This window comes from Altererythrobacter chaiwopuensis (assembly GCF_054957735.1).
The window spans coordinates 500,514-613,730 of sequence record NZ_JBTXJF010000001.1 but is presented as its reverse complement, the minus strand read 5'-3'; the positions used below and the strand labels follow the sequence as shown (position 1 = coordinate 613,730).

Annotated in this window: 108 protein-coding genes and 2 tRNA genes (2 of these 110 running past the window's edge); 50 read left to right on the top strand and 60 right to left on the bottom strand. The window is 62.0% G+C overall.

The window, feature by feature from the left end; genetic code table 11:
* On the bottom strand, positions 1-806 hold the 5' portion of the coding sequence (gene argH / locus ACX3VQ_RS03085) for an argininosuccinate lyase (RefSeq protein WP_462580673.1). The gene continues 568 nt to the left of window position 1, outside the view; only the first 806 of its 1,374 coding nucleotides appear in the window; its start codon is at positions 804-806; its stop codon lies off the left edge, out of view.
* Positions 807-852: 46 nt separating this feature from the next.
* On the opposite strand from argH, the gene ACX3VQ_RS03080 reads away from it, so the two are divergent.
* Complete coding sequence (locus ACX3VQ_RS03080; protein WP_462579487.1) at positions 853-1,407, top strand: TlpA family protein disulfide reductase; 555 nt, start codon at positions 853-855, stop codon at positions 1,405-1,407.
* 2 nt (positions 1,408-1,409) lie between these two features.
* Here the strand turns inward: ACX3VQ_RS03080 and ACX3VQ_RS03075 are convergent, their stop codons facing one another.
* The gene (locus ACX3VQ_RS03075) at positions 1,410-2,219 is read right to left on the bottom strand and encodes a helix-turn-helix transcriptional regulator (protein ID WP_462571603.1); all 810 of its coding nucleotides are present in this window, start codon (positions 2,217-2,219) and stop codon (positions 1,410-1,412) included.
* A 206-nt stretch (positions 2,220-2,425) separates the two neighbouring features.
* On the opposite strand from ACX3VQ_RS03075, the gene ACX3VQ_RS03070 reads away from it, so the two are divergent.
* Positions 2,426-3,838, top strand: a complete 1,413-nt coding sequence (locus ACX3VQ_RS03070; RefSeq protein WP_462579485.1) for a helix-turn-helix domain-containing protein — start codon at positions 2,426-2,428, stop codon at positions 3,836-3,838.
* 457 nt (positions 3,839-4,295) lie between these two features.
* On the opposite strand, the gene ACX3VQ_RS03065 is transcribed toward ACX3VQ_RS03070, so the two are convergent.
* The 3 genes from ACX3VQ_RS03065 to ACX3VQ_RS03055 are packed head-to-tail and all read right to left on the bottom strand — an operon-like array spanning position 4,296 to position 8,082.
* Complete coding sequence (locus tag ACX3VQ_RS03065) at positions 4,296-5,195, bottom strand: ribose-phosphate diphosphokinase (protein WP_462579484.1); 900 nt, start codon at positions 5,193-5,195, stop codon at positions 4,296-4,298.
* A complete protein-coding gene (locus ACX3VQ_RS03060) occupies positions 5,192-6,703 on the bottom strand; it encodes a thymidine phosphorylase family protein (protein WP_462579482.1) in 1,512 nt (503 codons plus the stop codon). Before ACX3VQ_RS03060 ends, ACX3VQ_RS03065 begins: the two co-directional genes overlap by 4 nt.
* Positions 6,700-8,082: an MBL fold metallo-hydrolase RNA specificity domain-containing protein gene (locus ACX3VQ_RS03055; protein WP_462579481.1), complete on the bottom strand. Its 1,383-nt coding sequence runs from the start codon at positions 8,080-8,082 to the stop codon at positions 6,700-6,702. The genes ACX3VQ_RS03060 and ACX3VQ_RS03055 overlap by 4 nt, the downstream gene beginning before the upstream one ends.
* A gap of 565 nt (positions 8,083-8,647) precedes the next feature.
* On the opposite strand from ACX3VQ_RS03055, the gene ACX3VQ_RS03050 reads away from it, so the two are divergent.
* Entirely contained in the window at positions 8,648-8,998 is a 351-nt protein-coding gene (locus ACX3VQ_RS03050) for a hypothetical protein (RefSeq protein ID WP_462579479.1), read from the top strand.
* Between the two features lie 140 nt (positions 8,999-9,138).
* Here the strand turns inward: ACX3VQ_RS03050 and ACX3VQ_RS03045 are convergent, their stop codons facing one another.
* The gene (locus ACX3VQ_RS03045) at positions 9,139-9,846 is read right to left on the bottom strand and encodes a hypothetical protein (RefSeq protein WP_462579477.1); all 708 of its coding nucleotides are present in this window, start codon (positions 9,844-9,846) and stop codon (positions 9,139-9,141) included.
* The gene (locus ACX3VQ_RS03040) at positions 9,843-10,307 is read right to left on the bottom strand and encodes an RNA polymerase sigma factor (protein WP_462579476.1); all 465 of its coding nucleotides are present in this window, start codon (positions 10,305-10,307) and stop codon (positions 9,843-9,845) included. Before ACX3VQ_RS03040 ends, ACX3VQ_RS03045 begins: the two co-directional genes overlap by 4 nt.
* Positions 10,308-10,396: 89 nt before the next feature.
* Here ACX3VQ_RS03040 and ACX3VQ_RS03035 point away from each other — a divergent pair, with 89 nt between their 5' ends.
* The 4 genes from ACX3VQ_RS03035 (at position 10,397) to ACX3VQ_RS03020 (ending at position 16,193) form a co-directional block, all read left to right on the top strand.
* Positions 10,397-11,647 (top strand): S8 family serine peptidase, encoded by a 1,251-nt coding sequence (locus tag ACX3VQ_RS03035; protein ID WP_462579475.1) that lies wholly within the window; start codon positions 10,397-10,399, stop codon positions 11,645-11,647.
* Between the two features lie 98 nt (positions 11,648-11,745).
* On the top strand, positions 11,746-12,840 hold the full coding sequence (locus ACX3VQ_RS03030) for a hypothetical protein (RefSeq protein WP_462579473.1): 1,095 nt from the start codon (positions 11,746-11,748) through the stop codon (positions 12,838-12,840).
* A 280-nt stretch (positions 12,841-13,120) separates the two neighbouring features.
* A complete protein-coding gene (locus ACX3VQ_RS03025) occupies positions 13,121-14,239 on the top strand; it encodes a TolB family protein (RefSeq protein ID WP_462579471.1) in 1,119 nt (372 codons plus the stop codon).
* Between the two features lie 568 nt (positions 14,240-14,807).
* On the top strand, positions 14,808-16,193 hold the full coding sequence (locus ACX3VQ_RS03020) for a class II fumarate hydratase (RefSeq protein ID WP_462579469.1): 1,386 nt from the start codon (positions 14,808-14,810) through the stop codon (positions 16,191-16,193).
* 123 nt (positions 16,194-16,316) lie between these two features.
* On the opposite strand, the gene ACX3VQ_RS03015 is transcribed toward ACX3VQ_RS03020, so the two are convergent.
* From ACX3VQ_RS03015 to ACX3VQ_RS02995, 5 genes are all read right to left on the bottom strand, one after another.
* Positions 16,317-17,237 (bottom strand): alpha/beta fold hydrolase, encoded by a 921-nt coding sequence (locus ACX3VQ_RS03015; RefSeq protein WP_462579468.1) that lies wholly within the window; start codon positions 17,235-17,237, stop codon positions 16,317-16,319.
* A 41-nt stretch (positions 17,238-17,278) separates the two neighbouring features.
* Complete coding sequence (locus tag ACX3VQ_RS03010) at positions 17,279-17,680, bottom strand: hypothetical protein (protein WP_462579466.1); 402 nt, start codon at positions 17,678-17,680, stop codon at positions 17,279-17,281.
* A complete protein-coding gene (locus tag ACX3VQ_RS03005; protein ID WP_462579465.1) occupies positions 17,677-18,489 on the bottom strand; it encodes a M23 family metallopeptidase in 813 nt (270 codons plus the stop codon). The genes ACX3VQ_RS03010 and ACX3VQ_RS03005 overlap by 4 nt, the downstream gene beginning before the upstream one ends.
* A gap of 76 nt (positions 18,490-18,565) precedes the next feature.
* On the bottom strand, positions 18,566-19,660 hold the full coding sequence (locus ACX3VQ_RS03000; RefSeq protein WP_462579463.1) for an Acg family FMN-binding oxidoreductase: 1,095 nt from the start codon (positions 19,658-19,660) through the stop codon (positions 18,566-18,568).
* 425 nt (positions 19,661-20,085) lie between these two features.
* Positions 20,086-20,161: transfer RNA gene (locus tag ACX3VQ_RS02995), tRNA-Val, on the bottom strand.
* Positions 20,162-20,250: 89 nt separating this feature from the next.
* On the opposite strand from ACX3VQ_RS02995, the gene ACX3VQ_RS02990 reads away from it, so the two are divergent.
* Complete coding sequence (locus ACX3VQ_RS02990) at positions 20,251-21,228, top strand: asparaginase (protein ID WP_462579461.1); 978 nt, start codon at positions 20,251-20,253, stop codon at positions 21,226-21,228.
* 3 nt (positions 21,229-21,231) lie between these two features.
* On the opposite strand, the gene ACX3VQ_RS02985 is transcribed toward ACX3VQ_RS02990, so the two are convergent.
* From ACX3VQ_RS02985 to fmt, 3 genes are all read right to left on the bottom strand, one after another.
* Complete coding sequence (locus ACX3VQ_RS02985; RefSeq protein WP_462571621.1) at positions 21,232-22,341, bottom strand: zinc-binding dehydrogenase; 1,110 nt, start codon at positions 22,339-22,341, stop codon at positions 21,232-21,234.
* A gap of 132 nt (positions 22,342-22,473) precedes the next feature.
* On the bottom strand, positions 22,474-23,229 hold the full coding sequence (truA, locus tag ACX3VQ_RS02980; protein WP_462571622.1) for a tRNA pseudouridine(38-40) synthase TruA: 756 nt from the start codon (positions 23,227-23,229) through the stop codon (positions 22,474-22,476).
* Between the two features lie 99 nt (positions 23,230-23,328).
* Positions 23,329-24,246: a methionyl-tRNA formyltransferase gene (gene fmt / locus ACX3VQ_RS02975; RefSeq protein WP_462579459.1), complete on the bottom strand. Its 918-nt coding sequence runs from the start codon at positions 24,244-24,246 to the stop codon at positions 23,329-23,331.
* Positions 24,247-24,299: 53 nt separating this feature from the next.
* Here fmt and recR point away from each other — a divergent pair, with 53 nt between their 5' ends.
* The 4 genes from recR (at position 24,300) to ACX3VQ_RS02955 (ending at position 27,930) form a co-directional block, all read left to right on the top strand.
* Entirely contained in the window at positions 24,300-24,896 is a 597-nt protein-coding gene (recR, locus tag ACX3VQ_RS02970) for a recombination mediator RecR (protein ID WP_462571626.1), read from the top strand.
* Positions 24,897-25,048: 152 nt separating this feature from the next.
* On the top strand, positions 25,049-25,612 hold the full coding sequence (gene def, locus ACX3VQ_RS02965) for a peptide deformylase (RefSeq protein ID WP_462571627.1): 564 nt from the start codon (positions 25,049-25,051) through the stop codon (positions 25,610-25,612).
* 142 nt (positions 25,613-25,754) lie between these two features.
* Positions 25,755-27,074 carry a DNA recombination protein RmuC gene (locus ACX3VQ_RS02960; RefSeq protein WP_462579457.1) on the top strand — a complete coding sequence of 440 codons (1,320 nt, stop codon included), beginning with the start codon at positions 25,755-25,757 and terminating at the stop codon, positions 27,072-27,074.
* Positions 27,075-27,144: 70 nt separating this feature from the next.
* Positions 27,145-27,930, top strand: a complete 786-nt coding sequence (locus ACX3VQ_RS02955) for a TSUP family transporter (protein ID WP_462579455.1) — start codon at positions 27,145-27,147, stop codon at positions 27,928-27,930.
* Positions 27,931-27,933: 3 nt separating this feature from the next.
* Here the strand turns inward: ACX3VQ_RS02955 and ACX3VQ_RS02950 are convergent, their stop codons facing one another.
* From ACX3VQ_RS02950 to ACX3VQ_RS02920, 7 genes are all read right to left on the bottom strand, one after another.
* Positions 27,934-28,749, bottom strand: a complete 816-nt coding sequence (locus ACX3VQ_RS02950; protein ID WP_462579453.1) for a TrmH family RNA methyltransferase — start codon at positions 28,747-28,749, stop codon at positions 27,934-27,936.
* Positions 28,746-29,024 carry an HPr family phosphocarrier protein gene (locus tag ACX3VQ_RS02945; RefSeq protein WP_462571632.1) on the bottom strand — a complete coding sequence of 93 codons (279 nt, stop codon included), beginning with the start codon at positions 29,022-29,024 and terminating at the stop codon, positions 28,746-28,748. Before ACX3VQ_RS02945 ends, ACX3VQ_RS02950 begins: the two co-directional genes overlap by 4 nt.
* A complete protein-coding gene (locus tag ACX3VQ_RS02940) occupies positions 29,021-29,446 on the bottom strand; it encodes a PTS sugar transporter subunit IIA (RefSeq protein ID WP_462571633.1) in 426 nt (141 codons plus the stop codon). The genes ACX3VQ_RS02945 and ACX3VQ_RS02940 overlap by 4 nt, the downstream gene beginning before the upstream one ends.
* A 61-nt stretch (positions 29,447-29,507) precedes the next feature.
* Positions 29,508-30,443, bottom strand: coding sequence for an RNase adapter RapZ (gene rapZ / locus ACX3VQ_RS02935; RefSeq protein ID WP_462580671.1), 936 nt, complete (start codon positions 30,441-30,443; stop codon positions 29,508-29,510).
* Positions 30,444-30,503: 60 nt separating this feature from the next.
* Positions 30,504-30,941 (bottom strand): HPr kinase/phosphorylase, encoded by a 438-nt coding sequence (locus tag ACX3VQ_RS02930; RefSeq protein ID WP_462579451.1) that lies wholly within the window; start codon positions 30,939-30,941, stop codon positions 30,504-30,506.
* Positions 30,938-32,506: a sensor histidine kinase gene (locus ACX3VQ_RS02925; RefSeq protein ID WP_462579449.1), complete on the bottom strand. Its 1,569-nt coding sequence runs from the start codon at positions 32,504-32,506 to the stop codon at positions 30,938-30,940. Before ACX3VQ_RS02925 ends, ACX3VQ_RS02930 begins: the two co-directional genes overlap by 4 nt.
* Complete coding sequence (locus ACX3VQ_RS02920; protein ID WP_462579447.1) at positions 32,499-33,251, bottom strand: response regulator transcription factor; 753 nt, start codon at positions 33,249-33,251, stop codon at positions 32,499-32,501. The genes ACX3VQ_RS02925 and ACX3VQ_RS02920 overlap by 8 nt, the downstream gene beginning before the upstream one ends.
* A gap of 271 nt (positions 33,252-33,522) precedes the next feature.
* On the opposite strand from ACX3VQ_RS02920, the gene ACX3VQ_RS02915 reads away from it, so the two are divergent.
* Both ACX3VQ_RS02915 and ACX3VQ_RS02910 read left to right on the top strand, forming a co-directional pair.
* On the top strand, positions 33,523-35,127 hold the full coding sequence (locus ACX3VQ_RS02915) for a phosphoenolpyruvate carboxykinase (RefSeq protein ID WP_462579445.1): 1,605 nt from the start codon (positions 33,523-33,525) through the stop codon (positions 35,125-35,127).
* Positions 35,128-35,236: 109 nt separating this feature from the next.
* Positions 35,237-35,599 (top strand): hypothetical protein, encoded by a 363-nt coding sequence (locus tag ACX3VQ_RS02910; RefSeq protein ID WP_462579444.1) that lies wholly within the window; start codon positions 35,237-35,239, stop codon positions 35,597-35,599.
* 42 nt (positions 35,600-35,641) lie between these two features.
* Here the strand turns inward: ACX3VQ_RS02910 and ACX3VQ_RS02905 are convergent, their stop codons facing one another.
* Entirely contained in the window at positions 35,642-37,123 is a 1,482-nt protein-coding gene (locus ACX3VQ_RS02905) for a DUF1570 domain-containing protein (protein WP_462579442.1), read from the bottom strand.
* A 191-nt stretch (positions 37,124-37,314) separates the two neighbouring features.
* Positions 37,315-39,144, bottom strand: coding sequence for a DUF885 domain-containing protein (locus ACX3VQ_RS02900; RefSeq protein ID WP_462579441.1), 1,830 nt, complete (start codon positions 39,142-39,144; stop codon positions 37,315-37,317).
* A 107-nt stretch (positions 39,145-39,251) separates the two neighbouring features.
* Here ACX3VQ_RS02900 and ACX3VQ_RS02895 point away from each other — a divergent pair, with 107 nt between their 5' ends.
* Positions 39,252-39,461, top strand: coding sequence for a hypothetical protein (locus tag ACX3VQ_RS02895; RefSeq protein WP_462571641.1), 210 nt, complete (start codon positions 39,252-39,254; stop codon positions 39,459-39,461).
* 24 nt (positions 39,462-39,485) lie between these two features.
* Here the strand turns inward: ACX3VQ_RS02895 and ACX3VQ_RS02890 are convergent, their stop codons facing one another.
* Together ACX3VQ_RS02890 and ACX3VQ_RS02885 are read right to left on the bottom strand one after the other, a co-directional pair.
* Entirely contained in the window at positions 39,486-40,151 is a 666-nt protein-coding gene (locus ACX3VQ_RS02890) for an energy transducer TonB (RefSeq protein WP_462579439.1), read from the bottom strand.
* A 527-nt stretch (positions 40,152-40,678) separates the two neighbouring features.
* Positions 40,679-41,335 carry an alpha/beta hydrolase gene (locus ACX3VQ_RS02885; protein ID WP_462571644.1) on the bottom strand — a complete coding sequence of 219 codons (657 nt, stop codon included), beginning with the start codon at positions 41,333-41,335 and terminating at the stop codon, positions 40,679-40,681.
* Positions 41,336-41,408: 73 nt separating this feature from the next.
* Between ACX3VQ_RS02885 and ACX3VQ_RS02880 the strand changes: the two genes are divergently transcribed.
* From ACX3VQ_RS02880 to parC, 9 genes are all read left to right on the top strand, one after another.
* Positions 41,409-42,503 (top strand): cysteine desulfurase family protein, encoded by a 1,095-nt coding sequence (locus tag ACX3VQ_RS02880; RefSeq protein ID WP_462580670.1) that lies wholly within the window; start codon positions 41,409-41,411, stop codon positions 42,501-42,503.
* Positions 42,500-43,579 (top strand): cysteine desulfurase family protein, encoded by a 1,080-nt coding sequence (locus ACX3VQ_RS02875; RefSeq protein ID WP_462579437.1) that lies wholly within the window; start codon positions 42,500-42,502, stop codon positions 43,577-43,579. The genes ACX3VQ_RS02880 and ACX3VQ_RS02875 overlap by 4 nt, the downstream gene beginning before the upstream one ends.
* Complete coding sequence (locus ACX3VQ_RS02870; protein WP_462579436.1) at positions 43,576-43,911, top strand: 2Fe-2S iron-sulfur cluster-binding protein; 336 nt, start codon at positions 43,576-43,578, stop codon at positions 43,909-43,911. Before ACX3VQ_RS02875 ends, ACX3VQ_RS02870 begins: the two co-directional genes overlap by 4 nt.
* A 142-nt stretch (positions 43,912-44,053) precedes the next feature.
* Positions 44,054-44,392: an ArsR/SmtB family transcription factor gene (locus ACX3VQ_RS02865; RefSeq protein WP_462571647.1), complete on the top strand. Its 339-nt coding sequence runs from the start codon at positions 44,054-44,056 to the stop codon at positions 44,390-44,392.
* Positions 44,392-44,862 carry an ArsI/CadI family heavy metal resistance metalloenzyme gene (locus ACX3VQ_RS02860; RefSeq protein WP_462579435.1) on the top strand — a complete coding sequence of 157 codons (471 nt, stop codon included), beginning with the start codon at positions 44,392-44,394 and terminating at the stop codon, positions 44,860-44,862. The genes ACX3VQ_RS02865 and ACX3VQ_RS02860 overlap by 1 nt, the downstream gene beginning before the upstream one ends.
* A gap of 8 nt (positions 44,863-44,870) precedes the next feature.
* Entirely contained in the window at positions 44,871-45,371 is a 501-nt protein-coding gene (locus ACX3VQ_RS02855) for an arsenate reductase ArsC (protein ID WP_462579434.1), read from the top strand.
* Entirely contained in the window at positions 45,368-46,510 is a 1,143-nt protein-coding gene (arsB, locus tag ACX3VQ_RS02850; protein WP_462579433.1) for an ACR3 family arsenite efflux transporter, read from the top strand. The genes ACX3VQ_RS02855 and arsB overlap by 4 nt, the downstream gene beginning before the upstream one ends.
* A 165-nt stretch (positions 46,511-46,675) precedes the next feature.
* Positions 46,676-48,496, top strand: coding sequence for a GMC family oxidoreductase (locus ACX3VQ_RS02845; protein ID WP_462579432.1), 1,821 nt, complete (start codon positions 46,676-46,678; stop codon positions 48,494-48,496).
* A gap of 124 nt (positions 48,497-48,620) precedes the next feature.
* Positions 48,621-50,927 (top strand): DNA topoisomerase IV subunit A, encoded by a 2,307-nt coding sequence (parC, locus tag ACX3VQ_RS02840; protein WP_462579431.1) that lies wholly within the window; start codon positions 48,621-48,623, stop codon positions 50,925-50,927.
* A 66-nt stretch (positions 50,928-50,993) separates the two neighbouring features.
* Here the strand turns inward: parC and ACX3VQ_RS02835 are convergent, their stop codons facing one another.
* The 6 genes from ACX3VQ_RS02835 to ACX3VQ_RS02810 form a co-directional block, all read right to left on the bottom strand.
* Positions 50,994-51,542, bottom strand: coding sequence for a hypothetical protein (locus ACX3VQ_RS02835; RefSeq protein ID WP_462579430.1), 549 nt, complete (start codon positions 51,540-51,542; stop codon positions 50,994-50,996).
* Positions 51,543-51,758: 216 nt separating this feature from the next.
* The gene (locus ACX3VQ_RS02830) at positions 51,759-52,949 is read right to left on the bottom strand and encodes a CCA tRNA nucleotidyltransferase (protein ID WP_462579429.1); all 1,191 of its coding nucleotides are present in this window, start codon (positions 52,947-52,949) and stop codon (positions 51,759-51,761) included.
* The gene (locus tag ACX3VQ_RS02825) at positions 52,939-53,547 is read right to left on the bottom strand and encodes an NUDIX hydrolase (RefSeq protein WP_462579428.1); all 609 of its coding nucleotides are present in this window, start codon (positions 53,545-53,547) and stop codon (positions 52,939-52,941) included. Before ACX3VQ_RS02825 ends, ACX3VQ_RS02830 begins: the two co-directional genes overlap by 11 nt.
* Positions 53,548-53,560: 13 nt before the next feature.
* Positions 53,561-54,109: a DUF1285 domain-containing protein gene (locus tag ACX3VQ_RS02820; RefSeq protein WP_462579426.1), complete on the bottom strand. Its 549-nt coding sequence runs from the start codon at positions 54,107-54,109 to the stop codon at positions 53,561-53,563.
* A gap of 24 nt (positions 54,110-54,133) precedes the next feature.
* A complete protein-coding gene (locus tag ACX3VQ_RS02815; RefSeq protein ID WP_462579424.1) occupies positions 54,134-54,643 on the bottom strand; it encodes a GNAT family N-acetyltransferase in 510 nt (169 codons plus the stop codon).
* Between the two features lie 65 nt (positions 54,644-54,708).
* A complete protein-coding gene (locus tag ACX3VQ_RS02810; protein WP_462579423.1) occupies positions 54,709-55,866 on the bottom strand; it encodes a PQQ-dependent sugar dehydrogenase in 1,158 nt (385 codons plus the stop codon).
* On the opposite strand from ACX3VQ_RS02810, the gene ACX3VQ_RS02805 reads away from it, so the two are divergent.
* The 4 genes from ACX3VQ_RS02805 (at position 55,859) to ACX3VQ_RS02790 (ending at position 59,191) form a co-directional block, all read left to right on the top strand.
* Positions 55,859-56,491, top strand: a complete 633-nt coding sequence (locus tag ACX3VQ_RS02805; RefSeq protein ID WP_462579422.1) for a ribonuclease HII — start codon at positions 55,859-55,861, stop codon at positions 56,489-56,491. The two genes, ACX3VQ_RS02810 and ACX3VQ_RS02805, sit on opposite strands and share 8 nt — an antisense overlap.
* Before the next feature lie 27 nt (positions 56,492-56,518).
* Positions 56,519-57,445, top strand: a complete 927-nt coding sequence (locus ACX3VQ_RS02800) for a calcium/sodium antiporter (RefSeq protein WP_462571661.1) — start codon at positions 56,519-56,521, stop codon at positions 57,443-57,445.
* Between the two features lie 204 nt (positions 57,446-57,649).
* A complete protein-coding gene (locus tag ACX3VQ_RS02795) occupies positions 57,650-58,786 on the top strand; it encodes a DNA methyltransferase (protein WP_462579421.1) in 1,137 nt (378 codons plus the stop codon).
* Positions 58,787-58,879: 93 nt separating this feature from the next.
* On the top strand, positions 58,880-59,191 hold the full coding sequence (locus ACX3VQ_RS02790) for a GIY-YIG nuclease family protein (protein ID WP_462579420.1): 312 nt from the start codon (positions 58,880-58,882) through the stop codon (positions 59,189-59,191).
* A 52-nt stretch (positions 59,192-59,243) separates the two neighbouring features.
* Here ACX3VQ_RS02790 and ACX3VQ_RS02785 read toward each other — a convergent pair whose 3' ends face one another.
* Complete coding sequence (locus tag ACX3VQ_RS02785; RefSeq protein ID WP_462579419.1) at positions 59,244-59,582, bottom strand: hypothetical protein; 339 nt, start codon at positions 59,580-59,582, stop codon at positions 59,244-59,246.
* Positions 59,583-60,072: 490 nt separating this feature from the next.
* Here ACX3VQ_RS02785 and folP point away from each other — a divergent pair, with 490 nt between their 5' ends.
* Positions 60,073-61,188 (top strand): dihydropteroate synthase, encoded by a 1,116-nt coding sequence (gene folP, locus ACX3VQ_RS02780; RefSeq protein WP_462579418.1) that lies wholly within the window; start codon positions 60,073-60,075, stop codon positions 61,186-61,188.
* On the opposite strand, the gene ACX3VQ_RS02775 is transcribed toward folP, so the two are convergent.
* Complete coding sequence (locus ACX3VQ_RS02775; RefSeq protein WP_462579416.1) at positions 61,185-61,964, bottom strand: SDR family oxidoreductase; 780 nt, start codon at positions 61,962-61,964, stop codon at positions 61,185-61,187. The genes folP and ACX3VQ_RS02775 overlap by 4 nt on opposite strands.
* A 54-nt stretch (positions 61,965-62,018) precedes the next feature.
* Positions 62,019-63,440 (bottom strand): sigma-54-dependent transcriptional regulator, encoded by a 1,422-nt coding sequence (locus ACX3VQ_RS02770; RefSeq protein WP_462571665.1) that lies wholly within the window; start codon positions 63,438-63,440, stop codon positions 62,019-62,021.
* Between the two features lie 156 nt (positions 63,441-63,596).
* Here ACX3VQ_RS02770 and ACX3VQ_RS02765 point away from each other — a divergent pair, with 156 nt between their 5' ends.
* The 13 genes from ACX3VQ_RS02765 (at position 63,597) to ACX3VQ_RS02705 (ending at position 75,084) form a co-directional block, all read left to right on the top strand.
* On the top strand, positions 63,597-63,719 hold the full coding sequence (locus ACX3VQ_RS02765) for a hypothetical protein (protein ID WP_462571666.1): 123 nt from the start codon (positions 63,597-63,599) through the stop codon (positions 63,717-63,719).
* 4 nt (positions 63,720-63,723) lie between these two features.
* Positions 63,724-64,845: an NAD(P) transhydrogenase subunit alpha gene (locus tag ACX3VQ_RS02760; RefSeq protein WP_462579415.1), complete on the top strand. Its 1,122-nt coding sequence runs from the start codon at positions 63,724-63,726 to the stop codon at positions 64,843-64,845.
* A gap of 89 nt (positions 64,846-64,934) precedes the next feature.
* Entirely contained in the window at positions 64,935-65,312 is a 378-nt protein-coding gene (locus tag ACX3VQ_RS02755; protein WP_462580667.1) for an endonuclease domain-containing protein, read from the top strand.
* A complete protein-coding gene (locus ACX3VQ_RS02750; protein ID WP_462579413.1) occupies positions 65,312-65,596 on the top strand; it encodes an NAD(P) transhydrogenase subunit alpha part 2 in 285 nt (94 codons plus the stop codon). The genes ACX3VQ_RS02755 and ACX3VQ_RS02750 overlap by 1 nt, the downstream gene beginning before the upstream one ends.
* A complete protein-coding gene (locus ACX3VQ_RS02745; RefSeq protein ID WP_462579412.1) occupies positions 65,596-67,041 on the top strand; it encodes an NAD(P)(+) transhydrogenase (Re/Si-specific) subunit beta in 1,446 nt (481 codons plus the stop codon). Before ACX3VQ_RS02750 ends, ACX3VQ_RS02745 begins: the two co-directional genes overlap by 1 nt.
* Positions 67,042-67,096: 55 nt before the next feature.
* Positions 67,097-68,299, top strand: coding sequence for a parallel beta-helix domain-containing protein (locus tag ACX3VQ_RS02740; RefSeq protein WP_462579411.1), 1,203 nt, complete (start codon positions 67,097-67,099; stop codon positions 68,297-68,299).
* Positions 68,296-69,309: an SO2930 family diheme c-type cytochrome gene (locus ACX3VQ_RS02735; RefSeq protein WP_462579409.1), complete on the top strand. Its 1,014-nt coding sequence runs from the start codon at positions 68,296-68,298 to the stop codon at positions 69,307-69,309. Before ACX3VQ_RS02740 ends, ACX3VQ_RS02735 begins: the two co-directional genes overlap by 4 nt.
* Positions 69,306-70,280 (top strand): alpha/beta fold hydrolase, encoded by a 975-nt coding sequence (locus ACX3VQ_RS02730; protein ID WP_462579408.1) that lies wholly within the window; start codon positions 69,306-69,308, stop codon positions 70,278-70,280. Before ACX3VQ_RS02735 ends, ACX3VQ_RS02730 begins: the two co-directional genes overlap by 4 nt.
* A gap of 101 nt (positions 70,281-70,381) precedes the next feature.
* Positions 70,382-71,542, top strand: coding sequence for a deoxyguanosinetriphosphate triphosphohydrolase (locus ACX3VQ_RS02725; RefSeq protein WP_462579406.1), 1,161 nt, complete (start codon positions 70,382-70,384; stop codon positions 71,540-71,542).
* Positions 71,535-72,227 (top strand): NAD(P)H-binding protein, encoded by a 693-nt coding sequence (locus ACX3VQ_RS02720; protein ID WP_462579405.1) that lies wholly within the window; start codon positions 71,535-71,537, stop codon positions 72,225-72,227. The genes ACX3VQ_RS02725 and ACX3VQ_RS02720 overlap by 8 nt, the downstream gene beginning before the upstream one ends.
* Before the next feature lie 149 nt (positions 72,228-72,376).
* A complete protein-coding gene (locus ACX3VQ_RS02715) occupies positions 72,377-72,829 on the top strand; it encodes an ABA4-like family protein (protein WP_462571677.1) in 453 nt (150 codons plus the stop codon).
* 84 nt (positions 72,830-72,913) lie between these two features.
* Entirely contained in the window at positions 72,914-74,467 is a 1,554-nt protein-coding gene (locus ACX3VQ_RS02710; RefSeq protein ID WP_462579404.1) for a long-chain-fatty-acid--CoA ligase, read from the top strand.
* A 23-nt stretch (positions 74,468-74,490) separates the two neighbouring features.
* Positions 74,491-75,084: a DUF938 domain-containing protein gene (locus ACX3VQ_RS02705; protein ID WP_462579403.1), complete on the top strand. Its 594-nt coding sequence runs from the start codon at positions 74,491-74,493 to the stop codon at positions 75,082-75,084.
* A 16-nt stretch (positions 75,085-75,100) separates the two neighbouring features.
* Here ACX3VQ_RS02705 and ACX3VQ_RS02700 read toward each other — a convergent pair whose 3' ends face one another.
* From ACX3VQ_RS02700 to ACX3VQ_RS02690, 3 genes are all read right to left on the bottom strand, one after another.
* Entirely contained in the window at positions 75,101-75,229 is a 129-nt protein-coding gene (locus tag ACX3VQ_RS02700) for a hypothetical protein (RefSeq protein ID WP_462571680.1), read from the bottom strand.
* A gap of 112 nt (positions 75,230-75,341) precedes the next feature.
* Complete coding sequence (locus tag ACX3VQ_RS02695; RefSeq protein WP_462571681.1) at positions 75,342-75,470, bottom strand: hypothetical protein; 129 nt, start codon at positions 75,468-75,470, stop codon at positions 75,342-75,344.
* A gap of 67 nt (positions 75,471-75,537) precedes the next feature.
* Positions 75,538-76,446 carry a DMT family transporter gene (locus ACX3VQ_RS02690; RefSeq protein WP_462579401.1) on the bottom strand — a complete coding sequence of 303 codons (909 nt, stop codon included), beginning with the start codon at positions 76,444-76,446 and terminating at the stop codon, positions 75,538-75,540.
* Between the two features lie 131 nt (positions 76,447-76,577).
* Here ACX3VQ_RS02690 and ACX3VQ_RS02685 point away from each other — a divergent pair, with 131 nt between their 5' ends.
* Positions 76,578-76,757 carry a hypothetical protein gene (locus tag ACX3VQ_RS02685; RefSeq protein WP_462579400.1) on the top strand — a complete coding sequence of 60 codons (180 nt, stop codon included), beginning with the start codon at positions 76,578-76,580 and terminating at the stop codon, positions 76,755-76,757.
* 9 nt (positions 76,758-76,766) lie between these two features.
* Here the strand turns inward: ACX3VQ_RS02685 and ACX3VQ_RS02680 are convergent, their stop codons facing one another.
* Positions 76,767-78,305: a CpaF family protein gene (locus tag ACX3VQ_RS02680; RefSeq protein ID WP_462571684.1), complete on the bottom strand. Its 1,539-nt coding sequence runs from the start codon at positions 78,303-78,305 to the stop codon at positions 76,767-76,769.
* Between the two features lie 228 nt (positions 78,306-78,533).
* On the opposite strand from ACX3VQ_RS02680, the gene ACX3VQ_RS02675 reads away from it, so the two are divergent.
* From ACX3VQ_RS02675 to ACX3VQ_RS02665, 3 genes are all read left to right on the top strand, one after another.
* Positions 78,534-79,424 carry a DMT family transporter gene (locus ACX3VQ_RS02675; protein WP_462579399.1) on the top strand — a complete coding sequence of 297 codons (891 nt, stop codon included), beginning with the start codon at positions 78,534-78,536 and terminating at the stop codon, positions 79,422-79,424.
* A 102-nt stretch (positions 79,425-79,526) separates the two neighbouring features.
* Complete coding sequence (gene glmS, locus ACX3VQ_RS02670; protein WP_462579398.1) at positions 79,527-81,362, top strand: glutamine--fructose-6-phosphate transaminase (isomerizing); 1,836 nt, start codon at positions 79,527-79,529, stop codon at positions 81,360-81,362.
* Between the two features lie 107 nt (positions 81,363-81,469).
* Complete coding sequence (locus ACX3VQ_RS02665; protein ID WP_462579397.1) at positions 81,470-83,821, top strand: putative bifunctional diguanylate cyclase/phosphodiesterase; 2,352 nt, start codon at positions 81,470-81,472, stop codon at positions 83,819-83,821.
* Between the two features lie 19 nt (positions 83,822-83,840).
* On the opposite strand, the gene purQ is transcribed toward ACX3VQ_RS02665, so the two are convergent.
* The 9 genes from purQ to infA all read right to left on the bottom strand — a co-directional run bounded on the left by purQ (position 83,841) and on the right by infA (position 90,909).
* Positions 83,841-84,518, bottom strand: a complete 678-nt coding sequence (gene purQ / locus ACX3VQ_RS02660; protein WP_462579396.1) for a phosphoribosylformylglycinamidine synthase subunit PurQ — start codon at positions 84,516-84,518, stop codon at positions 83,841-83,843.
* On the bottom strand, positions 84,518-84,766 hold the full coding sequence (purS, locus tag ACX3VQ_RS02655; RefSeq protein ID WP_462579395.1) for a phosphoribosylformylglycinamidine synthase subunit PurS: 249 nt from the start codon (positions 84,764-84,766) through the stop codon (positions 84,518-84,520). The genes purQ and purS overlap by 1 nt, the downstream gene beginning before the upstream one ends.
* A gap of 126 nt (positions 84,767-84,892) precedes the next feature.
* Positions 84,893-87,736, bottom strand: coding sequence for a M16 family metallopeptidase (locus tag ACX3VQ_RS02650; protein ID WP_462579393.1), 2,844 nt, complete (start codon positions 87,734-87,736; stop codon positions 84,893-84,895).
* Positions 87,737-87,788: 52 nt separating this feature from the next.
* Entirely contained in the window at positions 87,789-88,598 is an 810-nt protein-coding gene (purC, locus tag ACX3VQ_RS02645; RefSeq protein ID WP_462571691.1) for a phosphoribosylaminoimidazolesuccinocarboxamide synthase, read from the bottom strand.
* A gap of 144 nt (positions 88,599-88,742) precedes the next feature.
* Positions 88,743-88,818: transfer RNA gene (locus ACX3VQ_RS02640), tRNA-Phe, on the bottom strand.
* A 100-nt stretch (positions 88,819-88,918) separates the two neighbouring features.
* On the bottom strand, positions 88,919-89,104 hold the full coding sequence (gene yacG, locus ACX3VQ_RS02635; RefSeq protein WP_462579392.1) for a DNA gyrase inhibitor YacG: 186 nt from the start codon (positions 89,102-89,104) through the stop codon (positions 88,919-88,921).
* Positions 89,101-90,093, bottom strand: coding sequence for a ribonuclease (locus ACX3VQ_RS02630; protein ID WP_462579390.1), 993 nt, complete (start codon positions 90,091-90,093; stop codon positions 89,101-89,103). The genes yacG and ACX3VQ_RS02630 overlap by 4 nt, the downstream gene beginning before the upstream one ends.
* Positions 90,086-90,604, bottom strand: a complete 519-nt coding sequence (locus ACX3VQ_RS02625) for a Maf family protein (protein ID WP_462580665.1) — start codon at positions 90,602-90,604, stop codon at positions 90,086-90,088. Before ACX3VQ_RS02625 ends, ACX3VQ_RS02630 begins: the two co-directional genes overlap by 8 nt.
* 59 nt (positions 90,605-90,663) lie before the next feature.
* The gene (gene infA, locus ACX3VQ_RS02620) at positions 90,664-90,909 is read right to left on the bottom strand and encodes a translation initiation factor IF-1 (protein WP_047806247.1); all 246 of its coding nucleotides are present in this window, start codon (positions 90,907-90,909) and stop codon (positions 90,664-90,666) included.
* 194 nt (positions 90,910-91,103) lie between these two features.
* Between infA and ACX3VQ_RS02615 the strand changes: the two genes are divergently transcribed.
* On the top strand, positions 91,104-93,923 hold the full coding sequence (locus tag ACX3VQ_RS02615; RefSeq protein WP_462579388.1) for a hypothetical protein: 2,820 nt from the start codon (positions 91,104-91,106) through the stop codon (positions 93,921-93,923).
* A 25-nt stretch (positions 93,924-93,948) separates the two neighbouring features.
* Here the strand turns inward: ACX3VQ_RS02615 and ACX3VQ_RS02610 are convergent, their stop codons facing one another.
* The 3 genes from ACX3VQ_RS02610 to ACX3VQ_RS02600 all read right to left on the bottom strand — a co-directional run bounded on the left by ACX3VQ_RS02610 (position 93,949) and on the right by ACX3VQ_RS02600 (position 97,674).
* Positions 93,949-94,746 (bottom strand): esterase/lipase family protein, encoded by a 798-nt coding sequence (locus tag ACX3VQ_RS02610; RefSeq protein WP_462579387.1) that lies wholly within the window; start codon positions 94,744-94,746, stop codon positions 93,949-93,951.
* A 35-nt stretch (positions 94,747-94,781) separates the two neighbouring features.
* Positions 94,782-96,425 (bottom strand): WS/DGAT/MGAT family O-acyltransferase, encoded by a 1,644-nt coding sequence (locus ACX3VQ_RS02605; RefSeq protein ID WP_462579386.1) that lies wholly within the window; start codon positions 96,423-96,425, stop codon positions 94,782-94,784.
* A 124-nt stretch (positions 96,426-96,549) separates the two neighbouring features.
* Positions 96,550-97,674, bottom strand: a complete 1,125-nt coding sequence (locus ACX3VQ_RS02600) for a BaiN/RdsA family NAD(P)/FAD-dependent oxidoreductase (protein ID WP_462580664.1) — start codon at positions 97,672-97,674, stop codon at positions 96,550-96,552.
* 104 nt (positions 97,675-97,778) lie between these two features.
* Between ACX3VQ_RS02600 and uvrC the strand changes: the two genes are divergently transcribed.
* The gene (uvrC, locus tag ACX3VQ_RS02595) at positions 97,779-99,821 is read left to right on the top strand and encodes an excinuclease ABC subunit UvrC (RefSeq protein ID WP_462579385.1); all 2,043 of its coding nucleotides are present in this window, start codon (positions 97,779-97,781) and stop codon (positions 99,819-99,821) included.
* Positions 99,822-99,827: 6 nt separating this feature from the next.
* Here uvrC and ACX3VQ_RS02590 read toward each other — a convergent pair whose 3' ends face one another.
* From ACX3VQ_RS02590 to ACX3VQ_RS02580, 3 genes are all read right to left on the bottom strand, one after another.
* A complete protein-coding gene (locus ACX3VQ_RS02590) occupies positions 99,828-101,693 on the bottom strand; it encodes a DEAD/DEAH box helicase (RefSeq protein ID WP_462579383.1) in 1,866 nt (621 codons plus the stop codon).
* Positions 101,694-101,939: 246 nt separating this feature from the next.
* On the bottom strand, positions 101,940-103,460 hold the full coding sequence (locus ACX3VQ_RS02585) for a spinster family MFS transporter (RefSeq protein ID WP_462579382.1): 1,521 nt from the start codon (positions 103,458-103,460) through the stop codon (positions 101,940-101,942).
* A 148-nt stretch (positions 103,461-103,608) separates the two neighbouring features.
* A complete protein-coding gene (locus tag ACX3VQ_RS02580; protein ID WP_462579381.1) occupies positions 103,609-105,066 on the bottom strand; it encodes a carotenoid oxygenase family protein in 1,458 nt (485 codons plus the stop codon).
* Positions 105,067-105,409: 343 nt separating this feature from the next.
* Between ACX3VQ_RS02580 and ACX3VQ_RS02575 the strand changes: the two genes are divergently transcribed.
* Positions 105,410-106,225, top strand: a complete 816-nt coding sequence (locus ACX3VQ_RS02575) for a universal stress protein (protein ID WP_462571701.1) — start codon at positions 105,410-105,412, stop codon at positions 106,223-106,225.
* A 6-nt stretch (positions 106,226-106,231) separates the two neighbouring features.
* Here the strand turns inward: ACX3VQ_RS02575 and ACX3VQ_RS02570 are convergent, their stop codons facing one another.
* From ACX3VQ_RS02570 to hisG, 6 genes are all read right to left on the bottom strand, one after another.
* Positions 106,232-107,149, bottom strand: coding sequence for an acyl-CoA thioesterase (locus ACX3VQ_RS02570; protein WP_462579380.1), 918 nt, complete (start codon positions 107,147-107,149; stop codon positions 106,232-106,234).
* A gap of 119 nt (positions 107,150-107,268) precedes the next feature.
* Positions 107,269-109,383 (bottom strand): sodium-translocating pyrophosphatase, encoded by a 2,115-nt coding sequence (locus tag ACX3VQ_RS02565; protein WP_462579379.1) that lies wholly within the window; start codon positions 109,381-109,383, stop codon positions 107,269-107,271.
* A gap of 154 nt (positions 109,384-109,537) precedes the next feature.
* Positions 109,538-110,365: a thiamine-phosphate kinase gene (gene thiL / locus ACX3VQ_RS02560; protein WP_462579378.1), complete on the bottom strand. Its 828-nt coding sequence runs from the start codon at positions 110,363-110,365 to the stop codon at positions 109,538-109,540.
* Positions 110,366-110,388: 23 nt separating this feature from the next.
* Positions 110,389-110,841: a transcription antitermination factor NusB gene (gene nusB, locus ACX3VQ_RS02555; RefSeq protein WP_462579377.1), complete on the bottom strand. Its 453-nt coding sequence runs from the start codon at positions 110,839-110,841 to the stop codon at positions 110,389-110,391.
* Positions 110,838-112,127: a histidinol dehydrogenase gene (gene hisD / locus ACX3VQ_RS02550; protein WP_462579376.1), complete on the bottom strand. Its 1,290-nt coding sequence runs from the start codon at positions 112,125-112,127 to the stop codon at positions 110,838-110,840. The genes nusB and hisD overlap by 4 nt, the downstream gene beginning before the upstream one ends.
* Positions 112,127-112,795, bottom strand: a complete 669-nt coding sequence (gene hisG / locus ACX3VQ_RS02545; RefSeq protein WP_462571708.1) for an ATP phosphoribosyltransferase — start codon at positions 112,793-112,795, stop codon at positions 112,127-112,129. Before hisG ends, hisD begins: the two co-directional genes overlap by 1 nt.
* Before the next feature lie 60 nt (positions 112,796-112,855).
* Between hisG and ACX3VQ_RS02540 the strand changes: the two genes are divergently transcribed.
* Positions 112,856-113,217 carry the start of a DUF2332 domain-containing protein gene (locus ACX3VQ_RS02540; RefSeq protein ID WP_462579375.1) on the top strand. Its footprint extends 736 nt past the window's final position, so the window shows 362 of its 1,098 coding nt (coding positions 1-362); the start codon lies at positions 112,856-112,858; the stop codon falls past the right edge of the window.

Genomic DNA, 113,217 nt, shown 5'->3' with positions numbered 1-113,217 from the left:
CTGTCAGGCAGGCGGACGAAGCTGAAGGGCTGGCTCGCCCAGATGATGAATTCCTCGGCCAGCCGCGAAAGGTGGAGCGAACACTGGCTTGCCGCCATCAGGTAATCGAGTGCGAAATCGCGGTCGGAAACAGCATCAAGGCTGTTGGCGGTCGGCCCGTCAAAGCCCAATGCCTGCGCGGTCGCATTGCGGTCTATCGGGAAGCCTGTGCCGGCCAGCGCCGCGCTGCCCAAGGGGCATTGGTTCATCCGCACGCGGGCATCGGCAAGGCGCGAGCGGTCGCGCGCGATCATCTCGTAATAGGCCATCAAATGGTGGCCCAGCGTCACTGGCTGCGCAGTCTGCAAATGGGTGAAGCCGGGCATGATGCTGGCGGCATGTTCCTCTGCGCGCGCCACCAGTGCCAGTTGCAGAGCCTTGAGCCCGGCATCGGCCTGGTCGATCGCATCCCTCACCCACAGGCGGAAATCGGTGGCCACCTGGTCATTGCGGCTGCGTGCAGTGTGCAGCCGGCCCGCCACCGGCCCGATCAGCTCCGCCAACCGCGCCTCGGTGGTCATGTGGATGTCTTCAAGGTCCCAATCCTCGGGCACGCCGTCGCGGGCGTATTCCTCGGCGACCTGGTCCAGCCCCTCGCTGATCGTTGCCGCATCACTCGCCGACACGATGCCCTGAGCGCCCAGCATGGCGACATGCGCCTTCGACGCCGCGATATCCTGCCGCCACAGCGCCTTGTCGAAGGGAATCGAGGCATTGATTTCACGCATGATCGCGCTAGGCCCCTGTGCAAACCTTCCGCCCCACATCTGATTGGAGCCTGCATTGCTGTCATTCCGCCCGGTATCTTGGTGCTTGCCGCTCATTTGTGCCTCGGCGCTGTTTCTGGCCGCTTGCGATAGTGGCGCTGAGGGCGGCGCGCAACAGCAGGAGCAATTGGGCGCGGCCAAGCAGGAGTTGACCGGCGAGATTGATCGCAGCTTTGCTGGCGAGTTGATGCCGGCGGTGAATGTCAGCGATCCCGATGGCAATCAGCTCAACCTGGGCGCGCTACAGGGCCAGCCCGTCCTGCTGAACCTGTGGGCGACATGGTGCGCGCCCTGCGTGGTGGAAATGCCCATGCTCGATGAGCTGGCGGCGATGAAAGAAGGGCAGCTGCGCGTGATCACGGTGAGCCAGGATATGCGCGGCGCAGATGCGGTGGTGCCTTTCTTCGCGGCGCGCAAGTTCACCCATCTCGAACCATGGCTCGATCCCGCGAATGAACTGGGCTTTGCCTATGGCGGTACGCTGCCCACCACCGTTCTGTTTGACGCTGAGGGCAAGGAGGTGCTCCGCGTAACTGGCGGCTACCACTGGGACAGCGAGGAAGCGCTCGCCGCGATTGACGAGGCGCTGGCCGCGCGCTGACTTCAGTTCACCGCGCCAATATAGCCCAGCTGGCAGGCGCGGAAGATCGACTGCGCGCGATTGACCGCGCCAAGCTTATCGCAGGTCCGCTTTATGTGGTAGCGCACGGTTGCATGGCTGCATTCGAGGATCATGCTGATCTCGAAATCCGTCTTGCCGAAAGCCGCCCAGCGCAGGCACTGGATTTCGCGATTGGTGAGCACATTCTCGGTTGGCAAATAAGGGTTGTCGCGCATTGCGTTGACATAACCGGCCACGAACCTGCGGGCGAGGTCCGAGAGCATTTGCCCATACTGGGCAAATTCGCCGGAAAGATCCTCTCGCGATTGGTCGAGGCTGGTGAAAACGACAGCGGCGATCTGGCCGAACGGCAAATGCAGCGGCACCACGATCGCAGCCTTGACCAGCGAACGCGCCTCAAAATCTTCGAGATCGATCTCGGCGAGAAATTCATTTTGCCAGCGGGTGCGGAATCCATCGCGGTTGACCCAGAACGGTTCGCTTTCCACCCGGCAGGCGCGAATTAATTGTGACCGCAGCGCCTTGTCATAGTCTTCCCACAATGCGCCATCCTGCGCATCGCATCCGAACACGCGGGAATTGAGCGCCTGACCATCGGCATCGACCATTGGTTCTTGCGACGAAATATCGTGCCACATCGTGATCCGCATGCCCCGATTCCTCGCAATGCAATCAAACGCAATCGCGGCATCAAGAACATCGGGCTTGCCGCGCATGGATACCGATTCGAGCATCTCTGCCGGTTCGGCGAGTTGATCCGGTCTGCGCAGTTTCAGTACGTTGCTGGCCATGACAGAATCCCTTTCTTTGCAAGTCAGATGCAGGCGCTGCCGGATCGGGCGGTGGTGTGGCCGCGTTTCAGTCCTGCAAGGCCGAGGGGGCCCGCCGTATCCGGCAAGCCACCTCTGGCAATCGGTTGGATGCCGAAAAGGAAATTCACCGTCCAATGTTAATTTGCAAATTTGCAAAGTCAGACTTTGCAAAGTATCCATGCCTGATGGTCCACAGGCGCAGACTCTTTGCCGGCACGCAATTGCATAAGATCCGCGAGGATCGTGGTCTCATGCAGGCAGAGCTGGCGCAGCAGCTTTCGATAAGTCCATCATATCTCAGCCAACTTGAGCACGATGACCGGCCACTCACACCGAAACTGGTCGAGCGGCTGGCGCGCTTGTTCCCGGTCGAGTGGCAGGATTTCTCAAGCGACGATACCGAACAGCTGGCCGTCTCGCTGCGCGAGGCGGTGGGTGATCCGGTCTTCAGCGAGCCATTTTCGCCCGACGCCATTGCCAAGCTGGCCGAACAGCAACCGGCATTCGCGCGCCGCTTTGTCGAGCTGCATGAGGCATTCCGCAGAGCCAGCCAGCGACTCGAGATGGTGGATGAGGCGATCTCGGTCGATACGCCGTCAGGCTCGCGGTTGCCGTGGGAAGAGGTGCGGGACTGGTTCCACCTGTCGAATAACTATGTTGATCAGCTGGATCGTTCCGCAGAGCTGCTGGCCCGTTCGATTGGCGGGGAAGAGGGCCTGCTGACCAGCGAATCGATGCGTCGGCACCTGACGGAGCGGCACGGGGTCGAGGTGCTGGTTGAACGTGGGGAAACGCTCCGCAATTTCGATGTTAGCGGCAAGAAACTGCATGTCGATTCGGGCCAGCCGGCTTCGGGAATTCGGTTCCAGATCGCCTATCACGTGGCCGCGATGTCACTGGGCGGGACGATCCGCGAGATCGCCAATTCCGCCCGGCTCAGGACCGAGGCGGCGCGCGAATTGCTGACGATCGGTCTGGCGAATTACGCGGCGGGCGCGGTGCTGATGCCCTACGAGCACTTCCGCCGCTCTGCGCGCGAGTTCCGACATGACATTGATCGGCTATCGTTGCTCTACCGGACCAGCTTCGAGCAGACCTGCCACAGGCTTTCGACCCTGCAGCGCGATGGCGCCCGCGGGCTGCCGATATTCTTCTGCCGGGTCGACATGGCGGGCAACATTACCAAGCGGCACAGCGCCACGCGCTTCCAGTTCGCCCGCTTTGGCGGTGCGTGCCCATTGTGGATCGCGCATGAAGCGGCCGCCATACCTGACCGGGTGCTGGTCCAGTTGGCCGAGACCCCCGATGGCGTGCGGTATGTCTCGATCGCCAAGGGGCTGGTCAAAACATCGGGCCGATTTGACCGTAACCCGCGGCGCTATGCCGTGGCGCTCGGCTGCGAAGTGCAACATGCCAGCGAGTTCATCTACGCCGATACGATCGATGTCGATGCTCCCGGTGCTGCCACGCTTATCGGTGTGTCGTGCAGGATTTGCCCGAGAACCAATTGCGACCAGCGAGCCTATCCGCCGAGCGACCAGCACATCGAAGTCAACCTGTTCCGCCGCGGCGTTGTTCCTTACGAGCTGCGTGACTGACGCACTGCTGCCTCGCTTCGAAGGCTGGCCGAGCGGCTGCGCGCGCGCCAGCCTGGGAATGGCTATGGAAAGGGGTGGTGGACGCAGTTCTGAGCGAACGCGTCTCATGTGGCAATTTTTCGGTTTGACGAGAGTCTGACGGGAGCGCTTTTTAAGATTTGCGATGTTTGACGCGAGCCAAGCTAGCGGCCCACACACTCAGTGCTAGCTGCTACGATCTCAGCTCTGCCGGCGGTGCGATAAAAACCGCGTAGGAGAGATTTTTCCGCGGCGGCCTTGCGAGTGAACTCGGTTTTTGATTCATCAGCTAAATCAGGAAATGCAAATACGACCGGGTGGGGATTTCATGGAGATCACCACCTTTGGAAGGAACCAAGGTCGACCCTGTCGCCTACGCTGACTTTCACATCATGGCCGGAGTGGCCGTCATGGACATGGTGACATTGGGCGTGATCGGTCATGGCTTCACCTCTGAATCCAGCATTTCGCGGCTGGCCGTTGAAAGTACTCCCGCAAGCGAAATCGCATTGGTGAAATGCGGTATCGAGTCGGTTGTGACGACTCGCGCAGCGCCCGCTGCAAGGATATCGGCACAGGCATTACCGGCAAACACCGCGTGGATCACGAGGCAGACCGGCGGGCTGGCCCCAGCTGTCCGCAGCCGCTCGATTGCCTGGATCAATGTCCGCCCCGACGATGCAATATCGTCTAGGATCACCGGCGTTCCGGTGAGGAGCGCTTCGCTATGCGGAACGCTGACTTCTACGTTGCGGTCGCCGCTGCGGCGCTTCTCCAGGACCTCGAAGGGCCGATCCGCCAGGCGGGCGACTTGCGCCACCCACTGCCGGCTCTCGCTGTCCGGGCCGAGCAGCACGCCATCTGGCACATTGGCGGCGATCCATTCGGCCAGCAGAGGTGCAGTTTCAATCCGATGCGCCGGAATCCGGAACAGATCGCTCAGGGAATGGATCCGGTGCAGGTGCGGGTCCGCCGTCACCAGCCAGTCGAAGCTTTCCTCAAGGAAACGGGCGAACAGCGGCGCGCTGACCGCCTGCCCCGGTGAAAAGCGCCGGTCCTGCCGCATATAGGCGAGGTAGGGCGCGATCAGCCCGACGCTGCGCGCGCCCAGTTCCTTTGCAGTCTCCGCAGCAAATCGCAGCGGCAGCGCCAGTGGATCGGGATTGTTCAGCGTGGCGAGTATGGCGACATCCTGCCCGGCCATGCCGTCGGGCAGCGTGACCAGACTTTCGCCATCGGGAAAGCGATGAATATCGATTGGCTGAGCTCGCCCACCTGACGGCGCTGCAATGCGCTCGGCCAAGGGGAGTAACTCGGGAAATGCCAGAATTCGGATCATGGGGTGTCGCCGATTTGGAACGGTGAAGCGCCGGACCGGGCATAATCCTGCGCCCAGGAAAGTTCGCCCCGGGTTTCCGCATAGATCTCATACAGCGGCTGGCCGGTTTCGATTCTGTCGCCAGGTTTTGCAAACAGGAGCACGCCGGCACCTTTGCGTCCGGGCGCACCGGCCAGCTTTGCGATTTTCGCAATGCGCCGGTTATCGATCGCTGTGATCCTTCCACCCACCGCAGCGACCTCGAACGCATGATGCGGCGCAATCTTCGGCTCCCGAAAACCGCCTTGAGCCTCGCAGATCGCCAGAAACTTTGCCTCCGCCGCGCCGCTCTCAAGGATTTCACGCGCTATGTCGCGGCCATGGCCGTGGTTGGCCTGCGCAAGGTTGAGCACCGCGCCAGCGAGATCGAGCGCCCGTTCGCGCAGGTCGACTGGCGCATCGAAATCGCGCCGCAGCACGGCGAGCACGTCCTGCGCCTCGAGCGCGGGGCCGATGCCGCGCCCCACCGGGGCCGATCCGTCGCTGACAGCAACGCGCAGGCCAATACCCACGGCCTCGCTAACCGCCAGCAGCCGATCGGATAGCGCCTTCGCGGCTTCCTTGTTTCGCACCTTAGCGGTCGGACCGACCGGCATGTCGATCAGCACATGGGTCGATCCGGCGGCAGCCTTCTTCGAAAGAATGCTCGCGACAAGTTGCCCGTCGCTGTCGAAATCGAGCGGCCGCTCGACCCGGATCAGGAGATCGTCGGCGGGGCTCAGATCGAGGCCGCCACCCCAAACGATGCAGCCGCCTTCGCTTTCGACGACGCGGCGCATGGCCGCGATGTCGAGCGCGACCGGCGCCAGCACCTCCATCGTATCGGCGGTGCCGGCAGGCGAGGTGATTGCGCGGCTCGATGTCTTCGGTATCCGGTATCCGGCGGCGGCAACAATCGCCACGACAATCGGCGTGGTGCGGTTGCCCGGCAGCCCGCCGACGCAGTGCTTGTCGAGCACCAGACCCTGGCCCCAGTCGATCGTCTTGCCTGCCCCTTGCATGGCCCGGGTCAATGCAATCGTTTCGGCAAGGTCGAGGCGGTCCCCGGCGCATGCGGTAATGAAGGCGGCCAGGTCGAGGTCGGACAGGCGGCGAGCGACGATATCGCCAACGATCGTGCGGCACGCCTCGTCATCGATCCGCCCGCCATAGACCTTGGTCCGGATGGCCGAGGCGGACGCCGGTGGCTCAGGGTGCGCGAACATTGCGATTTCGCCAGCGCTGGCGCCCAGCAGATTCCACGCGGCATCGCTGAGCGCGGCGGTTTCGGGCGGCAACCAGTCCGCCCCGGTTACCACGTTAAGAGCCGCAATGATCGAGCGGTTCCCGATGGAGATTGCGACTTGCGTGAGTACGGAAAAGCCCTCCGCCCGGCACAGGTGACAATCTTCGCGCATGTAAACAACCGGTTGCCGGTAGGTGTCGATACCGGCACGCACGACGGGAAGTGTATGAAAATTGCCGGTCAAATCGGCCGCTCCAGGCTGATCCGTTCGAGATGTTCGGGCACACGGACACGCCAACCGAGTTCATGGTCGATGCGGAACCGCAACGCGTCGGCGCTGTCGGGCTCGCCGTGAGTGATATATGTCATTTCGGGAGGCTTTGCCTCACCCATCCAGGCGATCAGTTCATTGGCATCGGCATGGCCCGACATGCCCTCGAGCTGAACCACCTCGGCCAGGATTTCGACGTCGCGGCCAAACAGCCGCAAGTGCCGCTCACCCCTCGCCAGCAGCGCGCCGCGTGTACCGCCCGCCTGAAAGCCGCTGAGCACGATGGCGTTTTTCGGATCCGGCCCGAAGCTGGCAACGTGATGCATCACGCGGCCGCCGGCAAGCATGCCGCTTGCTGAAACGATGATCATCGGGCCATGGCGGCGATTGAGTTCCTTCGATTCCTCGACCGTTCGCACCCGTTCCGCCAGATTGAACATCGCCATGCAGTCTTCGCGGCTGACATGGTGCTCGTCGTGATGGTCGTGGTAGGTTTGAGTGGCGTCCGTGCCCATCGGAGAGTTGAGATAGACAGGGATGTAGGGAATTTTGCCTCGCTCGCGCAGCCGGGCGATTTGCAGCATCAGGCCCTGGATTCGGCCTACCGCGAAAGCGGGGATCACGATCACGCCGCCGCGGCGTGCCACTCGATTGATGACCTCCGCCAGCTCGGCTTCGGCATCGCCGCGCGGATGAACCCGGTTTCCGTAAGTGGATTCGCACACGAGAATGTCGGCGCCAGTGAATGGCTGTGGCCCGCGCATCAATGGATCGGAATCGCGGCCGACATCGCCGCTGAAATGCACCGTTCGCCCTTTCACGGACAGACGAATCTGCGCCGCTCCCAGCAGGTGCCCTGCAGGAATGAAGCGTGCCGAAATGCCGCCGCCAAGGTCGAGGTTGCTATCGAATGCGACCTGCTGGAAATGTCCGAGCGCGGCCACGGCATCCTCCTTCGTGTAGAGCGGCTTGGGGATGGCGTGGCGTGAATAACCCTTGCGCTGGGCATAGCGCGCTTCCTCTTCCTGCAGGTGTCCGCTGTCGGGCAGCAGCAAACCGCACAGTTCGAATGTCGCCGGAGTACAGTAAATCTTGCCGCGAAAGCCGTTCCTGACCAGCGCCGGCAAATAGCCGGAATGATCGAGGTGAGCATGCGTGAGCAGCACGCTGTCGATCGACTTTGGCGGGACCGGAAACGGCTTCCAGTTCCGCTCACGAAGCTGCTTGTACCCCTGGAAGAGTCCGCAATCGACCAGAATGCGCCGCCCGTCGGCCTCGATCAGGTAACGTGAACCCGTTACGGTTCCCGTCGCGCCAAGAAATCTGAGTGAAGGCCTCTCTGACATACTCATAGTGTCCCTCCATTCCCAATCCCCAGCGGATCAGTGTTGAGTCGATTGCGCGCTATTCACTCATCTGGAGCTGAAGAAGCGGTGCAGCGGCACCAGCAGAACCGCCGCATACCAGCCGTAAAGGAAGCTCCCGATGGCGCCTGCAATGAAACCCGGCAGGTTCCCAAAGTTGCTTCGGCCATCATCGGTCTCCTGCTGCTCCTATTGTCGAATATACCTGGGAGGAGCATGGTATAGCCATCAACTGAACCATCCCGGGATTGCTGGAGGCCATTTGGATTAAGTTACGCAGCTATGGGGGTTTCGTCTAGCATGGCGTAATAGCGCTCTTGGGCTTCGGCAGGCGCGACGTTGCCAATGGGCGCGAGGAGCCGCCGAATGTTAAACCAGTGCAACCAGATTTGGAGTCTGCACCTTGTTGCTTCCTCACCCGGGCCGGGCAATGCGTGAGCTTGCTTTCGACCATCAGCAGAAATTCAAATAATTGCTTGCGACGGATTAAACCGCGAGGCCGCTTCGTTTCTCCTGTGACCGGCACGATCACGCCGGGACAAACAGGAGAACGATGATGAAGACTGTCGCGAAGCTCACCACCTTTGTTGCCCTGACCATCGGGGCTGCAGCACAGGCGGCGCTGCCAATACTCCATGAAGAGGCGTTCGCCCGCGAGGAGGAAAAGCTGATCATTACAAGCCCGATCGCCGGTATCCAGAACCGTCACTGGTTCGATTACCGGATCGACGTGATTGAAGCGCAGAAAGAACTTTCACGCGATCTTCGAAAGGCATCTGACATCGAGGACCAGCGCGAAGCTTGGGAAGAATACGGCGTCGAACTGCGCAAGGAACGCTTCGATTACATCGAAATTATGGCGAAGAAGGGCTATCGCCAGGGCATCGTCACGGTAGCCAACTGACCTTGGGGCGAGCGGGCATGACCCCTTGACCCTCGCCTCGCCACGCCCGTTCGTTCCGAAGGGCCGGCCATGCGCCGGCCCTTCTCTTTGGGCGATCGGTATTTGATGTGGTTGCCTGATCGCTAGCGTCTGACGTGAGCTCAGTCGCGCCAGCCAGCGGCACTGGCAGCCTGTTCCTCGTCCGCCGAAAGCGCCGGTCCGCGCGCCATGTCCTGCGCGGCGGCGAGCAGTTCGGCTTCGCTCCCAGCCATGCGGTAATCGTTCTGCTGCCCGCCCGAGGCAGCGCCGCGAGTTTCGACGCGCCAGCCCTGCTGGTCGCGGCAGGCGATCCCGCCACCGCCATCGGCCGAATAGGCACGGCAGTATTCGCCATCCTGGTTGCGGAAGCTCAGCAGGATCCGGGTTTCGGCACCGGCTGGCTGCGTGGAGGCCAGCTGGGTGTCGAGCATGCCGGCGAGTTGCGGTTCGGCATAGTTGGGGTGGTTCGGACCGGCGACGGTGAAGACCAGTGCGGCAACCAGTGAGGCTGCCAACGCACCGCCGGCCCAGGCCCAGCCAGGCAGACGGCTGGGCGCCTCGCGCCGGTCACGCGCCTTAGCGAACTCGATCACTTGTCCCTTTCCGCCGTCGTCGCTCTCGCCGGCCAGCAATTTCTTCAGGCGGTCGGGCACCGGCTGATCGAGGATCGGGGCAAAATGGCCTGCCAGCCTCGCCTTGAGTGCGCGGTGCGCCACCGCCTGCCGCGCCAGCGCAGGATCGGCAGCGACCGCGGCGGCAACGCGGGCTTCGTCCGCGCCCGACAGCTCGCCATCGGCAAAGGCCGCGAGTTCTTCCGGCGTCACACTCATGCCTCGTCTCCCAGCAGTTTCATCAGCGCGTCGCGCCCGCGCACCAGCCGCGAATTGAGCGTCCCGACCGGGCAGCCGACCACTTCGGCGGCTTCCTTGTAAGAATAGCCTTCAACCATCACCAGCAGCACTGCCTCGCGCTGTTCATGGGGCAATTGCGCCATGGCGCGATCAACATCGCCCAGAGCCACCATTGCTTCCTGTCCACCGTCACCGCCAACAGCCAGCCCCGCTTCTTCTTGGAAAAATGTCTCGGATCGTCGTTTGCGGGCCCTGTTTTCATCGATCCAGATATTGCGCATGATCCGATACATCCAGCTGTCGAGGCGCGTTCCCTCCTGCCACTGGTCGCGGCGGGCGAGCGCGCGCTCGATTGTCATCTGGCAAAGGTCGTCACCATCGGCAGGATGACCCGCCAGCCCGATCGCGAAGCGTCGCAATCGGGGCAGGAGTGCCAACACGTTTTGCTCGAACGAGGTGCTCAGTGCCTTTGCCTTCCATGGATTAAACGGATGGCCATGCCCGTTTCATCCATGCTTAATACAAATTGATGAAGAGGTGCCACATGCGCTTGCGGATTTTCCTGATTTCGATTGGCCTGGGCCTGTTGGCGGCGCCGGTAGCCGCGCAGCTGGGATTGCCACAGGTGCGGATACCACAGGCCGGGACTGTGCTCGATCCGGTGACTGGTCAAGTGCTCGATCCGGTTCAGGAAGTAGGACGAGGTATTGCTCGCGAAGCGCAGCGTCTTCTCGATCTGCGCAACGCACGTATCGACCGTTTGGTGCGCCGCAATCGCGATAAGATCGAGCTCGACGCGCAGGGCGAGCCTGCGCGGCGCGGCGAGATCCTGGTGTTGGATGCCAACCAAGCGGCGATTGAGGCCGCCACACGTGCCGGCTATCGCGTGCTGGAATCGGAGCAGATCGAAGGGCTCGATCTGGCGGTGATACGATTGGTGCTGCCTGATGGGCGCAAGCTGGCCGATGCCGAGGCCGAATTGGTTACACTTATGCCCGGTGTGACGATCAGCGCGGACAATCTTTACTTCGCGAGCGGCGCAGGCGCCGCGCCGCTGTCGGCGATGGTGCAAGCGGCTGCAGGCCCGATTGCAACGCAAGTTGGCGTGATCGATGGTGGGGTGGGCCCAGCCCATAAAGTGCTCGCGACGCGCGGCTTTGCCGAGGGGGCCCCGATGCCCAGCAATCATGGCAGTGCGGTGGTATCACTGCTCGACCACGTGGGCGCAAGGAACATCAGGGTGGCCGATGTATATGGTGCTGATCCCGCTGGCGGCAATGCGCTGGCAATCGCGCGAGCGTTTGGCTGGCTGGTTATGCAGGGAAGCAAAGTGGTCAATGTCAGCCTGGTGGGCCCGCCCAACGCTGTGGTGGAGCGCGCCGTCGCCAGCGCACAAGCCAAAGGCGTAGTGGTGGTGGCGGCAGTCGGCAATGACGGGCCGGCAGCGCCGCCTGCCTATCCCGCTTCTTATGAAGACGTTGTTGCCGTGACCGCGGTTGACGGGCGCAATCGCCCGTTGATCGAGGCCGGTCGCGCGCTGCATCTTGATTATGCCGCACCCGGCGCAGACCTTCGCGGGCCCAATGCGACCGGCAAGAAGGTTTCGCTGCGCGGCACTTCCTTCGCCAGCCCCCTCGTTGCCGCCCGGCTGGCCGCCGCGCTCGACGGGGGCAACAACTGGCGCAGGCAACTCGATCGCGAGGCGAAGGATCTCGGCAAACCAGGGCCGGACGCGAGCTACGGCCGAGGGCTCGTTTGCGATTCCTGCCGCCCCCGCTGAATTTTTTCGCCGATCGATGAATTAAACCTCCGCGACGATCCGTTTCTTTGCTGAGCGGGCAGCAACTCTGCTCGCTGAAAAGGAAAGGATACTCAGTCATGAAAAAGCTTCTGATTGCCGCCACGGCACTTACCCTTTTTACCACACCGGCGCATGCACAGCTGCTTGGTAGTGGTAGTCTCACCGGTGGGCTTGGCTCGGCGCTTGATCTGAACAGCACAATCTCGCGCACCACCGACACGTTGCGAAGCACCACTCGCGGTGCGGCGAGCGGTGATGCTGCCACCGAAGGCAGCCAGTCGGTTGATCGCCGCTCTGGCCGGGTCGAAGCGCGGCGCAGCGCCAACGTTAATGGAGCCGCCAGCGTAGCACAACTTGCCGAAACCCCGATCGGCGCGATCGCCGGTTCGGACGGCGGCACTGGCAACGCCGCTGGCAATGGCGAAGCGCAAGCACAGTTGATTGGCACCGATGCGCTCGGCTCGGCCGCTGGTAATGCTGTGGGCCGCGCCCGCGACACCGCCGGAAACGCACGCACCCTGGTCTCGCCAATGGTCGACCAGGCGCGCAATGCGGTTCCCGCGCAGCCGGGCAGCGTGCCCATGTTGGGCGCTTCGGCCAATGGCGAAGGTTCGGGTGAAGGGCAGGGATCGGCGAGCCTGGTCACCAACCCTATCCCGAACGCTCCAATTGCTCCGTTTGCGGCGAGCACTACAGGTAATGGCAATGCTTCGGGCAACGGCACTGCTTCGGCACAGTTGATCGGAGCCGACACGGTGAGCTCGCTCGTAACAACCGCGGAAGGACAGGCGGCTGGCGCAGCCCAGCTTGCTTCTTCAGTTCCAGGACGCCTGCCTACAGCTCCTGCACTGCCTACCGCTTCGGTTACAGGCGAAGGCTCGGGTGACGGCGAGACTGCCGCCAGCTTCATGTCCACCCCGCTTGCCGTTGCCGGCTCTGCTGCTGGCGCTGCACAGGGCATGACCGCGATCTCTCCGGGCATGGCGGTTGTTTCACCTGAAGGCGTGCCGATGGGTCAGGTCAAACAGATCGTTGCGAACAATCGCGGTGAAGTCGGGCGGGTGCTGGTCTCAGATGGCGACACGCAGCAATTCATCCCGGCCGGCGATCTTTCTGCCAGTGGGAATGCTCTGGTCGCTGCACAAGGTATGGCGACAGCCATGACTGAATAAGGACAGAAGAACCGCCTACTGAACTGCAACGCAGTGATAGGACGAGGTGCTGGATCGCCATGGCTGCTTTCCGGCACCTCTCTCTTGATACTCAGGGCAAGGCAAGTCGGCCGAGCTTCGGTCCTACGATCTTCACGACTGTTTTCCTCCCATTTGCGGACTAATTTCGGGCTCAGCCCTAAGGCCAGAAGCGGACAGGCAGCTTGTAAGCGGAGGCAAACTAAAGCGGCTGGTCAACTAACGACAACATTGCGGACATTCGCTGTCTTTGAACTCCGCGATGAATTTTCAGCCCGTTAGCCGCATTAATATGGGCGGATTCGCGTTTTTCAGCCTTTTTTGTTATAGCGCATGCTCAATTAAATCGTCGGGTCGCAACTATCTCTTTTTCGGGAGCATTGTTGATATGCGAACCACGCGGAAAATTTCGATTGCGATGTCTTCAATCATGATTGGTTCGATCGCATTCGCTGCACCACCAGAGGGCAAGGGCGGTGGCAAAGGCGGCGGAGGTGGCGGCGGCGAAGATCCGCCAGCAGAGACGTTTGTGCCAGCCATTGCCTACAAGGTCGAAACCGCCAAATACGAGGATATTCGCCTATCAAATGTGGAGGGCGACCAGTCCTGCCTCGTGATGAGGGTACAGAAAAGCAATGCTGCAGGGCGGCTGCGCGGCTTTACCTACTCGGCATCGAGGAAGCGACTTGCCTATGGCCTTAACAACGATCTCTATCTTGCAACCTGGAGCGACGATCCTTGCAATATTCAGATAGGCTACTCGCCCTTAGTCCCGGGTTTACCGACCTACGGCACACGGGCTGATATCAGCAATGTCGATTTTTCTCCTGACGGATCAAAACTGGTTTGGGCTTTAAACTCCCAGACTGATGACGGAACGCGTGACATCGTTGTGCTTGATATAGATGCCGGAACTCCACCAGAGCGTATTGAGACTGGCTTCAACGTATTCGATCCCAGCTTCAGTCCCGATTTTGCAGACTCGCGAGAAATTTTTTTCACTGGAGACAATTCGGTCGGTATTCGAGTGGTAGGTGCCTACAACCTTGATACGGGGGCGACCCGGACAGTTGTGCCAAGTTCCGGCAATCTTGATTCCTCTATGGCTGTATCAAACCCTGATCCATCGGGATTTGTCAGAATTGCCGTGCGCGACAACAATAGCGAATTACTCCAACAATACGACGCACAAGGAAACCCGTCAGAGGCACCAATCTCGGCCCGTGATGCCAACCTGGCCTACAGCTGTGATAATTCACTGATCCTCTATCGATTCTCAGTGAATTGGAAGAATGTTGATGTTTACCTTGGCTCTCGCGATGGCACTTCGGCGCAAATCTGGTCCAGCGAAGACTTGCGAGACCCGGAATGGTTGTGTTGATGAACCTCAAAAGAGAATGTCATCTTGATAGCGCAGCGTTGTAAACTACTGGGTCTCTGCATCTGCATGGGTCTTCCCAGCGGACTAGCGGCGCAAGAAGCTAATCCCGATCGCCCAACGATTACGCTGTCCAACGGAGACGCGGCCCGTATCAAGATTGGTCCTCAACATGCCGAGCCGGGCGATACTCGTTATCCAGCTCGAACATATGTGGGAGACGCAGGGACAGTGATTGAGTTCAGCATGACCGCCCCGCGGGAAGGAGTGCGGAATAGGGGGGCGCCTCCCCGGCTCAGCGAACTCATTGGAAATCCGGAACGGCAAGCTGCTTTAGACAGGACTGCAAGACCAGGTGGCTGGGTTACGCCCCCTGCCGCCTCTCGATAGCCAACGGAGGCATTCAAAGGGTCCGCTTTCCACCCATTTGCGGACTGTCCGCCTTTCGATGGCGAGCCAAGTGAAGCAGCCGCTGAGGCGCGGCCCGCGCTTGCATAAGCGGTAAGCTTCTTTCAAAACTCTTGGGCGACCTGTATCCCATCAGACTCTGAGAGCATTTCTAGTTAGGCCCATGAGCGACACGCGCACCGAGATCGATTCCATCGGAACAATAGAAGTTCCGGTTGCCGCCTATTGGGGCGCTCAGACCCAGCGCAGCATTCAAAATTTTCCCTTTCCCTCACATCAGCGCATGCCGATCTCTATCGTTTACGCCCAAGCGGCGGTTAAACAGGCTGCGGCACGGATTAATCGAAAGCACGGCCTTGATGCGAAGCTGGCTGATGCGATCGAGAGCGCGGCGAAGGCGGTTCGTGCTGGCCATTATGACGACCAGTTCCCGCTCACCATCTTCCAGACTGGCAGCGGCACGCAGACCAACATGAACGTAAACGAGGTGATCGCAGGTATCGCCAACGAGAATCTGGCCGGCACCCGCGGGGGCAAGAACCCGGTCCATCCCAACGACCACGTGAACAAGTCGCAAAGCTCGAATGACAGTTTTCCAACGGCACTTCACATCGCGGCGGTGCTGAGAACGCGCCAGCTGCTGCTGCCCGCGATCGATAAGCTAAATTCGGCACTCGTCAGTAAGGCGCACGCTTTCGCTGACATCGTCAAGATCGGACGGACTCATACGCAGGATGCGACGCCGCTAACGCTAGGACAGGAATTTTCCGGCTACGCGGCGCAGATCGCAAGCTGCAAGCAGCGGCTCGAGGATTCGTTAGAGCGTGACCTAATGGTCCTTGCAATTGGCGGCACGGCGGTTGGCACCGGGCTGAACGCGCCCAAGGACTGGCGAGACGATATGGTAGCGGAGCTGTCCAAGATCACCGGCGAGCAATTCCGGCCGGCCGGCAATGCTTTCGAGCAACTCGCCGCCAAGGACGGGCTGGTCTCCTTCTCGGGCGCGCTAAACACCCTCGCCGTCGCGTTGAACAAGATTGCCAATGACATACGTTTGCTCGCCTCTGGCCCGCGCGCGGGGCTGGGTGAATTATCGCTACCTGCAAACGAACCAGGCAGTTCGATCATGCCGGGCAAGGTCAATCCGACGCAGGTGGAGATGCTGACGATGGTCGCCGCGCAGGTAATCGGGAACCATCAGGCAACCACGGTAGGCGGAATGCAGGGACAATTCGAATTGAACACCTTCATGCCTCTGATCGGTTCGAACGTACTGAACTCTATCGAGCTGCTTGCTGTCGGGATGGATAGCTTCGCGCACCGTTGCATTGAGGGACTTGAGGCAAACGAGGAGCGGATCGCCGAACTGGTCGAGCGCTCCCTAATGCTAGTCACCGCTCTGGTGCCCGAAATCGGCTACGACAACGCCGCGACAATCGCGAAGCATGCGCTGAAGAACGGGCAGACACTGAGAGAAGCCGCGCTCGAACTTGAATTGGTTGATGCCGATACCCTTGATCGCCTCCTAACGCCGCGTAACATGGTATAGAAATTTCCCTCCACAGCCATTGGGCCGCTTGCTGCCCGCCTGTTCTGAGGTTCCCAGCTGCGCATGGTGGGCCTCGATGTACCAGCCGAAAAGATTCTCACGCTGTTCGCGAGACGGCCGGGTTCAGGTACGCTTAGCGACGAGGAATCGGTCGATCCGTTCAGCTACCGCCACGTCATGGCCCAGCCAGATATGCCCGCCATCGGGCAGGATGGTGATTTCAGCCTTCGGGACAATCGTTGCGATCCTGCGCGCAGTGGCGGCTGTGCCAAAACGGTCGTCCTCGGCTGAGATCAAAAGGACCGGCGGTTCGATCTTGGCAAAATCCAGCTCCGCCGGATGCCCCGCCTGATACGCATCGTTGAGCATACCCTTCGCCCGTGCAGCTATCGGCATCATGGTCGACAGGATCGCAAAGGCGCGGGCGCGTTCGCTGGCATCGACTCTGTGCAGCAAAGCAGGATCGGTCGCCAGCAAATTGCCAATCAGTGTTTCGGGCGCAGTATGCAGCAAGGACCAATAGAGAAAGTCGGAAGTGAGAAGCGCGCGCACTGCCTTTTCCTGCGCCGCGCCCATCGTCACCGGATCGCGCCCGTCGACATTGCAGGCTGGCACCAGCAGTACGAGCGCCGAACAGCGCGCCGGATGGCGCAGCGCAAAAGCGCTTGCGGACAAAGCCCCCGCCGATCCGCCGATCACTGGCAATCGTTCGATACCGAGATGATCGAGAAGATGGGCAAAGCTATCGGCCTGGTTGGTAAACGATGTGTCGGCGGGAAAGCCGCTTCGCAGATAGCCGAAGCGTGAGGGCGCAGCGATCCGGTATCCACGCCGCATCAACGCGCCAGCAAACAGCAGCCCCTGATCGAACCCGCCGCCAGTGCCGTGAATCATAAGCAATGGCGGACCGTCACCCGCGACGGCATATTCGATCGGGCCGGATGGTGCGGAGACGACCATACTCTTTCCCGCGATCCGCCGTTCGGCTGCGGACAGGGCTTGCCGGTATTGTGTCCAGACATAGCCGCCGCCCAACAAGGCCACCGCTCCGGCTCCCAATAGCCATTGTCGTCGGGCCAGATTAATCATCGCCGGCCGGACCGGTCGACGAGGAAAACAAAGAGCGCCGAAATAGTCTGTGCTGCCAGCCCTGCAAGCCCGGACGGAGTGGCAAAAGCAGCAGCTTGTTCGGTCGCAGTCCGGCCCATTAGGGTCAGCCCCAACACCGCTTCGAACAACAGCATTAGGAGCAGAAAGCTGAGCGACATTGCCGCACGAGTGCTTGCGCGCTCTGCCACCCGCCAACGCCGCACAATCCAGCGGCACATTAGATAAGCGGCAGTCAGCATCAACGGCAGCTCTATCAGTGTTGCTGCGAACTCACCGAGCATCGGTACCACCAGCATGACCCGCAATGTGCCGAGTAAAAAGCCGAGCGCGAAAAGCGCAACCGCATAGAGAGCGCCCGCTGCAAGCGCCCGCTTCACGGCCTGTCACCCCGTACCAGATAGCGCCCATCAATCCTGATGGGCACAGGCTGCCCCGAAAAGGGCGCTGCGTCGGTCCCGGGGCGCTGGGCGTGAATGTGAAGGTGCGGCATATCCGACGCGCCGCTATTGCCGAGGAGAGCCAGCGGCTGCCCGGTCCGTACTTCGTCGCCCGCCTTGAACTTCAGGCTGCCTCGCCGGAAATGTGCGAGCAAGATGTCAAAGCCTCCGCAGCGGATCAGCGCATGGTTGCCCGCGCGGGCGGTGGGACTATCCAGATGCACGGGGCGGCCATCAGCGAACCCCTTTTCAGCACGTACCACACGCCCGTTACATGGGCTCAGGATCGTCGTGTCGCCGTTCGCCGGGAAACCCCAGCGATCGATGGCAATGATATCGATGCCATAACTTTGCCCCCAATAATTTCGCTGCCCCGCGGTGCTGCGCGGCAAGGTGCGTATATGTGCGTTCACCATCTGGCGCGAACCGCCGCTTGCGACCAGATAGTGGCCTCGAGGCAACGGCAAGGCGAGCTCGACCATATCGCCTGTAGGCGGAGTTCGACCCCTATAGGCGTCAAGCGCGAGCCATCCGCCTGCACCAAGCACCATCGCCCAGAACAGCGCAATGGCGGCATCTGCGGCGTTAAAACCGGTGCGATTTGTAATCCCCCAACCGCGCCAAAGCGCCAGAGCGAATAGGGCCCAATAGACCCAGGGCGTCCACCATGGGGAAATGATCCAGAGACCGGCGAGGTGCAGTGCCAACAGGATCGCGGCGGTCCCTGCAATCTGGAACGTTTGTGTCACCGAGTGTCGCGCTGGGCGCAAGGCCAACAGCAACAACAGTGCCAGCGGCAATACAAGCTGGATCAACCAAAGCATATCATTCGCTTGCCTGCGTCATCACCGCCGCAACGGGTCGCCGCATCGAAAAGGGCATATCAGGGCCGTAGCCGAACCGCACAATCAAATCGGGTCGTTGTCCGCTGATGCCAAGCAATGCAGCCAGTTGCGGGCGAAAACGCACAACCTCGACCGGTTGGTTGAGGAAGGCGTGCTTCAGTCCCAACAATGTCGCCTCTAGGGCGAAACGCTGGTAGCTGCGCCCGGCCTGTACCCAGTGTTCCGGGTCGTCGCTGTCGGAGACAAAGATTGCCAGGCCGGCCGAAGAGCGTACCTGGCTGATGCATTTCGCATTCTCGCTCTCCGCAGTCAGTACATAGGGTAGCAGCATGTTGCCGAGCCAGCCTGGCAATGTCGGGTTGCCCGAACAGGCCGCATACAGGCCGTCGCCGGTCGCCGCCGCGCTTGCCGCGTTGAAGCGGATCCATGATTTCAGTTCGGTGACGAACGCTGGATCCTCGATTTGGGCGGTATTGGCGGCGACAATGAGGTCAAGGATCTTGTCCATCGCTGCCTTGTCGGTCACCAGCTGTACACTGCAGCCGGGGACAGCGGCGGCCTTTTCCAGCTGCGCCAATGTGGCTGGATCGACCCGGCGACCATCGAAATTGGCGCGCGTGCATTGGCGGCGGCGGATCGCGGCGTAGCGTGGATCGACGAGTGCCTCCCTCGATTCAAGATCAATCCGCAGTCCGGCGGATTCGCTGACGAAGCTGGCTTCGGCCTGCGCGCCTGCTGCGGCTGCGGCGAGCGACAGATTTTCAAGCGCGCAGCCAAGGCTTGCGAAAAGATGATGGTCGTCGGGATCGACTACCGGTGTTGCCCGCGTCTTGTCTGGAATTATCTCGATATACCGCTCACCCGTCAGAAACCGCCAAGGCTGGGTGTTGTGGCTGTTGGCTGCGAGCACTGCATGATGCACCAGATAATGCATGTCGGCATTGTTCCGCGCCGCCATTTCGGCACGGATCGGGGCCACCACCTTGGCATAATCGGGCCCAAGTCCAGCCAGATAAAGACCCGTGCCAACAGCCACGGTCGCGCCGGCACCTGCCAACATCGTCCTGCGGTTCATGATTAATATCCTACCGGTACTTGAGACGTTATCGCATTGGCAAACTTACCAGACTGCCGCATTGACGTCGATCAACGCTGACAAAGCGGTCATGCCCAGCGTCAAATGCGTTGATCGAGAGCTGTCCTTCACTCAGCGCGAAACCTGGGGTGGCGGTTGAGCCATGCCTGGACATGGAATCGCTGCACTAACGTTGCATAGCTGCCAGTCTGCCCTCAGGCGTTCTCAGAAGTGTCCCTAGCGTCTGGAATTGGGGCGCAAAGCGGAAATCGGCACACGAAATTTGCCTCTGACCCTGTTTCCGGCCACGATTCGCTAAAGGGCGCTGTATATACGGTGTATGCACAGCCTCCGCGGCGCATCCTGGCAGCATGCGCTGATATGACGTCTTGTGGCGGAAAACCGCGGTCTTTCGCGGGTTTGCGTGGTGGGCGATGACAGGCTCGAACTGCCGACCCTCTCGGTGTAAACGAGATGCTCTACCAACTGAGCTAATCGCCCGCTCCGATGTGCGGAATGGCGCTATCTAGCGCCGAATTTCCTAAAATCAATTGCCGATTGGTCTCGCGCGGCGCTAGGCGAGCGTCGATATGAACAAACACGTCAAAGTATTCGCCACCGGCGGCACGATTGCGGGCATTGCCGGCTCGGCCATTGCCAGTGATTACCGAGCGGGCCAGATCGGGATCGATGACTATCTCGACCGCGTCGGCGGGCTGGGCCTGGAAGCCGAATTGTCAGGCCGCCAGATCGCAAATGTCGATTCGGCAAATATCGGCCCGGCGGTGTGGAACGAACTTCATCCCGCGATCATGGGCGCGCTCACGGACGATTCCTGCGACGGGGTGATCGTGACCCACGGCACCGATACGCTGGAAGAAACCGCCTTCCTGCTCGACCTGACGCTGCCCGCAAGCAAGCCGGTGGTTGTGGTGGGCGCGATGCGGCCTGCCGATGCGGTAGGCTATGACGGACTGAGGAACTTCGCCAACGCGGTACGCGTGGCGAGCGACACGGAGGCCGCCGGGCGCGGCGTTCTGGTGGTCATGGGCGACCGCGTGTTTGGCGCACGCGACGTGCGCAAGGTGCGCACGCGCGGCACCGATGCCTTTCGCGGCTTTCCGCGCGAATCGGTTGCGCTCGTCACCCCTGCCACGCTCGACTGGTTCGGTGCGCCGTGGCGCAGCGACGCGGGTGCGCAATTGGGCTGGGAGGACGCGCTGCCGCAGGTTCCGATCCTCTATGCCTATGCCGGGATGGAGCCGGGCGCGCTGGCTTGCATCACCGGCCCGGAAACGCGCGGGATCGTGATTGCCGGCCTGGGCGAAGGGAACATGCCCGACATCGTTCGACAAGCGCTTGTCCGCTTGCGTCAGAACGGCCTGGCCGTGGTGCGGGCAAGCCGCGCCGATGAGGGGCTGGTCGATCGCGAGCCGGAAGATGACGCCAATGGCTTTGTGGCTGCGCGGGCGCTCAACCCGCAAAAGGCGCGGATACTGCTGCAATTGCTGATCGCGAACGGGATCACCGATCCCGGCGCGATCCAGGCAGCGTTTGACAACCGGTGACAATCAACTCCAGGGCGTGACGAGGTATTTTTCGCCCGTCTTCATCGCGCGATAATCGATCACTGCATCCTTTGTCAGCATCTGTTCCAGATTGACCTTGCGCTTGTAGCTGCTGGCAAAGGTGGTGGTGAGATTTTCGAGCACCCGCTGGCGCATCCGCAGCACGGTTTCCATGCCCGCATTGGCGAGGAAGGGCGTGAGCAGCCAGCCCGACAGCGTCCAGCCAAAGCCATAGCTGGGCGTCAGGATCGTCGGCCCCATATCGAGCCTGCCATAGATGAACATCCGCTTGGGCTGGTTCGAACCATAGCGGCTGTATTCGGTCATCTTGCCGACCGCGACCTGCTCCATCGCCTTGAACACATTGTCGACTGCTTGCCCGCCGCCGATCGGATCGAAACCGTAGAAGGCATTGGTCGCATCGATCGCATTGCGCAGCTGCGCCATGAAATCATCGTCAGATGAATTCACGACATGCTTCGCGCCAAGTCCCTTGAGCATGTCGACATGCTCCGCCTTGCGCACGATGTTGACCAGCTCGATCCCGTCTTCCTGGCAGATCTTGATCAGCATCTGGCCAAGGTTGGAGGCGGCGGCAGTGTGCACGATCGCCTGCTGGCCATCCATCTTGGCATTTTCGGCAAAGCCCAGCGCCGTCATCGGGTTGACGAAGGCACTGGCCCCGTCCTCGCAAGAATGATCGCCCAGCGGCAGACACATCGCGGCATCGGCAATGCAATACTGGCTATAGGCATTGCCCGGCACGCAGGCGACGCGCTGGCCCATCAGCGCCTTGGCCATATCGCTGTCACCCGCGGCAACCACCGTGCCGGCACCCTCATTGCCTGCGGGCAGCTTCTGCCCGTGGCGCGCCTTGGAACCGGTGTTGAAAGGTTCGGGCATGGTGGCGACATACTTGCCGGGCGAATATTCTGCGTTCTCGAGATCGGCCGCTCCAGTCAGGATCGCAAGATCGGAAGGATTGATCGGTGCCGCTTCCATCTTCACCAGCACCTGATTTCCAGTGGGATCTGGAAAACTGACCTCCTCGATCGCGACGGTAAGCGTGCCGTCAGCTTCGAGCGTGGTGAAAAGCTGTTTGCCGGTTGTCATGTCATTGTTCCCTTCGTCATCGCGAGCGGCAGCGAAGCGATCCATCAACCGGCATGGAGTCCGGATCAGGCGTCGGAAGATGGATTGCCGCGTCGCCTCTGCCGAGGCTCCTCGCAATGACGAGGTCAAAGGTCAACCATGATAAACCGCCTCAACGAAATAGAGCCCTTGCGGCGGGGCGTTGAGGCCCAGTTGCTGCCGGTCGCGCGCGGCCAGCGCTGCGGCGACCTGTTCCTCTCGCCACCGGCCCATGCCCACCATGGCGAGACAGCCGACCATGCTGCGCACCTGGTGATGCAGGAAACTGCGCGCGGCGGCGTGGATGCGAATTTCTTCGCCCCAAACTGTTCTGACGCGCTCGACATCGAGCCGGTCAAGCGTCTTGATCGGGCTTTCGGCCTGGCAGTGGACCGATCGAAAGGTAGTGAAATCGTGCTGCCCCACCAGCGCTTGTGCCGCGCGGTGCATCGCCTTCTCGTCAAGTTCCTGCGGGACTTGCCAGGCGCGATTGAGTTCTATTGTCAGCGGTGCGCGGCGGTTGACGATACGATAGACGTAACGCCGCCCGATACAGGAAAAGCGCGCGTGCCAATCGTCCGGCACCACCTCGCAATGCGTCACGGCGATCGGATCAGGCCGAAGATGCGCATTGAGCGCCTCCATAAGGCGGAACGGCTCGATCGGCTTTTCGATGTCCAGATGGCTGCGCATCGCCAGCGCATGAACGCCGGTGTCGGTGCGCCCCGCGCTGTGCAGCCGCACCTGCTCGCCGGTCACTGCAAATGCGGCCTCTTCCACCGCCTGCTGCACGCTCGGCCCGTGGCTTTGGCGTTGCAGCCCCATGAAGGGCGTGCCGTCGAACTCGAGCGTGAGCGCGAAACGGGTCATTCTACTGCGTCATTCCAGCGGAAGCTGGAATCTCCATCGATCGGGCGCATGGCCGAACCAGATCCCAGCTTTCGCTGGGATGACGGGATGAGGATAGAGTCACGGCAGGATCGTGCCCTTGGCCACCGCCCGCCCGCGCAGAAAGTCCGCCCGATCCATCGCCGGCTTGCCCGCGCGCTGGAGCCGCAACGGGCGTATGGCGCCGCGCGAATCATTGGCACCGCAGGCGATAGCAAGATCGTTGTCCAGAACTTCGCCAGGCCTGCCCGAGCCTTCGGTGATCTCGGCGCGCAGCAGCTTTACCCGCTCGCCTTCCAGATCGAACCACGCGCCGGGGAAGGGCGCTAGCCCGCGCGCGAGCCGTTCGGTTTCCTCGGCGCTCTTTCCCCAGTCGATCCGGCTTTCCGCCTTGTCGATCTTGGGCGCATAGGTCGCCTCGGCCTCGTCCTGCGCCACCGGCTTGTGGATCGCTAGGTCGCGCAAGGTGCCAACCATCAATTGCGCGCCGAGCTCGGCCAGTTCCCCGGTCAGCTCGCCGGTGGTTTTGGCATCGATCGGCGTGCGCGCGGCGGCCAGCATCGGCCCGGTGTCCAGCCCGGCCTCCATCTGCATGATGGTGACGCCGGTTACGGGATCACCCGCCATCACCGCGCGGTGGATCGGCGCCGCGCCGCGCCAGCGCGGCAGGATCGAGGCGTGGATGTTGAGGCAGCCATGCCTGGGCGCATCCAGCACCGGCTGCGGCAGGATCAGCCCATAGGCCGCAACCACCGCCACATCTGCATCGAGCGCGGCGAATTCTGCTTGCGTCTCGGGGCTCCTCAGCGAGGCTGGACAGCGCACCTCGATCCCCAAACGTTCAGCCACCTTCTGCACCGGCGAGGGCTGCAATTTCTTGCCCCGGCCCGCCGGGCGCGGCGGCTGGGTATAGACGCAGACCAGCTCATGCGCTGCATGGTGCAGCGCTTCCAATGCCGGCACGGCAAATTCGGGCGTTCCCATGAAGATTATGCGCATGACTTGGGGTGTGGGCCTTTCTCGAACACGATGATGCCCCTATCTGTCGCGCCATGGCATCGCAAGAGATCGAAGCACTGGCAAACGCATTGGCGCGGCTTCCCGGGCTGGGTCCGCGCAGCGCACGGCGCGCAGTGCTGTGGCTGGTGAAGAACCGCGAGCAGGCGCTGCCTACCCTGCTCAGTGCGCTCGATGCGGTGCGCGAAGGCCTCGTCGAATGCGACACTTGCGGCAATGTCGATACGAAGAACCCTTGCGGCATTTGCGCCGATCATCGGCGCGACGCGAAGTCTCTCTGCATCGTGGAGGATGTTGCTGACCTGTGGGCGCTTGACCGCGCGCGGCTGTTCACCGGGCGTTATCACGTGCTGGGCGGGCGGCTCTCGGCGCTCGACGGCGTGCGACCGGAAGACCTCAACATCGCCAGCCTGCTGGAACGAGTGGAGCAGGGCGGGATCGACGAGGTGGTACTGGCGATGAACGCCACGCTGGAGGGGCAGACCACCGCGCATTACCTTGCCGAGCGGCTTGAGGGCTTTCCCCTGCGTATAACCCAGCTTGCGCACGGCCTGCCGGTAGGCGGCGAGCTCGACTATCTTGATGAAGGCACACTGGCGCAGGCCTTGCGTGCAAGGCGGCCGGTGGGGTGATCGTCATTGCGAGGAGCCGCGCCAGCGGCGACGCGGCAATCCACCGACTGCCATTGCGGCTAATCGGGGCGGCTGGCCATGGATTGCTTCGCCTTCGGCTCGCAATGACGAATGCTTGAAGGAATGGCATTGAACACCTAGATTGCGCATCCATGGCTATCCGCGAAATCCTTGAAGTGCCGGACCCCCGGCTGAAAACCGTGTCCGAACCCGTGACTGTGTTCGATGACGAACTGCGTACGCTGGTCGAGGACATGTTCGAGACAATGTATGACGCGCCTGGCATCGGCCTGGCCGCGATCCAGGTGGGCGTGCCCAAGCGCGTGCTGGTGATCGATCTGCAGCCAGACGATCCCGATGCACCGCCGATCGAGTGCGATCACAACGGGCACAAGCACACCCATCCGGCGACGAAGAAAGAGCCGCGCGTATTCGTGAACCCGGTGATCATCGATCCGGCGGAGGAACTCGCGACCTATCAGGAAGGCTGCCTGTCGGTGCCCGAGATCTATGCTGATGTCGATCGCCCGGCGACTTGCCGGGTCAAGTATCAGGACCTCGACGGCAACCATCAAGAAGAGGCGATGGAGGGGCTGATGGCCACCTGCATCCAGCACGAGATGGACCATCTGGAGGGCATTCTGTTCATCGATCATTTGTCGCGATTGAAGCGCCAGATGGCACTGAAGAAGCTGCAGAAACTGCGCGCTGCGTGAAGTTCGTCACCCCGACGCAGGCCGGGGTCCAGCCGATCATGTGCGATCATCCTGGATTCCGGCCTTCGCCGGAATGACGGTGCAGGGGATAGTCCACAAACAACCTCTTCCGTTCTCGCTCCGTTCTGCCTAATATGACGCGATGGATCCGACACTTCTGGTAATCATCGCACTCATTCTCGGCCTCGCTATCGGTGCGGGGGCGGGGTGGTTCATCGGCTCGCGCCCGGCGGCGGAGTTGAGGGCCCGCGCCGAAGAACGCGAGAGCGAATTCAAGCGCGCCGTAACAGAGTTGGGCGAGGCGCAGATCAGAATTGCCACGCTCGAAGCCAATGCCGCCAATTTCGACAAGCAGATGGCGCAGATGCGTGAGGCGCGCGAGGAAATGCTTGCGCAATTCAAGGCGGTCGGCGGTGAGGTGCTCTCCCGCAGCCAGGACGAATTCCTCAAGCGCGCCGAGGAACGCTTCAAGCAATCCGAAGAGGCGGGCGAGCAGAAGATCAAGGCACTGCTCAATCCGGTGGGCGAACGGCTCAGGAAATACGAAGAGCAGGTCGAAACGCTGGAAAAGCGGCGCGTCGATGCTTTCGGCCAACTCACCGGGCTGATCCAGTCGATGCGCGAGGGGCAGGAACAGGTGCGGCGCGAGGCGCAGCGGCTGGGCAATTCGCTCACCAATGCCCCCAAGGCGCGCGGGCGCTGGGGTGAGCGGGCGCTGCAGAACGTGCTCGAGCAATGCGGGCTTTCGCAGCACACCGATTTCATTCTCGAGCAATCGGTCGAAACCGATGGCGGGCGGCTGCGCCCTGATGCAATCGTCAATGTGCCAGGCCAGAAGCAGCTGGTGATCGACGCCAAGGTATCGCTCAATGCCTATCAGGCGGCGTTCGAGGCTGACAATGATGACGAGCGCGCGCGGCACATGGATATGCACGCCAAATCCATGCGCGGCCATGTGCAGACGCTGGGTTCGAAAAGTTACCAGAGCCAGTTCGACGATGCGCCCGATTATGTGGTGATGTTCGTGCCGGGTGAGCATTTCGTCGCCGCTGCGCTCGAACATGATCCCGAGCTGTGGGATTTTGCTTTCAAGAACAAGGTGCTGCTGGCAACGCCGACCAATCTGGTTGCGATTGCGCGCACCGTTGCGCAGGTGTGGCGGCAGGACCAGATGGCCGCCGAAGCCAAGGAAATCGGCAAGATGGGGGCTGAACTGTACGAGCGGCTTCGCGTCGCGGCCGAGCATATGAAGCGCGTTGGCGGCGGGCTGGAAACCGCAGTGACGAATTACAACAAGTTCGTTGGCAGTTTTGAGCGCAACGTGCTGACATCGGGCCGCCGCATGGCCGAAAAGGGCCTCGAAATCTCGCGCGAGATCGAGGACGTCCCGCTGGTCGAGGGAACGCCGCGCTACACCTCGGGCGATTTGCTGAGTGATGGCAGCAAGGACGCGGCGGATTAGCACGGAAATTGAGGCTGCTGACCCATCTGCCCGATTGCGATGACCGCGAGGGCCAGCCATACATCTGCGCATGGACATAGCCTTGATCGCCATTGTGGCGGCGCTTGCCTCGGCGCTAACGCTCTATTCGGGGTTCGGGCTCGGCACGATACTGCTGCCGGTCTTCGCGCTGTTCTTTCCCGTTCCGGTGGCGGTTGCGGCCACTGGCGTGGTCCACCTGCTCAACAATGTCTTCAAGGGGGCGCTGTTGTGGCAGCGTGCCGATAGGGCGACGGTGCTGAAGTTCGGACTGCCAGCCATTCCGGCGGCTATCGCCGGTGCTTGGCTGCTCGCGCTGCTGGGGGACACGCCGCGCCTGTTTGCATGGTCCGCATGGGGCCGCAGCTTTGGCCCGACCGGGGCCGGTCTGACGATCGGCTTGCTTATGATCCTGTTCGCCGCGCTTGAGCTCCAGCGATGGTTTCAGGAACTCAAGGCACCGCCCCGGCTGATGCCGGTTGGAGGGCTGGTGACGGGCTTCTTCGGCGGCCTGACCGGGCAGCAGGGCGCGTTCAGGTCGATATTCCTGCTGCGGTCTGGGCTGTCTGCCGAGCGGTTCATTGCCACCGGCACGATGATCGCTATCCTCGTCGATCTGTCGCGCCTCACAACCTATGCTGCCTCGTTCACTGCAGCGGGGCTGGACCCCGCGGGAAGAGAGGCTGTGCTGGTGCTGACAGGCACATTGGCTGCCTTTGTCGGGGCCTATGTGGCGACGCGGCATCTGGAGAAGATCACGATCGGTACCGTGCGCTACGGCGTGGCCGTGCTGATGTTGCCGATAGGCTCGGCGTTGGCAGTGGGAGTGGTGGGCTGAAACTCACCCTTCAAGGCTTGCCAGCACCTCATAGGCCAGCACCGCGCCCGCCATGGCAGCGTTGAGGCTGTCCGCGCGCCCGCGCATCGGCATGGTCACCCGCAGGTCGCAGGCCGCTTCGTAATCCTCCGGCAATCCCTGCGATTCGTTGCCGACCAGGATGAAACACGGCGCCTGATATGGCGCGCCGCGATAGGGCACCGCATCGCGTAGCGAAGCCGCCACCAACTGACCGTTCCCAGTGCGTAGCCAGCCGATAAACTCCGGCCAGGCTGCACGGGCGATCCTTTGCGTAAACACCGCCCCCATGCTCGCGCGCACCGCCTCGACGCTGAAGGGATCGGCGCAATCGTCGATCAGAATCAACCCGCCTGCGCCCACCGCGTCTCCGGTGCGCAGCATGGTGCCCAGATTGCCTGGGTCACGCAGCGCCTGCGCCACCAGCCAGATCGGTGCGGCGCTCCGGTCAAGGCTCGCCAGCGAGGTATCGAATTCGGCGAACACGCCCGCCACCGCCTGCGGATTAGCCTTGCCGGTGATCTTGCCGAGAATATCGGGTGTGGTCTCGATCACCTCGCCGCCCGCCGCCGTAACGTCGCGTTCAAGTGCGTCCAGCAGTGGATGATGATCGCGCCCTGATGCCATCACCAGAATTTCGGGCACGTGGCCGCATTCGCGCGCATCGGTCAGCAGGCGCAATCCCTCGGCAAGGAATTTGCCCGCAGCCTTGCGGTGCTTCTTGTCGCGCAGGCTGCGAAGGTATTTCACCGTGGGGTTGGAAAAGCCGGTGATCTGGCGGCGGTCGGACGGCGGGTTCACTCTTCGCCGAATCCGTCTTCGATCATCGCGCACAGGTCAGCAAAAATTGCCTCGGCATTTTCGCCTGTCACGATCAGTTCCACCTCGTCACCCTTGGCCGCCCCCAGCATCATGAGGCCCAGGATCGATCCGCCTTCGGCTTCATGGCCGTCTTTGGCCACACGCACCTTTGTGCCGTTTGGCAGAGCGGCAACCGCGCCGACGAATTTGGCGCTCGCCCGTGCATGCAATCCGCGCTGGTTGACGATGGTAATCGCCCGCCGGACTTCATTCACGCCCTGGCCTCCGCTGCGGCAGTATCTTCGCTCAGGAACTCGCTGGCGACGGTGATGTAATTGCGCCCGGCCTTCTTGGCTGCCGCAACCGCATCCACCACATTCATCGATTTGCGTGCACCGGCCAGCCGGATCAGCATCGGCAGGTTGATTCCGGCGATCACTTCCACCCGGCCGCGCTCGAGCAGCGAAATGGCGAGATTTGACGGCGTTCCGCCGAACAGGTCGGTCAGCACAATCACACCCTGTCCTTCATCCACCCGGGTGATCGCGTTGGCGATGTCCTTGCGCCGCAATTCCATATCGTCGCTGGGGCCGATACAGACCGTCGCGATCGACTGTTGCGGGCCGACTACATGCTCCATCGCGTCGACGAAATGCTCAGCCAATTGGCCATGCGTGACCAGGATCAATCCAATCATGAGAGAGTGCCAGATCCGTTCATTCCTGCGGCCCGTGGCCGCGTTGATCCATCCAGGCTTGTCACCGCTTTTTCCCCTCGATCTCGTCGGACGCGCGCGATGCCAAATTGCGGTGGCGGACAGTGGGCGAAAATCCTGCGTCGCGCAAGCCTCGCGCGATTTCTTCGGCAGTAAATACCGAACGATGCTTGCCGCCGGTGCAGCCGAAGGCAATGTGGACATAGCCTTTACCCTGCGCCTGGTAACGCGGCAGCAGCGTGCCCAGCAGGTCAAGGATACGCTCGAAACTCTCGCCAAAACCCGGGTCGGCGCGAACATGCTCGGCCACCTCGGGGTCGAGCCCGGTCAGTTCGCGCAGTTCCGCAACCCAATGCGGATTGTCGAGAAAGCGCATGTCGAAAACCAGATCGGCCAGCGGCGGGGTTCCGCGCGCGAACCCGAAGCTGGAGACGGTGACGGTCATCGGTGCGCCGGGTTCCTCAGCGAACAGTTCGCGGATGTGCTGTTGCAGGTGGTTGACCCCGAAAGCGCTGGTGTCGATCACGATCTCCGCCCAATGGCGTAGCGGTGCGAGCAGTTCGCGTTCAGCCCGGATCCCTTCGGAAAGCGGGCGTCCCTGCGCCATCGGATGGCGGCGGCGGGTCTCGTTATAACGGCGCTCAAGCTCTTCGGTCGAACAATCGATAAACATGGTTGTCAGCGCGATATCAGGTCGGCGGGCAAGGCGGCCGACCAGCGCGATGATGTTCTGCGGTTCAAAGCCCCGCGTGCGCGAATCAAAACCGATCGCCAACCGTCCGGCGGATGTGCCCGGATTGGCCACCATACGTTCGAGCAGGCCCACTGGGAGGTTGTCGACGATCTCCCAGCCCAGGTCTTCGAGCACTTGCAGCGCGGTGGATTTGCCTGCGCCAAGCATACCCGTGACCAGCAGGATGTGCTGGCATGGCGGGTCTTGCGCAGCGGAAGAATCGTGGTGGATGGCGGGCTCGGTCATGTTTGCCATTGTCGCGCGCCCGGCCGCGGATTGGAAGGGCAAGCAAGCCTGCGCATGTGCTTATTCCTCAACCGGCGAAAGCCCGTGCAGCCGCACCGCCCACTCCGCCCGCAAGGCAATGAGCGGGGTATCGAAGCGAAACGGAAGCACCGGGATTTCGCAGCCCAGAATTTTGCGGTGTTCGAGCGGCTGGGGATAGCGCGGCGCGTTCGGTTCAAGCGACAGGATCAGCGCGAGCGGGGCGCTGGTTGCAGGCAGTTCGGCGATCCCCACCCCGCGAATTTCCAGCTTTCCGGCAATGTTGGGCGGCGGTGCGGCGATGATCTCCCCACCGCTTCTTTCCAGCCGCACACCGTCATCACCGATGAGCCCCGCGCCGCGATCGATCAATGCCAGCGCCAGGCTTGATTTGCCGCTGCCGGGCGGCCCCTCGATCAGCAGCGCGCGGCCATCGATGGCAACCGCGCTGGCCTGGACGATTTGCCCGCTTGTGCTCATGCGGCGGCGGGCAGTTCAAGGCGCAGACAGGCGCCGCTCTTGCCATCGGGACGCGGATGAGCAGTCAAGGTTCCATCATGCGCTTCGGCAATCGCGCGAGCGATCGCAAGGCCAAGCCCTGAGTGATTGCCGAAATCCTCGGCTTCGGGGCGGACCGAATGAAACCGTTCGAATACTTTCTCGCGCGAATCTTCGGCGATTCCCGGCCCGCTATCGCAGACGGTCAGGATCACCCGCTTGCCTGCGCGGCCTAAAGTCACCTCGATGGGCGCGTCAGGCGGCGAAAAGGATACCGCATTGTCGAGCAGGTTTTCGATCACGCGTTCAAGCCGCGGCGGCACGCCTGACACGATTGCCTGGTCGCTGCTGGTGATAATCGTGATGGGGCGATCGGCATTTTCCGCGCGGTCCTCGCGCGATCCAATGATGGCCGTTACCAGTGCGTCCAAATCGATCCGTTCCAGCGTTGCGCGGGACATTTCAGCATCGATCCTGCTGGCATCCGAAATCTCGGTCACCAGGCGGTCAATCCGCCGCACGTCATGGGTTGCGATCTCTGTTAGCTTGCGGCGTAAATCCGGATCCTCGACGCGTGGCAGCGATTCGATCGCACTGCGTAGCGATGCGAGCGGGTTCTTGATTTCGTGGGCGACATCGGCGGCGAAGCTTTCGACCGCATCGATCCTTTGCCGCAGTGCGCCGGTCATGTCCGATACGGCGCGGGCCAGCAGGCCGATTTCGTCGCGCCGTTCGGGCAGGCGCGGCACCTCGACATCGCGGTCACGCCCCTGACGCACCTTGATCGCGGCGTTGGACAGCAGCCTGAGCGGCGCAATGATGGTGCGGGCCAGGAACAGCGAAAGCAGGATCGAAGCGGCCAGCGCCAGCAGCACCGCGATGCCCAGGGTGGTGCGCGCTTCGCGCACTGCCATGGTGATATCGATCGCGTTGCGTGTGGTCAGCAGGGTCGCACCATTCAGGCCGACAGGGGCTGCAGCGTTGATTACCGGAGAGCCATCGGGGGCATCGCGCAACTGGATCTGCGAAAGACGTTGTTCCCGCGCGCGCCGTAACTCGGGCCAGGCATCTGCGGAGGCATCTTCCGGTTCGAAATAGTCCGGGATCGGATCGGCACCAACGATGTTGTCGACGGCGCGGTCAAGCGCGCGGGCAAAATCCTCTGCAAAGCGTTCGTCACCAGGCACATCGAGCGAAAACGAGGGTTCGGCTAGCGCAAAACTGTCAGCCCACAGGCGGCCTTCGGCGTCGAACATGCGCAGCCGCATGCGCTGTTCCTTGCCGATCTGCACCAACAGCGCTTCCTGCCGCGTGCGCGAGGCACCCGCTAGCGCCTCGGCGGTGATCTGCGCCTCGATTCGCGCCAGCTTGTAACGCTCATTGAGCAGCTGCGTGCGATAGGAATCGAGGTAGAAAATTCCGCCGCCGAGCATGGCCAGCGGCAAGATATTGACCACCAGGATACGCGAAGTGAGCGAGATTCGCCCGCTCCAGCCGAGCCGGTCGACCTGCTGGATGACCCGCGAAGATTCGCCGTTTTCAGTCATCGGTGAAGCAGTATCCGGCGCCGTACAGAGTATCGATTGCCCCGAACTCTGGATCAACCTGGCGGAACTTGCGCCGCATTCGCTTGATGTGGCTGTCGACCGTGCGATCATCAACGAACACGTCATCGGGATAGGCCGCATCCATCAACTGGTTACGGCTCTTGATTACGCCGGGGCGCAGCGCCAGCGCCTCAAGGATCAGGAACTCGGTTACCGTCAGTGATACCGGCTCGCCGCCCCAGGTCACCTGATGGCGCGCCGGGTCCATGAACAGGCGGCCTCTTGTGACCGAATGGCTCGCCGGTTCGCGCGTCTCTCCCAGTTCCGCGCTGTTCGCACCCGGTGTGTCGAAACGGCGCAGGATTGCGCGGATCCGGGCCATCAGCAAGCGCAGGCTGAAGGGTTTGGCGATGTAGTCATCCGCGCCCAATTCCAGCCCGACTTCCTCGTCGGTCTCGTCATCCTTGCTGGTCAGGAAAATCACCGGCAGCGCGCTATGCGCGCGGACCCGGCGCAGCAATTCGAACCCGTCCATCCTGGGCATCTTGATGTCGAACACCGCGAGGTCCGGGGGATTTTCGATCAGCGCCTTCAAGGCCGTTTCGCCATCCGAATATACCCGGGTCACGAAGCCCTCGGCCTGCAGCGCGATTGATACTGTGGTAAGAATGTTGCGGTCATCGTCGACCAGCGCGATCACGGTTTCGCCGTGTTTTACCGTCGGCTCGTTTGCCGGTTCGATCATCGCGGGTTCCTTGAATGACATGGTGCCTGACCGATTAGCGCTTTGTGGGCCGCGAAACAACGAGTCGCCGCTGCTGTGCACCATCACAAGCCCAGCTGCATTTTGTGCGTTTGACGGGCTGGGTGCCGTAAACTAAGGGGCGGGGGCGAATCCGTGCATTCGTATGCATTATGTGCTCTCATACGCAGTATGTGCTCTCGCATAGACTATGCGTTCGGCGGGTGCATGGGGCCTGGCCCCAGTCGCTCGCCAAGAAATTCAGGAGAATTGCGTGTCCAATCCGCTTGCCGTTCCCTTGTCCAGCCAGGGCATCGAGACTGTCGCCGAAATCCATTCAAACCTGGGTCCTGCGCAACTTGTCGAACATGCCATTGCCAATCGCGAGGGCGAATTGTCGCGCCATGGCGCGCTGGTGGTCAAGACCGGCGCGCACACTGGCCGCAGCGCGAAAGACAAGTTCATCGTGCGCGATGCCGAAACCGAAAACACGGTGTGGTGGGGTAAGGTCAACGTTGAGATGACGCCTGACCATTTCGCTGCGCTGAAAGCAGATTTTCTTGCGGCGCTGAAGGACAAGTCGCAGCTCTTTGTCGCTGACCTGTTCGGCGGCTCGCAGGCGGAGCACCGGGTCAATGTGCGCGTGATCAACGAACTGGCCTGGCACAATCTTTTCATTCGCACGCTGCTGGTCCGCCCCACGGCTGACGAGCTGCGCGATTTCGTGCCCGAGTACACGATCATCGATCTGCCCAGCTTCCGCGCCGATCCCGCGCGGCATGGCTGCCGCAGCGAGACGGTGATCGCGGTCAACCTCAGCGAAAAGCTGATCCTGATTGGCGGCACCGCCTATGCGGGCGAGATGAAGAAAAGCGTGTTCGGCATTCTCAACTACCTCCTGCCGGCCAAAGGCGTGATGCCGATGCATTGTTCGGCCAATGTCGGGCCTGATGGCAAGACGGCGGTATTCTTCGGCCTGTCAGGCACGGGCAAGACCACGCTTTCCGCCGACGCCAGCCGCACGTTGATCGGCGATGACGAGCATGGCTGGTCTGACACGGCTGTGTTCAATTTCGAAGGCGGCTGTTACGCCAAGATGATCCGCCTGTCGGAAGAGGCCGAGCCCGAAATTTATGCCACCACGCGCCGCTTCGGTACTGTGCTGGAAAATGTGGTGATGGACCCGGACACGCGCGAGCTCGATTTCGATGACGCCTCGCTCGCTGAAAACAGCCGCGGTGCCTATCCGATCGACTTCATCCCCAATGCGTCGGAAGAAAACCTCGGCCCGGTGCCGGCCAATGTCATCATGCTTACTGCCGATGCCTTTGGCGTGCTGCCCCCGATCGCGCGGCTCACGCCCGATCAGGCGATGTATTACTTCCTTTCCGGCTATACCGCCAAGGTGGCCGGTACCGAGATTGGCGTGACCGAGCCTGAGGCGACCTTCAGCACCTGCTTCGGCGCGCCCTTCATGCCGCGCCATCCCAGCGTCTACGGCAATCTGCTCAAGGAGCGGATCGGCCGGGGCAGCGTGCAATGCTGGCTGGTCAACACCGGCTGGACCGGCGGCAAATATGGTGCGGGCAGCCGCATGCCGATCAAGGCCACTCGCGCGCTGCTCAATGCTGCGCTTGATGGCAGCCTGAACGATGCGGAATTCCGGGTGGACCCCAACTTCGGCTTCGAAGTCCCGGTCAGCGTGGATGGTGTCGACAGCCGGATCCTCGATCCGCGCACGACCTGGGCGGACAAGGCAGAATTCGATGCCACCGCGGAGAAGCTGGTGCGCCTGTTCAACGATAATTTCGCGCAATTTGCAGATCACGTCGATCAGGGCGTGCGAGACGCGGCACCACGAGTGGCGGTCGCCGCCTGATTACTGCCAGGGTTTGGAGAGGAGGGCCCCGTTTCCGATTGGGAGCGGGGCCTTATTTGTGTCACGAGTTGCCACTATGACTCATTTCTTTCAGCAAGGAGCCAGCGCAATGAGCCTGTTTGACGGAATCCTGAAGAACATTGCCGGTGCGCCCGACGATGTGCGCAATCTTGCCCATGCAGTGGGGATCGAACCGGCCATGGCTGAAAAGGCAATCGCCGCGCTGGGCCATTCGCACCAGATGCAGGGCGATACGGTGGAACTGGCTTCAGCCCGGACCGGGCTAGACACCAGTGTGCTTTCGCAGATTGTCGAGCACATCGGCGGTGAGGGATCGCTGATGGAATTCAGCAACCTGCTAAAGGAGCACCCGCAGTCCAAGGGGCTTCTTGACATGCTTGATCGTGACGGTGACGGCAATCCGCTGGGCGATATTGCCGGAATGGCCAAGGGTCTGTTCCGCAAGCATTGACCGCGCGGCCCACAGCGGCCGCCGCTGCGTCAGATCAACCCTTTATAACGCCTGACATTCTTCGTCACACTCGGGAGCGGCAGGCACAACAACCTCTTCAAGTCTGAACGGCTGCCCTTCCGGCGCATTTTCCAGCGCTGCGATATAAGCTTGCGCCTGACGGGCGATGCCGCCACCATGTGGATTGTTTGCAACCGATGACAGGCTATTGACCGCATTGGCGATCTTGCCTTCCGAAGCCTGCATGTAGCCCACACTCATCCATAAGCCCTGGTCGAACGGAGCGATCTGCGCCGCGCGCTCAAGGGCATGGCGGGCGATTTCGGGAGGCTCGACGCCCCGATCAACAAAGCTGCGGTAGTAATACCACAATGGCAGAGGATGATCGGGTTCGAGGCGATTGAGTTGGGTGAAAGGCGCTACAGCATCAAGGACGGCATCATTCCTGTCCTCTGCATCGCCAGCAAGCTTGAAAAGCGCATAACCCTTCTGGATATAGGCATTCTTGCTTGCCGGATCGATCGCCAGTGCGCGATCAGCTGCGGCGATCGCCGCAGGATAATTGCCAGCGTCATGTTCGGCTTCGGCCAAGGCAGCAAGGACGGCTGCATTCTGCGGGTATTGGTCAGCAATATCGCGGGCCTCGACCACCAGCGCCTCAGCCTCTTCACGCGTTACCCCGCGCTGCGACTGGATTACGATGGGCATGATAGCAGCTTCACCCGCTGACAGCGTGCTCACCGTTACCGGACTGGGACTGATCAGGTCTGGACCGACGCGGTAAGAGTACATGCTTCGCGACTTGAGATAGCGGTTGATCTCCTTGTCCAGAATCGCGAGGTCGCCAAACGCCTGCCGGGCTGCTTCAAGCGAAGGTATGCCCTGCGCGACCTTGAACCAATAGTCGGAAAGCTGACCCTTCCTCTCTTCGGAGAAGACCAAATAATGATAGAGCGTCCAACTGCGGCCGTAAAAGGAATCGTGCCTTTTTGATTTTCGCTTCTCATAGAGCCCCTGGTCGAGCAATTCCTCGATCGTGACCTTGTCGGAAAATGCCAGTTCGCCCGCGCGATGCACGGCAGGTCGACCGATCGAGACCGTTCCATCCTTCATGAATTGTGCCGAAGCGAAGAACTCTGCTGCGCCTTCGCTCAACCACCGCGGCATTGCGAATCTCGATGTCGAAATCAGATAGTGATGCGCGTACTCGTGGAGGAGGACCGTCGCGGAAAAATCGAGTTCGCCGCCTTTCATCCGGATATCGGGAATGAATGCGCGCGAACCTCCCGCACGCGGCACATAAAAGCCTGCGATGAACTTGTTATTGCCGCCTGCCAGCGCTTTCAGATCGCGGATACTGCCGACTGCAAAGATCGTTACCCTGTTCGAAGGACTTGGTTTTTCAGCCTTTCTTTGAATTACATATGCGATTGCTTCATGATAGCTTTCCAGCATCTCGGCAAAGCGCCTGATGTCCTTCTCACTATCATCTGCGTACACGACGAAATGGTCGCTGGATGCCATATGCCAGTCCGCCCGTGAGGGCGCTGCCCAAACAAATGTTGTGAACAGCACTGCAATCCAAGCGAGCCTGGTCAGCATAATTTGCGCCCCCGTTATTCTAACCAAGTAATGGTATTACTTGCGATACTATACGTATCTTGCTTTGCTTGGCTAGCCCTGCAATCGCTGACAGTCTTTCTTGGCCAGGGCCGCTAAGCTTGGCCCTTTGTCCCCGCGATATAACGCTCGACATTCTTCGCCATCACGCTGAGCGGTGAATTGCCGCCCAGGATCACCGCGTCGTTGAAAGCCTTGAGATCGTAGGCATCGCCCAATTCGCGTTGGGCAATCGCGCGTTGGCGGACGATTTCGGTGTGGCCGATCTTGTAACCGCAAGCCTGGCCCGGCCAACTGCAATAGCGATCGACTTCGCTGGCCACTTCATCGGGTTTCGAACCGTTGCGCTCGACGAAGAACTGGCGTCCCTGTTCACGGGTCCAGCGTTTGTGATGCAGCCCCGTATCGACCACCAGGCGGCATGCGCGAAACGCCAGCGATTGCAGATAGCCCAGCCGTCCGACCTGGAAATCATCATATGCGCCCAGTTCGTCTGCCAGTTGTTCGCCGTAAAGCGCCCAGCCTTCGCTGAATGCGCTGAAGGCGAGGATTGAGCGGATGAGGGGCAGGCGGTTCGAGAATTCGCCTTCCCATACATGGCCCGGGATGGTTTCGTGGAAAGTGAGATCGGCCAGGTCATATTTGCGGTGCAAATCGGTAGTGTGGAGGTTGATCCACATCCGGCCCGGGATGCTGCCGTCCTTGCTGCCTGCACCGCCATAGGCGCCCGGCGCGCCGGGTTCCTCGGCCAGTGGCAAACGGCGCACCTCCAGTTTGGGATCGACCAGCGTATTGAAGGCGCGCGGCATTTGCGCCCTGATCCAGTCGATTCGTTCATGGATGAAATCCATGATCTGCTTGCGGCCCGGATCGCCCGGCGCAAATTTGTAACGCGGGTCCTGGCTAAGCGCCTGCATCCGTTCACCCACAGTGCCGGTGGCATAACCGATATCCCTAAGGATCGGGTCCATCCGCCCGTGCAGCTCTTCCAGCTCGTCAAGCCCCTGTTGGTGGATTTCGTCGGGCGAGAGGTCGGTGGTGGTCGCGGCCTTGATTGCCCAGGCATACCATTCATCGCCCCTGGGTTGGGCCCACATGCCAGCCTCGCTCTTCGCCGCGGCCCGCTGTGCTTTCAACTCTTCAAGCTGGCGCTCGAGCGCCGGAACTATCCCCGTGGCCAGCGCCTTTGCGACCGCTTCCTGCGCAAGGGCAGTATCCAGCTCTTCGGCGCGGCTGAGCGGGCCGGTATAGCCTTCCGCAGCATTGGCAATGCTCTGCTCCATCTGGGCGATCGCCCTGTCGAGCAGGAAATCGGGCGGCACCACGCCCAATGCGCGTGCCTGGGTGATGCGTTCCAGCTCGCCTTCGAGTTGCGCCGGAAAAGCTTCGACGCGCCCGACATAGGCGTCAACATCGCTTGCTTCGCGCAAGGGCTGCGTGGAATCGAGGAAGCGCGGCATGTCGAGATATGCGCCGACATTCTGGATCACCGCATATGGCGCATTGCGCCAGCTTCCCACTGCCACGACGCCATAGGGCTGGGCAAAGCCAGCCAGCGCATTGGCATAAGCGGTTTCGACCACTTCGAAGCTGGTCAGCTGGTCGGGCGTCATGCCCTCGCGCGGGTAGTCCCGGACTGCGGCCAGATCGGCCTCAAGCGCGGCTGCATAATTTGCCAGCCCATCGGGAGAAACATCGCTCAACCGGCTGCGCAGTGCGGCATGTTCACCTGTGTCCACGCCCAGGCCGGTGGCGCGTTCGGGCTCATGCGCAAGCAGATTGTAAGCCACCTTGTCCAGCATGGCATCGGGTGCCAGTTCGGGCGTTGGTGCCATCCGGCAGGCGGGAAGCATGGCGATGAGTGAAGCGCCGCCAAAGCCCTTGAGCGCGTTGCGGCGAGTGAGCGAAAAATCGTGATGAGTCATGCCGCTGGTGTTAATGTCAGCTGAAATCAAGTCAATTGCAGGGTTGTGATGCGGAGCATTGACGATGCAACCGAATGGGCGACCGGCGCCGCAAATGGAGGCAAGACATGAATTTGGTGCTATCGATCGTGATGCTGGCGGCGGGCGCGCTGATCGTGGGCGCATTCATACTCTGGCGGCGCGGCGTGCCGAAGAAGCAGCCGCTGTTGATGCTGCTGCTTGCCGTGATCGCCATTGCCAACGTGCTGATCTGGACGCTGCCCGATGCAAGCGGCGATACGCCGCTGGGCCGGGTGGCTGGCGAAACGGGCGAGTAACGCTGCGCCCCGCCAGCCGTTCGATCAATCGGGCAGGATCCAGCGGATCGAGCTGTTGTAGCTACCCGCAACGGGTTTGCCTGCGGCGTCGGTTGCGGGAGTGAAGCGCGCGCGCGTGGAAATCAGTTTGCAGGTTGCCTCATCAAGCACGCTGTGCCCGCTTGAGCTGGTGATGCGGCAGGCGCTTACCCGCCCGCCGGACGAGATGCTGAGTTCAAACCGCGCGGTGCCGGTCAGCTCGCGGTTGATCCAGCTTGTGCGGTAATCATCGGTTGTCACCCATGTGCCGGGCGCACCCAGCGGCGCAGCGGGCACGGGCTTCATTGCCGACAGGCCGCCCGCTTCCAGATCGACCGGCGGCAGGACTAAGCGGGATAACATGTCGCCTGGCGGCGGAAGGGTGATCGTGCTGTCGAGCCTGACCTCCGTCATCGATACATCGACCGGCGGCCTGGGAGTGACCACCTGCGATGTTGCCCGGGCTGCGGCGGGGGCCTGTTCAGCCGGATCCGGCGGCGGAGGCGGCAGGGTGATGTCAATGCCGATCAGCGGACCATCAGGCTCGGGCCGGGCGATCTCGTTCACGGCCAACCCGGTGATCAGCAAAGCGCCGAGCGCGCCGGGGATGATCAGCGCGCCTGCCAGGCCGGCACCGCGCTGTTTCAGGGGCATGGGATCTGCGAATGCCATATGCGGCTCCTCTCTCCAGTCGGGCCGCCCGGGGCTTTATTGCCTTTGTCCGGTCCGAAATGCGGCACCGAGAAAGGCATGTTACAACATTACATAATCTAGAGCAAGCTGTTGCGTTCACACTTGTGCAGGCTCGACATGGCAACCAGCCATGCAAGTCACTGCATTATCGCAATATCCGGGAGGTGCGCAGGGCCAGCGATGTCGGCCCCCGCGCTAGGGTCAGGACCCATTAAACACATGGCCGTGGCTTGGATGAGAATTGTTCAGGACACGGAGCGAGCGAAGAGGAATAGTGGTACTATTTATCAAGCGAGTGACAAAGGCCCGGGCAATTCTGGCCAAGCCCTGCGGGTGGCCGTTTGCGGGCGAACTGCTGCGTCAGCCACCTCAAAGGGAGAAACACTCCCTTTCTCAGCGCCTACCTTGCATTTCATCCCGCAAACGAGCCACCTTAGTTTACCCTGAGCGGCTTGCCTGCCAGCCAGCCGAAGGGGCTCATGCGGTTAATGAGTCCTGACCCCAGTTCACTTGATCGGGCAATCGGGATTAAGGCGGAAATCGAGATAATTGTCGACCGACGCCATCAGATCTTCCATTTCGTTTTCGAAGAAATGGTTGGCACGCGGGATTTCCTCGTGATGGATGGTGATGTGCTTCTGCGTGCGCAGTTTGTCGACCAGCTTCTGCACGGCGATCGGCTGGACCACCGTATCTGCCGCGCCCTGGATGAAGATGCCCGAAGCGGGGCAGGGGGCCAGGAAGCTGAAATCATACATGTTGGCGGGCGGGGCGACCGAAATAAATCCGCGTACCTCGGGGCGGCGCATCAGCAATTGCATGCCGATCAGCGCGCCAAAGCTGTAGCCGGCGACCCATGTGGTTTGCGCTTCGGGATGGATCGACTGGACCCAATCGAGCGCAGAGGCGGCATCGGACAGCTCGCCAATGCCGTTGTCGAAGCTGCCCTGGCTGCGGCCAACGCCGCGAAAATTGAAGCGCAAGGTGGCAAAGCCCCGATCGGCAAAGGTCCTGTACATGCGCTGCACGATGCGGTCATTCATCGTGCCGCCCCCTTCAGGATGGGGATGCAGGATCATCGCCACGGGCGCGCGCGGGCGCGGGGGCGGAGAGAAACGACCTTCGAGGCGGCCCTCGGGGCCGGGAAAAATGACTGACGGCATCGCGTAACCTGTTGATGGGCGCTGCCGGAACTGGCGCGCCGCGCTTGCAGGCCTATATAATGATCGTTCGAAAATTCGCAATTGCGATAACCATTGCCGAGGCTGCACTATTCCGCCGCGTATCTATCTCGACCATGCCGCCACCAGCCCGCTGCGGCCCGAAGCGAAAGAGGCGCTGGATGAAGGCTGTGCCATCTGGGCCAATCCGTCGAGCCCGCATGCCGAAGGGCGCAGGGCACGCGCTGCGCTGGAGGATGCGCGCGCGCGGATCAAGTCGGCGCTGGGGTGGCAAGGCGAGCTGATCTTCACCAGCGGCGCGAGCGAGGCGCTGGGAATCGCGCTTCACCAGGCTCAGGCCGGCGCGCGGCTGGTCAGCGCGGTGGAGCACGATGCGGTATTGCAGGCGGTGCCCGATGGCGAACGGCTTCCGGTGCGCCCCGACGGCGCGCTCGACCTTGAGAGCCTGCGCGAAGCGGTCCAGCGCGAGCGCCCGCTGGTGGCGGTGCAACAGCTCAACTCGGAAACCGGCAACCGGCAGGATCTGGCGCAAATCGCCGGTATTGTGCGCGGCGCGGGCGGGTTGCTGCTGGCGGACTGCGCACAGGGCGCGGGCAAATTCGCGCTGCCCGAATGCGACATGGCGGTGATCTCGGCGCACAAGTTCGGCGGGCCGATCGGGATCGGCGCGCTGCTGGTGAGGGACTATGCCATGCTTCGGCCCACCGGGGGGCACGAGCGTGGGTACAGGCGCGGGACAGAGAACCTGCCCGGCGCGCTGGGCATGGCGGCGGCGCTGGAGGCGGCGCGCGAGCCCTATATCGCCCCCGCTGTGCTCGAACCGCTCGAAAGCCTTGCCGGTGCGGTGCGCAATTCAGGCGGGGCCTGGCTCTCCGACAGGCTGGCCGACCCTACGCCCTATATCCGTGCCATCGCCATGCCCAATATGTCGGCCAGCGCGCAGGTGATGCGCTTTGACATGGCGGGGATTTCAGTGTCGCAAGGCAGCGCCTGTTCCAGCGGCACGATGAAAACAAGCCATGTGCTCAAGGCTATGGGCATGGATGACGAACTGGCGGCGCGGGTGATCCGCGTCAGCCTGGGTTGGAACACCACGCGCGTAGAAGTGGAATGCTTCTGCGAGGCGTGGCTAGAGCTGGCGAAATCATGATCTACCTCGACTACCAGGCCACTACCCCGCTCGCGCCCGAAGCGCGCGATGCCATGCTGCGCTGGCTTGACGGAGCAGACGGCATGGGCTTCGGCAATCCGCACTCGCCGCACCGGATGGGGCGGCAGGCCAAGGCCGCAGTCGAGCTCGCCCGCGAGCGGGTGGCGGCCCTGCTGCCGCCGGGCGGGCAGGTGATCTTCACCGGCAATGCCTGCGAGGCGCTCAACCTCGCCATGCGCGGCTCGGCGGGCATCCGCAAGCCGGGCATCGCCTTTTCGGCGATCGAGCACGCGGCGGTCTATGAAACAGCCGAAGTGATCGGCAATGCCACCCGGCTTGCGGTCGATGCGAACGGCGTCACCAATCCCGCTGACGCCCTGCCCGAAGATACCGGGCTGGTCGCGGTGATGGCGGTCAATAACGAGATCGGCACGATCCAGCCGGTGCGCGGATGGCTGGAGCGGGCGCGCGCAGCTGGCGCGCTGATGCTGTGCGACGCGGTGCAGGGCGCGGGCAAGCAGGTGCTGCCCGATTGCGACATGATCGCGATCAGCGCGCACAAGATTCACGGGCCCAAGGGGATCGGCGCACTGTGGCTGCGTGACGGGATCGCGCTCGATCCGCAGGTGACGGGCGGGCTGCAGGAGGGGATCCGCTCGGGCACGCTCAGCCCGGCGCTGTGCGCGGGATTTGGCGCGGCGGCGCAGCTGGCTGCGGAGCGAATGGAAGAGGACGCGGCGCATGTCGAGGCATTGTGGCGGCGCGCGCGCGAAATATTGGGCGAATGGACGCTCAACGGCAGCGCCAATGCGCGCTGGCACGGAAATCTCAATGTCCGCAAGGATGGCGTCGACGTTGCGCGGCTGATGAGCGATTGCCGCGATGTGATGTTCAGCGCAGGATCGGCCTGCGCCAGCGGATCGGGCAAGCCCAGCCATGTGCTGAAGGCGATCGGGCTTTCGGAGGCTGAGGCAAAAAGCTCGATCCGGCTCGGCTTCGGGCGCTATACTACGCTGGAAGAGGTCGAGCGCGGGGCCATGGCGCTTGACAAGGCCGCGAAGGAGCAATGGGCGTGAGCATCAAGGTGCGCTTTTCCGACACGCAGGGCAATGTCACCGAGGGCGCAGGCGAGCCGGGCCAGTCGCTGCTCGAACTGGGCCAGGCGCTGGGCCTGCCGCTGGAGGGGACCTGCGAAGGCCAAATGGCCTGTTCCACCTGCCATGTGATCGTCGATGCCGAATGGTTCGATCGTCTGCCCGCAGCGAGCGAGGAAGAGGAAGACATGCTCGATTTCGCCGCCGGGGTGCGCCGCACCAGCCGCCTTTCGTGCCAGATCGACCTGACCGAAAAACTCGATGGGCTATCCGTGACCGTCCCATCCGAAGCGCATGACATGCGGCGGATGTGAGAGCATTGCCGGGGCGTCAGCTGACGCTGCATTTGCGGACGCATAATAACAGAGCACGAAATCCGAAAGGCAGACGAAAAGCCACTTGACCCCGCGCTCTTGATTCGATATTTCGATATTTATCGAATAATAGGATTGTATGATGCACGCCGACCAAGTGATTCGCGCCCTGTCTGCCCTGGCACAGGAACACCGCCTCGCTGCCTTCCGCCTGCTGGTGCAGGCCGGGGAGCAAGGCGTTGCCGCTGGCGTGCTTGCCGAAAAGCTCGATGTTCCGCCTTCCTCTATGAGCTTCCACTTGGCACAGCTCTCCAATGCGGGGCTGGTTACGCAGCGGCGCGAGAGCCGCTCGATCATCTATTCGGCAGACTATGCCGCGATGAACGGCCTGATGGGCTACCTCACTGAAAACTGCTGCGGCGGTGTGTCTTGTTCCGAGGATGCCGCCTGCCTTCCTTCCCAGACAAGAAAGAGCGCCTGATGAAACGTTTCCATGTGCATGTCGGCGTGACCGACATCGAAAAGTCGATCGACTTCTATTCAAGCCTGTTCGGGGCCGAGCCTTCTGTGGTGAAGGGCGACTACGCCAAGTGGATGCTCGACGATCCCCGGATCAACTTCGCGATCTCGATGCGCGAGGATGCGGCGAAAGGAATCGAGCACGTCGGTTTGCAGGTCGACGACAGGGCCGAACTTGAAGAGGTCTATGGCCGTCTCAAGGCTGCCGACAGTCCTGTGCTGGAGGAAGGCGCAACGACCTGCTGCTATGCGCAGTCGGAAAAGAGCTGGATCGCCGATCCCGATGGTGTCGTGTGGGAAGCCTTCCTGACCGAGGGCGAAAGTACGACCTATGGCGGCAGCCCTGATCTGAACCAGTTGGCGTCCGCGAGCGCCGCAAACAGTGCATGCTGTGCACCGCAACTGGCACCCGCCAAGATTTCCTGCTGCTGAGGCTTCCCGTGTCGGATCAACCGCTGAACGTGCTGTTCCTGTGCACGGGAAACTCCGCACGCTCGATTCTGGGCGAAGCCATTCTGGGCCATGACGGCGCTGGACGCTTCAAGGCCTATAGTGCCGGGAGCAATCCGACCGGCACAGTCAATCGATGGGCGATACACACGCTCAACACGCTGGGCTATCCGGCAGAAGGCTATCGCTCCAAGAGCTGGAGCGAATTCGCCGACGGACCGGAATTCGACCTGATATTCACCGTTTGCGACAGCGCGGCGGCTGAAGCGTGCCCGGTCTGGCCCGGTCGCCCGACATCGGCCCATTGGGGCATTCCCGATCCGGCTGCGGTCGAGGGCAGCGATGCCGAGAAGGCAGCGGCCTTTCTCGACGCTTTCCGGATGCTCAAGCGGCGCATCGACCTGATGCTGGCCCTCCCGATTGCCAGTCTTGAACAGATCGCGCTGCGCGAAAAGCTCCAATCAGTCGGTCAAGAGGCGGACAAGCAGTGACCGCTGCCACTGCTGAAATCGACGCCCGCGCGGCGGGGCTGGGCCTGTTCGAGAAATGGCTGTCCGTCTGGGTTGGTGCAGCGATCCTGGCGGGAATCGCGCTGGGTAATCTCGCGCCCGGGATATTCGCATCGCTCGCTGCAATCGAGTATGCTTCGGTCAATCTCGTTGTGGCGGTGCTGATCTGGGCGATGATCTTCCCGATGATGGTCGCGGTCGATTTTGGAGCTGTGCGCCGGGTCGGCGACAAGCCCAAGGGCCTCATCATCACGCTGGTGGTCAACTGGCTTATCAAGCCCTTCACCATGGCGGCGTTCGGCGTGCTGTTCTTCGAGGTCGTTTTTGCCGATCTGATCGCGCCCGCCGATGCGCAGCAATATATCGCAGGGCTGATCCTGCTGGGCGCTGCTCCCTGCACGGCCATGGTGTTCGTCTGGTCACAACTGACCAAGGGCGATCCGGCCTACACGCTGGTTCAAGTGGCAGCCAACGATCTCATCATGATCGTTGCCTTTGTGCCGATTGTCGCTTTGCTGCTTGGCGTCACTGACATCTCCGTCCCGTGGGAGACATTGCTGCTTTCTGTCGGTCTCTATGTCGTAGCGCCGCTGGCTGTGGGGGCTTTTGTGCGCCATCGCTTGCTCGCAGGCCATAATGGTGACGAGGGTGCGGTGTCTGACTTCACTACCCGGCTGAAGCCGCTTTCCATAATCGGATTGCTGATGACGGTGGTGCTGCTTTTCGGATTTCAGGCCGGAACTATCGTTTCGCGGCCCCTGCTCATCGCGCTGATAGCTGTTCCGATTGTTATCCAAAGCTACGGTATTTTCTTTATTGCCTATGGGGCGGCAAAGGCGTGGAAAGTGCCCCATGCTGTTGCGGCTCCTTGCGCGCTCATCGGCACATCAAACTTCTTCGAGCTGGCCGTTGCGGTGGCCATCGGTCTGTTTGGACTGGGTAGCGGTGCTGCACTTGCGACCGTTGTAGGCGTATTGGTCGAGGTTCCGGTCATGCTGTCCCTCGTCGCAATTGCAAACCGAACCAGGGGCGGCTTTTCGGGGCAGATCGTGCTGACCGAGGGATTGGACGGGCAATCAGTATCGGTCCCTGCGGAAGCGCATGACATGCGGCGGATGTGAGAGCGTCCGCCAACAACCCGGTTGCGGACATGCTGTTTTGCCGCGTTAGTCCTGATCATTGATCTCATTCAGAATTGCGTGACCCAACTCCCCGACCGATGTATAATCCATCAGTCGACGGAATCGTTGTCGTCGTAGGTCGCATGGGCTCGGGGGGAGTGTTCGATGACGGCTGCTTATGATTTCGTGATCGTCGGTGCAGGTTCGGCCGGCGCAGCGCTTGCTGCGCGCCTCAGCGAGGACCCCAAGATCACGGTCGCTTTGCTCGAGGCCGGCGGAAAGCCCCCCGAACGCGAGGCGATACCAGCCGCCTGCGCTTCGCTGCAGCTTGATCCGGAATGCGACTGGATGTTTCAGGGAGAGTCCGGGAAGGCGGGGAGAGGCTTGCGCGATCACATGATCCCGGTTCCGCGAGGAAAGATGCTCGGCGGGTCCTCGGGCATGAACTACATGGTCTTTGTGCGCGGGCACCCCGGCGATTTCGATCATTGGGCAGAACTTGGCGCCACAGGCTGGAGCTTTTCTGACATCCAGCATTGTTTCGAACGGTTGGAGGAAGTTCGTCCATCAAATGAAGCTGCCATAGACGCGGAAGGGCGCGGCAAATCTGGCCCGGTCGGCGTGGGTATTCGTTCACCAGTGATACCTTGTGCCCGGCAATTCGTCACAGCAGCGACCAGGACGGGTATGCCTGAAGGCGATTACAACGGCACCGGTCGATTCCAGCTAGGAGGTGTTTCGTCGCTCGTTCAGACCAACACGCGCAACGGTCAGCGATCAAGCACCTATCATGCCTATCTTGAAAACGCTGCAGAGAACCGCCCGAACCTGACAATCATTACGAACGTGCAGGCAAACCGCCTTATCCTGAGGGACGAAGGCGGTGAACTGGTCGCAGGCGGTGTCGAATATCGCGATGCGGACGGAATGATCAGGCAGATATCCGCGAACCGGGAAACGATCCTGTCGGCAGGAGCCGTAGGGTCTCCGCATTTGCTTATGCTGTCAGGCATTGGCCCGCGACGCGAACTGGAGGAGGCTGGCGTCGTGTGCCGACTCGATCAACCGCACGTGGGCAAGCATCTGAAGGATCATTTTCTTGCCGGAATGCTCTTTCCTGCCCCCGGGATCGGGCTTGCTCCTGCCGAAATAGGCGTAGCGATCGGACCCGATGCCCTGCGTGGGCCCGGCGGCCCCTTACCGGCTGATCCGGCGGAAGACGACACACTCAGCGCCGACCTGAAGGAACTGAAGGCCGAGGCTGAACGGCAGCTTGCGGAATTGAAGGCAACCGGCAGCAGCCTGGCCGCGTCGAGCACTTATGACGGGTTGTGCTTCTTTTCGACCGGCCTGGGGGACGATTTCACCCATGATGGCCAGATCGGCTTTCTGACTTCCGGGAACATCGCCGATTTCTATCGCAACCAGATCAACGCGGATGTCACGATGATGTTCGAAGATCCCGAGGCGGTGCTTTCTCCGGAATCAGAGAATGTGATCATTCTGCCCAGCAACTGCGTGCCGCACAGTGAAGGGGAAATCATTCTCCAGTCGGGCGATCCGTCCGTGCCGCCGAAGATCGACTTCAATTACTTCGCCGATCCGCATGACCTGAAAGTGATGGTCGCACTGATGCGGAAATCGCTTGAGATCGCCAAAAACTGGCCGGAAGGCGGCCTTGGCGAATGGATGATTCCCCCGGAAATCGCCAGAAAGCATGGCCATGTGCCGGGCGAAGAGCCAAGCGATGCCTTGCTTGAAAGCTTCGCGCTATACTTCGGCAACACGATCTATCACCTTTCCTGCACTTGCCGGATGGGCGATGTGGTCGACGAACGACTTCGTGTGAAGGGTGTGCGGAACCTGCGCATCGCCGATGCCAGCATCATGCCGGAAATACCCAGCGGCAACATCAACGCGCCGTGTATCATGATTGGCGAGCGCGCCTCTGACTTGATCAGGGAAGACCACTATATGCCGGCCTAAATACCGCAGAAGGCCTGAAGGGAGTATCGGGTGGGTCCACTCCCCACCCAGATCCCGACATTCCGCCCATTCCTGTGGAAACGCCTCTCCCCTCAGCCCCCGCGCATTGCTAAGCGCGTGAGCGATGGCTGACATTACCGAAATCCCCGATTCCGATCCGTTTGACGCGATTGTCGATGCCCCGTTCGATTCTGCGCTGGAGCAGCGCTATCTCGTCTATGCGCTTTCCACCATTACCGCGCGCTCGCTGCCCGATCTGCGCGATGGGCTGAAACCGGTCCACCGCCGGTTGCTATGGGCGATGCGGCAGTTGAAGCTTGATCCCAACAGTGCCTTCAAGAAATCGGCCCGCGTGGTGGGTGACGTGATCGGCAAATACCACCCGCACGGCGATGCCAGCGTTTATGACGCAATGGTGCGGCTGGCGCAGGATTTTGCGCTGCGTTATCCGCTGGTCGAGGGGCAGGGCAATTTCGGCAATATCGACGGCGATAATGCCGCCGCCTATCGCTACACAGAGGCGCGGCTGACCAGGACGGCGCTGCTGCTGATGCAAGGCCTTGATGAAGGCACGGTCGACTTCATCCCGACCTATAATGGCGAAGAGCAGGAGCCGGAGATTTTCCCCGGCCTGTTCCCCAATCTGCTGGCAAACGGTGCCAGCGGGATCGCGGTAGGCATGGCGACCAATATCCCCAGCCACAATGTCGCCGAAATCATCGATGCCACGCTCGAGCTGATCGACAATCCGCATGTCGAGCATGCGCGGCTGATGGAGCTGTTCCATGGGCCGGATTTCGCCACCGGCGGGCAGGTGATCGACAGCAGGCAGGCGATCGCCGATGCCTATGAAACCGGGCGCGGATCGTTCCGTGTGCGCGGCGTGTTCCACGCGGCGGAGGCGGACAAGAAGGAAGATCGCGAGGCGGGGATCGAGCGGCTGGGCGGCGGGCAATGGCAGCTGGTCATTTCCGAAATCCCCTATCAGGTGCCGAAGGGCAAGCTGATCGAGCAGATCGCGCAGGCGATTGCCGACAAGAAGCTGCCGATCCTTGAGGATGTGCGCGACGAATCCGACACGCAGATCCGCATCGTGCTGGTACCGCGCAGCCGCAATGTCGATCCCGAGCTGCTGAAGGAATCGGTCTTCAAGCTGACCGACCTCGAGACACGCTTTGGGCTCAATCTCAACGTGCTTGATGCTCAACCGGGCCTGGGCCGCACGCCGATGGTGATGGGGCTGAAGGAATTGCTCGAACACTGGGTGCGCAGCCAGATCGACATTCTCCAGCGCCGCAGCCAGCACCGGCTTGACCAGATCGCGCGGCGGCTGGAGCTGGTCGAAGGCTATATCATCGCTTTCCTCAACCTTGACCGGGTGATCGAGATCATCCGTTACGAGGATGATCCCAAGGCCGAGCTGATGAAGGAATTCGGCCTCACCGATCGCCAGGCCGAAGCGATCCTCAACATGCGCCTCAGGAGCCTGCGCAAGCTCGAGGAAATGCAGCTGCGGCAGGAGAAGGACGATCTGCTGGCGGAAAAGGACGAGCTCGACAAGCTGCTCGAAAGCCCTGCGCGCCAGCGCACCCGGCTCAAGCGTGATCTCAATGCGCTGCGCAAGGAATATGGCGAGGATACCGTGCTGGGCAAGCGCCGCACGCGGATCGAAGAGGCCGAACCCGCAGTCGAATTCAGCATGGACGCGATGATCGAAAAGGAACCGGTAACGGTGATCCTGTCGCAAAAGGGCTGGATCCGCGCCGCCAAGGGGCATGTCCCGCTGGATCAGGAATTCAAGTACAAGGAAGGCGACGATCTGGCCTTCATCGCCCATGCGCAAACCACCGACAAGATCCTGATTGCGGCGGAGAACGGCCGCTTCTATACGCTGGGGGCCGACAAGCTGCCCGGCGCGCGCGGTTTTGGCGAGCCGGTGCAGTCGATGGTCGATCTTGAGGCTGATACCGGCATCGCAGGCATGCTGGTTCACCGCCCCAAGGGGCGCCTGCTGCTGGCATCAACCATTGGCAAGGGCTTCGTTGCGGAAGAGGCGGAACTGCTCGCGGAAACGCGCAAGGGCCGCCAGGTCGTCAACCTCAAGGGCGATGCACGGCTCAACGTCGTGCGCACGATCGAAGATGCGCATGACCATGTTGCCTGTGTCGGCGACAACCGCAAGCTGGTGGTGTTCAACCTTGAGGAAGTGCCGCTGCTCGCGCGCGGGCAAGGCGTCACGCTGCAGCGTTATCGCGACGGCGGGCTATCGGATGCAACCACATTTGTGCTGGCCGAAGGGCTCAGCTGGCAGATGGGCGGCAAGGGTGACCGCACCCGCACCGAAAGCGAGATTTGGCAGTGGAAGGTGGCGCGCGGGGCCGCCGGGCGCATGCCGCCGCAGGGCTTTCCCAAAGACAACCGCTTTGGTTGATCGGGCAAAAAAGGGCCGGCAGGATCACCTCCGGCCGGCCCTTTGATTGGGTAGCGTGTGGTGGCTTCAGCCGCCCGCCGCTTCGAGTGCAGCCATGATGTCCGCATAATTGGCGAGCGCGAACAGTCCACCTTCTGGGTTCGCCGCGAGAAGTTTGACCGGCAGCGTAACGAGCGTTTCGTCTTCGCCCTTGATGATCACGTTTTCGCCGGCGATCTTGTCAACCATGCCGAGCGATTGCGCATCGACGGTGATAACGGGGGCGCCCACAACCAGTGCGGCCTGGAGCGCGGCAGCCGCTTCTGCTTCGGCCTTGGCCTTCGCTTCAGCGGCGGCCAGCTTGGCCTGCGCATCGGCAGCCTTGAGTTGTTCATAAACGGCGTCGTGTGTGGTGTTGAGCGTTGGGCCGTTCTCACCCTCACCAAAAACGCTCAGCGGCAGAGGGGCTTTGAATTCGCCAACTGCGAGCACGGCATTGGTGCCATCATTGCTTTCGATGGTGCCGATGGGCTTCCCGTCATTGCCATAGACGGTTGCACCCACATCCTGTGCGTGCGCTGCAATCGGGGTCGCCACGAGGGCGGTGGCCAGGATGGCGAGCTTGGCAAATTTCATAAATTCTCTCCGTTCAAATCGATTCTTGCAGTGCCGCGTACCGGAATCACGCGCAGCGCCGACGACCATGTTCAATTATAGTGGAAGACTGGCAAAGGCCGGTTTCCCAAGGTTGCAACCACACAAGGGGCTGCGATGGGTCAGCCCTATAGCCAGATAAAAGGCGCCAGTGCAACCGCGCCTTGCTACATTAAGTGCGCCTGCCTGAAGCTGCGATTAAGGCAGGCCGGGTTCTGTGCCCAACTCCTGATCGAGCAATTTCAGCACTCTTTCGCGCGGGGGAAAGCCTTCCTCGATCCAGTATCGTTCCACTTTACGAAGGATCGCGGCAACGCGCGGGCCGGCAGCAATCCCGCGGGCCACAATCTCACCGCCCTTTAATGGAAATTGCGGGACTTTCCAATCCCTTAGGCCCCTTGCATCGCCGCCCTGCAACAGCACACGATCGGCCGCAATGGCCGGGCTTTCGCGATAGGCAAGGGCCTGCTGATCAGTGAGGTCCGAAGCCTTGCGCGCGGCCACCGCTGCCAGATGCCCGCGCTGCGCGCGCGACAGCCGCAAACGCGCCGATACAGCCTCGGCAATTTCGGTGAGTGGAGGCAAAAGAGCGGCCATCCGACGCAGTGGATCGGGCGCGAATCCCTGTTCCTGCTCGGCCGCGATCACTTTTTGGAGGATGTCGAGATGCTGTGGGGATGCTTCCGGCAGAACCACCTGCAACACGCCCAATTGCCGCATCCGCGCAATCGTGGGGTGTGGATCGGGCAGGGCGAGCAGCGCGGTAAGCTCTGCTGCAATCCTTTCGCGGCTGAGGCCCTTTAGCGTCGAAGCGAGCTGGGCGCAGGCCTGTTCAGCCGATTCATCCAGTTCCGCCCCGAAGCGCGCCTGAAAACGGAAATAGCGCAGGATGCGCAGATGGTCTTCCTGGATCCTGTCGCGCGCATCGCCGATGAAGCGCACCCGCCGCCGGGCAAGATCGTCCATTCCGCCGAAATAGTCCGAAATCTCCAGCGTTTCAGGATGGGCATAGAGCGCGTTGATGGTGAAATCGCGCCGTGCGGCATCCTCTTCCCACCTTTCGGCGAAGGCAATAGTCGCCCGGCGGCCATCGGTTGAAACGTCGCGGCGCAGCGTAGTGATCTCTACCGGTCCGCCTTTCAGGATCGCGGTGACGGTGCCATGCTCGATCCCCGTTGGTACCGTGCGGATACCGGCTTCTTTGCATCGCCGCACAACTTCGTCTGGCAGCAACAGTGTGGCGCAATCAACATCGTTCACTTCCACGCCCAGCAGGCTGTCGCGAATCGCGCCGCCCACCCAGCGGATGTTGTCAGCGCCCAGCGCCGCGACAAGCCCTGTCAGGCTTTCGCGCCGGGTCCATGCTGCATCGGCAAGCTCAGCGAACATCGGCGAATTCCTCCGGCGCAATCCGGCGCGCGAGATTGGCGATGATCGCTGCGGTCACGCCCCAGATACGAAACCCCTGGTAATCAAGCTCGAGATAACGCCGCATGTGCCCGCGCCAGAAAACTTCATGCGTGGTCCAGTGCTTGCGTTCGAGCAGCAGCTTGAGCGGGGCCTCGAACCAGGCCTCGACCTCGGCCGGGTTGGGCACAAGATCAAGATCGGGCGGTACCACGCCCAATACCGGCGTGACATCGAAGCCGGTGCCAGTTTTGTACCGATCGGTGGTGCCGATTACGCGCACGGCCTTGCGGTCCATAGCGAGCTCTTCCTCGGCTTCGCGCAGCGCAGCGCCCACGGCATCCTCGCCCGGATCGATCTTGCCGCCGGGAAAGGCGACTTGTCCCGGATGGTCGCGCATATTGTGTGGGCGCTGGGTCAGGATCACTCCGGGTTCAGGCTTGTCGGTGACCGCGATCAGCACTGCCGCATCGGCAGCACGGCCCGCCAGCGCGAAGCGCTCGTCGCTGAGCAGATCGGGGATTTCGCGGCGATGGCCGCGTTCATAGAGGTGCGAGAGCTGGTCGAACAGGGCGCTCATCGACAGGCCGACCTCATTGCGGCAGCAGCGAGAAACGAGCGCCCAGGCTGGCAACGCTCCAGTCATCGCCTTCCTCGAGCGCGATCTCTGCCAGCTGCTGGTAGGTGCTGCGGTTGAGCCGCGCTTCACAGCCGCGCCGCACCTTAAGATAGAGTGCCGGGGTTTCAGGATTGCCGCGCGCGACCAATGCGTTCTGAGGGCCTGCGATCACCAGTTCGTCAGTATTGAGCCGGAAGGCGAGCCCTTCGCCGCGCCGCGCCACGTCTACTGCGATAAAGGGCGCGTCCTCGACCTCGATCGCGGCTTTCTCGAACGGAGTGACCAGCCAGTACTGCCCCGCTTCGTCGCGCATGAGTAGCCCGGCAAAGGCGCGCACCATGGCTTCGCGGCGGATCGGATCACCCTGATGATACCATGTGCCGTCAGCCGCGATCCGCATGTGGCTTTGCGTGGCCTGCTGCGGATCCCAGCTCTCCACCGGCGGCAGTTTGCGCAGGGCGACCTGCTCGGCCACTTCGGCAAGCGAGAGTTCGGCAAGATTGGGCGGGGGCTGGTACGGCATAACTGGCGGGCTGAATGCCAGAAGCTAGGCGGCTAGCCAAGGCCCCAGCATGCCTTCAGGAGGAAGGATCGCAGGATTGCTGCAGCGCGCCAGCAGGCGGCTAGCGTCCCACGGCCCAGGGCAGCGCCATCCGCCGGTGTACCGGGCCGAGAAGTCCCACTGGCCATAATAGGGTTCATCGCCGATCAGGACCTGCGGCAGGCTACCCTCGGGGGCCAGCAAGCCGAGCGTCGCAGCCATCAGCGCCTTGCCATAACCTTCGCCCTGGTGTTCGGGCAGCACCGCCACCGGGCCGACCATCAACATTGGGTGGGGCCGTCCTTCCCGATCAGTCAGCGCCACCGGCCAGGCCTGGATCGTGCCGACCAGCATCTCGTCATCATCAAGCGCGGCAAAGCTAAGCGCTTCGAGCCATTGGGTGCCTTCACGGATGCGATATGCGGTGCGCGCATGCCGGTCAGGACCAAAGGCACGGTCGAGCACCTGCTCGATCATGTCGGCGTCAACATTGGCCAAAGGGATCAGACTTGCCATCGCGCGGCGCGCTTAGGCCGCGCGATGGAGCCTGTCGATGCAAATTATGATGGCGAACGCAAAGCCTATTTGGCCGTCAGCTTGAGCAGGCGCGCATCCGGCCCGTCTTCCAGAACCCACAGTGCGCCATCTGGCCCTTCATCGACCGAACGCAAACGGCCGCCGATGGGATAGCGGGCCGCTTCGGTTGCGGTTTCGCCGTCGAATTCCACCCGCACCAGCGCCTCGCTGCTCAACCCGGCGATCAGAGCGTTGCCCTTCCAGGGGGCGAACATGTTACCGCGATAGATGATCATGTCGCCCGGCGCGATCACCGGGGTCCAGTGGATCGCCGGCTTGGCGAAGCCGTCGTCGGCAGTGTGATCGGGTATATTGTCGCCATTGTAGTGATCGCCATAGGAGCGCGCCGGCCAACCGTAATTGGCGCCGGGCTTGACCAGGCTGAGCTCGTCACCGCCCGCCGGGCCGTGCTCGACTTCCCACAGCCGCCCTTCGGCATCCCAGTCCATGCCCAGGATGTTGCGGTGGCCCCATGACCAGATATCGGCAGTCACGCCGCCCCGATCGGCCAGCGGATTGCCCACCGCCGGAGTGCCGTCGAGATTAAGGCGCACAATTGTGCCGAGCGTATTCGTGGTATCCTGTGCGGGCTCCATCTTCTGCCGATCGCCGCTGGCAACGAACATGTATCGTCCGTCTGGCGAAAACCGGATGCGGTGCGAATAGTGCCCGCGCCCGGTCACCTTGGGGGCCTGGCGCCAGATCACTTCCAGCCCCTCGATGGCGCAGTCGCCGCCGTCCACGCAAGCCAGCGTGCCGCGCCCCACCACCGCGCCGCGTGTGTCGCCAGCTCCGGCCTCGACCCAGCTAAGGTAAATGGTGCGGCTGCCAACGCTGGCTGCCGCTTCGCCTGGCAGGAAGGCCACATCGCCAAAGCCGCCCTGGCCGCCGTAATCGACCTCGGGCGTGCCGCTGACGGCGAATTCGCGGCCCGTCGCCGTGTCGAGCCCGCGCATACCGCCGGCCTTCAGTGTGACGAACAGAATTTCGGTGCCCGGCGCAAAGGCGGCCGCCCATGGCTCGTCATAGGTGCCCACATGCTCGACCGAGAGTTCGGGTTCGGCTGTTTTTGCGCCGGTGTCCACACTTGCGGTGGCGCCGCAACTTGCGAGCAGCAGGCTGGCAGGGAATAGGGCGGTTGGGAACTTTGTGATCATGGACATGCCTTCTGCAATGCGCGAAACACGGATCGGTGCCCGGCCGCTGGTTATCGGCGTGGATGAAGCCGGGCGAGGGCCACTGGCAGGGCCGGTGGTGGCCGCAGCAGTAGCCCTGGGCGTCAATGTTCCACAAAGGATTGACGATTCCAAGAAGCTTTCGGCCCGGCGGCGTGCTGTACTCGACGAACAGATCCGCGCCACCTGCTGTTGGGGGCTGGGCGTGATCGAGCCGCAAGAGATCGACCGGCTCAACATTCTCGTTGCCACCATGCATGCCATGACCCGCGCAGTTGCGGAGCTGGTCAGGCGACTGGGGCGGGAGCCTGACGCGATCCTGATCGACGGCAACATGATCCCGGCTGGGCGCTGTGCCGAGTGGCGCTGGCCGCAGGCGCGCGCAATCGTGGGGGGCGACGCGCTGGAACCGGCCATTTCGGCCGCGTCGATTGTAGCCAAGGAGTGGCGCGACCGGTTGATGTGTGAAGCGGCGCAGGCGCATCCGCACTACGGCTGGGAAAAAAACAAGGGCTATGGAACCGCCGAGCACATGGAGGCGTTGCGCAGCCATGGTCCGACCCCGCTTCACCGCCGCAGCTTTGCGCCCGTCGCGCAATCGGCGCTGTTATAGCACCACGATTGCTTTAAGCGCTGCCACATGATCGAAGCGATTCTCTATGTTCTGGCAGGCCTGGTGGGGCTCACCATCGGCGGCGAGCTGCTTGTGCGGGGCTCGGTGGGCATTGCCCAGTATCTCCGCGTATCGAACCTCGTCACCGGGCTGGTGATCGTAGGCGCGGCAACGTCGATGCCGGAAATGGTCGCCAGCGTGCAGGCCGCGCTGGCGGGATCGCCGGGGATTGCCTGGGGCAATATTGTCGGCTCGAACATCGCCAACACATTGCTGATCCTGGGCGCGACTGCGATGGTGATGCCGATCGTGCTTTCCGGCACCGGGCGGCGCGATGCGGTGGTGGCGCTGCTGGCATCGCTGCTGCTGTGGGGAATCACCGCGCTGCAATGGGGATCGGTATGGATCGGCGCGGCGCTGCTCGCGGCAATCGTGGCCTATGTCTACTGGCGCTACAACCATCCCCACAGCAACGTGGGTGATGACGAGGACGAGCCCGAGCCGCAGCTGCGGCTACCTGCGGCAATCCTGCTGTTCGCGATCGGGCTGGCTTTGCTGGTGGCGGGCGGCCAGGCGCTGGTGTTCGGCGCGATTGATCTTTCCCGGCTGATGGGCGTTTCGGAAACCGTGATCGGGCTTACCGTGGTTGCGGTGGGCACTTCATTGCCCGAACTCGCCGCATCGGTTGCAGCTGCGGTGCGCGGCAAACCGGGCCTTGCGATCGGCAATGTCGTGGGCTCGAACATCTACAACATCCTGCTGATTGGCGGGGCGACCATGGCGATCGCGCCCTTTGCCGTTCCCGCCGATCTGCTTGCTTACGAACTCGTACTGCTGGCGCTCACCGCAGTGGTGTTCCTGGTGATCGTGGCCCGCGCGCGCGAAATCGGGCGGCTGCTGGGCGCGCTGCTGGTGATTTCCTTCATCGCCAATACGGTGTTCATCTTCAGCTGACTTTTCCCGCCGGCATTGAGTCCGCGGCGCAACACCACATCATATCGAGTCCGGTGAATCCGCACAGACTCAACATCTTGTGCGGGACTCTTTTTGTTCCGTCATAGCTAACGCGGTATTAACCATAACCGCCTATCGCTTTGTGCTTGACGCCGAGTCCGCAAGGACTCACCCTGTGGATAAGTCATCAGAGGGGTAGATTACATGGCGGTCGTGGAGACCACGAAAACGCGCGCCGCGCGCGTGCGAACTGCTGTTGCGGAAAGGCCGGATTTGCCACTGGGGCAGATCCTGGACGGCGATTGCGTGGAGGCGATGCGCCGCCTGCCTGACGCCAGTGTAGACTGCGTGTTCGCCGATCCGCCGTACAACCTCCAGCTTGGCGGCGATCTCAACCGCCCCGATGGCAGCGCGGTCGATGCCGTAACTGACCACTGGGACCAGTTTGACAGTTTCAAGGTGTATGACGATTTCACCCGTGCCTGGCTGACCGAGGCGCGGCGGGTGCTGAAGCCCGATGGGTCGCTGTGGGTGATCGGCAGCTATCACAATATCTACCGCGTGGGCGCGATCCTGCAGGATCTTGGCTTCTGGATCCTCAACGACATCGTCTGGCGCAAGACCAACCCCATGCCCAATTTCAAGGGCACCCGCTTCACCAATGCGCATGAAACGCTGCTGTGGGCTTCGATGGGCGAGAAGGCGAAATATCACTTCAACTACCGCGCCATGAAGACGCTCAACGACGAATTGCAGATGCGCAGCGACTGGCTGCTGCCGATCTGTTCGGGCGGCGAACGCCTGAAAGAGGGCGGGCACAAGGTTCACCCCACGCAAAAGCCCGAGGCGCTGCTCTATCGCGTGCTGCTGGCGACGACCGAGAAGGGCGACGTGGTGCTCGATCCCTTCTTCGGCACCGGCACCACCGGGGCTGTGGCCAAGCGGCTGGGGCGGCAATGGATCGGCTGCGAGCGCGAGAATGTTTACCGCGACGCCGCACTCAAACGCATCGCAAAGGAATTGCCGCTCGATGAAAGCGCGCTCGTAACCATGCAGAGCGCCAAGAGCGCGCCGCGCGTGGCCTTTGGCGCGCTGGTCGAAAACGGTTATCTCAAGCCGGGTACGCAGGTGTTTGACAAGCAGCGCAAATGGATCGCGACCGTGCGGGCCGATGGCTCGCTGGCTTACGAAAAGCAGACCGGTTCAATCCACGGGCTGGGCAAGGATTTGCAGGGCGCACCCAGCTGCAATGGCTGGACCTTCTGGCACTATGAGGTCGATGGAGACGTGAAGCCGATCGACGCCGCGCGGCAGCTCTACCTGCTGGCGACGGAGGATTGAGGGCAATCCGGCTATCATCAGATAATGGGTGGGGCGCGGACATCCGAATATTCGTCATTCCCGCGGAAGCGGGAATCCACTAGCAAGTCACTGATGCACCGCGAGTTCCAGCCGACCGTTTATTTGCTTGCCTCTGACTACAATGGCACGCTGTATCTCGGCGTCACATCGGACATGCTCCAGCGCATCGCGCAACATCGTGATGGAACCTTCCAGGGATTCTCGAACCGATATGGAGTGCGCATGCTCGTCTGGTTTGAACAGCATTCGACTATGGAACAGGCGATCCTGCGTGAGAAGCGGATTAAGAAGTGGCGCCGCGCGTGGAAGACCGAATTGATCGACGCGGGCAATCTGAAATGGCGCGATCTAGCCGAGGATTTCGGGTTCGAGCCGCTGCATTGAAATGGATTCCCGCGTTCGCGGGAATGACGAGTTGTGGGTGGCAAGGCGACAATCAATTCTGACTATATGTCTCAGTGCCTTTCGGCACCTTGCGATAGAAGAATGGCTGCTTGGCCCCCTGCTCGATGCAGGCGATGATGTCGTCGTCGGAAGGGTGCCAACCCTTGTTTCCTCTCCAGATCGCGTTCTCCTCAGAAGGCATCATTACTGCCATCGTGTGGCTCGTTTTTTCGATCCAAGCCAAGCCAGGGCTACAAAGCACCAGCGCATCGATTAGGTGTTCTCGAGTGTCATTTCGCCCGTTATCGGGGACAACCTTCATGTATCCCGTTGGATCATCACCCGCTCCAAAATGAAGCGGAAACTCCAGCGAAGCACTTTGTGCGGCCACGATCAGGGGCGGCTGCTCCTCAAGGTGATCAACTTGATCTTTTCCTGCTTGACCACAGGAGGAGATAAGGATCGCTAAAGTGAAAAGCTACCACTTTGTCATTCCTGATTTTTGCAGGCTCAACGAACGTCCGCAAGTGGGCCGTTAGCGGACAACCGAAAATTCGGCAGTCCCGCGAAAACCGGAATCCAGCGCCGCCAAGTGCCACCTCCGCTCAGCCTGAGCTTGTCGAAGGCCACGCGCCGACTTTCGCCTCAAAAACCCTCAACCTTTGGCACTGCGAGACAATTGCGAGATCAGCGCCCAGTCTCTCGCGATTGGCGCCTCCTGTCCTACACGCCTTCCTGCCGCTAATCCCCAGCGGATGAACCGCCCTTGCTTCACCCCCGCTCAGCCTTTGCCTATCACCCTGCGGCGAAGGGGATTTTATCCTTTATAACCGTGTTCCATGTGTTCCATCTATTCAGTTCCGGGGTGGGTTTGCTGAACAATGAATGACAAGATCTATATCCGCCCGATTACCTTTGCGTCCGGCCCGCAGGCGACCGAAGGCAATGCGGTGCGCATTGCCGGGGGCATGGTCTATGCCCGCGAATTTGCGGTCATCCTGCGCCGCGGCGGCGCGGCGCTGGAGCGGAGGCTCGCCAATCCCGCAACCATGCCGGAAGTGCTCGATCGCCTGCCTGCCAGTGTGGCCGAGGATGCGCGGGCGCAATGGGGCAACCTTGCGCTGGTACATCCCCCGCTCGAATGCGGTTCGCGCATGGTGCGGCTCGACCAGCCGCAGGTGATGGGCATCCTCAACGTCACGCCTGACAGTTTTTCCGATGGCGGCGAGTTCCTCGACAAGCCGGAAGTGGGCCGGGCATTTGCCAGCGCCATGCTGGAGGCGGGCGCCGCGATCATCGACATCGGCGGCGAAAGCACCCGGCCAGGCGCAGCCGCCACATGGGAGGGCGACGAGAAGGACCGCGTGCTGCCCGCAATCGATTATTGTGCCGCGATGGGCGCCGCGATCAGCGTAGACACCCGCCGCGCGGGCGTGCTCGAGGCCGCGCTTGAGGCCGGGGCACATATCGCCAATGACGTTTCCGCCTTGCGGCACGATCCGCGCAGCCTGCCGCTGGCGGCGGGCAGCGGCTGCCCCGTTGTGCTGATGCACGCGCCGGGCGAGAATGATGATCTGCACGCCAATGCCGACTACGCCAATGTTGTTTTCGACGTGTTCGACTGGCTGAGGGAGCGGCGCGATGCAGCCGTGGCTGCGGGCATCTCGCGCGCGAAGATCATCCTCGATCCGGGCATCGGCTTCGGCAAATCGCTGGCTGACAATCTGGCGCTGATGAATGCGCTGCCCATGTTCCATGCGCTGGGCCAGCCCCTGCTGCTGGGCGCCAGCCGCAAGCGGATGATCGGGGCGCTATCGAATGAGGCGACGGCGGACCAGCGACTGGGTGGCAGTATCGCGCTTGCGGTGGCGGGGATGAACGCGGGGGTGCAGCTTCTGCGCGTCCACGATGTCGCGGAAACCGTGCAGGCGCGAAATGTGTGGCGCGGCCTGCGCGATGCCGCGCTCACCGATTTCGGCGAACTGCCGGAGGATTAGCCCGGCGAAGCGGCGGAGCCTGCCAGCAGGCCGCCGTCGAGCGTCAACTCGCTGCCGGTCATATAGGCGCTTTCGTCGCTGGCGAGAAAGACGCACAGCGCCGCGACTTCCTCGATCGTGCCGAAGCGCTTCAATGGGGTGTCGGCCACCAGCGCCGCCATCTTCTCTTCGCGGTCAGGTCCGTCGCCCAGCATCGGCTCCCACATCGGGGTGAGGATCGCGGCGGGGTGAAGTGAATTGCAGCGGATCGCCCAGCCGTGCTGCGCGGCATAGAGCGCAACCGACTTGGAATGGTTGCGGATCGCCGCCTTGCTGGCGGCATAGGCGGCAGCGCCGGGGATACCGACCAAGCCAGAGCGTGAGGACATGTTGATGATCGAACCCGTGCCTTTGGTCTTCATTGCCCGCAGCGCATATCGGCAGCCCAGGAAGGTGCCATCGGTGTTGACCGAATGCACCGCGTGCCAGTTTTCCAGAGTGCAATTCTCCGGATCGTGCGGGCCGGGCGAGCTTTCGAAACCGGTGACCCCGGCATTGTTGACCATGACGTCGATCGCCGGATGCGCTTTGGCCAAAAGGTCCCAATGCGCTTCGCTACGCACGTCCAGCTCAGCGAATTGGCAACCGATCGAATCTGCCGCCGCCTTGCCTGTCTCGACATTGATATCGGTGAGGACAACCTTTGCGCCTTCGCGCTGGAACGCTTCGCAGATGCCGCGCCCAATCCCGCGCGCACCGCCGGTTATCACACAGATCTTGCCTTCGAGCTTGCCCATCTGTTCCTCCGTCGCGGCCGCTCTAGCGGCGTGCGGAAGCAAATCTAGGCTTGGTCAGGCGGCGTTGTCGATGCCCAGATCGGCGAGCTTGCGGTAGAGTGTCGAGCGACCGATGCCGAGCCGCCGCGCTACCTCGGTCATGCGGCCGCGATAGTGCCCGATTGCAAGGCGAATGACATCGGCTTCGATCTCTTCGAGCGGGCGCAGATTGCCATCTTCGGTGTAAAGCAGCACGCCCGCACCGTCATGGATCGAACTGTCGCTGTCCTGTGGCTGCTCGCCCAGCAGTTCGCTCAGCTGCGGAAAGCTATCGGCGGTCAGCGCTTCACCGTCGCAGAACACCGCAGCGCGGAACAGCACAGCCTGGAGCTGGCGGACATTGCCCGGCCAGTCATAGGCCTTGAGCAGCATAAGGGCGCTGTCGGTGATCGAAAGATGCCTGAGGCCGGGCTGGTCGCCGATGCGGGCAAGGAAATGGCGCGTCAGCGCGGGAATGTCGCCCGCGCGTTCGCGCAGGGGTGGCAGCTGGATGGTCGTGTGCGAAAGCAGATCGAGCAATGCGGCATTGAACTTGCCGGCCTCGGCAAGCTTCGCCAGCGGCAAGTTCCCCGCGCTCAGCAGGCGCACATCGACGCGGAAACCATGGCTCGCGCCAAGCGGGCGCACGATCCCGGTCTTCAGAATCTCGAGCAGCTTTTCCTGCAGGTGTTCAGACAGCCGATCGACCTCGTCGAGCGCCAGGGTGCCGCCATCGCATTGCTGCAGGGCACCGATCTGGCGGTCAAAAGCCCCGGCAAAGGCACCTGGCTCATGCCCCAACAGCACCGATTCGATCGAATTGGAGGGCACGCCGGCCAAATTGATGATCCGCAACGGAGCTTTTGCCCGCGGGCTTGCCGCATGCATCGCGCGCAGCAGCATATCCTTGCCGGTGCCGTTTTCGCCTTCGATCAGTACATGGCCATGGCCGCGTGCAGCCTTGGCCGCCTGTGCCAGCGCGGTACGGAACCTGGGTTCATTTCCGACCATGGCATCGAAATCGAGTTTGGCCGGAATCTTTTCGGTCAGGGGCTGCAGTTCATCTTGCGACTTGTCGCCTTCGGTCGATGCGCGCAGCGCCTCCAGAAAGCGATCGGGCGCGACCGGCTTGATCAGGTAATCCGTTGCACCGGCCCGCATCGCTTCGACCGCCAGCAGCGGCGAGGCGCTGGTAGTCAACATCAGGATCGGCAGCGCAGGGCGGCGGCGCTTCAGTTCCTCGATCAGGTTGCAGGCGTCATCACCCGGCACCCACTGGTCAAGGACGATCGCGGACAGCTGCATCCCGTCGCGCGTGCCGAGCATGGCAATCGCGGTGTCCGGATCGCCAGCGATGACCGTGCGCCACCCTTCGCGCGCGGCAAGCGCACTGATCAACCGGCATTGCGCCGGTTCGTCATCTATCAGCATCAGCACGCGCTGCTCGCTGCTTGCCATGGTCAAAACCGTCCCGCTGTGAAACAGAAGCGAACAATAACCGAGGCGGGTAAAGACCCTATTAAGGGTGACTGGTACTTTTCGGGTCCCTTGTGATCGCTCGATTTGCGCGATAGAGGATCTGCCACTCTCAATTTTTACGCAGGGGACGCGTTAATGGCATCGCATGACATGAAATCGGCCAAGAAGACCTATGGCGGCTTCATTACATTGCTCAAATGGGCCGTTCCGGTGATCGCGGTGATCACACTGGTTATTCTCACGCTGATTGCCGATTGATCCGTTGCGGATAGCGGTTCTCAAGGAACGCGCCGCAGGCGAGCGGCGCGTGGCGTTGACGCCTGAAACGGTGAAGAAATTCGCCGCTCTGGGGTCAGAGGTGGCAGTCGAATCTGGGGCCGGCGAATCCGCCGCGATTGCCGATTCCGCCTATGTCGAGGCCGGTGCAAGTGTCGGCTCGGTGGCGGACACGGTCAAGGGCGCGGACATCATATTGGGCATTCAGGCCCCCGATCCGATCCTGCTGGCTGGCGCAAAGCCCGGTGCATGGGTGGCGGCGACTTTCGATCCCTTCGGCCAGAAAGATCGGGTCGAAGCCTATGCCAAGGCCGGATTCGAAGCGCTGGCGATGGAATTCATGCCGCGCATCACCCGCGCGCAGAGCATGGACGTTCTTTCAAGCCAGTCCAACCTCGCCGGTTACAAGGCGGTGATTGCGGCGGCGGACAATTATGGCCGCGCCTTCCCGATGATGATGACAGCCGCAGGCACGGTGCAGGCTGCGCGCGTGTTCGTGATGGGCGTGGGCGTGGCCGGCCTTCAGGCGATTGCCACCGCGAAGCGGCTGGGTGCGCAGGTTTCCGCCACTGACGTGCGCTCCGCCACCAAGGAACAGATCCAGTCATTGGGTGCCAAGCCGATCTTCGTTGAAGAAGTCGCAGGGATCGAAGGCGAGGGCGCGGGCGGCTATGCTACGGAAATGTCCGAAGAATACCAGAAGGCGCAGGCCGAACTGGTTTCCAGCCATATCGCCAAGCAGGATATCGTCATCACGACTGCCTTGATTCCGGGGCGTGCTGCACCGCGGCTTATTACCGACGCTCAGATCGCGACGATGAAGCCGGGCAGCGTGATCTTCGATCTGGCAGTGGCGCAAGGCGGCAATGTCGAAGGCTCGAAGCCAGATGAGCTGGTGGTGCGTCATGGCGTGACGATCATGGGCTATTCGAACACGCCCGCACATCTGGCGACAGATGCCAGCGCGCTGTTCGCGCGCAATCACTACAATTTCCTCTCCGCCTTTTGGGACAAGGACCAGGGCCGTCCGGTGCTTGATGAGGAAATCGGCAATGCCGTTCGGCTGACTCAGGGCGGCGAAGTGGTGAGCGAGAGGCTGAAGGGGTGAGGGCCGATGGCGAATTGCCTCCCCGGAACGGGGAGGGGGACCGTGCGAAGCGCGGTGGAGGGGATTCGCGGTTCGTTGCTCGTCCCGAAGTGGGTCGTGCCAGGGAACTGCGAAAGAACCCGTCCGTTCCGGAGCGGATGCTGTGGGAGCGCCTGCGGCTGCGACCGGGCGGGCTGAAATTTCGCCGCCAGCATCCGATCGGGCCATACGTTGCTGATTTCTGCTGCCTGTCCGAAAGGCTCGTCGTCGAGGTTGATGGCAGTATCCACGATAGATTGGATCGCGCCAAATTCGACGAACGGCGGATCGCATTCATCAAGGAAAACGGGTTCAGGGTTTTGCGGGTCGCCGCACGGCGGGTGCTTACCGATGCCGACGCAACGGCAGAAGCTATTGTTGCGCGGGCGGCGAGTCCCCTCCACCAGCCTTCGGCTGGTCCCCCTCCCCGTGCCGGGGAGGCAAATTAATGGACTTCATCTCAATCCTTTCGATCTTCGTGCTGGCATGTTTTGTCGGCTATTACGTCGTGTGGTCGGTCACGCCTGCGCTGCATACGCCGCTGATGGCAGTGACCAATGCGATTTCGAGCGTGATCATCGTCGGCGCGCTGATCGCCAGCGCTGAAGCAGGCAGCGTGGTTGCCAAATGGCTGGGGCTTGCCGCTGTGGCGATGGCCAGCGTCAATATCTTCGGCGGCTTTGCGGTGACGGCGCGAATGCTGGCGATGTACAAGAAGAAGGAGAAGAAGTGATGTTCTCCTTCCTTGCAAGCGGGGCCGCACACGGCCCGGTGAACCCGTGGGTCGCCGTGGCCTATCTCGTGGCGGGCGTATTCTTCATCCTCGCCTTGCGCGGGCTTTCAAGCCCCGCCACCAGCCGCACGGGCAATCGCTTCGGCATGGCAGGCATGCTGATCGCGGTGGCAACCACGCTGATTACCCACGACATTGCCAATATCGCCGAGATCGGGATTGCCATTTTTCTGGGCGGAATCGTGGGATTCACCATCGCCCGCCGCATCGCGATGACACAGATGCCCGAGTTGGTCGCCGCGTTCCACTCGCTGGTCGGCCTCGCCGCTGTTTTGGTGGGCTGGGCGGCCTATCTCAATCCCGGCGCCTTCGGCCTGCTGCTGCCACAAGGCGGCATTGCCCCGGTCAGCAAGATCGAGATGGGCCTCGGCATCGCCATCGGCGCGATCACCTTCTCCGGCTCGGTAATTGCTTTTGCCAAGCTGGCAGGCAAGATGAGCGGTGCGCCGATCCTGCTTCCCATGCGGCATGTTATCAACCTGGGCACGCTGGCCGCGATCATCATATTGACCGTGCTGTTCGCGATGGCTGGGCCGGACGAAACGTTGCCGCTGATCGTGGCAATGACGGTGCTCGCCTTTGCCATCGGCTTCCTGCTGATCATCCCCATCGGCGGGGCAGACATGCCGGTCGTTGTCAGCATGCTCAACTCCTATTCCGGCTGGGCGGCGGCGGCGATGGGCTTCACGCTGGGCAATACGGCAATGATCATCACCGGGGCGCTGGTAGGCTCCTCGGGCGCGATCCTCAGCTACATCATGTGCCGGGCGATGAACCGCAGTTTTATCTCGGTTATCGCGGGCGGATTCGGCACCGACAGCGGCGCTGCAGCAAGCGGTGAGGCGCGTGAACAGCGCCCCTACAAGCAGGGCAGCGCGGCGGACGCGGCCTTCATGCTCGAACAGGCGGAAAAGGTCATCATCATCCCCGGCTATGGCATGGCGGTGGCGCAGGCGCAGCACGCGCTGAGGGAAATGGCCGATCTTCTGGAGGAAAAGGGCGTCGAGGTAAAATATGCCATCCATCCGGTGGCCGGGCGCATGCCAGGGCACATGAACGTGCTGCTGGCCGAAGCCAGCGTGCCTTACGACAAGGTGTTCGAACTGGAGGACATCAACAGCGAATTCGCGCAGGCAGATGTGGCCTTCATCATTGGCGCGAACGACGTGGTCAATCCGGCCGCCAAGACGGACAAGAGCAGCCCCATCTACGGTATGCCCGTGTTCGATGTCGACAAGGCCAAGCAGGTCTTCTTCATCAAGCGCAGCATGGGCGGGGTGGGCTATGCCGGCGTGGACAATGACGTGTTCTACATGGACCAGACCATGATGCTGCTGGCCGATGCCAAGAAAATGGTCGAGGAAATCGTGAAAGCGCTGGATTAGCGCCCTTGCAATTCGCCTCCCTTGCGGCACTATATGTTGCAGGGGAGAGCTTAAGATGATCCGAATTTCATTTGCTGCGGCGCTGTTGGCAAGCGCGACACCGGTTTTGGCAGAAGTCCATACGGTTGCCCCCGGCGAAGGCGCGCAGGAACGCTTGCAGGAAGCGTTGATCCTGGCCGCGCCGGGTGACGAGATCGAACTTGAAGCCGGGCGGTTCGAACTGACCGACGGGCTCAGCCTCGATGTCGACGGGGTAACGCTGCGCGGTGCGGGGGCTGACGCCACAGTGCTCGATTTCACCGCGCAGAAAGACGCGGGCGAGGGGCTGCTGGTCACGTCCGACAATGTCACCCTGCGCGATTTCGCGGTCGAGAACCCAAAGGGCGACGGGATCAAGTCAAAGGGCGCGGATAATATCGTTTACCAGGGCATCCGCGTCACCTGGACAGGTGGGCCGCTCAGCACCAACGGCGCCTATGGCATTTACCCGGTTGAAAGCACCGGCGTTCTGGTGGCCGAAAGCCAGGTATCGGGCGCATCCGATGCCGGCATCTATGTCGGCCAGAGCCGCGACATCACCGTGCGCCATTCGCTGGTGCAGTATAATGTTGCGGGAATCGAGATCGAGAACAGCCGCAATGCAGTGGTCGAGGAAAACCTCGCCACTCACAACACCGGCGGCATTCTGGTGTTTGACCTGCCCGGCTTGCCGGTGATGGGCGGCGGCGACGTGGTGGTACGCCGCAACCTGGTGACGGAAAACGATGTCGACAATTTTGCCCCTCCCGGCAACATCGTGGGCGGGGTGAAGCGCGGCACAGGCATTCTGGTCATGGCCAACGAGAACGTGCTGGTCGATGAGAATGTCCTGCAGAAGAACGACACGTCGCAGATCATGGTCGTCGCCTATACGCTGCCGTTCGACGACGAGCGCTACAACCCATTTCCGCGCAATGTGGTGATCGGCAACAATATCTATGAAGAGGGTGGCCAAAGGCCCGATCTCGATGGAGCAGAAGCCTTGCTTGCGGCATTTGGCGGAGCGCTGCCGCCGGTACTGTGGGACGGTTTGGCCGAGCCTGGCAGCACCGCGCTGAGCGTGGCAGAGGGCACTGCGGGCTGGTCGCTCAACCTGCCGCGGCAGGGTGCCGACTTGGCCGAAGCGACGCCAGGTCCGCTTGAAGCCCCGGTGGGCGATCCATCATCGCTGCCCGAAGTCACTGGCGCGCCGCAAGAACTGGAAGCGCGGCTGAAGTGAAACGGGGCCTGTTACTACTGGCGGCGGGCGCAGCGGCGCTGGGCGGTGCCATGGCGCAGGCAGAATTGGCCTCGCCCGGAGTATCAGACACGGCAATCCTGCAGGACGGATTGCCCCGCACGCTGTCGGAATACGGTTTCTTCGCCGATGGCGCGGCGCAGTTCCCGGCGCCGGGGGTGGTCCCTTATCGGCTCAACGTGCCGCTTTATTCCGATGGGGCGGAAAAGCTGCGCTTCGCCTATGTGCCGACGAGAAAGCAGGCGCTGTCAGATGGAGACGGACTGCTGCAATTTCCGGTCGGCAGCGCCTTGATCAAGACGTTCGCTTTCGGTGAAGGGAGCGAGCGCCGCCTGATCGAGACCCGCGTGATGTTGCACCGTGCCGATGGCTGGGTGGCCCTGCCTTATCGCTGGAACGAGACGCAGACCGAGGCGACATTGGCGGTAGCGGGGGCACGGCTTGAAGTGACCACGCCTGCGGGCGAGCAGATCAGCTATCGCATTCCCAACAAGAACCAGTGCAAGGAATGCCACGGCCTCAATGGCGAGGTGGTTCCCATTGGTCCCAAGGCGCGCAATTTATCGGCTGACTGGCTGGCTGGCTTCGTCAGCGCCGGGCATCTCGATGCGGTTCCAGCCGGAAGCGACGCCATGCCATTGTGGGAAGCGCGCGCCGCACAGAGCCCAGAAGTGGCCGCGCGCGCCTATCTGGATGTCAATTGCGCGCATTGCCACCAACCGGGGGCGACTGCCTCAAATTCCGGGCTCGATCTGCGCTGGGAGCAGAACGATCCGCATTCCTTCGGGATATTCAAGCGCCCGGTTGCCGCCGGGCGCGGCGCGGGCGGGCATGAATTCTCGATCGTGCCGGGCAGGCCGGATGAATCGATCCTGCTTTACCGGATGGACTCGGTCGAGCCGGGCGTCGCCATGCCTGAACTGGGCAAGTCCACAGTCGACCCCCACGGTGTTGCGATTGTGCGCAAATGGATTGCGGAGATGGAACAATGAAGCGCTTGGCGAAAATCCTGGCCGTGATCGCCGCGATCCTGGTGATCGCCTTCCTCATTTTCCGCGTGCCCGATACCGATCCCGATGAAATGCGCGCCAAATACGGGGCCGCGCCATCGCAGATGGTCGAACTGCCTAACGGGATGAGCGTGCATCTGCGCGACGAGGGGCCGGAAAATGGCAATCCCGGTGCGCCCGCGATCGTGCTGCTGCATGGTTCCAACGCCGATCTCCACACCTGGCAGCCCTGGGTGGAGGCTCTGCGCGGCGAATACCGGGTGATCCGCTATGACCAGCGCGGCCATGGCCTGACCGGCCCGGCGCCTGACGGCACCTATACGCTCGATCGCTTCACTGCTGACCTTGACGCGGTTGCCGATGCCATGGGTCTTGAGCAATTCGTGGTCGCAGGCAATTCGATGGGCGGATGGATTGCTGCGGGCTATGCGATAAAGCACCCCGACCGTCTTGCCGGCCTGGTGCTGGTGGATGCCAGCGGCGCCCCCATCGAGCGCGACGGGCCGCCGCCGCTGGGGTTCCGCATTGCACAGACCCCGGTCATTCGTGACCTGGCGAGACATTTCATGACGCGTTCGATCTTTGAGCGCAGCCTTGCACAATCGGTGTCGAACCAGGCAATCGCGACCGACGCCGAGATTGACCGCTATTGGGAACTCGCGCGCTATCCGGGCAATCCTCATGCGACAATGCAGCGCTTCGCCACACCGCGCCAGGCCTTTTCGGCTAAAGAGATCGGGGCGCTCGATGTGCCCACGCTGGTGATGTGGGGCGAAGAGGATGCCTTGATTCCGCTGGCTGCGGGCAGGTGGTATGGAGAGCACCTGCCCAACAGCAGCTTCATTTCATACAAGAGCATTGGACATATTCCGCAACAGGAAAACGCTGCACAAAGCGTTGACGATCTGCGCTTGTGGCTTGAGCAATTGACCCAATTGACACCCGCCGGCTGATGCTTCTGCCACATCCTGACGTGTATCGGACCGGTTTGGCCGGTGTTGCCCGATTGTTCCCGTTGCCCACGCGCTGGTGGTGACCTAATCGGCCTGCACTCATGACCCGCGCTCCTTACGCCGCAGATCCTGCCCGAACCCGGGGCCGCGAATTTCCGCAAGAGCGCGCCGGTGCGCGCGGCCCGCGCAGCGAGTTTCAGCGCGACCGCGACCGGATCATTCATTCGATGAGTTTTCGCCGCCTGCGCTCGAAAACGCAGGTGTTCATCGCGCCCGAAGGCGACCACTACCGCACCCGGATGACGCACAGCCTGGAAGTGGCGCAGATCGGCCGGGTGATCGCCCGTGCTCTGGGACTTGACGAGGATCTGACCGAGGCACTGTGCCTGGCGCACGACCTGGGCCACCCACCCTTCGGCCATGCGGGAGAGGGGGCGCTGGAAGAGGCGATGGCGCGACATGGCGGGTTTGACCACAACGCGCAGTCGCTGCGCACCATCATGCGGCTGGAGAGCCCATATCCGGGGCATGAAGGATTGAATCTGACATGGGACCTGCTCGAAGGGCTGGCCAAGCACAACGGGCCGGTGATTGCGCCAAATTGGGCGCTTGCCGAGCTTGACGAAGCTTTCCCGCTCGATCTGGGCCAATGGCCATCGCTGGAAGCGCAGGTAGCGGCTGTGGCGGACGATATCGCCTATGACAATCACGACATCGACGATGGCCTTCGTGCCGGTTTCCTGACGCTTGACGATCTGCTCGAGGTCGATTTCCTTGCGCAGCAGTGGCGAGAGGTTGAGCGGCGCCACCCGCATGAGCCACATGACCGCCTTTTGCGCGAACTGGTGCGCGACCAGATCGGGCTGATGGTCAATGATGTAATCACCCACACTCGCGAACAAGTGAAGGACGCAGGCTCAGTCGATGAAGTGCGCGGTGCGGGGCGGCAATTGGGCGGCTTCTCGCCTGGCATGGCAGAGGACGAACGCGGGCTCAAACGCTTCATGTATGACCGGCTCTATTGCCACCCCGAACAGGTCTCTGCAGCCGAACGCGCGCGAGATGTGGTTGCGCGGCTGTTTGCTGCCTACGCACAAGATGCCGGGCTGATGCCCCAGGAGTGGAGGGAGCGCTTGCCCGCAGGCGAACCGGGCCGTTCGCGGATCATCGCCGATTTCATCGCCGGGATGAGCGACCGCTTTGCGATCGAGCGCTGCGCGGCAATCTATGGCGAGCGGCCACGGGGGCTAACCAATGTCTGAGCCATTGCGGATCGCGCTGGTGGGCGCAACCGGGCTGATAGGCAGCCAGGTGATCCGGGCCTGCATGGGCCGCAGTGACGTGCGGCTGGTGGCGGTTGCGCGCCGCGAGGTGAAGCTGCCCAAGGGCGCGCGGATGGAACTGTTCGTGGCCGAGCCGGACAATTGGGGCGAAGTGTTCGGGGCACTGCGCCCGACTGCACTGATCTGCGCCTTGGGCACCACATGGAAAAAGGCTGGCGAAAGCGAGGAGGCTTTCCGCGCGGTGGACCAGAAATTGGTGCTCGATACTGCCCGCGCGGCGCAGGCCGCAGGCGTAGAGCGGCTAGTGGCGGTCAGCTCGGTTGGCGCCGATCCGCTGTCCAGGAACTTCTACCTGCGGGTCAAAGGCGAGGTCGAAGCAGAGCTGTCCAAAGTGGGGTTCAAGCGGCTCGACCTGCTGCGCCCCGGCCTGCTCAAGGGTGAGCGCGGTGGCGATCGGCGGCTGGGGGAGCGGCTGGGGATCATCGCCAGTCCGGTCGTTGACCCCTTCCTTAACGGGAAGTGGCGCAAGTTTCGCTCGATAGACGCGATTGCCGTGGCGCAGGGCGCGATCGGCTTTGCCGGCCGCCGCGCGGGCGGGCGCTTCACGCATGAGAATGACTCGATCCGGCGTTCGGCGCGCGAATGGGTGAAGCTGGGCGGCTAGCCACCTGAAACAACCCGCGCTAAGCCATGTGCCGGGATCATCGCGCAAGCGAAACCCGCGTTCAATGAATGCGGGGGTGTGCCCTGCCATGTGGAGATCGGCAGCGTGCTTGCAGCCTATTGGCGGCGCAGTGCAACGGGAGAAGAAGAATGAGCTGGGACGCGATATTCGGAGCGGCCAACATGATGGCTCTGATCGCCTGGGCGTGCCTGATCCTGCTGCCGCGCTGGCCCGCGCTGCTCAGCGCGATCCTGTATCTCGGAGTAGCGCTGCTGAGCATGCTCTATGCCGGAATATTGCTCTCGCTTCTGGCGGGGTGGGCCGATCCCGGCGGGAGCATGGAGGGCGGCAATTTCAACTCGATCGAGGGTGTCCAGGCGCTGTTTTCGGCCAAGGGCGGCTTGACGCTCGGCTGGGTCCATTACCTCGCCTTCGACCTGTTCGTGGGACTGTGGATCGCACGCGACGCGGATGCCAAGGGCTTCTCGCGAATTGTGCAGGCGCCAATCCTCTTGGCCACTTTTGTGGCCGGGCCGTTGGGGTTGTTCGCCTGGCTGCTGGTCCGCGAGCCGCGCGCGCGTGCAAGCGGCCGCTGGTCATAGACGGGATAACGGGGAACCATGGGTGCTGCATTGCCTTTTGTTGGCATGAGCGGCGTGCAGGCGCCCAAATGAGGCGGAGAGACTATGAACGGGTATCACACTTTCACCACGTTTGACGAAATCCTGGATTTCTGGGCCGGCGAACGGCCTGACGGCCCTGCATTCGAGCAGGACGGCCGGATTACCAGTTTTGCCGAACTTGATCGGCTGACCCGACTGATCATCGGTTTCTACTGGAGCCAGGGCCTGAAACCCGGCGACCGGGTGGCGTGGCTCGGCAAGAATTCCGACCTCTATTTCATGCTTTATCTCGCCGCCGGACGCTGCGGCGTGGTGATGGTGCCGGTCGGTTGGCGGCTCGCCCCCGCTGAAGTTGCCTTTATCCTCCAGGATACGGGTGCGAAACTGGTCTTCACGGGTGACGAACTTGCCGATGCAGCGCGCAAGATCGCGCCGGGTCTGCCCGCAGCACCAACGATCTTTTCCGAAAGCGAGATGCGTGCCTTGCTGCCGCAGCAGGTCGAAGGTGAGTACACGCCTGCGACTGCAAGCGATCCCGTGCTACAGCTCTATACTTCAGGCACGACCGGCAATCCCAAGGGTGCGTTGCTCGCGAGCGGCAATTTGCTGGGCCTGCGCAATCACGCCATCGAAGCCGGGCTTCCGTGGTCGTTCTATGAGCCGGATGACTGCATGCTGGTTGCCATGCCCTGCGCGCATATCGGTGGAACCGGGCTGGTCAATGTTGCCATCGCCAGCGGGATCCGCTCGCTCGTGCAGGCTGAATTCTCGCCGGTTGGTGTGCTCGAAGCGATCGAAAAGGGCGCTTCGCAGATGTTCATCGTGCCCGCCGCGCTGCAGATGGTGGTGCAGCACCCGCAGGCGAAGGAAACCGATTTCAGCCACCTCAAATATCTGATGTATGGCGCTGCGCCGATGCCGCTGGAACTGCTCAAGGAAGCGGTGCGCACGATGCCCAATGCCGGGTTCCTACAGGCCTATGGCATGACCGAGACTTCGGGGACGATCTCGAGCCTGCCGCCGGAGGATCATGTGCTTGAAGGCAATCGGCGAATGCGATCAGCGGGCAAGGCCGTGCCCGGGGTGGAGATCAAGGTGGTCGATGCCGAAGGAAGCGAAGTGCCGCGCGGCGAAATTGGCGAAGTTGCGGTCAGATCCCCGTCGAACATGCTCGGTTATTGGCAATTGCCCGAAGCCACCGCCGAGGCGCTGCGCGATGGCTGGATGCACACGGGCGATGCGGCGGTGATGGATGAGGACGGCTACATCTATATCCAGGACCGGATCAAGGACATGATCATCTCGGGCGGTGAGAATGTCTATCCAGCCGAGGTCGAAAATGCGATTTTTGGCCATCCGGCGATCGCGGAAGTTGCGGTGATCGGCGTGCCAAGCGAGCGCTGGGGGGAAGAGGTCAAGGCCTGCGTCGTCGCCAAACCGGGCCATGAAATCAACGAGGCTGAAATCATCGCTTATGCGCGCGAGCGCGTTGCCGCGTTCAAGGCGCCCAGAAGCGTGGATGTTATCGCGGCAATGCCGCGCAATCCGTCGGGGAAGATCCTGCGGCGTGAACTGCGCAAACCCTATTGGGACGGACAGGAACGGCAGGTCAATTGAGCCCAACTGGAAGTCGTCGGCCCATGAAGAAATTCGCACCTGCAGTCGCTCGCAATCGTGAAGCCTTGGCCACTGTCCTTGCCGGTGAATTGCCGACTGCCGGCCTGGTGCTCGAAATCGCCAGTGGCTCAGGTGAGCACGCGTTCTATTTTGCAGGGCTGTTCCCTCAGCTTGACTGGCAACCAAGCGATCCCGATCCGGATGCACTGGCATCAATCACGGCCTGGCGGGCCGATTTTTCCGGCGAGAACCTGCGTGCTCCGATAGCGTTGGATGCTGCTGCGCCACGTTGGCCGATTGATCGCGCTGATGCGATTCTCTGCGTCAACATGGTGCATATCAGCCCTTGGTCGAGCACGGTCGGGCTGTTTACCGGGGCCGAGCGCAAGCTCGATCGCGGTGCGCCGCTGATCCTCTACGGGCCCTATTTCGAGGAAGGGACCGAACCGGCCCGATCCAACATCGATTTCGACCTCAGCCTGCGAGCGAGGAACGAACAGTGGGGGATCCGCGATCTGGCCCAGATGGACAGGCTGGCTGAAGGCAAGGGCTTCAAACGCATGGCGCGGCACGCAATGCCCGCCAATAATCTTACCTTGGTTTATCGGCGCAACTAGGGGTTTGCCGACGGACTTAGGTTTCTTCGTCGACCGCATCGGCGACCGACTTGAGATCATCGCCAACACCGCGCACAGTGTTGCAGGCGGTGATGGAAACAAGCAATGTGCCCATAAGCACTGCGGCCGTGATCTTGCTTCTCATGTGATGAACCTTCTTGTTGAGCGAGCAGAATTGCGCGAATTCGCGGCTCGGGCAACAAAAAAGGGCCCGCCCTTATGGCGAGCCCCTTTTTTGCGTGCTGCAAGGGATTGAATCACATTTCTTCGTCGACCGCGTCGGCTGCGCTGTTGAGGTCGTCACCAGCGCCGCGCACAGTGTTGCAGGCACCTGCGCTGAGGGTCATCGCGGCCAGGGCCACGGCAATGATTGTCTTGCGGATCATGCTAGATTCCTTTCGTTGTTCTAATACCCTCACTAGCGTCTAAACGCGCAGCGAATGCAAGTGGTTCCTAAGGCCCTGCCGCCAGGTTGCGCGTCGGGCGCGACAATTGGTGTTCACGCCAGGCGATCAGCAATCCTGCGCCGATGATCAGCGGGGCGCCCAGCCAGGTGGTTGCAGGGGGAAGCCGGTCAAACAGCGACCATCCCAGCAGGGTAGCCCAGATCAGTGCCGAATAATCCATCACAATCACACTGGCGACGGTGCCATAACGCAGCGCGCTGGTGAGCAGATACTGGCCCAAAAGACCGCTTATGCCCAGTGCGACAAGGTAGAACCATTGCTCTGCATTCTTGGTCTGCCACACGAAGGGAAGGGAAAGTGCCAGCACCGGCACCGTAAAGAATGCGAAGTAGAACACGATGGTGAGCGAATCCTCGGTTTTGGTGAGGTCGCGAATATAGATCGATATCAGCGCGATCATGAAAGCAGCGCCAAGCGCAATTCCGGCGCCCAGCATCGGAATGTGGCCGTCTCCCGGCTGCGCGATCACCACTATGCCGGCAAACCCCAGCAGCACCGCACCCCAGCGCCAGATACCCACCTTTTCATGCAATATCAGCGCCGAGAGGATCACCGCCCAGATTGCTGCAGTGAAATTGAAGCTGGTTGCTTCAGCCAAAGGCAGCAGCGTGACCGCGCCGAAATTCAGCGTCATACCGATAAGGCCCAATGTGGCGCGCAGGCCGTGCTGGCCCAGGCGCCTTGATTTGAAATTTCCCAGTTTGCCGGTGGCCCAGAACATCAGAAATATCAGCGGTATTGTCGGCAATTGCCGCCAGAACAGGATCTCGGGCAGGGCCAGCCCGCTTTCGCTGGCCAGTTTGACCAGAGCGACCATCAGCGAAAGCATGGCCGCTGCCGCCAGCCTCAGCAACAGCGCGAACAGTGGGCGTTGGGCGGGGGCATTGGCGGTCACGCCGCTGCCTGTAAGGCGGTTTGGCCGATGCGCAAGCCTTGCGGGATTGCCTGATGGTGGAACTTGCCCCATCTGCGCCTGATGCCGGGAGCCGGATTCTTCACTTTTGCCAGCGAAGCGGGGCCGGAGCAGTGTTTGTCGCGCTTGCGCTGCTTGCCTTGCTGGGGGAGCGTATGCGCGTTCGGCGCAAGCGGCTCGACCGGCTCGATCAGGTTGGTTGGGTGCCGTGGACGATGATCTTCATGGCCAGCGCGATTATTGGCGGGGGCCTGCTGGCGCTTTCACTGCCAGCGGCACTGTTCGGTAGCTGACTAGCGCAACTATAAACACGCCTCGAGATATGCCTGGTCAAAGCCGAACTGGCGCGCCTTTTCAAGCGTATAGGGCCGCAGACCGCTGGAACGGAATTCGCCCAGGATCTTGCCGTCATCGGTCTCGTCCAGATATTCGAACTTGAACAGCTCCTGCGTCACGATCACATCGCCTTCCATCCCGATGACTTCGGTGATGTTGGTGGTACGGCGCGAACCGTCGCGCAAGCGTTTCACCTGCACGATCAGATCGACCGATTCGGCGATCTGGCGGCTGATGGCTTCCTTCGGGATCTTGATGTCACCCATCAGGATCATGTTTTCCATGCGGCCCAGGCACTCACGCGGGCTGTTGGCGTGCAGCGTACACATCGAACCGTCGTGGCCGGTGTTCATCGCGGCAAGCAGGTCGAAACATTCCGCGCCGCGAATTTCGCCCAGGATGATCCGGTCAGGCCGCATACGCAGTGCGTTCTTGACCAGATCGCCAATCGTGATTGCGCCCTGGCCTTCAAGGTTCGGCGGGCGCGTTTCGAGGGGTAGCCAGTGCGGCTGTTGCAAGCGCAGTTCGGCCGCGTCCTCGATGGTCAGCACACGCTCGCCCGGATCGATCATCTTCGACAAGGCGTTGAGCATGGTCGTCTTACCCGAACCGGTACCGCCAGAGATCACCACGTTCATCCGGCAGGCACCGGCAATTTTCAGGCAGGTCGCCATCTTCTCGCTCATCGAGCCGAATTCCTTCAGCATGTCGATGGTGATGGGCTTTTCCGAGAATTTGCGAATCGAGATCGCCGTCCCGCGCAATGACAGCGGCGGCACAATTACGTTGACGCGGCTGCCGTCCTTGAGGCGGGCGTCGGCAAGCGGTGTTGTCTGGTCTACGCGGCGCCCGACCTGGTTCACGATGCGCTGAGCGATCTGGAACAGGTGCGATTCGTCGCGGAACTGGATCGGAGCCAGCTGCAATTTGCCCTTCTTTTCAACATAGGTCTGCTGCGGGCCATTGACCATGATATCCGAGATATCGGGATCGTTGAGCAATTCCTCCAGCGGGCCGAAGCCCAGAAGCTCGTCGATCAGCACCTTTTCCAGCGCGAATTGTTCGCGGCGGTTCAGCGTGACCTTCAGCTCGGCTAGCACTTCCATGATGATCGGCCGGAATTCTTCCGACAGCTCTTCCTTCGAAAGCGTGGCAGCCGCTTCCGGGTCAACGCGTTCGAGCAGGCGCGGCAGCACCTGTTCCTTGATCTTGTGGATGCTGGCTTCGAACCCGCCTACGCCCACATCTTCGTGGACCATATTGGCGCGATCGTCGAGGCGGCTCATCGCCTCTTCAGTGGTTGCCGGCCTGGCGTTGCCAGAGGGGGCAGCTGCCGGGACTTGCGTGGCTGATCCACCGGCACCGGGTATCGGGGGAAACTGCGCGCCGCCGCTTTCGCCCAGGGGAGACTTGTCGCCGCCCTTCATAGGGCGTGCCACGCCAAAGGAAGGGCGTGCACCGGGCTTCATTCCCGCAGGTCCGGATTTCTTTCCGAATGCACTCATTCCCTGGTCCCCAAACGGCTAACTTCGCTTACGAGTGCCATCAACGCCGCATAGCGAAGATGTCCTCTCGGAAAGTGGTGAATAATTGGGAAACCTTATTATTTTCCTAAGGCGCAAAGGCCACAGTGGCTGCTGCTGATAAACCGTGTTGCGACTTCGCATGGATGGGCTAGAGCCCGGCTACGGAGCGCCCAATCGTATCAATCTTCAAGCAGAAAGTTCAGCCAATTGAACAACAACCGCACTGGATTGCTGCTCGCGATCTGCGGCTTTGCCATGCTTTCTGTTGGTGATGCGGTGATCAAGACCATGGCTGGACTTTGGCCGGTTCCCGCGGTTGCAGCATTGCGCTTTACCATCGGCGCGGTTGCGCTTGGGATTTTGTTGCTACGGCAAGAGGGGGTGCAGGGTTTCCGTCCGCGCTATCCCTGGCTCCAACTGGCGCGCGGCGGCAGTCTGGCGATTTCTTCGCTTGCCTTCTTCTCCGCCATTTACGTCATGCCGCTGGCAGAAACGATGGCAATTACATTCCTTTCGCCGGTGCTCACAGCTGTGCTGAGCGGCCCATTGCTGGGCGAGCGCGTGCGCCCGGCGGTGTGGCTGGCATCGCTTGCTGCGCTGGCGGGGGTGGTGCTGATCCTGCGGCCCAACCTGGCGGAGCTCGGCTGGCCCGCGCTACTGCCGCTTGTCGCTGCGGTATTCTTTTCACTGATGATCATCACCAACCGCGCCTCGGCAGGGCATGGCAGTCCGCTGGCGATGCAGGCCTATATGGCGATCATTGCCGCGCCGCTGCTGATCGCGGTTGCCATGGGAACGCAATGGCTTGGTATTGAAGGTATGCAGTTCGGCTGGCCCAGCTGGAACATCGTGCTGCGCTGCACCTTTGTGGCATTCACGGCCACATGCGCGCATTGGCTGGTCTATCTCGGCACATCGCGGGCCGGGGCGGCGCAGATCGCGCCTGCATCCTATGTCCAGCTGCTGGTCGCCTCGCTGCTGGGCTGGTGGTTCTTCGGGGATGTACCTGATCTCCTTACAATTGCCGGAGCTTCGATCATCATCGGGGCCGGGCTATTCCTATGGCGAAACAGCGTTCGCGCGCATCCGGGCCAATAAGGCATTTGAAGGCGCGGCCGGGCGCGCTAGAGGCAAGCTTGCATTCAGCCGGGGCGAGCTAGCGCGCCGGTTTCATCTTCTGACCGGTCAAGCGGGGCATCTATGTGTGGAATCATTGGCATTGTTGGACAGGGTACGGTGGCAGACCGGCTGGTCGATGGCCTCAGGCGGATGGAATATCGCGGTTATGACAGCGCGGGGCTGTGCACGATCGACAACGGCACGCTGATCCGCCGCCGCGCGGAAGGCAGGCTCTCCAACCTTCTTGCCGTGCTTGAAGATCAGCCCGCAACCGGCAATGTCGGCATCGCCCACACGCGCTGGGCGACCCACGGTGCCCCCACCGCCAGCAATGCCCATCCGCACGCGACCGAACATGTGGCTATCGTCCACAACGGCATCATCGAGAACTTCAAGGAATTGCGCGATGAATTGCGCGCTGACGGGCGCGAATTCCAGAGCGAGACCGACAGCGAAGTCGTTGCCCATCTGGTCTCTCGGCGGATTGAAGCGGGGGATACGCCTGAAGAGGCGATGCGCGATGTGCTGCCGCGACTGCGCGGCGCGTTTGGCCTGGCGATCATCTTCCGCGACTATCCCGATCTGCTCGTCGGCGCGCGGCTCGGCTCACCGCTGGTGGTGGGCTATGGCACGGGTGAAAACTCGGGCGAGATGTATCTCGGCTCTGACGCGCTTGCGCTTGCCCCTCTGACCCAGCAGATCGCCTATCTCGAAGAGGGCGACTGGACGGTTATCAGCCGCGACGGGGCGCAGATCTTCGATGTCGAGAACAATCCCGTCGAGCGCGAAAGGCGCCATTCGGGGGCTTCTGCGGCGGCGGTTGAGAAGGGCAATTACCGCCACTTCATGCAGAAGGAGATCTTCGAACAGCCAACCGTGGTCGCGCAAACATTGTCATCCTATCTACGCCGGGCCGACAATACGGTTGCGCTGCCGCAATTCGATTTCGATCTTTCGGCGATCAGGCGGCTGACCATCGTCGCCTGCGGCACTTCCTATTACGCTGGCATGGTCGCCAAGTACTGGTTCGAGCATTTTGCGCGTCTGCCGGTCGATATCGATGTGGCGAGCGAGTTTCGCTATCGCGATCCGGTGCTGGAAGAAGGCGGGCTGGCGCTGTTCATTTCGCAGAGCGGCGAAACCGCCGACACGCTTGCCGCGCTGCGCCATTGCCGCCAGGCCGGGCAGACGATCGCGGTGGTGGTGAATGTCCCCACCAGCACCATGGCGCGCGAAGCAGACCTGCTGCTGCCCACCCATGCCGGGCCGGAGATCGGCGTGGCATCGACCAAGGCCTTTACCTGCCAGCTGGCAGTGCTCGCCGCGCTGGCTGCGCATATGGCGGTCAAGAAGGGCCGGATGAGCAGGGAGGAAGAACAGGAGGTGGTCAAACACCTGCTCGAAGCACCGGCCGCGCTTAACGCTGCGCTCGATCATGATGATGATATCGCGGCGATGGCGCATCTGATCGCCCCGGCGCGTGACGTGCTCTATCTGGGCCGTGGCCCGGATTATCCTCTGGCGCTGGAAGGCGCACTAAAACTCAAGGAAATCAGCTATATACATGCCGAGGGCTATGCTTCGGGCGAAATGAAGCACGGTCCCATCGCGCTGATCGACGAAGATGTGCCTGTAATCGTGATCGCGCCGTCCGGGCCACTGTTCGAAAAGACCGTTTCCAACATGGAAGAAGTGCGCGCGCGCGGCGGGCAGATCGTGCTGATTTCCGACGCCAAGGGGCTGGAGCAAGCGGGCGAGGGGTGCATGGCCACGATTGAGATGCCTGAAGTGCACCCGCTGATCGCGCCGCTGGTCTATGCCGTGCCGGTACAATTGCTCGCCTACCACACGGCCTGTGTCAAAGGCACCGATGTCGATCAACCGCGCAACCTGGCCAAATCGGTGACGGTGGAATAGGGGCCGTGCAAGTTTGTAGCTGGAATTCAGCATTTCAGTGTGAAATGACCCATGAGTTTCTGAACTGCTTTACTGCCGCATAACCTTTCAAGGTTAATTGCGGGTGGGTGAGCGAACTTGATACGACCTTTCACAGCACGTCACCGCAACTGACGACTGCCGCCGTTCTGGGCTTGACTGACCCGCACGGCGAGGATTGGTCGCGGCTGCGCGGCATGCAATTCTCCGCGCTGGGCAAGCTCACCCCGATCCGGATGTTCGTCAACTTTGTTCTGGCCGTAATGGCAGTCTGGCTGCTCAGGAACGCGGTCAGCCCGATGTGGCTGGGGGCCTGGTTTGGGGCCATGCTGCTGGTCCAGGCACGCGGCGCGCAGGTCGATCGCAGGCTGGCGGATACAGACCGGCGCCAGGTCAGGTTGGATGATATGCTGCTCCATTCGTCAACACCGCTGCTGGCGGGATTGTTGTGGGCGCTTGCATTGGTTGCCTTCGCGCCGGTTACGCCCGGCTATGGTGGGCTTGCGCTGTGGGCGATGGCGGCATTCCTGGTTATGAGCGCGGTGGTCTTCTACAGTGCTGCGCCTCTCGGCATAGTGGTGTTCACAGCCACGCTGGGCACAGGCGCGCTTGTGGCCCTGTGGCGACAGGAACTGGTCGAACTTTCGCTGTTTGTGGCGGCCTTCATCCTGGTTGCGTTGATTGGCGCGGTGAACGGCGGGCGGACGTTCCTCAAGGCGAGGATCGCCGAGATCAGCATGGCCGAAAAGGATGCGGTTGTCTCTTTGCTCCTGCGCGAGTTCGAAGAGAACGAAGCAGACTGGTTGTGGGAAATTGATCCGGCCCGGCGAATCCGCAGCGTATCTCCGCGCTTTGCCTATGCGCTGTCATGCAAGGCTGCCGATGCCGAAGGAAAACCGCTGCTTGAAATGATCGCCGGCAAGGGCTGGGATGGTGGCCAGTTGCCCCCAAGCCTGCATGACCTGGCCGAAAAACTGCAAAACCGGGAAAATTTCTCAAATGCCATGGTCGAAGTCTCGATCAGGGGCCAGCGCCGCTGCTGGGAACTTTCCGGCACGCCCATACTTGATGAGCGCGGCAAGTTCCTGGGCTTTCGCGGAGTTGGCTCGGACGTTACCGTACAGCGCGAATCCTCGGAAAAGATCGCCTATCTCGCGCGCTTTGACACGCTCACATCGCTGCCCAATCGCTTGCAGCTTACCGAGGCGATTGGCGAGGCAATGCAGTATGCCGAGCACTGGCGCACGCAATGTGCATTCCTGATGATCGATCTTGACCGGTTCAAATCGGTCAATGATTCGCTTGGCCACCAGATCGGTGACCGGCTGCTGGCGCAGGTATCGGCGCGGCTCAAGGCGCTGATCGGCGACAATCAATTGTGCGGCAGGCTGGGTGGCGACGAATTCGCGGTTGTGATCCGCGACGCCACTGACCACCGCTTGATCGATAAGGTCGCGCTGATGGTGATCGAGAGCCTTTCCGAACCCTATGTGGTCGATAACCACACGCTGTTTGTGGGGGCGAGCGTTGGATCGGCAATCGGACCGCGCGACGGGCGTTCGGTGGAAGAACTGATGCGCAATGCCGATTTGGCGCTTTACCGCGCCAAGGATGCCGGGGGCGGGCGCCATTGCCAGTTTGAACCTATCCTGCATGCATCGGCGGAAGAACGGCGCAAGCTGGAGCTTTCGCTGCGCGGTGCACTCGATCGTGACGAACTGATGCTGCAATACCAGCCGGTGGTTGACGCCAAGGACGAGAGCCTCGTGAGCTTCGAGGCGCTGGTGCGCTGGCACAGTCCGGAGCATGGCCTTGTCAGCCCGGCCAAGTTCATTCCCGTGGCGGAAGACACCCGCATGATCCTGCCGATTGGCAAATGGGTGCTGCGCCAGGCATGCCGCGAAGCGCGCAACTGGCCTGAGCATGTAAAGGTAAACGTCAATGTCTCGCCCGAGCAATTGCTCGATACAGACTTTACCAACGATGTGGTCCTGGCGCTTGCTGAAACGGGCCTGCGGCCCGAGCGGCTCGAAATCGAAGTGACTGAAAGTATCTTCCTGCGCGATGCAACCGTGGCGCGTAGTGCGCTCGAACAGGTCATGGCGCTGGGGTGCAGTGTGGCGCTGGATGACTTTGGCACCGGCTATTCCTCGCTCGGTTACCTGCGCAAATTGCGCTTTTCAACGATCAAGGTGGACCGGACCTTTGTGAAGGGCGCCGCGCAGCAAAGTGCGGAAAGCCTTGCGATCATCCGCGCCGTGGTGGCGATGGCGCAAAGTCTGGACATGACGACCACCGCAGAGGGCGTCGAAACGATTGAGGAGGCCGAACTGATCAAGGCGCTGGGATGCGACAAGATTCAGGGCTATTATTATGGGCGGCCAATGTCCGCCGATGATGCGCTGCAACTGTTCCGCGCTCCGGGTGTCAAGCACGCCTGAGCCGCTTCACAATGTCAGATCAGGCCGCAACCAGGCTGCCGACCACGCTTTCGAACAGGCGGCATCCATCATGGCCGCCAAGCGCGTCTTCGATCGCGCGCTCGGGGTGGGGCATCATGCCCAGCACATTGCCCGAGGCATTGAGGATACCGGCAATGTCGCGGCGTGAGCCGTTGCAGGGTTCGGCATAGCGGAAGGCGACCCGGCCTTCGCCTTCGATCCGGTCAAGCGTCGCCTCATCAGCGAAGAAATTGCCGTCATGATGCGCCACCGGGATGCGGATCACCTCACCGGCCTCATAGGCACTGGTGAACAGCGATTGATTGTTTTCCACTGTCAACGGCACGGTGCGGCAGATGAAGTTCTGGCCGGCGTTGCGCATCAGGGCGCCGGGCAGCAAGCCCGCCTCGGTCAGCACCTGGAAGCCGTTGCATACGCCCAGAACCGGCACGCCGCTTTCGGCTGCCTGCACCACCGCGCGCATGATCGGGCTGCGCGCGGCCATCGCGCCGGAACGCAGATAATCGCCATAGGAAAAGCCGCCCGGCAGCGCGATGAAATCGAGCCGCTGGGGCAATTCGGCATCGCCGTGCCACACGCGCAGCGCGGGGACGCCGGAAATCTTTTCGATCGCCACCGCCATGTCACGGTCGCAGTTCGAACCGGGAAAAGTGATGACGGCGGCACGGAAAGCCATCAGGCGGGTTCCCCCTGGCCGGGCTTTTCGATGACGTAATCCTCGATCACCATATTGGCGAGCAGCTTGCGGCACATATCGTCGAGAGCCGCGTCGCTGGTGTCGTCGGCCACATCCATCTCGATCACCCTGCCGATGCGGACATCCTTGACCCCGCCGAAACCGAGCCCTTCGAGGGCGTGATGGACGGCGCGGCCTTGCGGGTCGAGCACACCGGGCTTGAGGCGGACCAGGACACGGACTTTCATGGTTTGCTCCTCGGCAGGCTAACTGCGGCACCGGATTCGTGAACCCCGGGCCACTTTGGCGGTGCCTATAGCGAGATGGAGGCCAAGTGCAATCGGCGCGTCGGGTTTCCCCACGGCGGGGGCTGCCTAATTGCCGCCGTTTTCCTTCGCATCGGTTTGCGGCACCACCAGGAACTCGACGGCATCGGATGGCACCAGATAGGTCTGCGCTGCCACCTGCATATCGCGCGCGGTAAAGCCTTTCAGTATTTCAGGCGCCGCAAAGAAGCGGTCGAGCCTGTCGGCCTCGCTTTGCGCCCGGTCCGCGAAGGTCATCCAGCCGCCCAGCGATTTGAGCATATTGTCATAGCTTTCGAGCAGCGGCTGGCGCGCTCGGTTGACTATATCTTCGTCAAGCTCGCCATCTTGCAGCCCTTCCAGCATTTCGCCGATTGCCTGGCGCGCCGGGTCGAGCTGGGCATTGTCGATCGCGACGTTGAGACTGAAAGTGCCGTAGCCGCGCCAAACGCGCGACATCGAGCTGCTGGCAGACGGCGAATAGGCCTGGCCCAGCTCTTCGCGCAATTGTTCCTGCAGGCGAATCTGGACCACGCGTCCGAGCAGGTTCAGCCGCAGCGCTTCGGCAAGGTCGCTATCATCGTTTGTGGGCCAGACCATACTTATCAACGCCTGGTCAGGCTCGCCGCTATGCGTGATCGTGTGTGTGCCGCGTTGCGCAGTAAACGGCCTGGTGCGGGCTGTCTCGCGCGGTTCGAACTCGGCTTCACGTTCGGGCAGCGCACCAAGAGTCCTGGCCACAGCATCGATCGCGGCCTGTTCGTCGAAATCCCCAACCAGCGCCAGTTCGATTGCACCATTGGTCAGGCGATCTCCGATATCGGCAGCAAGCCTGGCAAAGGTGCGGCTTTCATAGGCTTCGCGTGGTTGCAACGAAAAGCGCGGATCACCTTCAGACAGGATCGCCCCCATGCGATTGCCCAGCGCCTGCGCCGGCGTGGCATCAAGGCTGGCAAAGAATTGTGCGATGCCGCGGCGATAGCGTTCTTCGCCTTCGCTGCGATAGCCCGGATCGCTGAGGGTGGCGGCGAGCAATTGCAGCTGCAATTCGAGATCGCGCGGGGTGGTTCCGCCGCTCATCCGGAATGCATCGGCCAATGAGTCGATCGAAAAACGCACGCTGCGCCCGGCAAGGATGCTCACCAGCTCATCCTGGCTGTGTGCCCCAAGGCCGCCCGCCGCGAGCGAAGAGATCATGGCAGTCTTGAGCGGATCATCTGCCGAATTGAGCAGGCTGCCGCCATCAAGCGTGAGGCGATAGCTGATGCGGTCTTCGCGGATATCGGTTTGCTTGAGGTTCAGCCGCACGCCATTGGCGAAGCGAATCAGGCGGAATCCGAAGCGTTCGTCGCTTGTGTCGGAAACGATCGTGCCGGGCTGGCCGAAATCCTGATAGGCGAATTTGGCCTGATCGCGCCATTCGGGCGCGCTTAGCTGCGCCAGCGCCGCTTCGTTCCATGCTTCGCGCAGGGCATGGCTGCCGCCTTCAGGTGCCGATCGGCCCTGATAACGGATCAGCGGATTATCGAGCGGGACCGCGTCTTCGCGCACTGCGGCAAGGGCGGCTTCAGGCGTGATCTCGTCAGCGAAATTTTCGAACCGTTCAAGCGCGCTTTGCGGGGTTGAGGGGATCTGTTCGCCATCGATCAGCGCGAGCGCGGCTGCGGCAAGTGAGGCATGGGTGCGGGTGGCGCTGCCGCCTGCCGCGTTTTCGATCGCTGTGCGTAAGCCCGCGACTTGCTCTGCAACCTCGGCTTCGCTGAACCCGAATTCCAGTGCCTTGCGCGTTTCCATTGCCGCCGCGATTACGCCGCGGCGCCATTCGCCGTCGGCAGTATTGACGGTGAGGGTGGTGGAGCGGGCATCCTCGAACAGATCGCCTGTGGCAATACCGGCGCTGCGGAACGGGGCATCCCCGCCGCGCGCCAGCGCTTCCAGCCGCCGATTGATGATGCCATAGCCCACCGTGCGCAGCAGGCCCTGCTGCCGGTTGGCAACCGTATCAGGCCGCTCGATCCAGGGGCCAGAGCGCGAAATGCTGATCCTTTCGGGCAAGGCCGGGTCGACATAGATGTCGCTTTCGCCAGCTCGGGTGATATCGACCGGGCCGGTTTCCGGCTCGACCGGGCCGGGCGCCGATTCCCAATCATCAAACCAGTACCGTAAACGCGCTTCGATCAGCGCGACCGGAAAATCGCCCACGATCACCATGGACGTGTTGGCCGGCACATAGGTGCGTTCATAGAACGCGCGCAGGTCAGCCGCGCTGGCGTTCTCCAGCACTTCGACTGCGCCGATCGGCAAGCGGTTGACAAACCGTGCGACCGGGGCCGCGAATTCAAGCTCGTCCTCAAGCTGCTTATAGGCAAAATTGCGCCGGTCGCGCCGCTCCGCCAGGATAATGCCGCGCTCGCGATCGACCGCATCCTGCTCAATCAAGAGCTCGCTCGACGTTTCGCGCATCAGCATCAGCGCGGTATCCAGCAGACTCTCGTCATTGCGCGGAAGATCAAGCTGATAGACCGTCTGCTCCAGCCCGGTCGAGGCATTGGTATCTGCGCCGAAAGCCAGCCCTTCGCGCTCGAGCAGCTTGATCATCTCGCCTTCCGGGATCCGCTTTGAACCATTGAAGGCCATGTGTTCGATAAAGTGCGCCAGCCCGCGTTCGCTCTCCGCCTCGTCAAGCGAACCGGAGCCGATGTGGAGCCGGATAATCGCCGTCCCCTCGGGCGTGTCATTCTGCCGCAAGATGTAGCGCATCCCGTTGTCCAGCACCCCGAAATGGTACTCTGGATCGACCGGGATGTCGCTCTGCTCGAACGCCCATGAGGGCGCAGGTGTCTGTTGTGCGAATGCGGCTGCAGGCTGGAGCGCGAATGCGACCAATGCCGCGATAATAGTGGGAAAACGCATGGTTCCTGCTTACTTGCTCGGCCTAGCCTTGCAAGTGGCTGAACCGCCGAGTCTACTTCTTCGGTGGTTTGGGCTGGGCGCCCCGCAACCGGCCGCGGTGCACTGAAAGATCGAACACTTCGCCCGGGCCGCTGTCGTCATTCTGCAGCAGGCCAAGCCGCCGCGCGACTTCCTGATAGGCTTCGCTTTCCCCGCCCAGATCGCGGCGGAAGCGATCCTTGTCGAGCTTTTCGCCGGTCTTCATGTCCCACAGCCGGCAGCCATCGGGGCTGATTTCGTCAGCCAGGATCACGCGGCTGAAATCGCCGTCATAAAGCCGGCCGAACTCGAGCTTGAAATCGATCAGGCGGATGTCGACCGCGGCGAACATGCCGCACATGAAATCATTGATGCGGATCGCCATGGCGGCGATGTCCTGCATTTCTTCCGGCCCGGCCCAGTTGAAGCAGGCGATATGCTCTTCGGCGATCATCGGATCGCCCAGTGCGTCATCCTTGTAGTAATACTCGATCAGCGTGTGCGGCAGCGGCTCACCCTCCGGGATGCCCAGGCGCTTGGAAATGGATCCTGCAGCGACATTGCGCACCACCACTTCGATCGGGATGATTTCCACCTGGCGCACCAATTGTTCGCGCATGTTCAAGCGGCGGATGAAATGCGTGGGGATGCCGATATGCGCCAGCCGGGTGAAAACATGTTCGCTGATGCGGTTGTTGATCACGCCCTTGCCGTTGATCGTGCCCTTCTTCTCGGCATTGAAGGCGGTTGCATCATCCTTGAAATACTGGATCAGCGTGCCCGGCTCGGGGCCTTCGTAGAGGATCTTGGCCTTGCCTTCGTAGATCTGGCGACGACGCGACATTGTGGGTTCATCCTGCTCTAAAAATACATGCGCCCCGGCGGGCTTTGCCATCAGGCAAGGCGGCGGCCGGGGCGGGCGCCCAGCCATACTCGCAACGCGGGAAATTGGCAAACGCCTGTGCAGCTGTGCCGCGCGCTGGCGCAGTGGTGCCTCGGGGCGGGATCGAACCACCGACACTACGATTTTCAGTCGTATGCTCTACCAACTGAGCTACCGAGGCATCGCTACTGCGACGGTGAACAATACACCGGCGAGCGAATGAGAGCGCGCCTATGGCGAAGGCGTGACGGATTGGCAAGGGGGAATTGGCCGATTTAGGCTCACTCGTTCTCTTCGCGGACGATCTCGCCCGCAATCTCTTCCGGCAGGGCAGGGCGGCCGGGCACGGCGTAGCCGTCACCAAACCACAGCGCGAGGTCGCGGTCCTTGCAGCGGCTTGAGCAGAAAGGGTGAAACTCCTCGCTGCTTGGTTTCTTGCAGATCGGGCAGGGCCTGAGCTTGGTCATAGCGGCACTGCCTGCGCGAATCCCGCTTCAAGCGCAAGCTTCGGATCGTTTGCGATGCGAACTTCACGCCCGCTGCGCCGCGAAAGTTCAGCCAGCCATTCCGGCTTCAGGCAGGCAATAATCGCGGGGTGGGCCGTGAGCAGCAAGGCACCGGCTTCGGCGACACGTTCGGCCCGGCGCAACAGCAAGCGTGCCGCCGCACCCCGCCGGCTCAGTGATATTTGCTGCAAGATCGATGCACGCATCAGCCGGGCCACGATCTGGACAAAGCCGAACCCGTTCATGGCGGTGCGTTCATGCGGCCAACCAGCCAGCTCATCCTCCAGCCTGCTGTCCACCGCCTTGCGATCGAGCCGGTCGGTCAATGTCGGGAAATCCACCCCGATATTTCCGGCGATATCGAACCGGCGTAGCGCGCGCGCAAGCGCGGGAACTGCATTGAAGGTAATAGCCTCTACCGGATGCCCGTCGACATCGATCAGAGTCATCGCCGGTGTAATGGAGAACAGCAGAGCCCCGCCGTGAAAGGCAACTTCGCCTGACCAGGCTTCGGCGATCAGCTCTTCCCAGTCCGCTTCGTCAGGGAAACGGTGAACGATTTGGGCCTCGTATCCCTCCTTGCGCAGGCTGTCTGCCAGCGATGGCGCGGGATCGAGGGGAAGATCGGTTTTCACCGCCAGTGCGCGCTTGAGCCGCCCGCGCTCGGCAATGGCCTCGCGTTCGACCAGCATCCGGACGGTTGTTCCTTCGCTGTCGGATTTGGGCAACCGGCGTCCGATTGCATCCTCCCCGCTGGAAAAACGGACAATCGCCATTGAGGAAAGCGGGAAACGCTCCGCCACCACGGCCTCGATCACTGCACCGTGGGCAAGCGTGCCCGGCCAGCGCAAACGGGCGGCCGCGATACCGCCCCGGTCAAGCTGGATTGCACGTTCTTCGCCGATCCCCTGTTCGACAAGCCAGGTGCCGATTGCGGAACGTTCAACCAATGTCGAAACCTGCCGCTTTCAACACCGCGCGAGTTTCATAAAGCGGTAGCCCAACCACCCCCGAATGGCTGCCTTGGATCCATGCGATCAGGCCTTCAGCCGCGCCCTGGATGGCGTAGCCACCTGCTTTGCCATGCCATTCGCCAGTGGCGAGATAGGCCGCGATCTCCTCGTCCGAGAGGCGCTTGAAGCGGACAGAAGTGGTGCTGAGCTTCTCGCGCAGCGTCCCGTCAGGTGCCTTGAGCGCGATTGCGGAGAGCACGCGGTGGCGCCGACCTGACAGCAGATCAAGGCATTGGCGGGCAGTTGCTACGTCTTCCGCCTTGGGCAGGATCCTGCGGCCCAGAGCGACCACGGTATCGCCGCCCAACACGTGGCCATTGCCTGCCACTGCCAGTGCCTTTTCGCGCGCCATGCGCACGGCATATTCCAGGGGCAGCTCGCCCTTGCGGGGGGTTTCATCAATATGAGCGGGGCAGACGGCAGCGGGTTCGATCCCAAGCCGCGCGATCAACTCACGCCTTCGAGGGCTGGCCGATGCGAGAATGAGCCCTGGTGAATTCACCAGGATTACTGCGGGCCAGGGCCGCCGCGACCGGGCATGAAGCGATAGGTGATACGCGCCTTGGTCAGATCATAAGGCGTCAGTTCGCACAACACCTCATCGCCCACCAGCACGCGGATGCGGTTCTTGCGCATCTTGCCGGCGGTGTGGCCAAGAACTTCGTGACCGTTTTCGAGCTCAACCCGGAACATCGCGTTGGGCAGCAGTTCCACTACCTTGCCGCGCATTTCGAGGAGTTCTTCCTTGGCCATGTAAATCCTTAAGCTGTGATTTGAGTGCGAATTCGCGCGCGCTTTAGCTGTGCCGGGAGCAAAATGGAAGCCTCGTGCGTTACCACGCCGAATCTTGTAGCTTCTGGTGCCTCGTACGTGTCGCGCGCATTGATGCAAACTAATACATTTCAGCACCTTGTGCCGTTGATCGATTTGAAGGACATGCGCGCTCGATGAGCTCCAGAAAAATTCTGCTAGCGGGAACTTGTCTTGCCTGGGGCCTGGCGAATCCGGCGCAGGCGCAACAGCAGGCGGCGGCAGTTGCGGTGCAATCACAGGACCCGCAGGAACAGGCGACGCAAACCGGCCCGATCGGCGAAATCACGGTTCGGGCAGATCGCCTGCGCGGACAGCTCGATGTCGATCAGGCGCCCGTGCTCGAGCTCAACGAAGCCGATATCCAGGCGATCGGGGCGACATCCGTGGCGGATCTGATCCAGTCGATTGCCGCGCAGACCGGGTCGTCGCGCGGACGCGGCGGTGGTCAGCCGGTTTTCCTCGTCAACGGCATCCGGATCAGCAATTTTCGCGAACTGCGCTCTTATCCGCCCGAGGCAATCGCCAAGGTCGAGGTGCTGCCCGAGGAAGTGGCGCAGCGTTTCGGCTTTCCGCCCGACCGCCGCGTCGTCAACATGATCCTCAAGGACAATTACTCGAGCCGCGAGGTGGAGCTGGAATTCGAAGGGCCAGACCGAGGCGATTCGTTGGCGCTTGAGCAGGAGTTCACCTATCTCAAGATCGACAATGGCGCCCGCCTCAACATCAATGCCGAAGCGCGCGATGTTTCACTGCTGACCGAGGCAGAGCGCAATGTAACCCAGGCCGATGGATCGCAATCCAGCGTGACTGGCGATCCCGATCCGGCGCGCTTTCGCAGCCTGTTGCCCGATACGTTCAATGCCGAGGCGACAGTCAACTGGGCCAAGGCGATCATGGAAAGCGGATCTTCGGTCAGCTTCAATGGCACCTATGAACGCAGCGAAAGTCGCAGCCTTTCAGGTCTCAATTCGGTTGTGCTGGTGGACCCGCTCGGCAATTCCGCAACCCGTACCTTCGGCGCCGAAACCCCGCTTGAACGCAAGACTTCCAGCGATACCTTTTCCGCCGCCGGTTCCTATGCATTGCCGTTGGGCGGTTTCCAGCTGACCACGACTGTCGATGCCAGCCTGGCCGAAAGCACCACCCTGATCGACCGGCGCTTCGATACTCAGGAACTGCGCGATGCGGCGACGGCGGGAACGCTGGCGCTTGACGCAGCGCTGCCGATCCAGGCCGAAAACGGATTTGACACCGCGCAAACACGATTGTGGAGCGGCAACGGCAAGGCGACGCTGCGGGGCGCGCCATTCTACCTGCCCGCGGGAGAACTGTCTGCGACTTTCGACCTTGGTTTCAACTGGGACCGGATCGAAAGCAATGACACGCGCACAGCGGGCGATACGCAGCTGACGCGCGGCGACCTGGAAGCCGGAATCAATATCGCCATCCCCATAACCAGCCGCCGGGACATGGTGTGGGACGCGCTTGGCAGCATTTCGTTGAACGGCCAGTTCGGGGTCAACCATCTGTCCGACTTCGGCACCTTGAGTGACTGGAGCGCCGGGCTCAACTGGTCACCGTGGGGCAATCTTGACCTTCAGGCGACCTATATCTGGCGCGAAGTGGCGCCAAGTCTTGGCAGCCTGGGCAACCCGCGGGTCGAGACCCTGAACGTGCAGACCTTCGATTTTGCGCGCGGGGAAACGGTGCTTGCCACGATCATTTCCGGCGGCAATCCCGACCTGCAGGCGGAAACCCAGAAAGACTGGAAATTCACCACCAATTGGGAATTGCCCTTCTGGAAGGACACGCGGCTGTCGGCAGAGTTCATCCGCAACCGTTCGAGCGATGTCACCAGCGGCTTTCCGGTCCTGACCAGCGCGATCGAAGCGGCCTTTTCCGAACGGGTCGAGCGTGACGCGGATGGCCGGCTGCTGTCGATCGACCGCCGTCCGGTGACCTTTGCCCGGACCCGGTCCAACCGGCTCGTTTTCGGGCTGGTGACGCGCGGAAGTTTTGGTGAGGCCAGGCTGCAGGCCGAACGCAGTGGCCGCAGTGCGCCAACGGGCCAGCCGGGCGCAGGCCCGCGTGCCATGGGCGGACCGCCCGATGCCGGGCGGCGCGCAGCCTTTATGCGGTTTCGCGAGCGGATCTGCGCAGAAGACGGACTGTCCGTATTGCAACAATTCGCTGAAGCCGCCGTGCGCGGCGATGATCTGGCCCAGCAGTTTCCAGAGTTCGATCCGGAACGAGCCCGGCGGATGGTGGAACAGCTGCGCGCGGCTGATGGCTCGATCGATCAGGAACGGCTGGCGGGCTTGCGCGAGCGGATCTGCAGTTTTGATCCTTCGGCAATGGGGCAAGGCACACCGCCCGGCGGCAGTCCGGCCGAGGGTGGAGCGGCGGCTGGAGCGGGCGGCCCATCGGCAGCGCGTGGTGGCGGCCCCGGCGGGCGAGGAGGCTTCGGGAATGACGGGCGCGGGCGCTATTTCTTCAACCTGACGCACACGATCGAACTCGATAATACCATTGTCGTGGCTGACGGCGGGCCTCTGCTCGATCTGCTCGATGGCGATGCGATAAGCGAGAGCGGGCAGGTGCGCCATTCTTCGCGGATTGAAGGCGGCATGTTTCGCAACGGCATGGGGCTGCGCCTGTCGGGCGCCTATACCGGCAAGACGCGGATCGACGGCAGCGGACTGCCGGGCGGCAGCACGCTGCGTTTTGGCGATCTCGCGACAGTGGACCTGCGGCTGTTCATGGAACTTGGCCAGGTGCTCAAGCAGGAAAGTGGCCTGCTCAAGAACTTCCGCGTTTCATTTCGGGCCGATAATGTGTTCGATGCCCGCCGCCGCGTAACCGATGCAAATGGCGAGGTGCCGCTGCGTTACCAGCCGTACCTGATTGATCCCACCGGTCGGTTCGTGGGGGTGGATCTGCGCAAGCTGTTCTGACGCCAGCGCCCTTACCGCTGGCCGGTCAGTTGAAACCGGTCTGCGGGAACATCCATTTTTGCGCCAGCGGAACCTCGAATGGCGTCCAGTCATCCTCTGGCTGTGCCAGCCGGTCAGCAATCGCGATCATCACCGAGGGGTTGACTCCCAGCCCGCAATGGCTGGCGTAAACCTCGATATTCTCGCTGGGCGTGCGGGTGGGTTTCTGCACCGAACCGCGCCAATGCACGATACCGTCGGTCTTGGTCAGGATCGAGGTGGTCGGCACCGGCGGCGCCTCGTCAAGCCCCTGGAAACGCCCGCCACGCATCGGCTCGGGCTCCTTGCCGTTGAGCAATTCGAACAGGCGGCGGGCATTGGTGTGCCCGCGGTCATCAGAGATCGGGCTGCCGAGGCTGATCACCAGCCGAACCCGATCGGGGTGCAGCTTGGCCAGTTCGCGTGCAAGCACGCCGCCGAGGCTCCAGCCGACCAGCGAAACCTTGCGCCCGCTTTCATCATTGAGCCGGGCGAGCTGGTTTTCGAGCCGTTCGATCAGGGCATTGTCAACGCGGACATTGCGGCCGCTGTCCCAGCCGTGGGCATCATAGCCCAGATCGCGCAGCAACCGGCGCATCGGCGCAGTCGAATTGTTCGTTGCCATGAAGCCAGGCAGCACCTTCACCGTGTGCCCGTCACCACGCGGCAATTGCGACAGGAAGGGGCGGCTGAGGTAGAATGCCCCCAGTTCGAAGAGGGCACGGGCTTCGGCCAGCGTCCACAGCCTGCTGGGCGGGCGTGCCGCGCGATCAAATTCTTCCTCAACCATTGCCAATGTGGCCATATCTGCGTCCCTTTTATTGTCTTTGTCCCGGCCCATCAGGCCTGTTTCGCTTTGCTCGCCGCGCGCTTGCGCTTTGCAGTGGCCCCGCGTTTCGGCTTCGCGGCGGGTTTCTTCGCCGCGACCTTTGCCTTGGCGGAGGGTTTCTTCGCCGCGACCTTTGCCTTGGCGGCGGGTTTCTTCGCCGTTACCTTTACCTTGGCGGCGGGTTTCTTCGCCGTCGGCTTGCGCTTTGCCGCCGGTTTGGCTGCCTTCCCGTCAAGCGCCCTGGCCGCTGCCAGCAGCTCGTTGAAACTGTCCTCGATGCACTGCACGTAGAATTCGGGATCGGGCAGCAATTCACGGTCAGCGGTGAAGGCGACCGTTGCCTCGTCGCAATAGCTCTGCACGACATGCCCAATGCCCATCCCGTCGGTAAGGCAAAGCAGCCCCATCATGCTCTCCAGCCGTGCACCGCTCGAATAGATCGGAATCGGCGGGCCGGGCACATTCGTCACCACTGTTGTGAACGGGGGGCCGACCCCGCGATTGGCGAGGCCAAGGCGGGTATAAAGCTGCGCGCCCAGCGCCATGAACAGCGCAGGCGAGACCTTGCTGATCTCAGTCATGTTGCGCGCGCCCAGCGCATCGGACATCGCCTTGCTGTTGGTGGTCTGCGAATGGACGAATTGCAGCCGTTCTACCGGATCATCGATATGTGTTCCCAGCGGCGCGATCATCGCCGCCACCTGGTTGCCCATATCGCCCTTCTCGCCCGTCGACCGGACCGAGATCGGCGCCATCGCGGTGAGCGTTTTCTTGGGCAAATCATCCTTGGCGAGGAGATATTTGCGCATCGCCCCGCCGATGATGGCCAGGAACACGTCATTGACCTTGGCCCCCGGTGCCAGCGCCCGGATCGCCTTGATGTCTTCCAGCTTGAAGCTGCGTCCTTCGACCACGCGGTGCGGCGAGATGACCCGGTTGAAGCGCGTCTTGGGCGCAACCAGGTCAGAGCTGACCTTGAGTTCCTTGGCGGCCAGCCCCTTGATCGCCCTGGCCAGGCCGGGCGCCGCCTTGGCTGCCACCTCCAGCTGCTTGAGCGGATTGGTGACCGCGTTGAAATAGCTCTTGCCCAGCAGCTCGATCGGATTGGGAACCTTCCCCGGCTTCCATTTGTCAGGCGTATCGGGCGAAGGTGCATCGGCCTGAAGCGTATGCATTGCTTCCATCAGGTCGATCCCGCTCATCCCATCGATCGCGGCGTGATGCACCTTGGTGACCATGGCGAAGCTGCCCTTGGCAACGCCCGGAATATTGTCGAGCCCTTCGACAACCGTGAACTCCCACGGCGGGCGCTCCAGATCCAGCGGGCGCGCGAATATCCGTGCCGCCTGGATGCATAGCTGGCGCCAATCGCCCGGCTTGGGCAGGGCAACATGGCGGACGTGATATTCGAGATCGAAGTCCGGATCCTCGATCCAATAGGGATAATCCAGATCGAACGGCACGCGCACCAGCCGCTGGCGGACTGTACGGCTGAGTTGCAGCCGGCTTTCGAAAAAGCCCAGTATATCCTTGAAGCGAACAAAGCCGCCGGGAGCTGTCTCCGGATTGTAGATCAGGATCGAGCCGATATGCATCGGCGAATTGCGCGATTCCATCGCAACGAAGGACGCATCCATGCCTTGCAGTTGGCGCAAGGGATTCTCCCGCTATGCCCCGCTATGGGGTCTATGTTGCAAATGCTAACACAGTTCGGATCGCGGTCAACTTGCCGCACCCGTCAAGGCTCGCCTGCGCGGCATTGCGGGCGGTGCGGGTTCGCTAGAGAGCTTCGCCCGCCGCGAAGCCAGAAGCCCATGCCCACTGGAAGTTATAGCCGCCCAGCCAACCGGTTACGTCAACCGCTTCACCGATCGCATAAAGGCCGGGAGTTTTGTTGGATTCCATGGTCTTGGACGAAAGACCGGCGGTAGAAATGCCGCCCACCGTCACTTCGGCCTTGGCAAAGCCTTCGCTGCCATTGGGATGGAATGCCCAGCGCGACAGGCGCGCTTCGGCTGATCTCAGGGCCTTGTCGGGGGCATTGCCCAGTTCGGTTTGAAGGCCGATCTTGTCCGCCAGAATGTCTGCCAATCTGTCCGGCAAGGCTTCCCGCAGCACGGATTTGAGTGTGACACGTGGATTCTCCCGCTTGCATTCGATCAGCCAGTCGCTGGCCCGACCGGGCAGAAAATCGACGGTGACGGCATCGCCCGGGCGCCAATAGGAGCTCGCCTGCAGGATCGCCGGGCCGGATAGCCCGCGATGGGTGAACAGCGCGGCCTCGGCAAAGCTGGCCTTGCCCGCCGTAGCGACGACCGGTGCCGAGACGCCCGAGATTTCGCGGAACAGCACTTCCTCGCCCTCCAATGTCAGCGGGACGAGGGCGGGGCGCGGCTCGACCACTTTCAGGCCGAATTGCCGCGCCAGCTCATAGGCAAAACCGGTCGCGCCCATCTTCGGGATCGAGGGGCCGCCGGTGGCGATCACGAGGGCGGGGGAGGTAAAGCTGCCTTGCTGCGTAGTGACGTGGAACAGGCTGCCGTCATGCGCAACCTCGCCCACTTCCTCGTTGCAACGGATCGTCACATCGCCTTTCGCGCATTCGGCCAGCAGCATGTCGACGATCTGCTGCGCCGGACCGTCGCAGAACAGCTGGCCCAGCGTCTTTTCGTGCCAGTCGATGCCATAGCGATCGACCAGCGCAATGAAGTCACGCGGAGTGTAACGGGCGAGCGCGCTCTTGGCGAAATGCGGGTTGGCGGAAATGAAGTTTGCCGGACCAGCATGTATATTGGTGAAATTGCAGCGCCCGCCGCCCGAGATCAGGATCTTCTTTCCCGGTTTCTCGCTCTTTTCCAGCACCAGCACGCGGCGCCCGCGCTGTCCCGCACGCGCGGCGCACATCAGGCCGGCGGCACCTGCGCCGAGAACTATGACATCGAATTGATTGTCCACCCGCGCCCCATTGCGGCTTTGCCATTTGTGCGCAAGGTTTCTATCTGCCGGACATGGCGCGAACTCCGGCAGGCACCCCTCACGATCCGCGTGGTGCGGAACGCTTCAACGAGGAGCGGGCGACCTATACCGTTGCCAGCGCGCAGCCTGACCTCGAAGCGGGGATTGCCGCAATTCGCGCCACGGTAAAGACGCTCAAGCCCGTGCCGGGTGTCTACCGGATGCTCGATGCGCGCGGCGACGTGCTTTACGTCGGCAAGGCGCGTGCTTTGAAGAACCGCGTGGCGAATTACACGCAGGTGCAGGGGCTCACCAATCGCCTGCTGCGGATGGTGAGCCAGTGCCGCAGCATGGAGATCGTCACCACCAATTCGGAAGCCGAAGCGCTGCTGCTGGAGGCGCAGCTGGTCAAACGCTTTCGCCCGCCCTTCAACGTGCACCTGCGTGACGACAAGAGCTTCCCCTTCATCCTGCTGCGCGCCGAGCATGAATTTCCGCGCATCATGAAGCATCGCGGTGCGCGCAAGGCCAAAGGGAACTACTATGGCCCCTTCGCCAGCGCGGGCAGCGTCAACACCACCATCAACGCGCTGCAGAAGCTGTTCCTGCTGCGCAGTTGCACCGACAGTTTCTTCAGCCGCCGTGACCGACCGTGCCTGCTTTACCAGATCAAGCGCTGCAGCGCGCCCTGCGTGGGGCGGATCAGCAAGGAGGATTATGCTGCGCTGACCGGCCAGGCGAAGGACTTTCTGTCGGGCAAGTCCTCCGCAGTGCAGGCTGACCTGGAGCGGCAGATGGCTGAAGCCGCCGAAGCGCTCGATTTCGAAACCGCCGCGATCCTGCGTGACAGGCTGCGCGCCGCAACCTTCATCCAGGGATCGCAGGCGATCAATGCACAGGGCGTGGGCGATGCCGATGTGTTTGCGCTGGCAGCCAAGGGCGGGCAGGTCGGCATCCAGGCCTTCTTCATCCGCGGCGGGCAGAACTGGGGGCACCGCGCCTTCTTTCCCACGCATACGAAGGAAGTCGAGGAAGCCGAAGTGCTCTCCAACGTCATTCTGCAATTCTACGAGGAAGTGCCGCCGCCGCCCACCGTGCTGGTCGACCGCGAATTGCCGGAGCGGGAGCTGATCGAACTGGCGCTGGGAGAAGTTGCGGGGCGCAAGGTCAGCGTTTCAGTCCCGCAGCGCGGCGAACGGCGCAGGCTGATGCAGCAGGCCGAAAGGAATGCCGTGGAGGCGCTCGAGCGGCGTATGGCCGAAAGCGGCACCAAGGCGAAGGTGATGCGCGACCTCGCCGAATTCCTTGAGCTTGACGGGGTGCCGCAGCGGATCGAAGTCTATGACAACAGCCATATCCAGGGTGACAAGGCAGTTGGCGCGATGGTGGTGGCGGGGCCGGAGGGTTTCCTCAAGAACCAGTATCGCAAGTTCAATATCCGCGAAGCGCAGACCAATGACGATTTCGGGATGATGCGCGAAGTGATGCGCCGGCGGTTTCGCAATCTGGCTGAGAATCCTCCCCAGGATGGGGAGGGGGACCACCTGAAAGGTGGTGGGGGGGAATCGCGGGATGGGACTTCCCCTCCGTCAGCGGCTGCGCCGCTGCCACCTCCCCGTTCCGGGGAGGATCATCGGAACACATGGCCCGATCTGGTGCTGATCGACGGCGGGAAGGGGCAGATGTCATCGGTGCGCGATACGCTGGAAGAACTCGGGATCGAGGACGTGCCGCTGATCGCCATCGCCAAAGGGCCGCACCATGGGCGCGAGGGGCGCGAAGTGTTCCATTTCCCCGACGGGCGCGAGAAGACGCTGCCCACCAATTCGCCGCTGCTGTTCTATCTTCAGAACCTGCGCGACGAGGTGCACCGTTATGTGATCGGTGCGCATCGGGCCAAGCGCAGCCGCGCGATCAGTGCTTCACCGCTCGACGAGATCCCCGGTATCGGCCCGGCGCGCAAGCGTGCGCTGCTGCTGCATTTCGGCACTGCGGGAAAGGTGCGCGCGGCCTCGCTCGAAGACCTCCAGCGTGCGCCCGGTGTCAGTGACGTAGTGGCGCGGAAGATCTACGATTTCTATCACGCAGGCGGGTAAGTTCGCCTAGCCGCGCTTCGGGCCGCCGGGCTTACCCCCGCCTTTGCCCGGACCCTTGCCAGCACTTTTGAAAGCGCCTTTGCCTGCACCCTTGCCCTTGAATCCTGGCTTGGGCTTGCCGGCGAACTTCTTGCCGGGATTGGGGCCATCCTTGTTATCGCGTTTGAAGGGCGCGCGCGGCTTGCCGGCAGGCCCTTTGCGGAATGGCTTGTCGCGAGCATCGGGGCCGCCATGTTTGCGGTTCTCGCGCGCTTCCATGCGCGGGCCCTCAGCCGATTCCTCGATCACGATCGCATCCTGCTCATCCTCGTCCGAGGCGGTGCGGCGCAAGGCATCGGCGAATTTCGGGGCGATGGCGCGCGGCACCTGAAACCAGCTTTCATGCTGGCCGATGCGGATCGCGCCGATTTCATTGCGGGTAATGTGGCCGCGGCGGCAGATCAGCGGCAGGATCCAGCGCGGTTCGGCGCTTTGGCGGCGACCGATTCCCATCTTGAACCACACCACGTCTTCGAAACCGGGGCGGTGCCGCTCGGCCTGGGCTTTCTCGCGCGCTTCGGGCGTATTGGCGAGCAGTTCTTCGGGCTGCGGCATCTTGGCGCGGTGCGCCTGAACCAGTGCGGCAGCAATATCCTCGGCGGGCAGCTTGCCCATCAGTTCGGCCGCCAGCTCGCGGTCATCGTCCTCATATTCGGTCGGAGCGGTGAGCTTTTCCATCAACCGGTCATGATCCTTCTTGCGGATCGCCTCCACGGTCGGCGCACCCATCCACGCGGCCTCGATCCGCGCGCCGCGCAGCATGCTCTCCACCCGCTTGCGGCGGTTATACGGTACCACAATCGCGGCGATGCCCTTCTTGCCCGCTCGGCCGGTGCGGCCCGAACGGTGCTGGAGCGTTTCGGCATCGCGCGGGATCTCGACATGGATCACTAGGCTCAGCGTTGGCAGGTCGATACCGCGCGCCGCGACATCGGTGGCAACGCACACGCGCGCACGCCGGTCACGCATGGCCTGCAGCGCCTGGTTGCGCTCTGACTGCGAGTGTTCGCCAGACAGGGCAACCACGCCAAAGCCGCGGTTCTGCAATGTGGCGTGCAGCCGCCGCACGCTGTCGCGGGTGGCGCAGAAACAGATCGCGGTTTCGGCCTCGTGAAAACGCAGCAGATTGACCACCGCATTCTCGATTTCCGATGGGCCGACGGTGATCGCCTGATAGCTGATATCGCCGTGCCCGCGGTTTTCGCCCGCAAGCGACAGCCGCAGCGCACCGCTCTGATAGCGTTCGGCCAGGCGAACGATCGCGGGCGGCATGGTGGCGGAAAACATCAGTGTGCGGCGCTGGTCGGGCGCAGCGTCAAGAATTTCCTCGAGATCTTCGCGAAAGCCCATGTCAAGCATTTCGTCCGCTTCATCCAGCACCACGCCGACAAGGCCGGAGAGATCGAGTGCGCCGCGCTCCAGGTGATCGCGCAGGCGCCCCGGAGTTCCGACAACGATGGCCGGGCCGGTGCGCAGCGCGCGGCGTTCCTTGCTGGCATCCATTCCGCCAACGCAGGTGGCGATGCGCAGGCCCGCCTTGGCGTAAAGCCAGCCGAGTTCGCGGCTGACCTGCAGCGCCAGCTCGCGTGTCGGGGCGATCACGAGCGCGAGCGGCCTTTCGGTCAGCGGCGTGCCGCGAATTTCGCCGAGCAGCTCGTCTGCCAGGGCAAGGCCGAAGGCAACGGTCTTGCCCGATCCGGTTTGCGCCGAAACAACCAGGTCGCGCCCTGCGGCATCGGGGCCGGTTACGGCCGCCTGGACCGGAGTTGGGGCTGAATAGCCGCGTTCTGTCAGGGCTTCGGCAAGGATCGGCGGTAGATTTTCGAAAGACATGCAAACTCGCAAAGGTGGGTAGCCGCGCCGGGGTTCGGCGGGGGAGGGAAATGGAGGCAAGAGGCTGGTGAGGGGCTCGCGCGGAAGTCAACGGCGGGCGGCGGGATACACCAGCTGCGCCTTTGCGCGGGCCTATAGCGCCAAAAGCCGCGCTTGGCTTGTTTTATTTTTGCAGGTGCGAAATGGGCGTGGCGGAGCGAAACTGACGTTCCGCTGCCGGCACCAATTGCGGACTCTGGCGTTTCTTCAGCTGGCGGAATGGGCCACCATGTCACGCTGCAGAGTGCGGCCGGCCAGAAGATAATGCAGCGCGGCCCAACCATAACCACAAATGAAAATGACAATCGACCACTGCAAGCCGCGCGCCTCGGCGCTTGCGCAAGCAGCCACGGCGGTTCTCTCTGCCCCACTAAGAAGAGGTATCGCATCGGGAGCGACCGTAATCAATGACTTGCACGCCTCTAGCGTGAGCCCGAGGCCTTGCCCGTCCAGGAATACTGTCTTCAAGAAGGTCGAGAGCACCCCGATAAGGGGTGGGCCGAGACCGTATCCGAGCAGGTTTACCACGAACAGCGTGATTGCGACCGATGTGGCGCGCATCCGGCTGTCGACCACCCCTCCTGATACCGCATACATCGGGCCCAGGTAGAAATAATGGATCATCGCCGCGATCATCAGCGGCGGCATCGCCAGCCACAAATTGTCAACCAGAAAGCCGAAAGCGTAAAGCGGCACGGATGCACCCATGCCGAGCGCCGGCAGCCACGAAAGTGCGTTGGGATGCCGTTTCGACATCTTGTCGGCGAGCCAGCCGGAAGCGAATACGCCCAACGCGGCCATCAAACCCAGGATTATGCCGAATAGCAACGAGGCGTCCTGGATCGAAAGGCCGTGCGTGCGTATCAGGAAAGAAGTGGTGAACTGCCCAACACCGTAGCCAACAAAAGAGGCAAGCGTCGCGCCGGTCACTATGTGCCAATAGGCGGGTTTTTTCATCAGCAGGGCCAAGGCTTCGCGAAAGCTTGCTTTCGCCAGCCCCTGCAGGGCCGCGGGATCAGTATAACCGCGCGGCGGTTCCTTTATGCTGCACCAGACGATCAGTGACAGCAGCAGGCCCGGCGCTCCGACTATCACGAAGGCGATGCGCCAGCCCTCCACCTGGGACCAGTCCAGATCACCGAACAGGAAGCCAAGGCCGACTGCATTCACCCATGCACCGAATTGCGCACCCTCCAGGCCAGCAATCTGTCCCCCGAAGATCGCCGCCAGCATTCCGCCAAGCGGAACTCCCAGAGCATAGATCGAGACGGCGGTTGCTCGGCGTGAAGGTTTGAAATAATCCGCGATGAGAGACTGGGCGGGAGGCGTGCATCCAGCCTCTCCAATGCTTACCCCTACCCGGAACAGGAAAAGCATAAGGAACGACATCGCAAAACCACAAAGGGCGGTGAACAGGCTCCAGATCGCTACGGCTGTGGCAATGATGACTACCCGGTTATAACGCTCTGCGCCGCGCGCTATCGGGATGCCAATAAATGTGTAAAGCACGGCAAATGCTGGCCCGCCCAGCATTCCCATCTGCCAGTCCTCAAGGCCGAAACTGAGCTTGATCGGCTCAGTCAGAATATTGACGATCGTTCGGTCGATGAAGTTGAAGATATAGACGATAAGCAGTGCACTGAGCACATAGGACCGATAGCCCGGAGATCCGAAACCGTCAGATGCGGGAGCAACATTTGTTGATGCTTGCACCGTCGCTTGGCCCATCAAATTCTCCCAAGAGATCCATGTCGATTTGACACTGGAGTTTGCCCGGTTGGGCCATCGCATTGGCGCACCTTCTGAGCATTTGAGCAACAGGTAAAGCTTAATGAGATGAGTCGGCACCCCCACTCATTATCGGACATTCAGCCGCTCATCCCAGCATTCCCCGCTCGACCCATGTCGAATGGACGCCGCTCGAAATCTTGTGCGGCAGCGCCAAGCGGCAGATCGGCCCCTTGGTCACGTCGCTGGCGTCGAGAATGGCGAATTCGCTGGTGCCCTTGTTCTCATCGATCAGGAAAGTGACGAGATATGCATCGTCCTCGGACATAGCGCCCTTGCGGGGCACGACCGGGCTTTCGCTCGCATAAACCCCCTTGGGCAATTCATAGACCTGCTCCTCGCCGGTCTCGGTATCCTGTCGGCAATAGCCGTTGAACAGGAACCAGCCGGGCTTGCTGGTGGTCGACCAGACGTAACGGCTCTTCTTCATCGCGTAGTCGGGATTGATCATCCCGAATTCGACGATCCGCTCGCTGAGGCGTTCTTCGCGCGTTTCGCCTGTCTTCAGGTTGAAGCGCCAGCGATGCAGGCGGCACTGGAAGCTGTGCTCGTCGACATAGGCCATCATATGCGCATATCGCCCGAATTCCGCGATCGGCTCAGGCATGGGGCAGGACTGGTGATAGCCTTCCAGCACTACCTCGTTGCCAACCTCGTAAGCATTGGTCCAGTGGAGCACATAGGTCGGCTCGGCCTCGAACCAGCGGATATCTTCCGGCTGGCCATGGCGCGGGATCAGCGCGAAGCGAGTGGGCAGGCCATCATGCAACCGCGCAGCGTGAATATCGCGCGCCAGCGCCTCCGCGTCCCAGAACAGCGGCATGTCATTCAGGATCGACCAGTTTTTGGTGATCGCCATGTCATGCGGCAGGCGCGGGCCGGGTAGCGGGATCGGGATGTAATGCACCAGCTTTCCGCGCCGATCGACCACGCCATAATGCATGTAGGGGGCATGGACGCCGTAATTGAAGAACATCAGCTCTCCGGTTTCCTCGTCCACCTTGGGATGGGCGGAAACGCCGTCAAGCGGCCCCCATGGCGCCTTGCCCAGGTTTTCCAGTGTAACGGAATCAAGCATCCATGCCTCACCGCACTGGTAGAAGGTGGCATAGGCCACGCCGGCATGGACCACGATGTCGGTGCTGCCGGTGTCCTTCAGGCCCCCGTGTGCGCCGAAGCCGGGGCGTTTCGACGTGCCCGGCGGGTCCATCAACCCGCCCCATAGCGACTGTCCGGCAATCTGCTCTTCAGTGAAACAATGAGTGCGCACGAAACGGTTGCGATAGCTGACCTTGCCGCCCGAAATGCTGACCTGGTGGATCATGGCATCGCCATCGAAAGGATGATGGCGACCAAGCGGCTGGTGCACCGGGTTTTCGGTGTTGCGCAGATATATACCGTCAATATCCAGCGGCACTTCGCCTTCGATCACTTCCAGCGCGTCAACCGTTACCTCTTCGTGCAGCGGAGTCCAGGCGCCGGAGAGATAGGGGTGGTTCGATGGTTCGAGCGTGTATTTCAGCGGTGCTTCGCGGGTGATCTGCATTGGCAATCCTCTCCTGCGAAATGATGCGCCGGAGGGCGCGGCGATGCAAGAGGAGGTATGGCACAGGCCGGCCTTGCCGCGTTTCCTACTCCAGCCCATGTCGCTAGCCTGGCGTCATGAAATTGTGCTGCAAGATCCATACGGACCATCACTCGCACCCTTGCATGGCCAGGGCATTTTTTTGGAACATAGACAGTGTTCCATGTGTTCCATCTGGTTGGATACCGCGCGCAGCGAACTTAAAAATTTTGATCGAAATCAATGAAGCTTGCCCCGTTCATTCTAACCCTAATCGTGTTAGACAGGGTGAGTCGCAAACTTGCCGAACCGGAGGAGAGCCGCGATGAAATCAATCTTGCTGCACATCAATGACGACGCCGGACTGGAAGCGCGCATACAGGCGGCGCTCGATCTGGCACGTGCGTTCGGCGGGCATATTACCTGTCTGCAATCGGTGACTTACGAGATTTTCGCCCCGGGTGACTTCTACGGCTCGGCGATGGCGGCAGCGATGCCGGTGATCCGCGAGAATGCCGAAGCGCTGCGCAAGCAAGTCGAGATCGATCTGGCGAATGAGGATGCCTCGTGGGAGTGGATTTTCCAGTTCGGCATGGCGGAAAGCCGGTTGCTGGAGAAATCGGCGATCAACGACGTGGTAGTGGTTGGCCCCAATGATATTGGCGAGAACGGGCCGCGCCCCTCGCGCATGGTGGGCGACCTGTTGATCCATTCGCGCACGCCCGTGCTGGTGGTGCCCAATGACCAGAAATCGCTCGACTGCGGCGGTCCGGCGCTGGTTGCATGGAACGGCTCGACCGAAGCCTGTGTGGCTCTGCGTGCTTCGGTTCCGTTATTGACCAAGGCGAGCAAGGTCTATCTTGCCACGGTAACGGAAGAAAATTCCAAGGTGCGTTATGACTTCCCACCGGTGGAAGGCGCGGAATATCTCAGCCGTCATGGTATTCGGTCCGAAATCGTCGAAATCCCGCAAGGGGACGCCTCCATTCCGGATACATTGGTCGCAGCAGCGCAGGTGCGCGGCTGCGGCTATATGGTTATGGGTGCCTTTGGCCATTCGCGCCTGGCCGAACTGCTGCTGGGCGGGGTAACGCGCAAGGCGCTGACCGACCCGCAAATCCCGATCCTGCTCGCACACTGAGCCGGATCAGGAGTTCCGCCTGCGGATCATGCCTTCCTGGGCCACGCTGGCGACCAGTTCGCCCGAGCGGTTGAATATCCGCCCGCGGTTGAATCCCCGGCCGCCGCCACTCCAGGGAGCATCGGTGGCGTAGAGCAGCCACTCGTCGGCGCGGGCGGGGCGGTGGAACCACAGCGCGTGATCCAGGCTGGCACCGGTCAATTCGCCGCGCATCCAGCTGAGGCCGTGCGGCAGTGCGCTGGTGCCAAGCAGGGTGAAATCGCTGGCATAGGCGATCACCGCGCGGTGCAATGCCGGATCATCGGGCAGGGGTGCCGCTGCCTTGAACCAGCTATGCGCGCGGGGTTCGCGTGGCTCGGCGTTCATCCAGTGCAGCTTGTCGGTAGTGCGCATCTCGATCGGCCGGGGGCGGAGCATGGTTTCGCGCATCGCGCCGCTGATTCCGGCCTTCGCGGCATATTCGCGCCGCAGCTCCATATCGCTGCGCAGGTCTTCGGGCGGCGGGACATCGGGCATGGCATAATCGTCATGCTCCAGTCCCGGTTCGGGTGTTTGGAAGCTGGCCGTGAGGTTCAGGATCGGGCGACTGGCGCCATCCTGTTCCACCTGGCTGGCCACCACTCGCCGATTGGCAAAGCTGCGCCCATCGAAATCTGCTGCCACAGCATAGCTGATCGGCGGGCCTTCCTTGCCCCCGCGCAGGAAATAGGCGTGCAGCGAATGGGCCTGCTTGCCTTCACCCACGGTCGCTTGCGCCGCCTGCAGCGCCTGCGCGATCACCTGCCCGCCGAACACGCGGCCCACGCCACCTTTTTGCGGGCGTCCGGTGAAATGATTGTCTTCGCCCGGCTCAACCGTCAGCAGTTTCACAAGCCCCGCAACAAGCTGCTCGGGCGAAGGGTTATCTCGAGGTGAGTCAGACATGCGTCGTTCCTTGCTGATCGAGTGAACGCAGGTCAACGCGCCAAATAGTCAATACAAGGAAAAACCCTGCCCGGATTGCGCCGGGCAGGGTTTGAAGTCCCCAAATGGTTGGGTTTGTCCTAGATCGCGGAGTGACCACCGGCGAGAGCCGCCAGCAGCAACAGTGCCACGATGTTGGTGATCTTGATCATCGGGTTCACGGCGGGACCTGCGGTATCCTTGTACGGATCACCCACGGTATCGCCGGTTACGGCTGCCTTGTGGGCTTCGGAGCCCTTGCCGCCGTGGTTGCCGTCTTCGATGTACTTCTTGGCGTTGTCCCACGCACCGCCGCCCGCAGTCATCGAAAGGGCCACGAACAGGCCGCTCACGATCACGCCCAGCAGCAATGCGCCAAGTGCGGCAAAGCCGTTAACCTGACCTGCGATCGCGGTGATCACAAAGTACACCACAATCGGCGCAAGCACCGGAAGCAGCGACGGAATGATCATTTCCTTGATCGCCGCCTTGGTGACGAGATCGACCGTGCGGGCATAATTCGGACGGCTTGTGCCTTCCATGATGCCCGGATCATTGGCGAACTGGTCACGCACGTCGATCACCACATCACCCGCAGCGCGGCCCACGGCGGTCATGCCCATCGCACCGAACAGGTACGGGAGCAGCGCGCCGAGCAGCAGTCCGACGATGACATAGGGGTTCTCAAGGCTGAAATCGACCGTCAGGTTCGGGAAGAATTCCTTGAGGTCGGTGGTATAGGCAGCGAACAGCACCAGCGCAGCAAGCCCCGCCGAACCGATCGCGTAACCCTTGGTCACAGCCTTGGTGGTGTTGCCCACAGCGTCGAGCAAGTCGGTCTTTTCACGAACGCTATCGTCCAGCCCGGCCATTTCGGCGATACCGCCCGCGTTGTCCGTCACGGGCCCATAGGCATCGAGCGCCACGACCATGCCGGCAAGGGCAAGCATGGCGGTCGCCGCATAGGCGATGCCGATCAGGCCTGCGAGCTGATATGCGATGATGATACCCGCCACGATGACGATGGTCGGCAGCGCGGTCGCTTCAAGGCTGATGGCCAGCCCCTGGATTACATTGGTGCCGTGGCCCGTTTCCGAGGCCTTGGCAATCGAGCGGACCGGACGGAAACCCGTGCCGGTGTAATACTCGGTGATCCAGATGATGAGGCCAGTGATGACAAGGCCTAGCAGTGCGCAATAGAACAGTGCGCGGCCGGTAATATCATTGCCGTTCACGCTGGCGACAACGGCTTCCATGCTGCCCAGCGCCACGTCGGTCGAAACCCAGATAGCCGGCACAGCCAGAACCGCGCTGACAAGGAAGCCCTTGTACATTGCGCCCATGACATTGGTGCCGCCGCCTAGACGGACGAAATAGGTGCCGATGATGCTGGTGACGATGCACACGCCGCCAATCAGCAGCGGAAGCGCCATCAGCCCTTCGAGCACGGCAGAAGTCTTGAGCAGCAGCGCGGTCAGCACCATGGTGGCGCCAACGGTCACGACATAGGTTTCGAACAGGTCGGCCGCCATGCCGGCGCAGTCGCCCACATTGTCACCCACGTTGTCAGCGATGACGGCTGGGTTGCGCGGATCGTCTTCGGGGATACCTGCTTCGACCTTGCCGACCAAATCGGCGCCGACATCGGCAGCCTTGGTGAAGATGCCGCCGCCCAGACGCGCGAAAATCGAGATCAGCGATGCGCCGAAGGCGAGCGCGACAAGGGCGTCAACAACGGTACGATCTTCACCGCCAACGGTATAGCCGCCCGGACCGGTGAGATACCAGTAGAACACAGCAATCGCGAGCAACGCGAGGCCGGCCACCAGCATGCCGGTGATCGCGCCAGCGCGGAAGGCCAGCGTCAGGCCTTCCTGCAGGCCCTTGCTTGCAGCCTGTGCAGTGCGGACATTGGCGCGCACCGAGATGTTCATGCCGATGAAGCCCGCCACACCCGAAAGGATCGCACCGATCACGAAGCCGGTCGCGCTGATGGTGCCGAGGAAATAGGCAACGATCACCGCCACCGCCACGCCGACCACGGCGATGGTGGTGTACTGACGCTTGAGATAGGCCTGGGCGCCTTCCTGAATGGCGCCGGCGATTTCCTGCATTTTTGCGTTCCCGGCATCTGCGCCGAGAACCTGGCGGCTGGTGACGAAGCCATACACGATGGCGAGTAGCCCCAGCACAATTGAGATCTGAATAAGGTCCACGAACTCTTCCCCTCTTGCCCACGTGGAAAAGCGCCTCCGCGAACGCAGAGGCGATAGGTGGCGCTGGCTATAGGCGATGCGACGGCGGTGACAAGGGTGGAATCGGTGGAATCCCGCCAACTCACCTTGCTTTCACCAGTTTCACCAAGGTGGGTCAGTGCTGGTAGCCAAGACCTGCCTGGTTGATCAGCGGGTGGCCGTCCAGCACAAGCGAAGCGAAGCCAGGCGGCTCGACTGCACCGATGCGCGTGCACTCGACCAGTGGCTCGACACCTTGTGGCAGTGTGAACAGCAGTTGATAGTCATCGCCCCAGCGCAGGCATTCCTCGCGCCGATCCTGCGCAGCCACCGGCACGCGGATGCTGTCGATAGCGATGGTCGCGCTGCTTGCACTGGCCATGCGCCATGCATCGAGCAACAGGCCATCCGAAATGTCCATCATCGCTGTCACATGCGGCGCAAGGGCACGGCCTTCATCGAGCAGCGGATGGGGCCGCAAATAGGCCATGGCGTGCATCGCATCGCCCTCAAAGCCCAGCATTGCGCGGCCCAGCGTGCCGGTGACGTAGATCACGTCCCCCGCCCGTGCGCCGCTGCGCGAAGGCACGGGCAAATGCGTTGCCCGCCCGATCGCGGTAAGTCCGAAACTGCGCGGGCCGTGGCTGCGGATCGTATCGCCGCCAAGCAGGGGAGCATGATATGTTTCAAGTGCTTCGCGCAGTCCGTCCAGGAAACGCTGGTCGCCCGCGCCAAGGCTGTGGCCCAGCAAGACGCCGATTGGCTGAGCGCCCTTGGCCGCGAGATCCGACAGGTTCACCGCCACCAGCTTCCACGCGACATCGGCCATGTCGGCACCGGACGGGAAATGCGTCCCCTCCGCCATCATGTCGTGGGTGACGACCAGCGTTTCTCCGCCGAATTCCAGTACAGCGCAGTCATCTTCCAGCCCGCGCGCGCCAGCGTGGAGCGGCAATTTGCGCAAGGCTTCGACAAAGCCGCGCTCGTCTATGGCCGCGCATCCTTGGCCACGGCATCGAGAATGCCGTTGACGAATTTCGCCTCGCGATCGTCAAAGAACGCCTTGGCGACATCGACATATTCGTTGATTGCACTCGCGACCGGGACATCTGCACGTGAAATCAATTCGTAAGTGCCGCAGCGCAGGATCTGCAGCATGGTCTTGTCGAGCCGCGCCAGCGTCCAGCCCTGTGCCAGTTTGCCGGTGAGCTTTTCGTCGATCTCTTCGCGCCGCGCATCCACGCCCGATACCAGATCGTCGAAGAAATCGACCTCGGCCGCTGCATATTGCTCGTCGTCGATCTCCATGCCCAGCCGATGCTGGTGGAATTCATTGAGCAGTCGCGCAAGCGCGGTGCCTTCCATATGCTGCTGGTAAAGCGCCTGGACTGCGGCCAGTCGGGCTGCAGACCGGGCTTGCGAGCGGGCAGGAATTTTCATTTGAGCCTCAATTCGACCGATTTGGCGTGTGCGGGCAGGCCTTCTGCATGGGCGAGCGCGACTGCGGCGGGCCCCACTTTGCCGAGCGACACCTCATCCAGTGCGATGAAGCTGGTACGCTTCATGAAGTCTAGCACGGACAGGCCGCTGGCGAAACGTGCGCGGCGCCCGGTGGGCAGCACATGGTTAGGCCCGGCAACATAATCGCCGATCGCCTCTGGTGTCATCCGGCCCAGGAACACGCTGCCCGCGTGGCGGATCGCGCGCAGCAACGGTTCGGGCTCGGCTACAGCCAGCTCGACATGCTCGGCGGCGAGGCGATTGGCGAGCGGTACGGCTTCATCGATCGTGTCCACCACGATGATCGCGCCATTGGCCTGCCAGCTGGCGGTGGCGGTTTCGGTGGTCGCAAGCTCGGCCAGCTGCGTTTCAATCTGGGCGGCTACCTCGTCTGCAAAACCGCTATTGTCAGTGATGAGGATTGATTGCGAGGTCGGATCATGCTCGGCCTGGCTGAGCAAATCGGCCGCGATCCAGTCTGCCCGGTTGTGCCTGTCAGCGATCACCAGAATTTCGCTTGGCCCAGCCACCATATCGATGCCGACCACGCCGAAAAGCTGGCGCTTGGCCTCCGCGACCCAGGAATTGCCCGGCCCGGTGATCACATCGACCGGCCTGATCCGCTGCGTGCCATAGGCAAGCGCGGCCACCGCCTGCGCTCCGCCCACGCGCCAGATTTCGTCCACGCCCGCGATATGCGCTGCGGCCAGCACCAGCGGGTTGGCCTTGCCATGCGGCGTGGGGGTGACGACCACCAACCGCTCGACCCCGGCGACCTTGGCGGGGATGGCGTTCATCAGCAGAGAAGAGGGATAGGCCGCGCGCCCGCCCGGCACATATAGCCCGGCAGCATCGACCGCGCGCCAGATCGCGCCCTGGCGCACGCCCGCGTGATCGGTGAAGTCCCGGTCAGTCGGCAGCTGGTCAGCGTGATAGGCACGGATGCGCTCTGCCGCGAGTTCCAGCGCGCCGCGCAGTTCGCCGCCCAGCGCGTCATAGGCGGCGCGGCACTCGGCGGCGGAAATGCTCCAGTCGCTGTCGCTGGCGAGTTCGTAGCTGTCGAAGCGCTCTGAATATTCAGCCAGTGCCGCATCGCCGCGCTCTTTGACATCAGCAAGGATCCGCGTCACGTCGCCGCTGACATCGCTGTCGCTTTCGCGCCGCGCATTGACCAGCGCGTCAAACTGCGCCGCAAACCCGGCAGCGGAGGAAACCAAACGCTGCATCAGCCCGCCGCCTGCTCTTCAGTGGTCTTGCGGAATGCCGCGACCAGTTCGGCCACGCGCGGATCGGTCTTGAGTGCAGCGCGATTGACAATCAGCCGCGCAGAAATGTCGATGATGCGGTCCGTCTCGACCAGGCCGTTATCCTTGAGTGTCTGCCCGCTCGAAACCAGGTCGACGATTTGCCGCGCAAGGCCCAGCGATGGTGCGAGCTCCATCGCGCCATTTAGCTTGACGCATTCCGCCTGGATGCCCCTGGCCTCGAAATGCTTGCGGGTGAGATTGGGATATTTTGTTGCGACGCGCAGATGGCTTGCGTGGCCACCTACGCCCTCATCGCCCGCCACGCGCGCCACCGAAAGGCGGCAGTGCCCGATATCGAGATCGACCGGAGCATAGAGATCGGCATAGTCGAATTCCTCGATCACATCCGATCCCACAATGCCCACTTGTGCCGCGCCATGGGCGACGAATGTCGCGACATCAAAGGCGCGCACGCGGATCAGGCGCATGTCGGTGCGATTGGTGGAGAAACTCAGCGAGCGATTGCCCTTGTCGTGAAAGGCATCTTCCGGCACCACACCCGCGCGTGCCATTACCGGCAGCGCTTCGTCGAGAATGCGCCCCTTGGGAATGGCGAAAGTCAGCTGAGTGGCGGCAGTGTCAGTCATAGCGCCGCGGCACTTAGGCATTGGGCGAGGAAAGGGCAATGAAAAGGAGCTTTCGGGCACTTGGGTGATCAGGGTAAAATGCCAGGCTATCAGCTGGTCGACATGGGGACGCGGGGCGAAGCCGCGATCCGCACCGCTTTCACCAACCAGGCCGCCTATTGCGAGCGGAACAGCGCGCCAATCACGGCCAAGGTCTGCAATGCAATTCTGGCAGCAGTGGAGGGGGACAAGAGCAACGCCCTGCTCGAACGGATTCGCGGCTGGGCCGGTGCACCGCTGGCTGATGCGTTGCCACTGCGCGTCGCTGGCGGGATCCATGCGTTATATCTTGCAGGCGAAGCGAGCGAACTGGCACCGATCTATCGCGGGCTACCGGTCAATGCTGATCCGATCGTTGAGGAAGTGATGCTGGTGCACGAGGC

What these genes read in the sequence shown, in the direction of transcription:
- ACX3VQ_RS03075 (WP_462571603.1), bottom strand. Translation starts at nt 2,219, where the DNA reads ATGGCCAGCAACGTACTGAAACTGCGCAGACCGGATCAACTCGCCGAA.
- ACX3VQ_RS03070 (WP_462579485.1), top strand. Translation starts at nt 2,426, where the DNA reads ATGGTCCACAGGCGCAGACTCTTTGCCGGCACGCAATTGCATAAGATC.
- ACX3VQ_RS03065 (WP_462579484.1), bottom strand. Translation starts at nt 5,195, where the DNA reads ATGATCCGAATTCTGGCATTTCCCGAGTTACTCCCCTTGGCCGAGCGC.
- ACX3VQ_RS03055 (WP_462579481.1), bottom strand. Translation starts at nt 8,082, where the DNA reads ATGAGTATGTCAGAGAGGCCTTCACTCAGATTTCTTGGCGCGACGGGA.
- ACX3VQ_RS03050 (WP_462579479.1), top strand. Translation starts at nt 8,648, where the DNA reads ATGATGAAGACTGTCGCGAAGCTCACCACCTTTGTTGCCCTGACCATC.
- ACX3VQ_RS03045 (WP_462579477.1), bottom strand. Translation starts at nt 9,846, where the DNA reads ATGAGTGTGACGCCGGAAGAACTCGCGGCCTTTGCCGATGGCGAGCTG.
- ACX3VQ_RS03035 (WP_462579475.1), top strand. Translation starts at nt 10,397, where the DNA reads ATGAAGAGGTGCCACATGCGCTTGCGGATTTTCCTGATTTCGATTGGC.
- ACX3VQ_RS03030 (WP_462579473.1), top strand. Translation starts at nt 11,746, where the DNA reads ATGAAAAAGCTTCTGATTGCCGCCACGGCACTTACCCTTTTTACCACA.
- ACX3VQ_RS03025 (WP_462579471.1), top strand. Translation starts at nt 13,121, where the DNA reads ATGAATTTTCAGCCCGTTAGCCGCATTAATATGGGCGGATTCGCGTTT.
- ACX3VQ_RS03020 (WP_462579469.1), top strand. Translation starts at nt 14,808, where the DNA reads ATGAGCGACACGCGCACCGAGATCGATTCCATCGGAACAATAGAAGTT.
- ACX3VQ_RS03000 (WP_462579463.1), bottom strand. Translation starts at nt 19,660, where the DNA reads ATGAACCGCAGGACGATGTTGGCAGGTGCCGGCGCGACCGTGGCTGTT.
- ACX3VQ_RS02990 (WP_462579461.1), top strand. Translation starts at nt 20,251, where the DNA reads ATGAACAAACACGTCAAAGTATTCGCCACCGGCGGCACGATTGCGGGC.
- ACX3VQ_RS02985 (WP_462571621.1), bottom strand. Translation starts at nt 22,341, where the DNA reads ATGACAACCGGCAAACAGCTTTTCACCACGCTCGAAGCTGACGGCACG.
- truA (WP_462571622.1), bottom strand. Translation starts at nt 23,229, where the DNA reads ATGACCCGTTTCGCGCTCACGCTCGAGTTCGACGGCACGCCCTTCATG.
- fmt (WP_462579459.1), bottom strand. Translation starts at nt 24,246, where the DNA reads ATGCGCATAATCTTCATGGGAACGCCCGAATTTGCCGTGCCGGCATTG.
- recR (WP_462571626.1), top strand. Translation starts at nt 24,300, where the DNA reads ATGGCATCGCAAGAGATCGAAGCACTGGCAAACGCATTGGCGCGGCTT.
- def (WP_462571627.1), top strand. Translation starts at nt 25,049, where the DNA reads ATGGCTATCCGCGAAATCCTTGAAGTGCCGGACCCCCGGCTGAAAACC.
- ACX3VQ_RS02960 (WP_462579457.1), top strand. Translation starts at nt 25,755, where the DNA reads ATGGATCCGACACTTCTGGTAATCATCGCACTCATTCTCGGCCTCGCT.
- ACX3VQ_RS02955 (WP_462579455.1), top strand. Translation starts at nt 27,145, where the DNA reads ATGGACATAGCCTTGATCGCCATTGTGGCGGCGCTTGCCTCGGCGCTA.
- ACX3VQ_RS02940 (WP_462571633.1), bottom strand. Translation starts at nt 29,446, where the DNA reads ATGATTGGATTGATCCTGGTCACGCATGGCCAATTGGCTGAGCATTTC.
- rapZ (WP_462580671.1), bottom strand. Translation starts at nt 30,443, where the DNA reads ATGACCGAGCCCGCCATCCACCACGATTCTTCCGCTGCGCAAGACCCG.
- ACX3VQ_RS02930 (WP_462579451.1), bottom strand. Translation starts at nt 30,941, where the DNA reads ATGAGCACAAGCGGGCAAATCGTCCAGGCCAGCGCGGTTGCCATCGAT.
- ACX3VQ_RS02925 (WP_462579449.1), bottom strand. Translation starts at nt 32,506, where the DNA reads ATGACTGAAAACGGCGAATCTTCGCGGGTCATCCAGCAGGTCGACCGG.
- ACX3VQ_RS02920 (WP_462579447.1), bottom strand. Translation starts at nt 33,251, where the DNA reads ATGATCGAACCGGCAAACGAGCCGACGGTAAAACACGGCGAAACCGTG.
- ACX3VQ_RS02910 (WP_462579444.1), top strand. Translation starts at nt 35,237, where the DNA reads ATGAGCCTGTTTGACGGAATCCTGAAGAACATTGCCGGTGCGCCCGAC.
- ACX3VQ_RS02905 (WP_462579442.1), bottom strand. Translation starts at nt 37,123, where the DNA reads ATGGCATCCAGCGACCATTTCGTCGTGTACGCAGATGATAGTGAGAAG.
- ACX3VQ_RS02900 (WP_462579441.1), bottom strand. Translation starts at nt 39,144, where the DNA reads ATGACTCATCACGATTTTTCGCTCACTCGCCGCAACGCGCTCAAGGGC.
- ACX3VQ_RS02895 (WP_462571641.1), top strand. Translation starts at nt 39,252, where the DNA reads ATGAATTTGGTGCTATCGATCGTGATGCTGGCGGCGGGCGCGCTGATC.
- ACX3VQ_RS02890 (WP_462579439.1), bottom strand. Translation starts at nt 40,151, where the DNA reads ATGGCATTCGCAGATCCCATGCCCCTGAAACAGCGCGGTGCCGGCCTG.
- ACX3VQ_RS02885 (WP_462571644.1), bottom strand. Translation starts at nt 41,335, where the DNA reads ATGCCGTCAGTCATTTTTCCCGGCCCCGAGGGCCGCCTCGAAGGTCGT.
- ACX3VQ_RS02875 (WP_462579437.1), top strand. Translation starts at nt 42,500, where the DNA reads ATGATCTACCTCGACTACCAGGCCACTACCCCGCTCGCGCCCGAAGCG.
- ACX3VQ_RS02865 (WP_462571647.1), top strand. Translation starts at nt 44,054, where the DNA reads ATGCACGCCGACCAAGTGATTCGCGCCCTGTCTGCCCTGGCACAGGAA.
- ACX3VQ_RS02860 (WP_462579435.1), top strand. Translation starts at nt 44,392, where the DNA reads ATGAAACGTTTCCATGTGCATGTCGGCGTGACCGACATCGAAAAGTCG.
- ACX3VQ_RS02845 (WP_462579432.1), top strand. Translation starts at nt 46,676, where the DNA reads ATGACGGCTGCTTATGATTTCGTGATCGTCGGTGCAGGTTCGGCCGGC.
- parC (WP_462579431.1), top strand. Translation starts at nt 48,621, where the DNA reads ATGGCTGACATTACCGAAATCCCCGATTCCGATCCGTTTGACGCGATT.
- ACX3VQ_RS02835 (WP_462579430.1), bottom strand. Translation starts at nt 51,542, where the DNA reads ATGAAATTTGCCAAGCTCGCCATCCTGGCCACCGCCCTCGTGGCGACC.
- ACX3VQ_RS02830 (WP_462579429.1), bottom strand. Translation starts at nt 52,949, where the DNA reads ATGTTCGCTGAGCTTGCCGATGCAGCATGGACCCGGCGCGAAAGCCTG.
- ACX3VQ_RS02825 (WP_462579428.1), bottom strand. Translation starts at nt 53,547, where the DNA reads ATGAGCGCCCTGTTCGACCAGCTCTCGCACCTCTATGAACGCGGCCAT.
- ACX3VQ_RS02820 (WP_462579426.1), bottom strand. Translation starts at nt 54,109, where the DNA reads ATGCCGTACCAGCCCCCGCCCAATCTTGCCGAACTCTCGCTTGCCGAA.
- ACX3VQ_RS02815 (WP_462579424.1), bottom strand. Translation starts at nt 54,643, where the DNA reads ATGGCAAGTCTGATCCCTTTGGCCAATGTTGACGCCGACATGATCGAG.
- ACX3VQ_RS02805 (WP_462579422.1), top strand. Translation starts at nt 55,859, where the DNA reads ATGGACATGCCTTCTGCAATGCGCGAAACACGGATCGGTGCCCGGCCG.
- ACX3VQ_RS02810 (WP_462579423.1), bottom strand. Translation starts at nt 55,866, where the DNA reads ATGTCCATGATCACAAAGTTCCCAACCGCCCTATTCCCTGCCAGCCTG.
- ACX3VQ_RS02800 (WP_462571661.1), top strand. Translation starts at nt 56,519, where the DNA reads ATGATCGAAGCGATTCTCTATGTTCTGGCAGGCCTGGTGGGGCTCACC.
- ACX3VQ_RS02795 (WP_462579421.1), top strand. Translation starts at nt 57,650, where the DNA reads ATGGCGGTCGTGGAGACCACGAAAACGCGCGCCGCGCGCGTGCGAACT.
- ACX3VQ_RS02790 (WP_462579420.1), top strand. Translation starts at nt 58,880, where the DNA reads ATGCACCGCGAGTTCCAGCCGACCGTTTATTTGCTTGCCTCTGACTAC.
- folP (WP_462579418.1), top strand. Translation starts at nt 60,073, where the DNA reads ATGAATGACAAGATCTATATCCGCCCGATTACCTTTGCGTCCGGCCCG.
- ACX3VQ_RS02775 (WP_462579416.1), bottom strand. Translation starts at nt 61,964, where the DNA reads ATGGGCAAGCTCGAAGGCAAGATCTGTGTGATAACCGGCGGTGCGCGC.
- ACX3VQ_RS02770 (WP_462571665.1), bottom strand. Translation starts at nt 63,440, where the DNA reads ATGGCAAGCAGCGAGCAGCGCGTGCTGATGCTGATAGATGACGAACCG.
- ACX3VQ_RS02765 (WP_462571666.1), top strand. Translation starts at nt 63,597, where the DNA reads ATGGCATCGCATGACATGAAATCGGCCAAGAAGACCTATGGCGGCTTC.
- ACX3VQ_RS02750 (WP_462579413.1), top strand. Translation starts at nt 65,312, where the DNA reads ATGGACTTCATCTCAATCCTTTCGATCTTCGTGCTGGCATGTTTTGTC.
- ACX3VQ_RS02745 (WP_462579412.1), top strand. Translation starts at nt 65,596, where the DNA reads ATGTTCTCCTTCCTTGCAAGCGGGGCCGCACACGGCCCGGTGAACCCG.
- ACX3VQ_RS02740 (WP_462579411.1), top strand. Translation starts at nt 67,097, where the DNA reads ATGATCCGAATTTCATTTGCTGCGGCGCTGTTGGCAAGCGCGACACCG.
- ACX3VQ_RS02730 (WP_462579408.1), top strand. Translation starts at nt 69,306, where the DNA reads ATGAAGCGCTTGGCGAAAATCCTGGCCGTGATCGCCGCGATCCTGGTG.
- ACX3VQ_RS02725 (WP_462579406.1), top strand. Translation starts at nt 70,382, where the DNA reads ATGACCCGCGCTCCTTACGCCGCAGATCCTGCCCGAACCCGGGGCCGC.
- ACX3VQ_RS02720 (WP_462579405.1), top strand. Translation starts at nt 71,535, where the DNA reads ATGTCTGAGCCATTGCGGATCGCGCTGGTGGGCGCAACCGGGCTGATA.
- ACX3VQ_RS02715 (WP_462571677.1), top strand. Translation starts at nt 72,377, where the DNA reads ATGAGCTGGGACGCGATATTCGGAGCGGCCAACATGATGGCTCTGATC.
- ACX3VQ_RS02710 (WP_462579404.1), top strand. Translation starts at nt 72,914, where the DNA reads ATGAACGGGTATCACACTTTCACCACGTTTGACGAAATCCTGGATTTC.
- ACX3VQ_RS02705 (WP_462579403.1), top strand. Translation starts at nt 74,491, where the DNA reads ATGAAGAAATTCGCACCTGCAGTCGCTCGCAATCGTGAAGCCTTGGCC.
- ACX3VQ_RS02700 (WP_462571680.1), bottom strand. Translation starts at nt 75,229, where the DNA reads ATGAGAAGCAAGATCACGGCCGCAGTGCTTATGGGCACATTGCTTGTT.
- ACX3VQ_RS02695 (WP_462571681.1), bottom strand. Translation starts at nt 75,470, where the DNA reads ATGATCCGCAAGACAATCATTGCCGTGGCCCTGGCCGCGATGACCCTC.
- ACX3VQ_RS02680 (WP_462571684.1), bottom strand. Translation starts at nt 78,305, where the DNA reads ATGAGTGCATTCGGAAAGAAATCCGGACCTGCGGGAATGAAGCCCGGT.
- glmS (WP_462579398.1), top strand. Translation starts at nt 79,527, where the DNA reads ATGTGTGGAATCATTGGCATTGTTGGACAGGGTACGGTGGCAGACCGG.
- purQ (WP_462579396.1), bottom strand. Translation starts at nt 84,518, where the DNA reads ATGGCTTTCCGTGCCGCCGTCATCACTTTTCCCGGTTCGAACTGCGAC.
- purS (WP_462579395.1), bottom strand. Translation starts at nt 84,766, where the DNA reads ATGAAAGTCCGTGTCCTGGTCCGCCTCAAGCCCGGTGTGCTCGACCCG.
- ACX3VQ_RS02650 (WP_462579393.1), bottom strand. Translation starts at nt 87,736, where the DNA reads ATGCGTTTTCCCACTATTATCGCGGCATTGGTCGCATTCGCGCTCCAG.
- purC (WP_462571691.1), bottom strand. Translation starts at nt 88,598, where the DNA reads ATGTCGCGTCGTCGCCAGATCTACGAAGGCAAGGCCAAGATCCTCTAC.
- yacG (WP_462579392.1), bottom strand. Translation starts at nt 89,104, where the DNA reads ATGACCAAGCTCAGGCCCTGCCCGATCTGCAAGAAACCAAGCAGCGAG.
- infA (WP_047806247.1), bottom strand. Translation starts at nt 90,909, where the DNA reads ATGGCCAAGGAAGAACTCCTCGAAATGCGCGGCAAGGTAGTGGAACTG.
- ACX3VQ_RS02615 (WP_462579388.1), top strand. Translation starts at nt 91,104, where the DNA reads ATGAGCTCCAGAAAAATTCTGCTAGCGGGAACTTGTCTTGCCTGGGGC.
- ACX3VQ_RS02610 (WP_462579387.1), bottom strand. Translation starts at nt 94,746, where the DNA reads ATGGCCACATTGGCAATGGTTGAGGAAGAATTTGATCGCGCGGCACGC.
- ACX3VQ_RS02600 (WP_462580664.1), bottom strand. Translation starts at nt 97,674, where the DNA reads ATGTGCGCCGCGCGTGCGGGACAGCGCGGGCGCCGCGTGCTGGTGCTG.
- uvrC (WP_462579385.1), top strand. Translation starts at nt 97,779, where the DNA reads ATGGCGCGAACTCCGGCAGGCACCCCTCACGATCCGCGTGGTGCGGAA.
- ACX3VQ_RS02590 (WP_462579383.1), bottom strand. Translation starts at nt 101,693, where the DNA reads ATGTCTTTCGAAAATCTACCGCCGATCCTTGCCGAAGCCCTGACAGAA.
- ACX3VQ_RS02585 (WP_462579382.1), bottom strand. Translation starts at nt 103,460, where the DNA reads ATGGGCCAAGCGACGGTGCAAGCATCAACAAATGTTGCTCCCGCATCT.
- ACX3VQ_RS02580 (WP_462579381.1), bottom strand. Translation starts at nt 105,066, where the DNA reads ATGCAGATCACCCGCGAAGCACCGCTGAAATACACGCTCGAACCATCG.
- ACX3VQ_RS02575 (WP_462571701.1), top strand. Translation starts at nt 105,410, where the DNA reads ATGAAATCAATCTTGCTGCACATCAATGACGACGCCGGACTGGAAGCG.
- ACX3VQ_RS02570 (WP_462579380.1), bottom strand. Translation starts at nt 107,149, where the DNA reads ATGTCTGACTCACCTCGAGATAACCCTTCGCCCGAGCAGCTTGTTGCG.
- nusB (WP_462579377.1), bottom strand. Translation starts at nt 110,841, where the DNA reads ATGAAAATTCCTGCCCGCTCGCAAGCCCGGTCTGCAGCCCGACTGGCC.
- hisD (WP_462579376.1), bottom strand. Translation starts at nt 112,127, where the DNA reads ATGCAGCGTTTGGTTTCCTCCGCTGCCGGGTTTGCGGCGCAGTTTGAC.
- hisG (WP_462571708.1), bottom strand. Translation starts at nt 112,795, where the DNA reads ATGACTGACACTGCCGCCACTCAGCTGACTTTCGCCATTCCCAAGGGG.